General features: G+C 70.7%; 113 protein-coding genes, 1 tRNA gene and 4 pseudogenes (1 of these 118 running past the window's edge). 82 read left to right on the plus strand and 36 right to left on the minus strand.

All coding sequences use genetic code 11. From position 1 onward, the window contains the following. The first annotated feature begins 237 nt into the window (after positions 1–237). The 5 genes from QE401_RS19130 to QE401_RS19150 all read left to right on the plus strand — a co-directional run bounded on the left by QE401_RS19130 (position 238) and on the right by QE401_RS19150 (position 3,897). Positions 238–2,298 carry a glycosyltransferase family 61 protein gene (locus QE401_RS19130; RefSeq protein WP_307139714.1) on the plus strand — a complete coding sequence of 687 codons (2,061 nt, stop codon included), beginning with the start codon at positions 238–240 and terminating at the stop codon, positions 2,296–2,298. 68 nt (positions 2,299–2,366) lie between these two features. After that, positions 2,367–2,443, plus strand: a tRNA-Trp gene (locus tag QE401_RS19135). A 169-nt stretch (positions 2,444–2,612) separates the two neighbouring features. Then, the gene (gene secE, locus QE401_RS19140; RefSeq protein WP_007004386.1) at positions 2,613–2,810 is read left to right on the plus strand and encodes a preprotein translocase subunit SecE; all 198 of its coding nucleotides are present in this window, start codon (positions 2,613–2,615) and stop codon (positions 2,808–2,810) included. A gap of 15 nt (positions 2,811–2,825) precedes the next feature. Further along, positions 2,826–3,362: a transcription termination/antitermination protein NusG gene (gene nusG / locus QE401_RS19145; protein ID WP_307139715.1), complete on the plus strand. Its 537-nt coding sequence runs from the start codon at positions 2,826–2,828 to the stop codon at positions 3,360–3,362. Between the two features lie 7 nt (positions 3,363–3,369). Further along, entirely contained in the window at positions 3,370–3,897 is a 528-nt protein-coding gene (locus tag QE401_RS19150; protein WP_307139716.1) for a DUF2062 domain-containing protein, read from the plus strand. A 61-nt stretch (positions 3,898–3,958) separates the two neighbouring features. Here the strand turns inward: QE401_RS19150 and QE401_RS19155 are convergent, their stop codons facing one another. From QE401_RS19155 to QE401_RS19170, 4 genes are read right to left on the minus strand one after another with little or no spacing between them, the layout of a single operon-like run. Further along, a complete protein-coding gene (locus tag QE401_RS19155) occupies positions 3,959–4,822 on the minus strand; it encodes an efflux RND transporter periplasmic adaptor subunit (protein WP_307139717.1) in 864 nt (287 codons plus the stop codon). Further along, the gene (locus QE401_RS19160) at positions 4,819–5,028 is read right to left on the minus strand and encodes a DUF1656 domain-containing protein (protein ID WP_307139718.1); all 210 of its coding nucleotides are present in this window, start codon (positions 5,026–5,028) and stop codon (positions 4,819–4,821) included. The genes QE401_RS19155 and QE401_RS19160 overlap by 4 nt, the downstream gene beginning before the upstream one ends. Further along, the gene (locus QE401_RS19165) at positions 5,025–7,070 is read right to left on the minus strand and encodes an FUSC family protein (protein ID WP_307139719.1); all 2,046 of its coding nucleotides are present in this window, start codon (positions 7,068–7,070) and stop codon (positions 5,025–5,027) included. The genes QE401_RS19160 and QE401_RS19165 overlap by 4 nt, the downstream gene beginning before the upstream one ends. Continuing rightward, the gene (locus QE401_RS19170; protein ID WP_307139720.1) at positions 7,070–7,534 is read right to left on the minus strand and encodes a MarR family winged helix-turn-helix transcriptional regulator; all 465 of its coding nucleotides are present in this window, start codon (positions 7,532–7,534) and stop codon (positions 7,070–7,072) included. The genes QE401_RS19165 and QE401_RS19170 overlap by 1 nt, the downstream gene beginning before the upstream one ends. A 197-nt stretch (positions 7,535–7,731) precedes the next feature. On the opposite strand from QE401_RS19170, the gene QE401_RS19175 reads away from it, so the two are divergent. The 38 genes and pseudogenes from QE401_RS19175 (at position 7,732) to QE401_RS19360 (ending at position 37,354) form a co-directional block, all read left to right on the plus strand. Beyond that, positions 7,732–8,247, plus strand: coding sequence for a DUF4142 domain-containing protein (locus QE401_RS19175; RefSeq protein ID WP_307139721.1), 516 nt, complete (start codon positions 7,732–7,734; stop codon positions 8,245–8,247). 254 nt (positions 8,248–8,501) lie between these two features. Beyond that, complete coding sequence (gene rplK / locus QE401_RS19180) at positions 8,502–8,936, plus strand: 50S ribosomal protein L11 (RefSeq protein WP_271136369.1); 435 nt, start codon at positions 8,502–8,504, stop codon at positions 8,934–8,936. Between the two features lie 3 nt (positions 8,937–8,939). Further along, a complete protein-coding gene (rplA, locus tag QE401_RS19185; protein WP_307139722.1) occupies positions 8,940–9,635 on the plus strand; it encodes a 50S ribosomal protein L1 in 696 nt (231 codons plus the stop codon). A 309-nt stretch (positions 9,636–9,944) separates the two neighbouring features. After that, positions 9,945–10,463, plus strand: coding sequence for a 50S ribosomal protein L10 (rplJ, locus tag QE401_RS19190; protein ID WP_271136367.1), 519 nt, complete (start codon positions 9,945–9,947; stop codon positions 10,461–10,463). Between the two features lie 96 nt (positions 10,464–10,559). Beyond that, on the plus strand, positions 10,560–10,940 hold the full coding sequence (gene rplL / locus QE401_RS19195; RefSeq protein WP_007004395.1) for a 50S ribosomal protein L7/L12: 381 nt from the start codon (positions 10,560–10,562) through the stop codon (positions 10,938–10,940). Between the two features lie 203 nt (positions 10,941–11,143). After that, positions 11,144–15,329 (plus strand): annotated as a pseudogene (gene rpoB, locus QE401_RS19200) (DNA-directed RNA polymerase subunit beta). Positions 15,330–15,417: 88 nt separating this feature from the next. Continuing rightward, positions 15,418–19,683, plus strand: coding sequence for a DNA-directed RNA polymerase subunit beta' (rpoC, locus tag QE401_RS19205; protein WP_307139723.1), 4,266 nt, complete (start codon positions 15,418–15,420; stop codon positions 19,681–19,683). A gap of 409 nt (positions 19,684–20,092) precedes the next feature. Further along, positions 20,093–20,464: a 30S ribosomal protein S12 gene (gene rpsL, locus QE401_RS19210; RefSeq protein WP_007004399.1), complete on the plus strand. Its 372-nt coding sequence runs from the start codon at positions 20,093–20,095 to the stop codon at positions 20,462–20,464. 13 nt (positions 20,465–20,477) lie between these two features. Continuing rightward, positions 20,478–20,954, plus strand: a complete 477-nt coding sequence (rpsG, locus tag QE401_RS19215; RefSeq protein WP_007004400.1) for a 30S ribosomal protein S7 — start codon at positions 20,478–20,480, stop codon at positions 20,952–20,954. 25 nt (positions 20,955–20,979) lie between these two features. Beyond that, on the plus strand, positions 20,980–22,167 hold the full coding sequence (gene tuf / locus QE401_RS19220) for an elongation factor Tu (RefSeq protein ID WP_307139712.1): 1,188 nt from the start codon (positions 20,980–20,982) through the stop codon (positions 22,165–22,167). A 31-nt stretch (positions 22,168–22,198) separates the two neighbouring features. Then, a complete protein-coding gene (rpsJ, locus tag QE401_RS19225; RefSeq protein ID WP_007004401.1) occupies positions 22,199–22,507 on the plus strand; it encodes a 30S ribosomal protein S10 in 309 nt (102 codons plus the stop codon). A gap of 19 nt (positions 22,508–22,526) precedes the next feature. After that, a complete protein-coding gene (gene rplC, locus QE401_RS19230) occupies positions 22,527–23,216 on the plus strand; it encodes a 50S ribosomal protein L3 (protein ID WP_307139724.1) in 690 nt (229 codons plus the stop codon). 10 nt (positions 23,217–23,226) lie between these two features. Further along, a complete protein-coding gene (gene rplD / locus QE401_RS19235; protein WP_307139725.1) occupies positions 23,227–23,847 on the plus strand; it encodes a 50S ribosomal protein L4 in 621 nt (206 codons plus the stop codon). 32 nt (positions 23,848–23,879) lie between these two features. Next, entirely contained in the window at positions 23,880–24,176 is a 297-nt protein-coding gene (locus QE401_RS19240; protein WP_475638108.1) for a 50S ribosomal protein L23, read from the plus strand. A 4-nt stretch (positions 24,177–24,180) separates the two neighbouring features. Further along, on the plus strand, positions 24,181–25,014 hold the full coding sequence (gene rplB / locus QE401_RS19245) for a 50S ribosomal protein L2 (protein ID WP_307139726.1): 834 nt from the start codon (positions 24,181–24,183) through the stop codon (positions 25,012–25,014). Between the two features lie 5 nt (positions 25,015–25,019). Beyond that, positions 25,020–25,298, plus strand: a complete 279-nt coding sequence (gene rpsS / locus QE401_RS19250; RefSeq protein WP_007004406.1) for a 30S ribosomal protein S19 — start codon at positions 25,020–25,022, stop codon at positions 25,296–25,298. Positions 25,299–25,301: 3 nt separating this feature from the next. Next, positions 25,302–25,706, plus strand: coding sequence for a 50S ribosomal protein L22 (gene rplV, locus QE401_RS19255; protein ID WP_007004407.1), 405 nt, complete (start codon positions 25,302–25,304; stop codon positions 25,704–25,706). Between the two features lies 1 nt (position 25,707). Beyond that, positions 25,708–26,385: a 30S ribosomal protein S3 gene (rpsC, locus tag QE401_RS19260; RefSeq protein WP_256022434.1), complete on the plus strand. Its 678-nt coding sequence runs from the start codon at positions 25,708–25,710 to the stop codon at positions 26,383–26,385. A gap of 12 nt (positions 26,386–26,397) precedes the next feature. After that, positions 26,398–26,820 (plus strand): 50S ribosomal protein L16, encoded by a 423-nt coding sequence (gene rplP, locus QE401_RS19265; RefSeq protein WP_007004409.1) that lies wholly within the window; start codon positions 26,398–26,400, stop codon positions 26,818–26,820. Between the two features lie 4 nt (positions 26,821–26,824). Further along, the gene (rpmC, locus tag QE401_RS19270; protein ID WP_007004410.1) at positions 26,825–27,031 is read left to right on the plus strand and encodes a 50S ribosomal protein L29; all 207 of its coding nucleotides are present in this window, start codon (positions 26,825–26,827) and stop codon (positions 27,029–27,031) included. 17 nt (positions 27,032–27,048) lie between these two features. Beyond that, the gene (gene rpsQ, locus QE401_RS19275; protein WP_307139727.1) at positions 27,049–27,330 is read left to right on the plus strand and encodes a 30S ribosomal protein S17; all 282 of its coding nucleotides are present in this window, start codon (positions 27,049–27,051) and stop codon (positions 27,328–27,330) included. Positions 27,331–27,343: 13 nt separating this feature from the next. Continuing rightward, positions 27,344–27,712: a 50S ribosomal protein L14 gene (gene rplN / locus QE401_RS19280; RefSeq protein ID WP_007004412.1), complete on the plus strand. Its 369-nt coding sequence runs from the start codon at positions 27,344–27,346 to the stop codon at positions 27,710–27,712. A gap of 2 nt (positions 27,713–27,714) precedes the next feature. After that, complete coding sequence (gene rplX, locus QE401_RS19285; RefSeq protein WP_007004413.1) at positions 27,715–28,035, plus strand: 50S ribosomal protein L24; 321 nt, start codon at positions 27,715–27,717, stop codon at positions 28,033–28,035. Further along, positions 28,032–28,592, plus strand: coding sequence for a 50S ribosomal protein L5 (gene rplE / locus QE401_RS19290; protein ID WP_307139728.1), 561 nt, complete (start codon positions 28,032–28,034; stop codon positions 28,590–28,592). The genes rplX and rplE overlap by 4 nt, the downstream gene beginning before the upstream one ends. Positions 28,593–28,644: 52 nt before the next feature. Further along, complete coding sequence (rpsN, locus tag QE401_RS19295) at positions 28,645–28,950, plus strand: 30S ribosomal protein S14 (RefSeq protein WP_007004415.1); 306 nt, start codon at positions 28,645–28,647, stop codon at positions 28,948–28,950. Between the two features lie 9 nt (positions 28,951–28,959). Continuing rightward, positions 28,960–29,358, plus strand: coding sequence for a 30S ribosomal protein S8 (rpsH, locus tag QE401_RS19300; protein WP_271136356.1), 399 nt, complete (start codon positions 28,960–28,962; stop codon positions 29,356–29,358). Positions 29,359–29,371: 13 nt separating this feature from the next. After that, entirely contained in the window at positions 29,372–29,905 is a 534-nt protein-coding gene (gene rplF, locus QE401_RS19305) for a 50S ribosomal protein L6 (protein ID WP_307139729.1), read from the plus strand. 1 nt (position 29,906) lies between these two features. Further along, positions 29,907–30,269, plus strand: coding sequence for a 50S ribosomal protein L18 (rplR, locus tag QE401_RS19310; protein ID WP_307139730.1), 363 nt, complete (start codon positions 29,907–29,909; stop codon positions 30,267–30,269). A 12-nt stretch (positions 30,270–30,281) separates the two neighbouring features. Next, entirely contained in the window at positions 30,282–30,890 is a 609-nt protein-coding gene (gene rpsE / locus QE401_RS19315) for a 30S ribosomal protein S5 (protein WP_307139731.1), read from the plus strand. Then, a complete protein-coding gene (gene rpmD / locus QE401_RS19320; protein ID WP_099096433.1) occupies positions 30,883–31,083 on the plus strand; it encodes a 50S ribosomal protein L30 in 201 nt (66 codons plus the stop codon). Before rpsE ends, rpmD begins: the two co-directional genes overlap by 8 nt. Before the next feature lies 1 nt (position 31,084). Continuing rightward, the gene (rplO, locus tag QE401_RS19325) at positions 31,085–31,579 is read left to right on the plus strand and encodes a 50S ribosomal protein L15 (protein ID WP_307139732.1); all 495 of its coding nucleotides are present in this window, start codon (positions 31,085–31,087) and stop codon (positions 31,577–31,579) included. Positions 31,580–31,686: 107 nt separating this feature from the next. Further along, complete coding sequence (gene secY, locus QE401_RS19330; protein WP_307139733.1) at positions 31,687–33,051, plus strand: preprotein translocase subunit SecY; 1,365 nt, start codon at positions 31,687–31,689, stop codon at positions 33,049–33,051. 42 nt (positions 33,052–33,093) lie between these two features. Further along, complete coding sequence (locus tag QE401_RS19335) at positions 33,094–33,738, plus strand: adenylate kinase (protein ID WP_307139734.1); 645 nt, start codon at positions 33,094–33,096, stop codon at positions 33,736–33,738. A gap of 349 nt (positions 33,739–34,087) precedes the next feature. Next, entirely contained in the window at positions 34,088–34,465 is a 378-nt protein-coding gene (gene rpsM, locus QE401_RS19340; protein ID WP_040613072.1) for a 30S ribosomal protein S13, read from the plus strand. Between the two features lies 1 nt (position 34,466). Next, the gene (gene rpsK / locus QE401_RS19345) at positions 34,467–34,859 is read left to right on the plus strand and encodes a 30S ribosomal protein S11 (RefSeq protein WP_040613074.1); all 393 of its coding nucleotides are present in this window, start codon (positions 34,467–34,469) and stop codon (positions 34,857–34,859) included. A 24-nt stretch (positions 34,860–34,883) separates the two neighbouring features. Then, positions 34,884–35,901 (plus strand): annotated as a pseudogene (locus QE401_RS19350) (DNA-directed RNA polymerase subunit alpha). Positions 35,902–35,928: 27 nt separating this feature from the next. Beyond that, on the plus strand, positions 35,929–36,357 hold the full coding sequence (rplQ, locus tag QE401_RS19355) for a 50S ribosomal protein L17 (protein ID WP_307139735.1): 429 nt from the start codon (positions 35,929–35,931) through the stop codon (positions 36,355–36,357). Between the two features lie 172 nt (positions 36,358–36,529). Then, positions 36,530–37,354, plus strand: a complete 825-nt coding sequence (locus QE401_RS19360) for an NAD kinase (RefSeq protein WP_307139736.1) — start codon at positions 36,530–36,532, stop codon at positions 37,352–37,354. A 78-nt stretch (positions 37,355–37,432) separates the two neighbouring features. On the opposite strand, the gene QE401_RS19365 is transcribed toward QE401_RS19360, so the two are convergent. Then, on the minus strand, positions 37,433–39,019 hold the full coding sequence (locus tag QE401_RS19365; RefSeq protein ID WP_307139737.1) for an ABC transporter substrate-binding protein: 1,587 nt from the start codon (positions 39,017–39,019) through the stop codon (positions 37,433–37,435). 106 nt (positions 39,020–39,125) lie between these two features. Between QE401_RS19365 and QE401_RS19370 the strand changes: the two genes are divergently transcribed. The 7 genes from QE401_RS19370 to QE401_RS19400 all read left to right on the plus strand — a co-directional run bounded on the left by QE401_RS19370 (position 39,126) and on the right by QE401_RS19400 (position 46,043). Next, positions 39,126–40,721, plus strand: coding sequence for an ABC transporter substrate-binding protein (locus QE401_RS19370; RefSeq protein ID WP_307139738.1), 1,596 nt, complete (start codon positions 39,126–39,128; stop codon positions 40,719–40,721). 3 nt (positions 40,722–40,724) lie between these two features. Then, entirely contained in the window at positions 40,725–41,696 is a 972-nt protein-coding gene (locus tag QE401_RS19375) for an ABC transporter permease (protein WP_307139739.1), read from the plus strand. 1 nt (position 41,697) lies between these two features. Then, complete coding sequence (locus QE401_RS19380; RefSeq protein ID WP_307139740.1) at positions 41,698–42,618, plus strand: ABC transporter permease; 921 nt, start codon at positions 41,698–41,700, stop codon at positions 42,616–42,618. An 8-nt stretch (positions 42,619–42,626) separates the two neighbouring features. Continuing rightward, positions 42,627–43,658 carry an ABC transporter ATP-binding protein gene (locus QE401_RS19385; RefSeq protein ID WP_307139741.1) on the plus strand — a complete coding sequence of 344 codons (1,032 nt, stop codon included), beginning with the start codon at positions 42,627–42,629 and terminating at the stop codon, positions 43,656–43,658. Further along, the gene (locus tag QE401_RS19390) at positions 43,655–44,704 is read left to right on the plus strand and encodes an ABC transporter ATP-binding protein (RefSeq protein WP_307139742.1); all 1,050 of its coding nucleotides are present in this window, start codon (positions 43,655–43,657) and stop codon (positions 44,702–44,704) included. The genes QE401_RS19385 and QE401_RS19390 overlap by 4 nt, the downstream gene beginning before the upstream one ends. Positions 44,705–44,832: 128 nt before the next feature. Then, entirely contained in the window at positions 44,833–45,324 is a 492-nt protein-coding gene (locus tag QE401_RS19395) for a hypothetical protein (RefSeq protein WP_307139743.1), read from the plus strand. Between the two features lie 71 nt (positions 45,325–45,395). Then, positions 45,396–46,043, plus strand: coding sequence for an NAD(P)H-dependent oxidoreductase (locus QE401_RS19400; RefSeq protein WP_307139744.1), 648 nt, complete (start codon positions 45,396–45,398; stop codon positions 46,041–46,043). 216 nt (positions 46,044–46,259) lie between these two features. On the opposite strand, the gene QE401_RS19405 is transcribed toward QE401_RS19400, so the two are convergent. Both QE401_RS19405 and QE401_RS19410 read right to left on the minus strand, forming a co-directional pair. Next, positions 46,260–46,724, minus strand: coding sequence for an Lrp/AsnC family transcriptional regulator (locus QE401_RS19405; RefSeq protein ID WP_307139745.1), 465 nt, complete (start codon positions 46,722–46,724; stop codon positions 46,260–46,262). Between the two features lie 110 nt (positions 46,725–46,834). Continuing rightward, positions 46,835–47,965: a type III PLP-dependent enzyme gene (locus QE401_RS19410; RefSeq protein ID WP_271136341.1), complete on the minus strand. Its 1,131-nt coding sequence runs from the start codon at positions 47,963–47,965 to the stop codon at positions 46,835–46,837. 478 nt (positions 47,966–48,443) lie between these two features. Between QE401_RS19410 and QE401_RS19415 the strand changes: the two genes are divergently transcribed. After that, positions 48,444–48,608 (plus strand): hypothetical protein, encoded by a 165-nt coding sequence (locus QE401_RS19415; protein ID WP_307139746.1) that lies wholly within the window; start codon positions 48,444–48,446, stop codon positions 48,606–48,608. A 16-nt stretch (positions 48,609–48,624) separates the two neighbouring features. On the opposite strand, the gene QE401_RS19420 is transcribed toward QE401_RS19415, so the two are convergent. Next, on the minus strand, positions 48,625–49,293 hold the full coding sequence (locus QE401_RS19420) for a TetR/AcrR family transcriptional regulator (protein WP_307139747.1): 669 nt from the start codon (positions 49,291–49,293) through the stop codon (positions 48,625–48,627). A gap of 137 nt (positions 49,294–49,430) precedes the next feature. On the opposite strand from QE401_RS19420, the gene QE401_RS19425 reads away from it, so the two are divergent. Both QE401_RS19425 and QE401_RS19430 read left to right on the plus strand, forming a co-directional pair. Next, entirely contained in the window at positions 49,431–50,609 is a 1,179-nt protein-coding gene (locus QE401_RS19425) for an HlyD family secretion protein (RefSeq protein ID WP_307139748.1), read from the plus strand. Between the two features lie 14 nt (positions 50,610–50,623). Further along, positions 50,624–52,201, plus strand: a complete 1,578-nt coding sequence (locus tag QE401_RS19430; RefSeq protein ID WP_307139749.1) for a DHA2 family efflux MFS transporter permease subunit — start codon at positions 50,624–50,626, stop codon at positions 52,199–52,201. A 97-nt stretch (positions 52,202–52,298) separates the two neighbouring features. Here the strand turns inward: QE401_RS19430 and QE401_RS19435 are convergent, their stop codons facing one another. The 5 genes and pseudogenes from QE401_RS19435 to QE401_RS19455 all read right to left on the minus strand — a co-directional run bounded on the left by QE401_RS19435 (position 52,299) and on the right by QE401_RS19455 (position 54,478). Next, positions 52,299–52,571: a hypothetical protein gene (locus QE401_RS19435; protein ID WP_307140292.1), complete on the minus strand. Its 273-nt coding sequence runs from the start codon at positions 52,569–52,571 to the stop codon at positions 52,299–52,301. Continuing rightward, positions 52,568–53,008, minus strand: coding sequence for a beta/alpha barrel domain-containing protein (locus QE401_RS23100; RefSeq protein ID WP_307139750.1), 441 nt, complete (start codon positions 53,006–53,008; stop codon positions 52,568–52,570). Before QE401_RS23100 ends, QE401_RS19435 begins: the two co-directional genes overlap by 4 nt. Positions 53,009–53,072: 64 nt before the next feature. Beyond that, positions 53,073–53,438, minus strand: a pseudogene (locus QE401_RS23105) (hypothetical protein); the annotation flags it as partial. Further along, a complete protein-coding gene (gene thiS / locus QE401_RS23110) occupies positions 53,374–53,637 on the minus strand; it encodes a sulfur carrier protein ThiS (protein ID WP_307139751.1) in 264 nt (87 codons plus the stop codon). The pseudogene QE401_RS23105 and the gene thiS, both read right to left, overlap by 65 nt. A 40-nt stretch (positions 53,638–53,677) precedes the next feature. Further along, entirely contained in the window at positions 53,678–54,478 is an 801-nt protein-coding gene (locus tag QE401_RS19455) for an outer membrane lipoprotein (RefSeq protein WP_307139752.1), read from the minus strand. A 370-nt stretch (positions 54,479–54,848) separates the two neighbouring features. Between QE401_RS19455 and QE401_RS19460 the strand changes: the two genes are divergently transcribed. The 8 genes from QE401_RS19460 to aat all read left to right on the plus strand — a co-directional run bounded on the left by QE401_RS19460 (position 54,849) and on the right by aat (position 64,276). Continuing rightward, entirely contained in the window at positions 54,849–56,879 is a 2,031-nt protein-coding gene (locus QE401_RS19460) for a BCCT family transporter (protein ID WP_307139753.1), read from the plus strand. Between the two features lie 128 nt (positions 56,880–57,007). Continuing rightward, entirely contained in the window at positions 57,008–57,343 is a 336-nt protein-coding gene (locus QE401_RS19465) for a four-helix bundle copper-binding protein (RefSeq protein WP_307139754.1), read from the plus strand. Between the two features lie 271 nt (positions 57,344–57,614). Next, the gene (gene aroQ, locus QE401_RS19470) at positions 57,615–58,070 is read left to right on the plus strand and encodes a type II 3-dehydroquinate dehydratase (protein ID WP_307139755.1); all 456 of its coding nucleotides are present in this window, start codon (positions 57,615–57,617) and stop codon (positions 58,068–58,070) included. 28 nt (positions 58,071–58,098) lie between these two features. Next, on the plus strand, positions 58,099–58,566 hold the full coding sequence (gene accB / locus QE401_RS19475; RefSeq protein WP_307139756.1) for an acetyl-CoA carboxylase biotin carboxyl carrier protein: 468 nt from the start codon (positions 58,099–58,101) through the stop codon (positions 58,564–58,566). 6 nt (positions 58,567–58,572) lie between these two features. Then, a complete protein-coding gene (accC, locus tag QE401_RS19480) occupies positions 58,573–59,916 on the plus strand; it encodes an acetyl-CoA carboxylase biotin carboxylase subunit (RefSeq protein ID WP_307139757.1) in 1,344 nt (447 codons plus the stop codon). Between the two features lie 244 nt (positions 59,917–60,160). Further along, on the plus strand, positions 60,161–62,809 hold the full coding sequence (gene mprF / locus QE401_RS19485) for a bifunctional lysylphosphatidylglycerol flippase/synthetase MprF (protein ID WP_307139758.1): 2,649 nt from the start codon (positions 60,161–60,163) through the stop codon (positions 62,807–62,809). Positions 62,810–62,891: 82 nt separating this feature from the next. Continuing rightward, positions 62,892–63,602: a virulence factor family protein gene (locus QE401_RS19490; RefSeq protein ID WP_307139759.1), complete on the plus strand. Its 711-nt coding sequence runs from the start codon at positions 62,892–62,894 to the stop codon at positions 63,600–63,602. Positions 63,603–63,610: 8 nt separating this feature from the next. Beyond that, a complete protein-coding gene (aat, locus tag QE401_RS19495; protein WP_307139760.1) occupies positions 63,611–64,276 on the plus strand; it encodes a leucyl/phenylalanyl-tRNA--protein transferase in 666 nt (221 codons plus the stop codon). On the opposite strand, the gene QE401_RS19500 is transcribed toward aat, so the two are convergent. The 9 genes and pseudogenes from QE401_RS19500 to QE401_RS19540 all read right to left on the minus strand — a co-directional run bounded on the left by QE401_RS19500 (position 64,273) and on the right by QE401_RS19540 (position 70,712). After that, positions 64,273–64,743 carry a hypothetical protein gene (locus QE401_RS19500; protein WP_307139761.1) on the minus strand — a complete coding sequence of 157 codons (471 nt, stop codon included), beginning with the start codon at positions 64,741–64,743 and terminating at the stop codon, positions 64,273–64,275. The two genes, aat and QE401_RS19500, sit on opposite strands and share 4 nt — an antisense overlap. A gap of 111 nt (positions 64,744–64,854) precedes the next feature. Next, positions 64,855–66,282, minus strand: coding sequence for an alpha,alpha-trehalose-phosphate synthase (UDP-forming) (locus QE401_RS19505; protein WP_307140278.1), 1,428 nt, complete (start codon positions 66,280–66,282; stop codon positions 64,855–64,857). Further along, a complete protein-coding gene (locus QE401_RS19510; RefSeq protein WP_307139762.1) occupies positions 66,270–68,087 on the minus strand; it encodes a glycoside hydrolase family 15 protein in 1,818 nt (605 codons plus the stop codon). Before QE401_RS19510 ends, QE401_RS19505 begins: the two co-directional genes overlap by 13 nt. After that, complete coding sequence (locus QE401_RS19515) at positions 68,084–68,557, minus strand: trehalose-phosphatase (protein WP_307139763.1); 474 nt, start codon at positions 68,555–68,557, stop codon at positions 68,084–68,086. Before QE401_RS19515 ends, QE401_RS19510 begins: the two co-directional genes overlap by 4 nt. Before the next feature lie 61 nt (positions 68,558–68,618). Next, positions 68,619–68,804: pseudogene (locus QE401_RS19520) on the minus strand (trehalose-phosphatase); the annotation flags it as partial. A 354-nt stretch (positions 68,805–69,158) separates the two neighbouring features. Continuing rightward, on the minus strand, positions 69,159–69,533 hold the full coding sequence (locus QE401_RS19525; protein ID WP_307139764.1) for a DUF2155 domain-containing protein: 375 nt from the start codon (positions 69,531–69,533) through the stop codon (positions 69,159–69,161). Continuing rightward, the gene (locus tag QE401_RS19530; protein WP_307139765.1) at positions 69,533–69,760 is read right to left on the minus strand and encodes a hypothetical protein; all 228 of its coding nucleotides are present in this window, start codon (positions 69,758–69,760) and stop codon (positions 69,533–69,535) included. Before QE401_RS19530 ends, QE401_RS19525 begins: the two co-directional genes overlap by 1 nt. Then, positions 69,757–70,338: an outer membrane lipid asymmetry maintenance protein MlaD gene (mlaD, locus tag QE401_RS19535; RefSeq protein ID WP_307139766.1), complete on the minus strand. Its 582-nt coding sequence runs from the start codon at positions 70,336–70,338 to the stop codon at positions 69,757–69,759. The genes QE401_RS19530 and mlaD overlap by 4 nt, the downstream gene beginning before the upstream one ends. A 20-nt stretch (positions 70,339–70,358) precedes the next feature. After that, positions 70,359–70,712: an NADH-ubiquinone oxidoreductase subunit NDUFA12 family protein gene (locus QE401_RS19540; protein ID WP_307139767.1), complete on the minus strand. Its 354-nt coding sequence runs from the start codon at positions 70,710–70,712 to the stop codon at positions 70,359–70,361. Positions 70,713–71,148: 436 nt separating this feature from the next. Between QE401_RS19540 and QE401_RS19545 the strand changes: the two genes are divergently transcribed. The 6 genes from QE401_RS19545 to QE401_RS19570 all read left to right on the plus strand — a co-directional run bounded on the left by QE401_RS19545 (position 71,149) and on the right by QE401_RS19570 (position 77,350). Beyond that, a complete protein-coding gene (locus QE401_RS19545; protein WP_475638109.1) occupies positions 71,149–72,600 on the plus strand; it encodes a TSCPD domain-containing protein in 1,452 nt (483 codons plus the stop codon). A gap of 36 nt (positions 72,601–72,636) precedes the next feature. Beyond that, on the plus strand, positions 72,637–73,110 hold the full coding sequence (locus QE401_RS19550) for a RidA family protein (protein WP_307139769.1): 474 nt from the start codon (positions 72,637–72,639) through the stop codon (positions 73,108–73,110). Further along, entirely contained in the window at positions 73,107–73,541 is a 435-nt protein-coding gene (locus QE401_RS19555; protein ID WP_307139770.1) for a GNAT family N-acetyltransferase, read from the plus strand. The genes QE401_RS19550 and QE401_RS19555 overlap by 4 nt, the downstream gene beginning before the upstream one ends. A gap of 67 nt (positions 73,542–73,608) precedes the next feature. Next, on the plus strand, positions 73,609–74,982 hold the full coding sequence (locus QE401_RS19560; RefSeq protein WP_307139771.1) for a YcjX family protein: 1,374 nt from the start codon (positions 73,609–73,611) through the stop codon (positions 74,980–74,982). Then, positions 74,979–76,001 (plus strand): DUF697 domain-containing protein, encoded by a 1,023-nt coding sequence (locus QE401_RS19565; protein WP_307139772.1) that lies wholly within the window; start codon positions 74,979–74,981, stop codon positions 75,999–76,001. Before QE401_RS19560 ends, QE401_RS19565 begins: the two co-directional genes overlap by 4 nt. Positions 76,002–76,192: 191 nt before the next feature. Beyond that, a complete protein-coding gene (locus tag QE401_RS19570; protein ID WP_307139773.1) occupies positions 76,193–77,350 on the plus strand; it encodes a GNAT family N-acetyltransferase in 1,158 nt (385 codons plus the stop codon). Positions 77,351–77,445: 95 nt separating this feature from the next. Here QE401_RS19570 and QE401_RS19575 read toward each other — a convergent pair whose 3' ends face one another. Then, positions 77,446–78,054 carry a hypothetical protein gene (locus QE401_RS19575; protein ID WP_307139774.1) on the minus strand — a complete coding sequence of 203 codons (609 nt, stop codon included), beginning with the start codon at positions 78,052–78,054 and terminating at the stop codon, positions 77,446–77,448. A gap of 227 nt (positions 78,055–78,281) precedes the next feature. Between QE401_RS19575 and QE401_RS19580 the strand changes: the two genes are divergently transcribed. The 4 genes from QE401_RS19580 (at position 78,282) to QE401_RS19595 (ending at position 86,075) form a co-directional block, all read left to right on the plus strand. Then, positions 78,282–79,166 (plus strand): DMT family transporter, encoded by an 885-nt coding sequence (locus QE401_RS19580; protein WP_307139775.1) that lies wholly within the window; start codon positions 78,282–78,284, stop codon positions 79,164–79,166. Further along, entirely contained in the window at positions 79,163–81,175 is a 2,013-nt protein-coding gene (locus tag QE401_RS19585) for a DNA/RNA helicase domain-containing protein (protein WP_307139776.1), read from the plus strand. The genes QE401_RS19580 and QE401_RS19585 overlap by 4 nt, the downstream gene beginning before the upstream one ends. A 136-nt stretch (positions 81,176–81,311) precedes the next feature. After that, a complete protein-coding gene (locus tag QE401_RS19590; protein WP_307139777.1) occupies positions 81,312–83,105 on the plus strand; it encodes a thiamine pyrophosphate-requiring protein in 1,794 nt (597 codons plus the stop codon). Positions 83,106–83,378: 273 nt separating this feature from the next. Beyond that, positions 83,379–86,075, plus strand: a complete 2,697-nt coding sequence (locus tag QE401_RS19595; protein ID WP_307139778.1) for an FtsK/SpoIIIE family DNA translocase — start codon at positions 83,379–83,381, stop codon at positions 86,073–86,075. Positions 86,076–86,246: 171 nt separating this feature from the next. Here the strand turns inward: QE401_RS19595 and QE401_RS19600 are convergent, their stop codons facing one another. From QE401_RS19600 to QE401_RS19620, 5 genes are read right to left on the minus strand one after another with little or no spacing between them, the layout of a single operon-like run. After that, positions 86,247–87,173, minus strand: coding sequence for a metal ABC transporter permease (locus QE401_RS19600; protein WP_307139779.1), 927 nt, complete (start codon positions 87,171–87,173; stop codon positions 86,247–86,249). Further along, positions 87,170–88,075, minus strand: a complete 906-nt coding sequence (locus tag QE401_RS19605) for a metal ABC transporter permease (RefSeq protein ID WP_307139780.1) — start codon at positions 88,073–88,075, stop codon at positions 87,170–87,172. Before QE401_RS19605 ends, QE401_RS19600 begins: the two co-directional genes overlap by 4 nt. Further along, entirely contained in the window at positions 88,075–89,016 is a 942-nt protein-coding gene (locus QE401_RS19610) for a metal ABC transporter ATP-binding protein (RefSeq protein ID WP_307139781.1), read from the minus strand. Before QE401_RS19610 ends, QE401_RS19605 begins: the two co-directional genes overlap by 1 nt. Beyond that, on the minus strand, positions 89,013–89,486 hold the full coding sequence (locus tag QE401_RS19615; RefSeq protein WP_307140279.1) for a metal ABC transporter solute-binding protein, Zn/Mn family: 474 nt from the start codon (positions 89,484–89,486) through the stop codon (positions 89,013–89,015). The genes QE401_RS19610 and QE401_RS19615 overlap by 4 nt, the downstream gene beginning before the upstream one ends. 7 nt (positions 89,487–89,493) lie before the next feature. Then, positions 89,494–90,021, minus strand: coding sequence for a metal ABC transporter solute-binding protein, Zn/Mn family (locus QE401_RS19620; protein ID WP_307139782.1), 528 nt, complete (start codon positions 90,019–90,021; stop codon positions 89,494–89,496). 162 nt (positions 90,022–90,183) lie between these two features. Between QE401_RS19620 and mntR the strand changes: the two genes are divergently transcribed. Together mntR and QE401_RS19630 are read left to right on the plus strand one after the other, a co-directional pair. Further along, positions 90,184–90,624 (plus strand): manganese-binding transcriptional regulator MntR, encoded by a 441-nt coding sequence (mntR, locus tag QE401_RS19625; protein WP_373461486.1) that lies wholly within the window; start codon positions 90,184–90,186, stop codon positions 90,622–90,624. Between the two features lie 243 nt (positions 90,625–90,867). After that, on the plus strand, positions 90,868–92,226 hold the full coding sequence (locus QE401_RS19630) for a hypothetical protein (RefSeq protein WP_307139784.1): 1,359 nt from the start codon (positions 90,868–90,870) through the stop codon (positions 92,224–92,226). Positions 92,227–92,358: 132 nt separating this feature from the next. On the opposite strand, the gene QE401_RS19635 is transcribed toward QE401_RS19630, so the two are convergent. Further along, on the minus strand, positions 92,359–93,348 hold the full coding sequence (locus QE401_RS19635; RefSeq protein ID WP_307139785.1) for a threonine ammonia-lyase: 990 nt from the start codon (positions 93,346–93,348) through the stop codon (positions 92,359–92,361). After that, positions 93,345–94,478 carry an NAD(P)/FAD-dependent oxidoreductase gene (locus QE401_RS19640; RefSeq protein WP_307139786.1) on the minus strand — a complete coding sequence of 378 codons (1,134 nt, stop codon included), beginning with the start codon at positions 94,476–94,478 and terminating at the stop codon, positions 93,345–93,347. The genes QE401_RS19635 and QE401_RS19640 overlap by 4 nt, the downstream gene beginning before the upstream one ends. A 159-nt stretch (positions 94,479–94,637) precedes the next feature. Here QE401_RS19640 and QE401_RS19645 point away from each other — a divergent pair, with 159 nt between their 5' ends. From QE401_RS19645 to mdoH, 7 genes are all read left to right on the plus strand, one after another. After that, on the plus strand, positions 94,638–95,993 hold the full coding sequence (locus QE401_RS19645) for an ABC transporter substrate-binding protein (RefSeq protein WP_307139787.1): 1,356 nt from the start codon (positions 94,638–94,640) through the stop codon (positions 95,991–95,993). Positions 95,994–96,083: 90 nt separating this feature from the next. After that, positions 96,084–97,019: a carbohydrate ABC transporter permease gene (locus QE401_RS19650; protein ID WP_307139788.1), complete on the plus strand. Its 936-nt coding sequence runs from the start codon at positions 96,084–96,086 to the stop codon at positions 97,017–97,019. Then, positions 97,019–97,918: a carbohydrate ABC transporter permease gene (locus QE401_RS19655; RefSeq protein WP_307139789.1), complete on the plus strand. Its 900-nt coding sequence runs from the start codon at positions 97,019–97,021 to the stop codon at positions 97,916–97,918. Before QE401_RS19650 ends, QE401_RS19655 begins: the two co-directional genes overlap by 1 nt. Positions 97,919–97,933: 15 nt before the next feature. Then, positions 97,934–99,034 carry an ABC transporter ATP-binding protein gene (locus QE401_RS19660; RefSeq protein ID WP_307139790.1) on the plus strand — a complete coding sequence of 367 codons (1,101 nt, stop codon included), beginning with the start codon at positions 97,934–97,936 and terminating at the stop codon, positions 99,032–99,034. Beyond that, positions 99,031–99,786 (plus strand): SDR family oxidoreductase, encoded by a 756-nt coding sequence (locus QE401_RS19665; RefSeq protein ID WP_307139791.1) that lies wholly within the window; start codon positions 99,031–99,033, stop codon positions 99,784–99,786. The genes QE401_RS19660 and QE401_RS19665 overlap by 4 nt, the downstream gene beginning before the upstream one ends. A gap of 106 nt (positions 99,787–99,892) precedes the next feature. Then, positions 99,893–100,972 carry a malate/lactate/ureidoglycolate dehydrogenase gene (locus QE401_RS19670; protein WP_307139792.1) on the plus strand — a complete coding sequence of 360 codons (1,080 nt, stop codon included), beginning with the start codon at positions 99,893–99,895 and terminating at the stop codon, positions 100,970–100,972. A gap of 120 nt (positions 100,973–101,092) precedes the next feature. Further along, positions 101,093–102,847 carry a glucans biosynthesis glucosyltransferase MdoH gene (gene mdoH, locus QE401_RS19675; RefSeq protein ID WP_307139793.1) on the plus strand — a complete coding sequence of 585 codons (1,755 nt, stop codon included), beginning with the start codon at positions 101,093–101,095 and terminating at the stop codon, positions 102,845–102,847. On the opposite strand, the gene QE401_RS19680 is transcribed toward mdoH, so the two are convergent. The 3 genes from QE401_RS19680 to QE401_RS19690 are packed head-to-tail and all read right to left on the minus strand — an operon-like array spanning position 102,805 to position 104,370. Next, entirely contained in the window at positions 102,805–103,305 is a 501-nt protein-coding gene (locus QE401_RS19680) for a GNAT family N-acetyltransferase (protein WP_307139794.1), read from the minus strand. The two genes, mdoH and QE401_RS19680, sit on opposite strands and share 43 nt — an antisense overlap. Positions 103,306–103,336: 31 nt before the next feature. Further along, the gene (locus QE401_RS19685; RefSeq protein WP_307139795.1) at positions 103,337–103,639 is read right to left on the minus strand and encodes an AzlD family protein; all 303 of its coding nucleotides are present in this window, start codon (positions 103,637–103,639) and stop codon (positions 103,337–103,339) included. Next, positions 103,636–104,370, minus strand: coding sequence for an AzlC family ABC transporter permease (locus tag QE401_RS19690; RefSeq protein WP_307139796.1), 735 nt, complete (start codon positions 104,368–104,370; stop codon positions 103,636–103,638). Before QE401_RS19690 ends, QE401_RS19685 begins: the two co-directional genes overlap by 4 nt. Before the next feature lie 74 nt (positions 104,371–104,444). On the opposite strand from QE401_RS19690, the gene QE401_RS19695 reads away from it, so the two are divergent. Continuing rightward, positions 104,445–105,092, plus strand: a complete 648-nt coding sequence (locus tag QE401_RS19695; protein WP_307139797.1) for a CGNR zinc finger domain-containing protein — start codon at positions 104,445–104,447, stop codon at positions 105,090–105,092. A 192-nt stretch (positions 105,093–105,284) separates the two neighbouring features. Here the strand turns inward: QE401_RS19695 and QE401_RS19700 are convergent, their stop codons facing one another. The 3 genes from QE401_RS19700 to QE401_RS19710 form a co-directional block, all read right to left on the minus strand. Further along, entirely contained in the window at positions 105,285–107,675 is a 2,391-nt protein-coding gene (locus QE401_RS19700) for a helicase-related protein (RefSeq protein WP_307139798.1), read from the minus strand. Positions 107,676–107,921: 246 nt separating this feature from the next. Continuing rightward, positions 107,922–108,659, minus strand: a complete 738-nt coding sequence (locus tag QE401_RS19705) for an SDR family NAD(P)-dependent oxidoreductase (protein ID WP_307139799.1) — start codon at positions 108,657–108,659, stop codon at positions 107,922–107,924. A gap of 71 nt (positions 108,660–108,730) precedes the next feature. Further along, positions 108,731–109,222, minus strand: coding sequence for a MarR family winged helix-turn-helix transcriptional regulator (locus QE401_RS19710; RefSeq protein ID WP_307139800.1), 492 nt, complete (start codon positions 109,220–109,222; stop codon positions 108,731–108,733). A gap of 162 nt (positions 109,223–109,384) precedes the next feature. On the opposite strand from QE401_RS19710, the gene QE401_RS19715 reads away from it, so the two are divergent. Further along, positions 109,385–110,043 carry the 5' portion of a DMT family transporter gene (locus QE401_RS19715; RefSeq protein ID WP_307139801.1) on the plus strand. It continues 220 nt past the right edge of the window, so 659 of the gene's 879 nt are visible here — the first part of the coding sequence; the start codon lies at positions 109,385–109,387; the stop codon falls past the right edge of the window.

Below are 110,043 nucleotides of genomic sequence, written 5' to 3' on the forward strand. Positions count from 1 at the left end.
CCAGCCGGCGGAAGGCGCCGCTGTAATAGGCCTCGGTGAAGGCCGTCAGGCTGGGGAATTCCATCGCCTTCGGATCCTCGATGGGCATGCGCGCTCCCCTCTGCCGCGCCCGGGCGGTCCGGGCCGCGCGATCAAGACGCGCGAGCCGCCGCGGCGCAAGGGGCCGCGGCGGGCGGCGGCGCCTTGCGCGGCGGGGTCGCTTGCGGCTCCATGCGCGCCGAGCAAGATGGGTCCGTCATGGCTGTTCCGACCACCAACCCCGCCGCGGCCGCCGCCGATCGCCCCGCCGCGCCGGCGCCACGGCCCGAAGCGGGGGAGGGGGCGCGCCCGAGGGACCCCGCCGCGGCGCTGCTGAAGCAAGGCGAGGCGCTGGCCGAGGCCGGCGACGCGCCGGGACTGCTGGCCTGGCTGGCCGGCCTCACCGATGCCGAGGTGCCGCCGCGCGCCCTGTCGCTGCTGGTGCGCGCCGGCCGCGCGCTGGGCCAGCCGGCGCTGCTGCGCCGCGCCGTGGCGCTGGGCGGCGATCCCTCCCTGCCGCCCTCGCCGCGCGTGCTGCTGGCCCAGGCGCTGCTGAATGACCGCTCGGCGGAGGCCGCGCTCGCCGCCTGGCGGGTGCTCTCCGCCGCCCCCGGCCTGTTCGCCTCGGCCTCCGCCCCCAATGCGCTGCGCTGCCTGGCGCTGCTCGGCCCGCGCCTGCCGCCCGGCGCCGCCCGCCAGGAGGCCGTGGCGCTGCTGGCCGCGCACCGCGACAGCTTCCCCGACCCGGCGGAGCTGGCGGCGCTGGAGGCGCGGGAGGGGCTGCGCGCCCTGGCGCAGCAGCGCGACTGGGCCGGGCTGTGCCGCCTGGCCGCCACCCTGCCGGATGCGGCGCTGAATGCCGAGGCCACCGGCCAGCTGCTGACCGCCGCGCTGCAGACCCGCGACGCCGAGGCGGCGCGGCGGGCCCTGGCGCTGTCGCCGGCCGAGCTGGAAAAGCCCAAGCGCCGCATCTGGTACGCCAACCGGCTGCGCATGGCGGGCCTCGGCGAGGCGGCGCTGGCGCTGCTCGACGTGCCGGCGCTGACCGAGGCCACGGATCCCGAGACGCGCGACGCGCTGCTCGACATGCTGTCGCAATTCCTCGGCAGCGGGGTGCGCGGCGCGCTGGCGCAGTCGCTGCAGGCGCTGGCGGCGCGGCTCTCCGCCCCGGTCTTCACGGCCGAGGAGATGCCCTTGCCGCCGCCGCTGCTCTCGCCCGCGCCGCCGCGGGACGCCGCGCTGGAGCTGCACGCCGCCCCCGGTGTCTCCGCCGCGCTGCGCGCCGCCTTCGGCCGGCAGCTGGAGCAGAGCCGCCAGCTGATGCGCCGCCCGCGCGACGAGGCGGCCGGCCTGCCGGCGCGGCCGCGCCTGCTGCTCTGCCGCGACGTGGCGGTGGACGAGACCGGCCGGGTCTGGGACGCGCAGGGGCGCGTCGCGCCGATCTACCACCGGCTGCTGCCGCCCGACCTGCCGCCGCTGCCCGAAGGCCCGGCCCTGGCCGAGGCGGTGCTGGCCACCGAGACGCCGCGCAATTTCTACCACTGGTTCGCCGAGGGGCTGCCCGCTTTGGCCTGGCGGCTGCGCCCGGACGCGCCGCGCCTGCCGATCCTCTACACGCCGCGCATCGAGGGCTTCCTGCGCGCCACCCTCGACCTGCTGGGCGACAGCCTGGGCGAGGTGCCGGCGCTGCTGCGGGTCGAGGCGCCGCTGCGGGTGGAGCGCGGCTGGATCAGCCCGCGCGGCATGCAGTTCCTCTATCACGCCGAGTATTTCGCCGATCTCTACGCCCGGCTGGTGGCGCAGGCGATGCGGCAGGCGGCGCCCGGCGTCAGCGGGCCGCGCCTCTATCTCTCGCGCCGCGACGTGCCGCGGCGCGGCATCGAGAACGAGGTGGAGCTGGAGGAGGCGCTGCGGCGCCTGGGCTTCACCGTGATGACCTTCCAGGGCGTGCCCCTGGCGCGGCAGATCCGCGCCTTCCAGGAGGCGGAGGTGGTGGTCTCCCCGCATGGGGCGGGGCTGGCGCATCTGGTGGCGGCGCGGCCGGGGCTGAAGGTGTTCGAGCTGCTGCCCGCCTGGCCGGGCACCGAGAAGCTGCGCAGCTGCTACAGCCGGGTCTCCGCCTTCCGTGGCCACCACCATGCGATATGGCTGGAGCCGGTGGACCCGGTCACCCAGGGCTGGCGGGTGCAGCTGGCGCCGATGCTGGCGGCGCTGCAGCGCTTCCTCGACGCGCCGCGGCCGCAGGGGGCGGGCGGGCCGGCACCGGTGTCTCCCGGCTGATTCCTGCCTCTCGACAGGGCGGCGGCCCTCGCCTATAGACGCCTCCTCGCGCAGCGTTGGCGCCGCGCAGGGGCGTAGCTCAATTGGCTAGAGCGCCGGTCTCCAAAACCGGAGGTTGGGGGTTCGAGACCCTCCGCCCCTGCCAGTGGCGCGGATCCGCATCCCTCGGGGGCGGTGTCCTTGCCCTCGCCGTGCGCGGCCGGGTCTTGCGGGGTGGCTCCGGTCCGGATGCCGCCCGCGAAGCGTTTCCCACGGACCATTCCGGTCGGAACCTCCAGCCTGGACCAGTCCGGCAACCAGTTAGGGTAGCGATTTTGGCGAAGCTCGATCCCGCGCTGTTCATCCGCGATGTGCGGCAGGAGGTGGCCCGTGTCACCTGGCCGACCCGCAAGGAGACGCTGATCACCACCGGCCTGGTGCTGGCCCTGTCCGCCCTGGCCGCCGTGTTCTTCCTGCTGACCGACAAGCTCATCCAGTTCCTGGTGAGCCTGCTGTTCGGCTTCGGCGCGTAAGACGGAGCGAGATCCATGGCCGACATGAAGTGGTACGTCGTTCACGTCTATTCGGGCTTCGAGAAGAAGATCGCGCAGCAGCTCAAGGAGCAGGCGGCGCAGAAGGGGCTGGCCGACCAGATCGGCGACATCCTCGTCCCCTCCGAGGAGGTGACCGAGGTGCGCCGCGGCCAGAAGGTCAATTCGGAGCGCAAATTCTTCCCCGGCTATGTGCTGGTGAAGATGGCGATGACCGATGAGGCCTGGCACCTGGTCAAGGACACGCCCAAGGTCACCGGCTTCCTCGGCGCCCGCAACCGCCCGAGCCCGATCTCGGAAGCCGAGGCGCAGCGCATCGTCCGCCAAGTGCAGGAAGGCGTCGACAAGCCGAAGCGCCCCGCCGTGGTGTTCGAGGTGGGCGAGCAGGTGCGGGTCGCCGATGGCCCCTTCACCAGCTTCAATGGCACGATCGAGGAAGTCGACGAGGAGCGCGGCCGCGTGAAGGTCTCGGTCTCCATCTTCGGCCGCGCCACCCCGGTCGAGCTGGAATACGCCCAGGTCGAGAAGGTCTGAGACCTGCATGCGCGCCCTGCTGCGGCGGGCGCGCGACTCCTGGGAGAGGCTGCTGGCCTCTCCCGGCGGGCCATCCAAGGTGGCCCTCGGCATCGCCGCCGGCGCCGCCGCGGCGATGCTGCCGGCCTTCGGGCTGCACCTGATCTTCGCCGCCGGTTTCGCGTGGGCGCTGCGCGGCAGCCTGCCCGTGGCCGCCGCCACCTGCCTGGCCTTCGGCAACCCGCTCACCCATGCCGTGCTGCTGCCCACCGAATACGCCATCGGCCGGGTGCTGCTGCCGCCCTCCGTCGAATTCCTGCCCGAGCATGGCCCGGCCTGGCTGATGGCCACGCTGCCGGCCGCCGAGGAGACGCTGCTGGGTGGCCTGGTGCTGGCGGTGGTGGTGGGCGGGGTCGCCTATGCCGCTGCGCGGCGCTGGGGAGGCGCTGCCTCCCCAGACAAACCCGATGATATCTGGGGAGGCTCCGCCTCCCCAGACCCCTCCGCCGGGGGGACAGGGTCCCCCCGGACCCCGCCCTCAGCAGGCACCAACTGAAGGCGGGGTCCGGGGTGGCCCTGCCACCCCGGCGGGGTTCCAGGGGCGGAGCCCCTGGCCCTCACTCCTCGACCACGCTGACCGTCGCCGTCCGCCCCGGGATCAGCAGCAGCCCTTCCGGCACCTCCTCCAGCTTCACCCGCACCGGCACGCGCTGCGCCAGCCGCACCCAGGAGAAGGTGGGGTTCACATTGGCCACCAGCCCGGCGCTGCGCTCGCGGTCCGCGATGCCGCCGGCGATGCTCTCGACATGGCCCTGGAGCACGCGCGGATCGCCCATCAGCGTCACCCGCACCCGGTCGCCGGGATGGATGCGGGCCAGCTTCGTCTCCTCGAAATAGCCCTGCACATGCAGGCTGCCGGCATCGACCAGCGCCATCACCGCGCTGCCGGCCGAGACATAGGCGCCGGGCCGCAGCGTCAGGTTGGTGATGATGCCGGCGGCGGGGGCGTGGATCTCGGTGCGCGCCAGGTTCAGCCGCGCCAGCTCGCGCGCCGCTTCCGCCTCCTGCAGCGCCGCGGCGGCGGTGGCCGCGTCGGAATGCGCCTGCTCCTGCCGCTGCTGCGAGACGATGCCGGCATCCAGCCGGTCATAGCGCCGCTCGTCGCGCCGGGCGCGCTCCAGCGAGGCGGCGCGGCTTGCCACCACCGCCTCGGCCTGCTGCAGCGCCAGGGCGAAGCGGGCCTGGTCCAGCCGGAACAGCGGCTGGCCCTTCTCCACCACGGCATTGTCCTGCACCAGCACCTCGGCCACGAAGCCGGAGACGTCGGGCGCCACGCCGATGATGTCGGCGCGCACCCGCCCGTCCCGCGTCCAGGGCGCCTCCATGTAGTAGCGCCAGAGCTCCAGCGCCGCGAGCAGCGCGGCGGCGACCAGCAGCAGGGTGACGACGATCCGGATGAACCGGGCGAAGAGGGGCTTCATCGGGAGAGGCTTTCAGCCAGGGCGGCCACACCGCCCAGCAGCAGGAGGTAGAGGGCGAAGTCGAAGAGCGGCGCGTGCCAGATCCAGCGATAGGCGCCGAGCGCCAGCAGGGCGCGGCGCAGCAGCGCGGTCAGCGGCAGGGCCAGCGCCGCCCAGACCAGCAGGGCGGGCAGGTAGATGCCGTAGAGGTCGATTTCGGCGATCATGCGGGCAGGCTTTCGGTGGCCCCTGGGGCGGGGCCGGCGGTGAAGGGGGAGGTGGCCTCCGGGAACAGCGCCATGCGCAGCCCGCCGAGCGACAGCGCCGCCTGGCGCGCCGCGCGGCCGGGCGCCCCGGCCGCCGCCAGCAGCGCGGCGTCGAGCCGCGCCAGCAGGGTGTCGCGCGGCAGCTGGCCGCGCGCCTCGGCGGCCAGCGCCGCCAGCGCCGCCTCCAGCGCGGCGCGCGGCGCGGCGGGCAGGGCGGGCAGCTGCTCGCGCAGCCGCAGCAGGTTCAGCGCGGCGCGCAGATCGGCCAGCTCGGAGACCGGCACGGCGCGCGCATCCACCGCCTGCAGCCTTGCGGCCAGCGCCTCGAACCGGTCGAGCATGACGCCGAGGATATGGCGCAGCTCGGCCGGCGCGCGGCCCTCGGCCAGCCGGGCCAGGTCCTGGCGGTCGGCCCGTGCCAGGCGGCGGACCCGCCAGGCGACGCCCAGCGAGCGGAGCAGCCGCACCGTCAGCAGGGCGAGCGCCAGCCCGCCCAGCGTGGCCAGGCCGCCATCCGCCCAGGCGGCGAAATCGGCGCTGTAGGTCTCCTGCAGGTTGATCACCGCCGGCACGGTCGCGGCGACGGCGAGCGCGGGCGCCATCAGCGCCGGCTGCGCCATCAGCGCGCCGGCCGGGAGATAGACCACGGCCAGCACCAGCAGCAGCAGCGGGAAGCCGTCGATGCGCGGCAGGACGACGAACTGGTACAGCCCGGCCAGCAGCACGGCGATGCCGGCGCCCAGGATGAACTGGCGCAGCGCCGGCGCCGGGTCGTCCAACTGGGCAAAGATGCAGAGCGCGACGCCCGACATCATGGCGAGGCTGGCGCCATGCGCCCAGCCGGTGCCGATCCACAGCGCGCAGCCGATCAGCAGCGCCAGCGCCGCCGCGCCACCGGACAGCGCCACCAGCAGCGGGTCGACATGCCCGGGCGGGCGGGTGGCGTTGTCGGGGGTGGCGTCGGCCGGGCGCTCGGCCTGCAGCCGGTCGACCAGCACCAGGCATTCGCGCCAATGCGCCAGCAGCTCGCGCAGCCGCTCCAGCAGCCCGTCGCGCAGCAGCGCCGTCCAGGGATCGGGGGAGGCGAGGGGGTGCGAGGCCGCCTCCTCCAGCCGCGCCTCCAGCCGCTGCACCTTCAGCCGCTGCGCCGCATCCGGCGCGGCGCCGGCCGAGCCCGTCATCCAGCCGGCGATGTCGGCCTGCAGCGTGGCCAGCGCCGCGGCGGCCTCCGGGTCCAGCGTGGCCAGGGCGCGGTTGCGTTCGCCGATGGCGGTCAGCAGGGTGGGCAGGGCGCGGGCATGCTCATGCAGCCGCCCGGCCCAGAGCAGGGGGGCGCGGCGGCTGCGCGCCTCGTAGCGCGCCTGCTGGAACAGGGCGGAGAGCGCCGCGCCATCGCGCGCCACGCGGCGGCGCTCGGCGGCGAAGCGGTCCGGATCGTGCGGGCGGGTCAGGCTGTCCTCGGCCAGCCGCGCCAGATCGGCCAGCCAGGCGCGGCTGGCCGCCAGCAGGCGCGGCGCGCCATGCTGCGGAAACAGCACGCCATGCATCAGCCAGGCGCAGAGGATGCCGAGCCCGATCTCGATCATGCGCGAGATGGCGGTGTCGAACACCGTGCCGGGCTGGTCGACGATGGGGAAGCAGATCAGCGCCGCGGTGTAGCCGGACAGCATGAAGGCATAGGCGCGCGGCGTCGGGTCGTAGAAGGAGGCGGCGAGGCAGAGGCCGAGCCACAGCGCCAGGGCGAGGGCGAAGAGCGGCGGCGCCGCGATCAGCAGCGGCAGCGCCAGGATCGAGAAGATGCCGCCGCACAGCGTGCCGGCCAGCCGCCACAGCGCCTTGGCGCGCAGCGCGCCGGAGAAGGGCTGCGCCACGATGTAGACGGTGGCCATCGCCCAGTAGGGGCGCGGCAGGTCGAGCGAGAAGGCGATCCACAGCGCCAGCGCCGCCGCGGCGAAGCTGCGCGCCGAATAGAGCCAGTCGGCCAGGATGGGCAGGCGCGGCATCAGGCGAAGCCCCCCGTCGGGCAGCCGAGCCTGGCCGCCATCGTCTCCAGCACCCGCAGCGCGGCGGCGATGTCGTCCGGGTCGCTCTCGCCCAGCAGCTCGGCGCGCAGCGCGTCCAGCGCGGCGGTGGCCTTCTCGCCGACCTGGCTGCCCAGCTCGGTCAGGTGCAGGGTGCGGGCGCGGCGATCGGCCGGGTCGGCGCGGCGCTCGACCAGGCCGGCCCCGGCCAGATGGTCGACCAGCGGCACCAGCGAGGGCTGCTCGATGCCCAGCGCCGCGGCCAGCCGGCCCTGGCGGCAGCCTTCCCCGGCATGGTCGCGCAGCAGCAGCAGCGCCAGCCCCGTGGCGTGGCTGAGGCCGAGCGGCGCCAGCCGCAGATCGGCCTCGCGCCGCCAGGCCCGGGTGACGGCGATGAAATGCCCGCCGAAGCGGCGATACAGTTCGGGGAGGGCGAGGGGATCCATGGCCAGATACATAGAGCCCTAATGATTAGGGGCCAGTGAATTTGCGCCGCGTCCCCGGCATGGCTGAGCCGCCGCCTTCGCGGTGGGCCGTTTCCGGGAGGCCGCCCGCCGCCGGGCGATGCGCGCGGCCTGGGCAGGGAACCCTGGGTGGCCGGGGCCGGTTGCGGTTGCAGGCAACCTGACCTGGGAGAGAGCTCATGCAACGACGCGTCATCATGACCGGCCTGGCCGGCGCCGCCCTGCTGCCGCTGACGGCGGCCTCCGGCCTGGCCCAGCCGGCGCCGGGCATGGCCGCCCCCGGCGCCGACGGGCTGGCGCCCTGGCGGCTGCGGGTGCTGGCCGGCGGCGTCTTCTCCATGCGGAGCAGCGCCCTGGCGGCCGAGCGCGCCCGCACCCCGGCGGTGCGCGCCTTCGCGCATTTCGAGACCGCCGAGCAGGAAGGCCTGCTGCGCGCCATGCAGCTGGCCGGGCTGCCGGTGCCGGCCCAGGTGCCGCTGCCGGGCGAGGCGCTGCAGGAGCTGCAGGCCCTGCAAACCCTGCAGGGCGGGGAATTCGAGCGCCGCTACCTGGCCGGCCAGACGGCGACGCATGAGGCGCTGCTGCAGGCGCAGCAGGCGCTGCTCACCGGCGGCCTGCCGCCGGAGCGGGTGATCGCCGCCCTGGCGGTGCCCGGCATCGAGCAGCATATCGCCATGCTGCGCGGCATCGGCTAAGGCCGGGCCGGCCGCGTCCCCGCCCGCCGGCCTCCCCGGCGCCGGGCGGGGCGCGGCGGGCCAGCCATGCGCAGGGCGGGGTTCAGAGGCGTCTGGACTCTCGCCGGCGGGACCTGTATAGGCCCGCCTCCGCCGTGACACTCCTGTGGCGCGCGATGTTGCGCGCACGGAAGGTTGCGGCGTTTTTGTCAGGGACGCGGGAGGCCCGGCCAGGGCCGACAGCACCGCGCACCTCTGAACGCAGAGGACGTAACATGGCTAAGAAGATCGTCGGCTACATCAAGCTGCAGATCCCGGCCGGCAAGGCGAACCCGTCGCCGCCGGTCGGCCCCGCGCTGGGTCAGCGCGGCCTGAACATCATGCAGTTCGTGAAGGAATTCAACGCGGCGACGCAGCAGATGGAGCCCGGCACCCCGACGCCGGTCGTCATCACCGCGTATTCGGACCGCACCTTCTCCTTCATCACCAAGACGCCCCCGAACACCTACTTCCTGCTCAAGGCGGCGAAGCTGGAGAAGGGCAGCCAGACCCCCGGCAAGGGCGGTGTGGTCGGCCGTCTGACCAAGTCGCAGCTGCGCGAGATCGCGCAGGTGAAGATGAAGGACATGAACGCCAACGACGTCGAGGCCGCCGTGCGCATGCTGGCCGGTTCCGCCCGCTCGATGGGCATGTCCGTGGTGGAGGGCTGATCCATGGCCAAGCAGGGCAAGCGTCTCAAGGGCCTGTATGCCGGTCTCGACCGTGACCAGCTGCACCCGCTGACCGAGGCGATCGCGACCGCCAAGGCCAATGCCAAGGCGAAGTTCGACGAGACCGTCGAGATCTCGATGAATCTCGGCATCGACCCGCGCCACGCCGACCAGATGGTCCGCGGCCTGGTCGGCCTGCCGCACGGCACCGGCAAGACCGTCCGCGTGGGCGTCTTCGCCCGCGGCCCGAAGGCCGAGGAGGCGAAGGCCGCCGGCGCTGACGTGGTCGGCGCCGACGACCTGGCCGCGCTGGTGCAGGAAGGCAAGATCGAGTTCGACCGCTGCATCGCGACGCCGGACATGATGGGCCTGGTCGGCCGCCTGGGTAAGATCCTGGGCCCGCGCGGCCTGATGCCGAACCCGAAGCTCGGCACCGTCACCATGGACGTCAAGGGCGCCATCGCGGCGGCCAAGGCCGGCCAGGTGGAGTTCCGCGCCGAGAAGGCCGGCATCGTGCATGCCGGCATCGGCAAGGCCTCCTTCTCGGCCGAGCAGCTGGTCGAGAATGCGCGCGCCTTCATCGAGGCGATCCAGCGCGCCAAGCCGACCGGCGCCAAGGGCACCTATGTGAAGAAGGTCGCCGTGTCCTCCTCCATGGGCCCCGGGCTCAAGGTGGATGTGACCACCCTCTCGGCCTGAGCCGAGTGACGAGATACGCGCCGCCCCCTCGGGGGTGAGTGCGGGCAAGGGAAGGGGTCCGCCCCTTCCCTGACACCTGTCCGAGAACGCATGTGGCCCCTTGCCGGGCCTTAAGGGGGCAGCCGCCCCGCAGGCGTGAGATGGGGATGCCGAGAGATGCAGGCCGTCGCCGCCTTGTGCGGTGCGGCGTGATGCTTGGTCTTCCGCAGACTCAGACAGGCGAACCGGGGCGTATCCATCCGGATGCGCCCCCGTGTGAACCGGCCGGAGCCCTTCCACAAGGCGCCGGCCACCGTGTGGAGACGGGAGTTGGATCGTACGGAGAAGCGTGCGTTCGTTGCCTCCCTCGCAACGGTGTTCGCCGAGACGAATTTCGTGCTCGTCGCCCAGAACAAGGGCATGACGGTCGCGGAAGTGTCGAATCTGCGGCGCCAGATGCGGGCGGCGGGCGCGACGTATAAGGTCGCGAAGAACCGGCTGGCCACCCTCGCCCTCGACGGCACCCGCTTCCAGGGCATCTCGCCGCTGCTGAAGGGTCCGACCGCGCTCGCGTGGTCGACGGATCCGGTGGCGGTGGCGAAGACCGCCGTGGAGTTCGCCAAGGGTAACGACAAGTTCGTCATCCTGGGCGGGGCGCTCGGGACCCAGGAGCTGGACGCCGAAGGCGTCAAGGCCCTGGCCGCGCTGCCCTCGCTCGAAATCCTGCGCGCGAAGCTGCTGGGTCTCATCCAGACCCCTGCGACGCGTATCGCTGGTGTGCTTCAGGCGCCCGGTGGTCAGGTGGCGCGCGTGCTGGCGGCTTACGCCAAGAAGGACGAGGCGGCCTAACAGGCGCCTATCGCGGAAGACCCCGGGCTGGCCGCACTTCGCCAACCGGGGATTGCATTCATCACGCCAAGCGATTACATCGAAGGATAGAAAACCATGGCCGATCTCGCGAAGCTGGTTGACGAGCTGTCCAGCCTGACCGTTCTGGAAGCCGCCGAGCTGTCGAAGCTGCTCGAGGAGAAGTGGGGCGTGTCCGCCGCTGCTCCCGTGGCCGTTGCCGCTGCCCCCGCCGCTGGTGGCGCTGCCGCCCCGGCCGCCGAGGAGCAGACCGAGTTCACCGTCATCCTGGCGAACTCCGGCGACAAGAAGATCAACGTGATCAAGGAAATCCGCACCATCACCGGCCTGGGCCTGAAGGAGGCCAAGGATCTGGTCGAAGGTGCGCCGAAGACCGTGAAGGAAGGCGTCTCCAAGGACGAGGCCGAGAAGATCAAGAAGGTCCTCGAGGAGAACGGCGCCAAGGTCGAGGTCAAGTGAGGTCCTTCCGGCAGCCTGGCATCCCGTTCGGGATGCCGGCCGCCGGGCTGGGCTGAGCGCGATACGACGCACAGCGGAAACGGGCGGGGACCCCCTCGGGTCCCTGCCCGCGACTGCGTTGCCGGCGGGCAGACCGCCGCACGCGATAAGAGGTACCCGCCGGCCGGGGCGGTTGGGCCGGAGCGAAGGGAAGCAGGACGGGCATGAACGCAATCACGAAGTCGTTCACCGGGCGGAAGCGCATCCGGAAGTCTTTCGGGCGGCTGCCCGAGGTGGCGCCGATGCCGAACCTCATCGATGTGCAGCGCGCCTCCTACGAGGCCTTCCTGCAGATGGGGGTGGATCCAGACGCTCGCACGAACACCGGGCTTCAGGAGGTGTTCAAGTCGGTCTTCCCGATCGACGATTTCGCCGGCCGCGGCCGCCTGGAGTTCGTCCAGTACGAGCTCGAAGAGCCGAAGTATGACGTGGAAGAGTGCATCCAGCGCGGGCTGACCTTTGCCGCCCCGCTGAAGGTGCGGCTGCGCCTGATCGTCTGGGATGTGGACGAGGACACCGGCTCCCGCTCCGTCCGCGACATCAAGGAGCAGGATGTCTACATGGGCGACATGCCGCTCATGACGGACAACGGCACCTTCATCATCAACGGCACCGAGCGCGTCATCGTCTCCCAGATGCACCGCTCCCCGGGCGTGTTCTTCGACCACGACAAGGGCAAGACGCACAGCAGCGGCAAGTACCTGTTCGCCGCGCGCGTCATCCCCTATCGCGGCTCCTGGCTCGATTTCGAGTTCGATGCCAAGGACATCTGCTACGTTCGTGTTGACCGGAAGCGCAAGCTGCCCGCCACGACGCTGCTCTATGCCCTGGAATCGGCCCGCACCGAGGCGCTGCGCGCCGAGCGCGGCGATGCCGCGCTGGAAGCCGGCGAGATCCGCGGCATGGATGCCGAGGAGATCCTCAACACCTTCTACGGCCAGGTGGTGTTCAGCCGCGGTCCGAAGGGGTGGAGCCGTCCCTTCGAGCCCGACGCCTTCCGCGGCGTGAAGCTGATCGAGAACCTGGTCGACGCCGCGACCGGCGAGGTGGTGGCCGAGAAGGACACCAAGCTGACGCCGCGCCTGGCGCGCAAGATCGCCGAGGCCGGTACCAAGGAGGTGCTGGTCGGCCGCGCCGATCTGCTCGGCCGCTATGTCGCCGAGGATCTGGTCGACCTGACCACCGGCGAGATCTGGGCCGAGGCCGGCGACGAGCTGACCGAGCCCAAGCTCTCCGCCATCGAGCAGGCCGGCATCGACGCCCTGCCGACCCTGGCGATCGACCAGACGGTCGGCCCCTGGCTGCGCAACACCCTGGCCGTCGACAAGAATGGCAGCCGGGACGAGGCGCTGATGGACATCTACCGGGTGATGCGCCCGGGCGAGCCGCCGACGCCGGAGACCGCCGAGGCGCTGTTCCGCGGCCTGTTCTTCGACGCCGAGCGCTACGACCTGTCCACGGTCGGCCGCGTGAAGATGAACATGCGCCTGGGCTTCAGCCTGGAGGATGTGCCGGACCATATCCGCGTGCTGCGCAAGCAGGACATCATCGCGACGGTCCGCACCCTGCTCGAGCTGAAGGACGGCAAGGGCCAGATCGACGACATCGACAATCTCGGCAATCGCCGGGTGCGTTCGGTCGGCGAGCTGATGGAGAACCAGTACCGCGTCGGCCTGCTGCGCATGGAGCGCGCGATCAAGGAGCGCATGGGGTCGGTCGATATCGACACCGTCATGCCGCATGACCTGATCAACGCGAAGCCGGCCGCCGCCGCGGTGCGCGAGTTCTTCGGCTCCTCGCAGCTGTCGCAGTTCATGGACCAGACCAACCCGCTGTCGGAAGTGACGCATAAGCGCCGCCTCTCGGCGCTTGGTCCGGGCGGTCTGACGCGCGAGCGCGCCGGCTTCGAGGTGCGCGACGTGCACCCGACGCATTACGGCCGCATCTGCCCGATCGAGACGCCGGAAGGCCCGAATATCGGCCTGATCAACAGCCTCGCCACCTTCGCCAAGGTGAACAAGTACGGCTTCATCGAGACCGCCGTACCGCCTGGTGAAGGACGGCAAGATCGTGGGCGATCCGCGCTACCTCTCCGCCATGGAGGAGGAGAAGCTGGTCGTCGCCCAGGCCGATGCCGAGGTGAATGCCGAGAGCGGCGAGTTCCTCTCCGACCTCGTCTCCGTCCGCCAGGGCGGCGATTTCCGGCTGGTGAAGCCGGAAGAGGTGACGGCGATCGACGTCTCGCCGAAGCAGCTGGTCTCCGTCGCCGCGGCGCTGATCCCGTTCCTGGAGAACGACGACGCCAACCGCGCGCTGATGGGCTCCAACATGATGCGTCAGGCGGTGCCGCTGGTCCGCTCCGACGCGCCGCTGGTCGGCACCGGCATGGAGGCCGCGGTCGCCCGCGACTCCGGTGCGACCATCGTGGCGCGGCGCGGCGGCGTGGTGGACAGCATCGACGGCGCCCGCATCGTGGTGCGCGCGACGAATGATGAGGACGGCACGACCCGTGGCGTCGACATCTATCGGCTGCGCAAGTTCCAGCGCTCCAACCAGTCGACCTGCATCAACCAGCGCCCGCTGGTGAAGGTGGGCGACCAGGTGGCGGCCGGCGACATCATCGCCGACGGCCCGTCCACCGAGCTGGGCGAGCTGGCGCTGGGCCGCAACGTGCTCGTGGCCTTCATGCCCTGGAATGGCTACAACTTCGAGGACTCCATCCTCATCAGCGAGCGCATCGCGAAGGATGACGTCTTCACCTCGATCCATATCGAGGAGTTCGAGGTGATGGCCCGCGACACCAAGCTGGGCCAGGAAGAAATCACCCGCGACATCCCGAATGTCGGCGAGGAAGCGCTGCGCAACCTCGACGAGGCCGGCATTGTTTACGTTGGCGCCGAGGTTAATCCGGGCGACATCCTTGTGGGTAAGGTCACCCCCAAGGGCGAAAGCCCGATGACACCCGAAGAAAAACTGCTGCGCGCCATCTTCGGCGAGAAGGCCTCCGATGTCCGCGACACCTCGCTGCGCCTGCCGCCTGGCACGACCGGCACGGTGGTCGATGTGCGCGTGTTCAACCGCCGCGGCGTCGACAAGGACGAGCGCGCCATGGCGATCGACCGCGCCGAGATCGAGCGCCTGGCCAAGGACCGCGACGACGAGAAGGCGATCCAGGAGCGCAGCTTCCACTCGCGCCTGCGGGAGAAGCTGCTGAACCAGAAGGCCTCGGGCGGCTTCAAGGGCGTCAAGGCGGGCACCCCCATCACCGACGAGGTGCTGGACCAGTTCGCCCGAGCCACCTGGCGCCAGATCGGCGTGCAGGACGACGCCGTGATGGTCGAGATCGAGGCGCTGAAGCGCGAATTCGACGCCGCGGTCGAGAAGCTGCAGAAGCGCTTCGAGTCCAAGGTGGAGAAGCTGCAGCGCGGCGACGAGCTGCCGCCCGGCGTGATGAAGATGGTCAAGGTCTTCATCGCGGTGAAGCGCAAGCTGCAGCCCGGCGACAAGATGGCCGGCCGCCACGGCAACAAGGGTGTCGTCTCCCGCGTCGTGCCGGTCGAGGACATGCCGTTCCTGGAGGATGGCACCTCGGTCGATCTGGTGCTGAACCCGCTGGGCGTGCCCTCGCGCATGAATGTCGGGCAGATCCTGGAGACGCATCTGGGCTGGGCCTGCGCCAATATCGGCAAGTCCATCGGCGAGCTGGTCGAGGATTACCGCCGCGCCGGCGCGGCGCGCGAGGCGCTGCTCGAGAAGCTCCGCGATGTCTATGGCGATGAGATCTATGGCCGCGACATCGAGGACATGTCCGAGGACCAGCTGATCGAGCTGGGCGAGAATCTGCGCAAGGGCGTGCCGATCGCGACGCCGGTCTTCGACGGTGCCCGCATGTCGGACATCGAGCGGATGCTGGACAAGGCGGGGCTCGACACCTCGGGCCAGAGCCGCCTGGTCGATGGCCGCACGGGCGAGTATTTCGAGCGCAAGGTGACGGTCGGCTACATCTACATGCTGAAGCTGCACCACCTGGTGGACGACAAGATCCACGCCCGCTCCATCGGCCCCTACAGCCTCGTCACCCAGCAGCCGCTGGGCGGCAAGGCGCAGTTCGGCGGCCAGCGCTTCGGCGAGATGGAGGTCTGGGCGCTGGAGGCTTACGGCGCCGCCTACACCCTGCAGGAGATGCTGACGGTGAAGTCGGACGACGTGTCCGGCCGCACCAAGGTGTACGAGGCCATCGTGCGCGACCAGGACAGCTTCGAGGCCGGCATTCCGGAATCCTTCAACGTGCTGGTGAAGGAGCTGAAGTCGCTGGGCCTGAATGTGGACCTGGAGAACCGCGCGGCGTGAACCTCCCGCCTCGCCAGACCCGAGTTTTTTTGCTCAGCCGCGCCGGGGTGACCCCGGCGCGGCGGCCTCACCTTGAGAGGACGGCCGCATGAACGAGCTGATGAAGATCCTGGGCCAGACCGGCCAGGCGATGACGTTCGATCAGATCAAGATCACCATCGCGAGCCCGGAGCAGATCCGCTCCTGGTCCTATGGCGAGATCAAGAAGCCCGAGACGATCAACTACCGCACCTTCAAGCCGGAGCGGGACGGGCTGTTCTGCGCGCGCATCTTCGGTCCGATCAAGGACTATGAGTGCCTGTGCGGCAAGTACAAGCGGATGAAGTTCCGCGGCATCATCTGCGAGAAGTGCGGCGTCGAGGTGACGCTGGCCAAGGTCCGGCGCGAGCGCATGGGCCATATCGAGCTGGCCAGCCCCGTCGCGCATATCTGGTTCATGAAGTCGCTGCCTTCGCGCGTCGGCCTGATGGTCGACATGTCGCTGAAGGAGCTGGAGAAGATCCTGTACTTCGAGTCGTATGTGGTGCTGGAGCCGGGTCTGACCGACCTCAAGCTGCACCAGCTGCTGACCGAGGAGCAGTTCGTCTCCAAGCAGGATGAGTTCGGCGAGGACGCCTTCTCCGTCGGCATCGGCGCCGAGGCGGTGAAGCAGATGCTCGCCGCCATCGACCTGGAGCGCGAGAGCGAGCGGCTGCGCGCCGACCTCAAGGAGACCACCTCCGAGGCCAAGCGCAAGAAGCTCGTCAAGCGGCTGAAGATGATCGAGTCCTTCCGCGAGGGCGGTGCCCGTCCGGAGTGGATGATCCTCGACGTCGTGCCGGTGATTCCGCCCGAGCTGCGCCCGCTGGTGCCGCTGGATGGTGGTCGCTTCGCGACCTCCGACCTGAACGACCTGTATCGCCGCGTCATCAACCGCAACAACCGCCTGAAGCGGCTGATCGAGCTGCGCGCCCCCGACATCATCGTGCGCAACGAGAAGCGCATGCTGCAGGAATCGGTCGACGCGCTGTTCGACAATGGCCGCCGCGGCCGGGCGATCACGGGCGCCAACAAGCGCCCGCTGAAGTCGCTCTCCGACATGCTGAAGGGCAAGCAGGGCCGGTTCCGCCAGAACCTGCTCGGCAAGCGCGTCGACTATTCGGGCCGTTCCGTCATCGTCGTCGGGCCGGAGATGAAGCTGCACCAGTGCGGCCTGCCGAAGAAGATGGCGCTGGAGCTGTTCAAGCCCTTCATCTACTCGAAGCTCGAGAAGTACGGCCACGCCACCACCATCAAGGCCGCCAAGCGGATGGTGGAGAAGGAGCGTCCCGAGGTGTGGGACATCCTCGAGGAGGTGATCCGCGAGCACCCGGTGATGCTGAACCGGGCGCCGACGCTGCACCGCCTGGGCATCCAGGCCTTCGAGCCGGTCCTCGTCGAGGGCAAGGCGATCCAGCTGCACCCGCTGGTCTGCACCGCCTTCAACGCCGACTTCGACGGCGACCAGATGGCCGTGCACGTCCCGCTGAGCCTTGAGGCTCAGCTGGAAGCGCGCGTGCTGATGATGTCGACCAACAACATCCTCAGCCCCGCCAACGGCAAGCCGATCATCGTCCCCAGCCAGGACATCGTGCTCGGCCTCTACTACCTGTCGCTGGAGACGCCGGAATTCCGCGTCGCCGCGAAGGAGCTGGAGGAGAAGCGCGCGCTGATCCGCTCGGCGGAGCAGAAGGGCGGCAAGGATCTCAGCGAGGCCGAGAAGGCCGCGCTGGAGCACCGCCCGCATGTCTTCGGCGATCTCGGCGAGGTGGAGCAGGCGCTGGCCGCCGGCAGCATCACCCTGCACACGGCGGTGATGGCGCGCGTGCCCTCGCCGACGGTGGAGAACGCCAAGCGGCTGGAGACGGTGCTGACCACCGCCGGTCGCATGATGATGGGCGCCCTGCTGCCGCGCGACCCGCGCACGCCCTATGCGCTGGTCAACCGCCAGCTGACCAAGAAGTCCATCTCGGACGTCATGGACGCGGTCTACCGCCATTGCGGCCAGAAGGAATCGGTGATCTTCGCCGACCGCCTGATGGCGCTGGGCTTCCGCCAGGCGGCCAAGGCCGGCATCTCCTTCGGCAAGGATGACATGGTCATCCCGGACGAGAAGGAAGGGCTGATCGCGCGCACCAAGGCCGAGGTGAAGGAGTTCGAGCAGCAATATCTCGACGGCCTGATCACCGCGGGCGAGCGCTACAACAAGGTGGTCGACGCCTGGTCGCGCTGCACCGACGAGGTGGCCGGCGCGATGATGAAGGAGATCTCGCGCCAGGAGGTCGGCAAGCCGATCAACAGCGTGTGGATGATGTCGCATTCCGGTGCGCGTGGCTCGCCGGCGCAGATGCGCCAGCTGGCCGGCATGCGCGGCCTGATGGCCAAGCCCTCGGGCGAGATCATCGAGCAGCCGATCATCGCGAACTTCAAGGAAGGCCTGTCGGTCCTCGAGTACTTCAACTCGACCCACGGCGCCCGCAAGGGCCTGGCCGATACCGCGCTGAAGACCGCGAACTCCGGCTACCTGACCCGCCGCCTGGTCGACGTGGCGCAGGATTGCATCATCGTCGAGGTCGATTGCGGCACCGAGCGCGGCATCACCGTGCGCGCCGTGATGGATGGCGGCGAGGTGGTCTCCTCGCTCTCCGAGCGGATCCTGGGCCGCACCGTGCAGCGCGACATCTTCGACCCGACCTCGGGCGAGCTGCTCTATCCGCGCAACACGCTGATCCAGGAGCCCGAGGCGGAGCGGATCGAGAAGGCCGGCGTCGAGGAGGTCTATATCCGCTCGGTGCTGACCTGCGATGCGCGCTCGGGGGTCTGCGGCCATTGCTATGGCCGTGACCTGGCCCGCGGCACGCCGGTGAATATCGGCGAGGCGGTGGGTGTCATCGCCGCGCAGTCGATCGGCGAGCCGGGCACGCAGCTGACGATGCGCACCTTCCACATCGGTGGTGCCGCGACCCGCGGCGCCGAGCAGTCGGCGGTGGAAGCCACCGGCGACGGCACGGTGGTGGTGCTGAACCGCAACGTCGTGGCGAACAGCCAGGGTGCTGCCATCGTCATGGCGCGCAACTGCGAGATCGTGCTGAACGACGCCAATGGCCGCGAGCGTGCCCGCTACCGCGTGCCCTACGGCGCCAAGCTGCTGGTGCAGGAGGACGGCCTGGCCGTCACCCGCGGCCAGAAGCTGGCGGAGTGGGACCCGTTCACCCTGCCGATCATCACCGAGAAGGGCGGCACCGTCGAATATGCCGACCTGATCGAGGGCGTGACGCTGGTCGAGCGGCAGGACGAGGTGACCGGCCTCTCCTCCAAGGTGGTGGTGGACTACAAGCAGGCCGCCAAGGGCGCCGATCTGCGTCCGCGCATCATCCTGAAGGACGAGAAGGGCAACATCGTCCGCCTGGCGAATGGTGCCGAGGCCCGCTACTTCCTGTCCCCCGACTCGATCCTGTCGGTGGACAATGGCGCCTCGGTCCAGGCCGGTGACGTGGTGGCCCGCCTGCCGCGCGAATCCTCGAAGACCCGCGACATCACCGGCGGTCTGCCGCGTGTGGCCGAGCTGTTCGAGGCGCGCCGTCCGAAGGACCACGCGATCATCTCCGAGATCGACGGGCGCGTGGAGTTCGGCAAGGACTACAAGGCCAAGCGCCGCATCCTGGTGGTGCCGGAGCAGGTCGGCGACGAGCCGCCCGTGCCGCGTGAGTACCTGGTGCCGAAGGGCAAGCACGTCTCGGTGCAGGAAGGCGACTATGTGAAGGCCGGCGACCCGCTCGTCGACGGCCCGCGCGTGCCGCACGACATTCTCCGGGTTCTGGGCGTGGAAGCCCTCGCCAATTACCTGGTGAACGAGATCCAGGACGTCTATCGACTGCAGGGCGTGAAGATCAACGATAAGCATATCGAGGTGATCGTCCGCCAGATGCTGCAGAAGGTGGAGATCCTGGATCCGGGCGACACCACCTTCCTGGTGGGCGAGACGGTCGAGCGCATCGAGTTCGAGATGGAGAACGAGAAGCTGCTCGCCCGCAAGGAGCGCCCGGCGCGCGCCGAGCCGGTGCTGCAGGGCATCACCAAGGCCTCGCTGCAGACCACCAGCTTCATCTCGGCCGCCTCCTTCCAGGAGACCACCCGCGTGCTGACCGAGGCGGCTGTCGCCGGCAAGGTCGACTACCTGGCGGGCCTGAAGGAGAACGTGATCGTGGGTCGCCTGATCCCGGCGGGCACGGGCTCGGTGATGAACCGGCTGCGGGCTCTGGCCGCGCAGCGCGACGGCCAGCGGCTGACCGGCCAGGGCGCGCTGCCCAAGCCGGGCGCCGAAGCCGCGGAGTGATCCGCGGCGGCCGGGGCGGGGAGCGATCCCCGTCCCGGCCGCCGCTACCGTGAAACCGCGTGTTTCACGGCGCCTTCCCCTCTCTGGAAGGCGGGCCGGGCAGCCCCCGGTCTTTTGCATGGGAGACGCCTCCATTGCGGGGGCGGATTCTTTGGTCAGGGGGTGCGGCGTGCTTGACTCATGGGGGGTCGGCGCGTAGTTTCCGCGCCCTCGACGGGGTTGTGCTCGCCATATGGGCATGACCTGCGGAGTTCTGGACGACAGGTTCTGAGCATCCGGCGCCGCACCCAATTCGGGTGCTGAGGCCGGGGCGGGACAAGCCCGATGGGGTGGCATGGAAGTGCCGCTCGGTCGGGCGCTCTTGCTTGCAAGGGGCCTGGGCGTTCGAAGAAGGGCACGAAGGGGCGTCATGCCGACGATCAACCAGCTCATCGCCAACGGGCGTGAGCCCAAGCCGAGCCGTAACAAGGTTCCGGCGCTGCAGGGCTGCCCGCAGAAGCGCGGCGTCTGCACGCGCGTGTACACCACCACTCCGAAGAAGCCGAACTCGGCTCTCCGTAAGGTCGCCAAGGTGCGCCTGGTGAACGGGATGGAAGTGGTGAGCTACATTCCGGGTGAAGGTCACAACCTGCAGGAGCACTCGGTGGTGCTGATCCGCGGCGGGCGCGTGAAGGACCTTCCCGGCGTGCGCTATCACATCCTGCGCGGCGTGCTTGACACGCAGGGCATCGCCAAGCGTCGCAAGCGCCGTTCGCTGTACGGCGCGAAGCGGCCGAAGTAAGGGATAGAGAGCGATGTCGCGTCGCCATAGCGCCGAGAAGCGCGAAGTTCTGCCGGATCCGAAGTTCGGCGATCTCGTCCTCAGCCGTTTCATGAACGTGCTGATGTATGACGGCAAGAAGAGCACGGCCGAGCGTATCGTCTACGCCGCCATGGACACCCTGAAGCGCCGCGGCGGTCCGAACAGCGACCCCCTGCGCCTGTTCCATGAGGCGATGGACAATGTGAAGCCGGCCGTCGAGGTCCGCTCGCGCCGCGTCGGTGGTGCCACCTACCAGGTGCCCGTCGAGGTGCGCCCGGAGCGTCGCCAGGCGCTGGCCATCCGCTGGCTCATCGAGTCCGCCCGCAAGCGTGGCGAGCACACGATGGAAGAGCGCCTCTCCTCCGAGCTGATGGACGCGGCGAACAACCGCGGCTCGGCCGTGAAGAAGCGCGAAGACACGCACCGGATGGCCGAAGCCAACAAGGCCTTCAGCCACTACCGCTGGTAACGACACCCGATCGGGGACGAAGACGATGGCGAAAGCTAAGTTTGAGCGGAACAAGCCGCACTGCAACATTGGTACGATCGGGCATGTCGACCATGGCAAGACGTCGCTGACCGCGGCGATCACCAAGGTCCTGGCGAAGTCGGGCGGTGCGTCCTTCACGGCCTATGACCAGATCGACAAGGCGCCGGAAGAGCGCGCCCGTGGCATCACCATCTCGACCGCTCACGTTGAGTACGAGACGGCGAACCGCCACTACGCCCATGTCGATTGCCCGGGCCACGCCGACTACGTGAAGAACATGATCACGGGTGCCGCCCAGATGGACGGCGCGATCCTGGTCGTGTCCGCCGCCGACGGCCCGATGCCGCAGACCCGCGAGCACATCCTGCTGGCCCGCCAGGTCGGCGTGCCGGCGCTGGTGGTGTTCCTGAACAAGTGCGACATGGCCGACCCCGACCTGCTGGAGCTGGTCGAGATGGAGGTGCGTGAGCTCCTGTCCAGCTACCAGTTCCCGGGCGACGACATCCCCATCGTCAAGGGCTCGGCCCTGATGGCGCTGGAGGACAAGTCCCCCGAGCTGGGCGAGCAGGCGATCCTGAAGCTGATGGAAGCTGTCGACAGCTACATCCCGCAGCCGGAGCGTCCGAAGGACCTGCCCTTCCTGATGCCGATCGAGGACGTGTTCTCGATCTCGGGCCGCGGCACCGTGGTGACCGGCCGCGTCGAGCGCGGCATCGTCAAGGTGGGCGAGGAAGTCGAGATCGTCGGCCTGAAGGACACCGTGAAGACGACGGTGACCGGCGTCGAGATGTTCCGCAAGCTGCTGGACAGCGGTGAGGCCGGCGACAACATCGGCGCCCTGCTGCGCGGTACGAAGCGCGAGGACGTGGAGCGCGGCCAGGTTCTGGCCAAGCCCGGCTCGATCACGCCGCACACCAAGTTCAAGGCCGAGGCGTACATCCTGACGAAGGAAGAGGGCGGCCGCCACACGCCGTTCTTCACCAACTACCGTCCGCAGTTCTACTTCCGCACGACCGACGTGACGGGCGTGGTGCAGCTGCCGGAAGGCGTCGAGATGGTGATGCCGGGCGACAACGTCGCCATGGACGTCGAGCTGATCGCGCCGATCGCCATGGACCAGGGCCTGCGCTTCGCGATCCGCGAAGGTGGCCGCACGGTCGGCGCCGGCGTCGTCGCCTCGATCAGCAAGTAAGCGGCAGCGGGCAGAGAATAGGCGCCAGAACATGGACAGCCAGAACATCCGCATCCGCCTCAAGGCGTTCGATCACCGCGTGCTGGATGGCAGCACGCGGGAGATCGTGAACACCGCGAAGCGGACGGGCGCGCGCGTGCGCGGCCCGATCCCGCTGCCGACGGAAATCGAGCGTTTCACCGTGAACCGCTCGCCGCATGTCGACAAGAAGAGCCGTGAGCAGTTCGAGATCCGGACTCATCGGCGTCTGCTCGATATCGTCGATCCCACCCCGCAGACCGTGGACGCGCTGATGAAGCTCGACCTGGCGGCCGGTGTGGACGTCGAGATCAAGCTCTGAGGCCGGGGAGTAGAACACCATGGCCGCGAAGAATGGTCGCACCGGCCTGATCGCGAAGAAGCTGGGCATGACCCGGCTGTTCAACGACGACGGCTCGACCGTGCCCGTGACCGTGCTGCACCTGGACCAGGTGCGCGTGGTTGCGACCCGCACGGACGAGAAGGACGGTTACAATGCGGTTCAGCTGGGCTTCGGCCTGGCGAAGCCGAAGAACGTCTCGAAGCCCAACAAGGGTCACTTCGCCAAGGCGGGTGTCGAGGCGCCGAAGAAGGTCGTCGAGTTCCGCGTGGCCGCTGACGCCATGCTGGAGCCGGGCGCGAAGCTCTCCGCGAATCACTTCGTGAAGGGCCAGATCGTCGACGTGACGGGCACCTCGAAGGGCAAGGGGTTCGCCGGCGCCATGAAGCGCTGGAACTTCTCGGGCCTTGAGGCGACGCACGGCGTCTCGATCTCGCACCGGTCGCACGGTTCGACGGGCAACCGTCAGGATCCGGGCAAGACCTTCAAGAACCTCAAGAAGATGGCTGGCCATCTGGGCGTTGAGCGCGTGACCACGCAGAACCTGGAGGTCGCCGGTTTCGACCTCGAGAAGGGTCTGCTGCTGGTCAAGGGTGCGGTGCCTGGCGCGAAGGGCGGGTATGTGCTGGTGCGCGACGCGGTGAAGTCCGCGCGCCCGGCCGACGCGCCGTTCCCCGCGGCCGTGGCCTGAGGGTTAGGACATGCAGGTTCCTGTCATCACCCTGGATAACGGCAAGGCCGGCGAGATCGATCTCCCGGACGCGCTGTTCGCCGCCGCCCCGCGCGCCGACATCATGGCCCGCGTCGTCCACTGGCAGCTCGCCAAGCGCCGTGCCGGCACCCACAAGGTGAAGGGCATGGGCGAGGTCTCCGGCACGACGAAGAAGCCGTACCGGCAGAAGGGCACGGGCAATGCCCGCCAGGGCTCGCTGCGCGCGCCGCAGTTCCGCACCGGTGGCGCCGTGCACGGCCCCGTCGTCCGCGACCATGGCTACTCGCTGAACAAGAAGGTCCGCCGCCTGGGCCTGATCAGCGCGCTGAGCCAGAAGGCCGCCGAGGGCAAGCTGGTGGTGCTCGACACCGCCGCGCTGGGCGCCGACGCCAAGACCTCCGCCATGGCCTCCAAGGTCAAGGCGCTGGGCTGGAAGAGCGCGCTGGTCGTCGATGCCTCCGTCGAGGACGGCTTCGGCCGCGCCGTGCGCAACCTGAAGAACGTGAACGTGCTGCCCTCCATGGGCGCCAATGTTTACGACATTCTGAAGCATGACGTGCTGGCGGTGACCCGTCAGGCCGTCGACGCGCTGAAGGAGCGGCTGGCATGAGCGAGACCGCGACCAAGAAGCCCGGCATCGTGATCTCGCGCGAGAAGATGTATCAGACCATCCTCGCGCCGCTCATCACGGAGAAGGCCACCGGCCTCGCCGAGCAGAGCCAGGTCACCTTCAAGGTGCCGCTCTCGGCGACCAAGCCGGAGATCAAGGCCTCGGTCGAGGGGCTGTTCGGGGTGACCGTCGTCGCCGTGAACACCCTCGTCATGAAGGGCAAGACCAAGCGGGTGCGCGGCCGTGAGGGCGTGCGCTCCGACTGGAAGAAGGCGGTCGTCCGCCTGGCCGAGGGCCAGAGCATCGACCTCACCACGGGGCTCGCTTAACGCCATGGCGCTGAAGCACTTTAACCCGGTCACCCCGAGCCTGCGCGGGACGGTCCTCATCGACCGTCGCGAGCTGTACAAGGGCAAGCCGGTCAAGCAGCTGACGGAGGGCAAGAGCCACTCCGGCGGCCGCAACAATCATGGCCGCATCACCGTCCGGTTCCGGGGCGGCGGGCACAAGCAGTCCTACCGCGTGGTGGACTTCAAGCGTCGCAAGTTCGACGTGCCTGCCACCGTGGAGCGGCTGGAATACGACCCGAACCGCACCGCCTTCATCGCGCTGGTGAAGTACGAGGATGGCGAGCTCGCCTATATCCTCGCGCCGCAGCGCCTGAAGGTGGGCGACACGGTGGTGGCGGGTGAGCGCGTCGACATCAAGCCGGGCAACGCGATGCCGCTCGGCTCGATCCCGGTCGGCACGATCATCCACAACATCGAGATGAAGCCCGGCGCCGGCGGCAAGATCGCGCGTTCGGCTGGCACCTTCTGCCAGCTGGTCGGCAAGGATGCCGGCTACGCCCAGGTCAAGCTGCAGTCGGGCGAGCTGCGCCTGCTGCGCGGCGAGTGCATGGCCTCGATCGGTGCGGTGTCCAACCCGGACAACCAGAACCAGCATATCGGCAAGGCCGGTCGCTCCCGCTGGCTGGGCCGCAAGCCGCATCAGCGCGGCGTCGTCATGAACCCGGTCGACCACCCGCATGGTGGTGGTGAAGGCCGCACCTCGGGCGGCCGTCACCCGGTCACGCCGTGGGGCAAGCCGACCAAGGGTTACAAGACCCGCACCAACAAGCGTACGGACAAGCTGATCGTCCGTCGCCGCAACGTGACGAAGGGCTGACCGCGATGTCGCGCAGTGTCTGGAAGGGGCCGTTCGTCGACGGCTACCTGCTGAACAAGGCGGAAGCGGCCCGTGCCTCCACCCGCAACGAGATCATCAAGATCTGGTCGCGCCGGAGCACGATCCTGCCGCAGTTCGTCGGGCTGACCTTCGGTGTCTACAACGGCAAGAAGTTCATTCCCGTCCAGGTGTCCGAGAACATGGTGGGGCACAAGTTCGGCGAGTTCTCGCCGACGCGCACCTTCACCGGGCATTCCTCGGACAAGAAGGCGAAGCGGGGCTAAGCGATGAGCAAGCCGAAGCACGAGCGCACGCTCGCCGAAACCGAGGCGAAGGCCGTCACCCGGAACATCCGGGTGTCGCCCTACAAGCTGAACCTGGCCGCCGGGCTGATCCGCGGGAAGAAGGCGCAGGACGCGATCGCGATCCTGACCTTCTCCAAGCGGCGCATTGCCCAGACCGTGAAGGCGACGCTCGAGAGCGCCATCGCGAATGCGGAGAACAACCACCAGCTCGACGTCGACCGCCTGGTCGTGTCGCGGGTGGAAGTGGGCCGCGCCATCGTGATGAAGCGCTTCCATGCGCGTGGCCGCGGCAAGGCCGCCCGGGTGGAGAAGTGGTTCAGCCACCTGTCCATCGTGGTTGCCGAGAAGCAGGCGGACGCCGAGCCGGCGCAGCAGGAGGCCGCGTAATATGGGCCATAAAGTCAATCCGATCGGGCTCCGGCTCGGCATCAACCGCACCTGGGACAGCCGCTGGTTCGCCGGCGAGGACTATTCCAAGCTGCTGCATGATGACCTGAAGCTGCGCAAGACCCTGAAGGATCGCCTGAAGGGCGCCGGCGTCTCGAAGGTCATCATCGAGCGCCCGGCGAAGAAGCCCCGCGTGACGATCCACGCCGCCCGCCCGGGCGTCGTGATCGGCAAGAAGGGCGCCGATATCGAGGTTCTGCGCAAGGACCTGGCGAAGCTCGCCGGGGCCGAGGTGGCGCTGAACATCGTCGAGATCCGCAAGCCGGAGATCGAGGCGCAGCTGGTGGCCGAGAGCATCGCGCAGCAGCTGGAGCGCCGCGTGGCGTTCCGCCGCGCGATGAAGCGCGCCGTGCAGTCCGCCATGCGCCTCGGCGCCGGCGGCATCCGGATCAATTGCGGCGGCCGCCTGGGCGGCGCCGAGATTGCCCGGATGGAGTGGTATCGCGAGGGCCGCGTGCCCCTGCACACGCTCCGCGCGGACATCGACTACGGCACGGCGACCGCGAAGACCACCTATGGCACCTGCGGTGTGAAGGTCTGGATCTTCAAGGGCGAGATCATGGCGCATGACCCGCTGGCGCAGGACAAGCGCGCCGCGGAGCAGGCGCCGCAGCGCTGAGGATAACAGACCATGCTTTCCCCGAAGCGCACGAAGTTCCGTAAGGCGCACAAGGGCCGCATCAAGGGCGTGGCGAAGGGCGGGTTCACCCTGTCCTTCGGCGGCTTCGGCCTGAAGGCGCTTGAGCCGGAGCGGGTGACCGCCCGCCAGATCGAGGCTGCCCGTCGTGCGATCACCCGCGCGATGAAGCGCCAGGGCCGCGTGTGGATCCGCATCTTCCCGGATCTCCCCGTGTCGACGAAGCCTGCGGAAGTCCGCATGGGTTCGGGCAAGGGCGCGCCTGAATACTGGGTTGCCCGCGTCAAGCCGGGTCGCATCATGTTCGAGATCGACGGTGTCTCGCTCGAGACGGCGCGTGAGGCGCTGACCCTCGGTGCGGCGAAGCTGCCGATCAAGACCAAGCTCGTGACCCGCCTGGGCGCGGCGGAGGCCTGAGCCGATGACCAAGATCGTGGATATCCGCGGCAAGACCGCGGATGAGCTGAAGACGATGCTGCTGGATCTCCGCAAGGAGCAGTTCAACCTGCGGTTCCAGCGCGCGACCGGCCAGCTTGAGGCGGTTTCCCGCATCAAGGTGGTGCGCCGCGACATCGCCCGTGTTAAGACCGTCCTGGCCGAGCAGTCCCGCTCGGCCGCCAAGGCCTGACGAGGAGACCCCGGCCCATGCCGAAGCGCGTCCTCACCGGGCGGGTGGTCAGCGACAAGATGGACAAGACCGTCACGGTTCTTGTCGAGCGTCGCGTGATGCATCCGCTCTATAAGAAGTTCATCCGGCGCTCCAAGAAGTACGCCGCGCATGACGATGCCAACCTGTGCAAGGAAGGCGACGTCGTGGCGATCGAGGAGTGCCGCCCGATCAGCAAGCGGAAGACCTGGCTGGTGATCGAGCGCAATGGCGCCGCGGTCGCGACCCCCGGCTTCACCGCCGAGGCGGCGCAGGCCTGAGGATTGACGACCGATGATTATCGTTGAGTCCAACCTCGAGGTTGCCGACAACTCCGGTGCGCGCCGCGTGCAGTGCATCAAGGTGCTGGGCGGCTCCAAGCGCCGCACCGCCTCGGTCGGTGACATCATCGTGGTGTCCGTGAAGGAAGCGATTCCCCGCGGCAAGGTGAAGAAGGGTGACGTGCAGCGCGCGGTGATCGTGCGCACCGCCTACCCGGTTCGCCGCCAGGACGGCACCGCCATCCGCTTCGACCGCAACGCGGCCGTTCTGATCAACAAGCAGAACGAGCCGATCGGCACGCGTATCTTTGGCCCGGTCGTTCGTGAGCTGCGCGCGCGCAAGTTCATGAAGATCATCTCGCTGGCGCCGGAGGTTCTGTAACCATGGCCGCGAAGATCAAGAAGGGCGACCGCGTCCAGATCCTGACGGGTAAGGACAAGGGCAAGCGCGGCGAAGTGCTGCGCGTGCTGCCTGAGGAAGGCCGTGCCGTCGTGCAGGGCCTGAACATGGTGAAGCGCCATACCAAGCCGAAGGGCATGGGCCAGCAGGGCGGCATCGTGGAGAAGGAGGCTTCGCTGCACCTCTCCAACGTCGCGCTGATCGATCCCAAGTCCGACAAGCCGACCCGCGTCGGCTTCAAGGTGCTTGAGGACGGCAAGAAGGTCCGGGTGGCCAAGGCCTCGGGCGAGGTGATCGACGCATGAGCGAGGCGAAGGAGCTGCCCCGCCTGCAGCAGCACTATGCTGAGGCGGTGCGGAAGAAGCTGGTCGAGGAGTTCGGCTACGGCAACCCGATGGAGGTGCCGAAGCTGTCCAAGATCGTCATCAACATGGGCGTGGGTGAGGCCGCGGGCGACCAGAAGAAGCTGGACGCCGCGCTGGCCGACCTGACCATGATCGCCGGCCAGAAGCCGGTGAAGACCCTGGCGAAGAAGGCCATCGCGGGCTTCAAGATCCGCCAGGGCCAGGCGATCGGCTGCAAGGTCACCCTGCGCCGCGCCCGGATGTACGAGTTCCTGGACCGCCTGGTCACCATCGCGCTGCCGCGCATGCGTGACTTCCGTGGCGTTCCTGGTAATAGGGGCTTCGATGGCCGCGGGAACTACTCGCTCGGCCTGAAGGAGCAGATCGTGTTCCCCGAGATCAGCTACGACAAGGTGGACGCGATCCGTGGCATGGACATCGTCTTCGTCACGACCGCGAAGACGGACAAGGAAGCCAAGGCCCTGCTGAAGGGCTTCGACCTCCCGTTCGTCAACTGAGTTTGGAAAACCGCCCGGATGGTCCGGGCAGGTTCCGGAGGATTTAGACCGCATGGCCAAGACCTCGGCTGTCGAGAAGAATCAGCGCCGCGAGCGCCTCTCGAAGCTGCACAACGCCAAGCGCGCCGCCCTGAAGGAAACGATCATGAATCGTGACCTTCCGGTGGAGGACCGCTTCGAAGCCACGCTGAAGCTGGCGCAGCTGCCGCGCAACGGGTCGCGCGTGCGCGTGCGCCTGCGCTGCGAGCTGACCGGCCGCCCGCGCGGCAACTACCGCAAGTTCAAGCTGAGCCGTAACGCGCTCCGCGACCTGGCCTCGAACGGCCAGATCCCGGGTCTCGTCAAGGCTAGCTGGTAAGGGGGCCGCATGTCGCTGTCCGATCCGCTGGGCGATATGCTGACGCGCATCCGCAACGGGCACCGCGCCCGTCAGGCGCGCGTCTCCTCGCCGGCCAGCCGTCTCCGCGCCGACGTCCTCGATGTGCTGAAGCGCGAGGGCTATATCCGCGCCTATCGCGCCGAGCAGGTGCGTCCGGGCGTGTCCGTGCTGGACATCGAGCTCAAGTATTCCGAGGGTGAGCCCGCCATCAAGGAGATCGAGCGCGTCTCGAAGCCTGGCCGGCGCGTCTACTCGAAGATCAAGGAGCTGCCGAAGTTCTACAACGGGCTCGGCATTTCCATCCTCTCCACGCCGCGTGGCGTGATGAGCGACACTGAGGCCCGCGCTGCCAATGTCGGCGGCGAGGTCCTCTGCCGCGTGTTCTGAGGGAGGGAGAGGCATGTCGCGCGTCGGCAAATACCCCGTTCCCGTCCCCGCGGGCGTCACCGTCAGCCTGCAGGACAACGTCCTGACCGCCAAGGGCAAGCTCGGCGAGCTCTCGCTGCCGCTGACCGACGCGGTCGAGGTCGAGGTCGCCAGCAACCAGGTGGCCGTCAAGCCGCTCGGTTCCGACCGTCGCAGCCGCACGCTGTGGGGCACCACCCGCAGCCTGATCAACGGCATGGTCACCGGTGTCTCCAGCGGCTTCTCGAAGTCGATGGAAATCACCGGCACCGGCTACCGCGCCGCGATGCAGGGCAATGAGCTGGTCCTGAACCTCGGCTACAGCCACGAGATCCGCTACCCGGTCCCCGCCGGCATCAAGATCTCCTGCGAGCGTCCGACCGCCATCAAGGTCGAGGGCGTGGACAAGCAGAAGGTCGGCCAGGTGGCCGCGGAGATCCGGGCCTATCGCGGCCCCGAGCCCTACAAGGGCAAGGGCGTCCGGTACTCGGACGAGGTCATCCTCCGGAAGGAGGGGAAGAAGAAGTAAGATGGCCGACAAGCTCGCTTTGCAGCAGCGCCGTCGCGCGCGCCTGCGCTACCAGCTGCGGATCAAGAGCGGCGGCCGTCCCCGGCTGTCCGTCTTCCGCTCTGGCAAGCACATCTACGCCCAGGTCATCGACGACAAGGCGGGGCGCACCCTCGCCTCGGCCTCCACGCTGGAGAAGACGCAGCGCGACAGCCTGCGCACCGGTGCGGACAAGGATGCGGCCACCGTCATCGGCAAGCTGCTTGCCGAGCGCGCCCTGGCCGCGGGTGTGACCGAGGTCGTGTTCGACCGTGGGCCCTACCTGTATCACGGCCGGGTGAAAGCCCTGGCGGACGGCGCCCGCGAGGGCGGGCTGTCGTTCTAAGGAGCACAGAATATGGCACGTGAACCGAGGAGCGGCGGCGGCGATCGCGGCGAGCGCCGCGGCCGGGGTCCGGAGCGCAACACCGAGCGTGAGCCCGGCGATGAGCTGAAGGACAAGCTGGTCACCATCAACCGCGTCGCCAAGGTGGTGAAGGGTGGCCGTCGCTTCTCCTTCGCCGCGCTGGTGGTCGTGGGCGATGAGAAGGGCCGGGTTGGCTGGGGCGCCGGCAAGGCGCGCGAGGTGCCGGAGGCGATCCGCAAGGCGACCGAGCGCGCCAAGCGGACCATGATCCGGGTCCCGATGCGCGAGGGCCGCACCCTGCATCACGACGTGATCGGCGAGTTCGGCGCCGGCCGCGTGATCCTGCGCGCGGCGCCCGCCGGTACCGGCATCATCGCCGGTGGTCCGATGCGCGCGGTGTTCGAGACGCTGGGCATGGGCGACGTCGTCGCCAAGTGCACCGGCACCACGAACCCGCACAACATGGTCAAGGCGACCTTCGCCGCGCTCACGCGCTGCACCAGCCCCCGCGCTGTTGCCTCGCGCCGTGGCAAGAAGGTCTCTGACCTGCTGGGTCCGCGCAAGGACGCCGAGCCGGCGCAGGAGGCCGCGAATGTCTGAGGCCAAGAAGACCGTTCGGGTGACGCAGGTCGCGTCCCCGATCGGCCGCAAGCCCGGCCAGCGCGAGACGCTGATCGGGCTCGGCCTGAACAAGATCCGCCGTACGCGCGAGCTGGAGGACACTCCGGCCGTGCGCGGCATGATCCGCAAGGTCGCTCACCTGATCCAGGTGGGCGAGACCACGGAGAAGTAAGATGAAGCTCAACGAGCTGCGCGACAACGACGGCGCCCGCCTGAAGTTCAAGCGCGTCGGCCGTGGCATCGGCTCCGGCAAGGGCAAGACCTCGGGCCGCGGCGTCAAGGGCCAGAAGGCGCGCACCGGCGTGTCGCTGAACGGGTTCGAGGGCGGTCAGCTCCCGATCTACCGGCGCCTGCCGAAGCGTGGCTTCGTCAACCCGTTCCGCAAGGAATACGCCCCGCTGAACCTGCGCACCCTGCAGGCGGCGATCGAGGCCGGCAAGATCCAGGCCGGCCAGCCGATCGACGAGGCGGTGCTGGAGGCGGCCGGCCTGGTCCGCACCGGCGCGAAGGTGGCGGGTGTCCGCCTCCTGGCGCAGGGCGAGATCAAGCAGGCGGTGACCATCTCGGTCGCCGGCGCCTCGGCCGCCGCCATCGCGGCGGTGGAAGCGGCGGGCGGCACCGTGACGGTGCTGGCCCCGGCGAAGAAGGACGAGGCGTCCGAGGCGTAAGGCTTGCGCCCCCCCGGTGCGGGGGGCTAGGTCTGCATCTCAGGGCTGGCAGCGGCGCCGCGGGAATAGCCCCCCGGCGCCGCAGTCATGTTGAAGGGGCGAAATTCATGGCGTCCGCCGCCGAACAGCTCGCGGCCAATCTCAATCTCGGTGTGCTCGCCAAGGCGACCGAGCTCAAGAAGCGCATCTGGTTCACGCTGGCCGCGCTGATCGTCTACCGCATCGGCACCTATATCCCGGTCCCCGGGGTGGATGCCTCGGTCATGGCCGAGATCCTGCGCCAGCATGGCGGCGGCATCCTCGGCATGTTCGACATGTTCACCGGCGGTGCGCTGGGGCGCATGACGGTGTTCGCGCTGAACATCATGCCGTACATCTCGGCCAGCATCATCATCCAGCTGATGAGCGCCGCGGTGCCGAGCCTGGAGGCCCTCAAGAAGGAGGGCGAATCCGGCCGCAAGAAGCTCAACCAGTACACTCGCTACCTGACGGTGGTGATCGCCGTCTTCCAGGCCTATGGCATCGCCGTCGGGCTGGAGCAGATGCAGGGCAGCTTCGGCCCCGCGGTGTATGATGCCGGGCTGTTCTTCCGCATCTCCTGCGTCACCACCCTGGTCGGCGGCACGCTGTTCCTGATGTGGATCGGCGAGCAGATCACGGCGCGCGGCATCGGCAACGGCATCAGCCTGATCATCTTCGCGGGCATCGTGGCCAATGTGCCCTCCGCGCTGGTGGCGACGCTGGAACTCGGCCGCACCGGCGCCCTGTCGCCCGTGTTCATCGTGGCCTTCCTGCTGATCGCGCTGGCGGTCATCGCCTTCGTCGTGTTCGTGGAGCGCGCCCAGCGCCGCATCCCGATCCAGTACCCGAAGCGCCAGGTCGGCAACCGCATGTTCGGCGGCGAGAACACGCATCTGCCGCTGAAGCTGAACACCGCCGGCGTCATCCCGCCGATCTTCGCCTCCTCGCTGCTGCTGCTGCCGGCCACCTTCGCGGGCTTCTCCGGCGGCCAGTCCGAGGGCTGGCTGAGCACGGTGACCACGGCGCTGGCGCATGGGCAGCCGCTCTACATGGCGCTCTATGTCGCGCTGATCATCTTCTTCGCCTTCTTCTACACCGCCGTCGTGTTCAACCCGACCGAGACGGCGGACAATCTGAAGAAGCATGGCGGCTTCGTCCCCGGCATCCGCCCGGGCCAGGCGACGGCCGACTATCTGGACCGCGTGCTGACGCGCCTCACCGGCGTCGGCGCCATCTATCTCTGCATCGTCTGCCTGCTGCCCGAGCTGCTGATCAGCCAGTATGGCGTGCCCTTCTATTTCGGCGGCACCTCGCTCCTGATCATCGTCTCGGTCACGATGGACACCGTGGCCCAGGTGCAGTCTCATCTGTTCGCCCATCAGTATGAGGGCCTGATTCGCAAGGCCCGGATGGGTGGCGGCGGCCGTGGCGGCGCGCCGCGGCTGCGCTGAGGGGATGCATATGACGCTAGGTCAGTCGGGGGCCGGTCGCTGATGAACCTGATTCTTCTGGGGCCCCCGGGGGCCGGCAAGGGCACCCAGGCCAAGCGGCTGGAGGAGCGCCACGGCATCGCGCAGATCTCCACCGGGGACATGCTGCGGGCCGAGGTGAAGAGCGGCAGCGAGATCGGCCGCCAGGCCAAGGCGATCATGGAGCAGGGCGGGCTGGTGCCCGACGCCATCATCACCGCGATGCTGGCGAACCGGGTGTCGCAGCCCGACTGCGCCCGCGGCTTCATCCTGGACGGCTTCCCGCGCACCACGCCGCAGGCCGAGGCGCTGGACGTCATGCTGAAGGAGAAGGGCCTGCAGCTCGACCATGTGATCGAGCTGAAGGTGGACGATGCGGCGCTGGTCGAGCGCATCGCCGGCCGCTTCACCTGCGCCCGCTGCGGCGCCGGCTACCATGACAGCTTCAAGCCGACGGCGAAGCCGGGCGTGTGCGATGCCTGCGGCAGCACCGAATTCGTCCGCCGCGCCGATGACAAGGCGGAGACGGTGGCCGCCCGGCTCGAGGCCTATCACCGCCAGACGGCGCCGCTGCTGCCCTACTACCAGGCGCAGGGCAAGCTGAGCCAGGTGGATGGCATGGCCTCGATGGATGAGGTGGCCCGCCAGATCGAGGCGGTGCTGGGCTGATCCGCCCGCCGCGCCGTCCGGATCACGACCCGCCCGCGGCCTTCGGCCGCGGGCTTTTTTCATGCCCCCCGCCGCCCCGGGCCGCGGCGCCGGCCACGCCTTCGCGGCCCCGGGCCGGCGGTTCTTCCAGCCCCGGATCTTTTTTCCGTGGGAGCGGCAACCCGGGGCAGGGCGCCCTTGACTCGCAGGGGGCTGGCTCGTTAAACCCGCGCCTCTCGCGGGCGGGGTCTTCCTCGGCCGCGCGGACGGTTGCACCCGATTCACTACGAGCCGGGGCGCGACGATCACCTCGCCGGTCACATTCGCCGGTACGAACGGGGGCCCACAGGGGCCTCAGGAGCAGGAACCAATGGCACGCATTGCAGGCGTGAACATTCCCACCAACAAGCGCGTTCTCATTTCCCTTCGCTACATCTACGGCATCGGTCCGGCGAATGCGAAGGTGATCTGCGAGCAGCTCGGCATCCCCGAGGATCGCCGCGTCAACCAGCTGACGGATGAGGAAATCCTCAAGATCCGCGAGCTGATCGATCGCGAGTACCGGGTCGAGGGCGATCTGCGTCGCGAGAACGCGATGAACATCAAGCGCCTGATGGACATGGCCTGCTATCGCGGCCTGCGTCACCGCAAGGGTCTGCCCGTTCGCGGCCAGCGCACCCATACCAATGCCCGCACGCGCAAGGGCAAGGCCGTGGCGATTGCCGGCAAGAAGAAGGTGACGAAGTAAGATGGCCCGTCAGCCCAGCGGTCGTCCCCGCAAGAAGGAGCGCAAGAATATTGCGTCCGGCGTGGCCCACGTCCTCGCCTCCTTCAACAACACCATCGTCACCATCACCGACAGCCAGGGCAACGCCATCGCGTGGTCCTCGGCCGGCAGCCAGGGCTTCAAGGGCAGCCGCAAGTCGACCCCGTACGCCGCCCAGGTGGCCGCGGAAGACGCCGGCCGCAAGGCCCGCGAGCACGGCATGGAGACGCTGGAGATCATGGTCTCCGGTCCCGGCTCGGGCCGCGAGTCCGCGCTGCGCGCCCTGCAGGCCGTCGGCTTCTACGTGACGGCCATCAAGGACGTGACCCCGATCCCGCACAATGGCTGCCGTCCGCGCAAGCGGCGTCGGGTCTGAGGCGAGGCTGCAGGAGAAACCGAAGTGCTCGAGCGCAACTGGCGTTCCCTGATCCGTCCCGAAAAGCTCGATGTCGAGCCCGGGGCCGACCCCTCGCGTATCGCGGTGGTGGTGGCGGAGCCGCTCGAGCGCGGCTTCGGTATGACCCTGGGCAATGCGCTGCGGCGCGTGCTGCTCTCCTCGCTGCAGGGGGCGGCTGTGACCGCCATCCGCATCGATGGGGCGCTGCATGAGTTCTCCAGCCTGCAGGGTGTGCGGGAGGATGTCACCGACATCGTCCTGAACATCAAGCGCCTGGCCATCCGGATGCAGAGCGAGGGGCCGAAGCGCCTGCAGCTCACCGCGACCGGCCCTGGCGAGGTGACGGCGGGGCAGATCCAGACCACCGGCGATATCGAGATCGCCAATCCGGAGCTGGTCATCTGCACGCTCGACGACGGCGCCAAGCTGTCGATGGAGCTGACCGTCGATGTGGGCAAGGGCTATGTCCCGGCCTCCGAGAACCGTCCGGAAGACGCCCCGATCGGGCTGATCCCGGTGGATGCCATCTACTCCCCGGTCCGCCGCGTGGCGTATCAGGTGCAGCCGACCCGCGTCGGCCAGCGCACCGACTACGACAAGCTGGTGCTGACGGTGGAGACGGATGGCACGGTGGCGCCAGGAGGATGCGGTGGCGCTGGCCGCCCGCATCCTGCAGGACCAGCTCCAGCTCTTCATCAACTTCGATGAGCCGCGCGAGCGCAAGGTGGAAGAGGTGCAGGACGACCTGCCCTTCAACCGCAACCTGCTGCGCAAGGTGGATGAGCTGGAACTGTCGGTCCGCAGCGCGAACTGCCTGAAGAACGACAACATCGTCTATATCGGCGACCTGGTGCAGAAGACGGAGCAGGAGATGCTCCGCACTCCGAACTTCGGCCGCAAGTCGCTGAACGAGATCAAGGAAGTCCTCGCTTCCATGGGTCTGTCGCTGGGCATGACCGTGCCCGGTTGGCCGCCCGAGAATATCGAGGACCTCGCCAAGAAGATCGAAGAGCCGTTCTGATTTTCGGCCACCTGAAGGAATAGACCAATGCGTCACGGTGTTGCCGGCCGGAAGCTCGGCGTCACGTCGTCCCACCGCCTCGCCATGCTCCGCAACATGGCGACCAGCCTGCTGAAGCACGAGCAGATCACCACCACCCTGCCCAAGGCCAAGGAGCTGCGCCCCTATGTGGAGCGCATCATCACCCTGGGCAAGCGCGGTGACCTGCATGCGCGCCGCCAGGCCTATGCGCAGATCCGCGATCCGAAGATCGTGGAGAAGCTCTTCAGCACCATCGCGGAGCGCTACAAGGCGCGCCAGGGTGGCTACACCCGCGTGCTGAAGGCGGGCGTCCGCTATGGCGACGCCGCCGATATGGCGGTGATCGAGCTGGTGGAGCGCGATGTGGCGGCCAAGGGCCAGGACAGCGGTCCGAAGCCCGTCGTGGAGACCGAGGGCCAGCAGGACGCGGCGTAAGCCGCTCCCTGCCACGGCAGAGTTTGGGAACGGGGCGGATGGGCAACCATCCGCCCCGTTTCCGTATCGGGGTCGCCCTCTTGCCCTGGGCCGCCGGGGCGGGCTTGATGCCGCGATCCGCGCACAGGGAGTCCCGCATGCGCCGCACCGCCGCTTCCGGCCCCGACCGCCCATGACCGCCGCGCTGCTCGGCCCCGGCGGGCTGGGGGAGGGGCCCGACCTGCCCGACGACCTGCAGGGCCGCATCGCCTTCCTGGCGGCGCCGACCGAGGTGGCGGAGCTGGCGCGCGACCGCTTCGTCGCCCTCTACGGCCAGGCCGCGCCGGATGCGGCGGCGGTGATCGTGGCGCTGGGCGGCGACGGCTTCATGCTGGAGACGCAGCACCGCTTCCTCGGCCGCAACCTGCCGATCTACGGCATGAATTGCGGCAGCGTCGGCTTCCTGATGAACGCCTTCCATGAGGACGATCTGCTGGGCCGGCTGGCCGCCGCCCAGGCGGCGACGCTGCACCCCTTGCGCATGCGCGCCCTCGATTCCACCGGCGAGCTGCGCGAGGCGCTGGCGATCAACGAGGTCTCGCTGCTGCGCGAGACGCGCCAGGCCGCCAAGATCCGCATCCTGGTCGATGGCAAGGTGCGGCTGGAGGAGCTGATCTGCGACGGCATCCTGGTGGCGACGCCCGCCGGCAGCACCGCCTACAACCTCTCCGCCTATGGCCCGATCGTGCCGCTGGGGGCCAATCTGCTGCCGCTGACGCCGATCTCCGCCTTCCGGCCGCGGCGCTGGCGCGGCGCGCTGCTGCCCTCCGACGCCGTGGTGATGTTCCAGATCCTGGAGCCGCAGAAGCGCCCCGTGGCGGCGGTGGCCGACAATGTCGAGGTGCGCGACATCCGCTCGGTGGAGGTGCGCGAGGACCGCTCCTTGCGCATGACCATGATGTTCGACCCCGATCACGGCCTGTCCGAGCGCATCATCGCCGAGCAGTTCACCGTCTGAGGCGGGCCCTGCGGGGCGGCATGAAAAAGGCCGGGGGCGGCGACGCCACCCCCGGCCCGTGCGGTCCGGCCGCGGCCCTTAGCGGGCGGCGCGGATGCCGCTGGCCACCGTGCGCTCATCCATGCGCGGGGTCAGGTTCAGCCCGCGGCGCATCGCCCAGGTGTTGACCAGCTGGTAGACCGGGATGATGGCGACATCGTCCATCGCCATCTTCACCCCCTCACGCAGCAGCGCCGCGCGCTCGGCATCGTCGATGGTGCCGGTGGCGCGCTCGGTCAGCGCGTCCAGCGCCGGGTTGCTGTAATGCCCGTTGTTGTTGGCGCCCATCCGCCGCTCGCGGTTCACGGTGGAGAGCACATTGACCAGGGTGTAGGAGGCCTCGCCCGTCACGCTGCCCCAGCCGAGCAGGCGGATGGCGAATTCCTGCCGGGCGTTGCGCGCCGAGAAGCTGGTCCAGGGCAGCGCCTCGACCTGGGTCTGCACGCCGATGCGGGTCCACATCTGCGCGATGGCCTGGGCGGTCTTGGCGTCGTTCGGGTAGCGGTCATTCGGGCTGTGCAGGGTGACGCGGAAGCCCTGCGGATAGCCCGCCTCGGCCAGCAGCGCGCGGGCGCGGTTGGCGTCGAAGGCCGGCGGGCGCACATCCGGATTGTAGCCGAAGGTGCCTTCCGGCAGCCACTGGCCGGTCGGCTGCGCCGTGCCTTCCATCACCCGCTCGGACAGCGCGTCGCGCTGGATCGCCATCGACAGCGCCTGGCGCACCCGCAGGTCGCGGAACGGGTTCTGCGGCAGCGGCTTGCCGGCATTGTCGGTGACGAAGGGCACCTCGCCCTCGCGCGAATAATCGGGGAACAGGTAGATCAGCCGCACGCCCGGGATCTCGGCCAGCGTCACCCGGCTCTCGCGGCGCAGCCGCGGCAGGTCGGTGGAGGGCACCTGGTCGATCACGTCCACATCGCCCGCCAGCAGCGCCGCGGTGCGGCCGCCATCATTCGGGATCATGCGGTAATTGACCTGGGCCCAGGGCTCGACCCCGCCCCAATAGGTCTCGTTGCGGGCCAGCTCGGCGCGGTCGCCGGGGCGGAAGGCGCGCAGCCGATAGGGACCGGTGCCGATGGCGGCGCGGCCGCTGTTGAAATCCTCGGTGCCCGCATTCTCGGTGCTGTGCTTGGCGACGATGGCGATCGAGCTGAGCTCGATCGGCAGCACGGGGTGCGGGCGGGCGGTGTGAAGGCGGATGGTCAGCGGGTCCACCACCTCGACCTTGGTGATGGCGCGCACGAAGCCGCCGAAGCCGCCCGGGCTGTTCGGCACATTGGGGGCGCGGGCGATGGAGAAGGCGACATCCTCGGCGGTGAAGTCGCGGCCGTCATGCCACTTCACGCCGGCGCGCAGCTTGAACTCCCACACCGTGGGCTCGACCGCGCGCCAGCTCTCGGCCAGCTGCGGGTAGGGCTGGGCCTTGTCGTCGCGGCCGATCAGATACTCGAAGACATGCATCGCCAGGGCGTTGTTCGGCCCCGCATTGTAGAAGAGCGGGTCGGCCGAAGTGATGGCGCCGCCAATGCCGATATTCAGCACTTGTGCGGAAGCCGGTCCATGCAGCGCGCCAAAGGCCAGCGGCGCCAGCGCCAGGGTGGCGCAGAGCGATAGTTTTCGGCTCATTCTCGGTTTCTCTTTCCCGGTGACTGGGATGCGCAACCTAGCGATACCAGACCGGTCCTGCTACACTCCGCCGTGAAGAGGTAAGAGCCTCCCGGGGGACGGTATCATGATCAAAAGCTTGCGGGCGGCCGCAATGGCCGCCGTTTCGGCGTTGGCGCTGTTCAGCGCCTCGCATGCCCGGGCGCAAAGCCTGACCATGGCGGTGGGGGCGCAGGTCACCTCGCTCGACCCCCACTATCACGCGCTGTCGCCGAACCTGGCGGTGGCCACCATGATCTTCGACACGCTGACGCAGTTCGATTCCGAATCCCGCCTCGAGCCGGGGCTGGCGGAAAGCTGGACGCCGGTCGGCGAGACGGTCTGGGAGTTCAAGCTGCGGCCGAATGTGCGCTTCCACAACGGGAACGCCTTCACCGCCGAGGACGTTGCCTTCACCATCGCCCGCGTGCCGCAGGTGGTGAACAGCCCCTCCTCCTACGCCATCTACACCCGCGCCATCGAGCGGGTGGAGATCGTCGACCCGCTGACGGTGCGTTTCCACACCCGTTCCCCCTATCCGCTGCTGCCGAATGATCTGGGCCAGGTCGCCATCCTCGACAAGGAGACGCATGACGGCGCCTCCACCGAGGATTTCAACAGCGGCAAGGTCGCCATCGGCACCGGCCCGTTCCGCCATGTGAGCTTCCGCTCCGGCGACCGGCTCGAGCTCGAGCGCAATGATTCCTACTGGGGCGACAAGCCGCATTGGCGCCAGGTGCATTACCGCATTCTGCCCAATGACGCCTCGCGCACCGCGGCGCTGCTCGCCGGCGATGTCGACTTCATCGACCAGGTGCCGACCTCCGACCTCGCCAGCCTGCGCCGCAACGAGCGGGTGCGGGTGGCCGAGAAGGACGGGCTGCGCATCATCTTCCTGGCGCTCGACCATCTCCACCCGGAAGGCTCGCCGCAGATCCAGGATGCCGATGGCAAGCCGCTGCCGCGCAACCCGCTGCATGATGTGCGGGTCCGCCGCGCCCTCTCGATCGCCATCGACCGCCCGGCCATCGCCCAGCGGGTGATGGAGGGCACCTCGATGCCCTCCGGCCAGTTCCTGCCGCCCACCGCCTTCGGCGCCATCCCCGACCTCGCCGCGCCGCGCACCGACGCCGATGCGGCGAAGCGGCTGCTGGCCGAGGCCGGCTACCCGAACGGCTTCCGCATCACGCTCTCCGGCCCGAATGACCGCTACATGAACGATGCCCGCATCGTGCAGGCGATCGGCCAGATGTGGACCCGCATCGGCGTGCGCACGGCGGTCGATGCCCAGCCCTGGACCACCTTCATCAGCCGCGCCGGCCGGCAGGAGCTCTCGGCCTTCCTGGTCGGCTGGGGCAGCTCCTCGGGCGAGGCGTCGAACCCGCTGCGCTCGCTGGTGGCCAGCTATGACCGCGACAAGGGCTTCGGTACGTCCAATCGCGGCCGCTATTCCAACCCCGAGGTGGACGCCAAGCTCGAAGCCGCTCTGCGCGAGCTGGACGACACCCGGCGCGAGGCGCTGCTGCGCGACGCCACGCGGATTGCCATGGAGGATGTCGGTATCATCCCGATCCATATCCAGAAGAACCTGTGGGCGATGCGGCCGACGCTGGTGCATGATTCCCGCGCCGACGAGCTGACCCGCGCGCAGGATGTCCGCCCCGCGAGCAACCAGGCGCGCTGACCCATGGGTGTTTATCTTCTCCGCCGGCTGCTGCAGTCGGTCCTCGTCATGCTGGCGATGTCGGTCATCGTCTTCGTGGGCGTCTATGCGATCGGCGACCCGGTCGAGATCCTGATCTCGCCGGATGCCGACCAGATGGAGCGCGAGCGCGCGATCAAGGCGCTCGGCCTCGATCTGCCGCTGTGGATGCAATACGTCTCCTTCCTCGGCAACGCGCTGCGCGGCGATCTCGGCCGCAGCTTCGTGTTCAACGAGCCCGCCCTGCAGCTGATCCTGCAGCGCATGCCGGCGACGCTGGAACTGGCCTTCGGCGCCATGTTCATCGCGCTGCTGATCGGCCTGCCGCTCGGCCTCTATGCCGGGCTGAAGCCGAACTCCGCCGGCGCCAAGACCATCATGGCCGGCTCCATCCTCGGCTTCTCGCTGCCCACCTTCTGGGTCGGCCTGATGCTGATCATGGTCTTCGCCGTGCAGCTGGGCTGGCTGCCCTCGACGGGCCGCGGCCCGACGGTCGAGGTGCTGGGCCTGCGCTGGTCCTTCCTGACCTGGGATGGGCTGCGCCACCTGGCCATGCCGGCGCTGAACCTGGCGCTGTTCAAGATCAGCCTGGTGATCCGCCTGACCCGCGCCGGCGTGCGCGAGACGATGCTGATGGACTACGTGAAGTTCGCCCGCGCCAAGGGGCTGAGCCCGGCGCGCGTGACCTATGTGCACGTGTTCAAGAACATCCTGATCCCGGTCGTCACCGTGGTGGGCCTCGAGCTCGGCTCCACCATCGCCTTCTCGGTGGTGACCGAGAGCGTCTTCGCCTGGCCGGGCATGGGCAAGCTGATCATCGACAGCATCAACGTGCTCGACCGCCCGGTGATCGTCGCCTACCTGATGATCATCGTGCTGATGTTCATCACCATCAACCTGCTCGTCGACCTTGCCTATTCGGCGCTCGACCCGCGGGTGCGGCTGGAGAACAAGTGAGATGAGCACGACCACCGCAACCCCGGCGGCGCCCGCCAAGGCGCCCAAGGTCGAGACGCCCTTCCGCCGCTTCGTCTCCGAATTCTGCGAGAGCAAGCTGGCGCTGGGCGGGCTGATCGTCTTCGCGATCATCGCCCTGATCGCCATCTTCGCGCCGCTGCTGGCGCCGCAGAACCCCTATGACCTGGCGCAGCTCGACATCATGGACGGGCGGCTCGAGCCCGGCACGGTGGGCGGCGCCGGCTTCACCTATTGGCTCGGCACCGATGACCAGGGGCGCGACATGCTCTCCGGCATCATGTACGGGCTGCGCATCTCGCTGATGGTGGGCGTGGGCTCGGCCATCATCGCCTGCGCCGTCGGCGCCTCGCTCGGCCTACTCGCCGCCTATGCCGGCGGGCGGACCGACACGGTCATCATGCGGCTCGTCGACCTGCAGCTCTCCTTCCCCTCGATCCTGGCCGCGCTGATGATCCTGGCCTTCCTGGGCAAGGGCATCTTCAACGTCGTGCTCGCCCTGGTGATCGTCGAGTGGGCCTATTACGCCCGCACCGTGCGCGGCACCGCGCTGGTCGAGCGGCGGCGCGAATATATCGAGGCGGCGCAGTGCCTGGCGCTGCCGACCCGGCGCGTCATCTTCCGCCACCTGCTGCCGAACTGCCTGCCGCCGCTGATCGTCGTCGGCACCATGCAGATCGCCCGCGCCATCGCGCTGGAGGCGACCCTGTCCTTCCTCGGCCTCGGCGTGCCGATCACCGAGCCCTCGCTCGGCCTGCTGATCTCGAACGGCTACGAATACATGCTGTCCGGCAAGTACTGGATCAGCTTCTACCCGGGCATCGCCCTGCTGGTGACCATCGTCTCCATCAACCTGGTGGGCGACCAGCTGCGCGACGTGCTCAATCCGCGACTGAAGAAGTGAGGGACGGCATGGCTGAGACCAACACTGTCGCTGCCAGCGCCGCCGCGCCGACGCTGGAGGTGCGCAACCTGCAGACGCACTTCTTCACCCGCGCCGGCGTGGTGAAGGCGGTCGACGGCGTGTCCTTCACCGTCGGCCGCGGCAAGGTGCTCGGCCTGGTGGGCGAGTCCGGCTCCGGCAAGACGGTGACGGGCTTCTCCATCCTGGGCCTGGTCGACGCGCCGGGCCGCATCGTCGGCGGCGAGATCCTGTTCCACGGGCAGAACCTGGCCCGGCTGTCGGAGGAGGAGATGCGGCGCCTGCGCGGCAACCGCATCGCCATGATCTTCCAGGACCCGATGATGACGCTGAACCCGGTGCTCCGGGTCGACACGCAGATGATCGAGACCGTGCTGGCCCATTCCAAGGTCAGCAAGGAGGAGGCCCGCCAGCGCGCCCGCGACACGCTCGGCATGGTGGGCATCCCCTCCCCGGATGAGCGGCTGAAGAGCTATCCGCACCAGTTCTCCGGCGGCATGCGCCAGCGCGTGGCCATCGCCATCGCGCTGCTGCACCGCCCGGAGCTGATCGTCGCGGACGAGCCGACGACGGCGCTCGACGTCACCATCCAGGCGCAGATCCTGGCCGAGGTGCAGAAGCTGTGCGAGCAGACCGGCACCGCCATGATCTGGGTCACGCATGACCTCTCGGTCGTCGCCGGCCTCGCCGACGACATCGCGGTGATGTATGCCGGCCGCGTGGTCGAGCGCGGCCCGGTCAGCGAGGTGCTGGACCAGCCGCTGCACCCCTACACCAACGGCCTGATCGGCTCCGTGCCCAGCCGCAACAAGCGTGGCGAGAAGCTGCGGCAGATCCCGGGCATGACGCCCTCGCTGCTCAGCCTGCCGCCGGGCTGCGCCTTCCGCACCCGCTGCCCGCGGGCCGAGGCGGATTGCGCGCGTGACCCCGCGCTGTCCGAGCTGCTGCCGGGCCGCCTGGCACGCTGCTTCCATCCGCATGTGGTGGCCCAGGGCGCGGCCGCCGAGGGAGCCCACGCATGAGCGCGACCAGCACCGTCCGTTCCGCCGCCTCCGTGGCGGCGGGTGAGGCCGCCGCGCCGATCATCGAGCTGAAGGGCGTCTCCAAGCGCTTCTCCAAGCAGCTCGATTTCGCCGGCAAGATCGCCAAGAAGCTGGGCGCCCCCGTCAAGGACGAGACCGTCCATGCGGTGGACGGCGTCGACCTGGTCGTCCGCAAGGGCGAGGTGGTCGGGCTGGTGGGCGAATCCGGCTGCGGCAAGTCGACCCTCGGCCGCATGGTGGCCGGCATCATGCCGGCCTCGGGCGGCGAGATCTTCTGGCACGGCAAGCGCCTCGACACCCTGCAGGGGGCCGAGGCGCGCCGCGCCAAGCTGCAGACGCAGATGATCTTCCAGGACCCCTATGCCAGCCTGAACCCGCGCATGCGGGTGGCCGACATCGTGGGCGAGGCGCCGCTGGTGCATGGCCTGACCCGCCGTGCCGAGTGGGATGCCTATGTCGACAACCAGATGCGCCGGGCCGGCCTCGACCCGGCCTTCAAGCGCCGCTACCCGCACCAGTTCTCGGGCGGCCAGCGGCAGCGCATCGGCATCGCCCGCGCGCTGGCCGTGCAGCCGGAATTCATCGTCTGCGACGAGGCGGTGGCCGCGCTCGACGTGTCGATCCAGGCGCAGATCCTGAACCTGTTCATGGAGCTGCGGCAGGAGCTGAACCTCACCTACCTGTTCATCAGCCATGATCTCGGCGTGGTGGAGCATCTCTCCGACCGCGTGGTGATCATGTATCTGGGCCGGGTGGTCGAGGAGGCGGCGGCCGAGGAGATCTTCGCCCGCGCCAACCATCCCTACACCCAGGCCCTGCTGGCCGAGGTGCCGCGGATCGAGGCGCGCAAGAAGAGCTTCGCCGGCATCAAGGGCGAGATCCCCTCGCCGCTGAACCCGCCGCCGGGCTGCCATTTCCACCCGCGCTGCCCGCACGCCATGGAGCGCTGCCGGGTGGAGCGGCCGGCGCTGAAGGAAATCGCGCCGGGCCACAAGAGCGCCTGCCACCTGAACGACGCGGCCTGAGGCGGCGCCGCGGCGGCGGCGCCCCTTCCGGGGGCGCAACTGCTCCGGGGCTGTTGCATTGACCGAAGCAAACAGCCGGGGGAGGGAACTCCCCCGGCTTTTCGCGTTCAGGCACCGAAAGGAGGCGCATGCGCCGCATCCCCAGCCCCACCCTCCTCGCCCTCTCCCTGCTGCTCCTCTCCGGCTGCGCCATGGAGGATTCCGAACGGGTGCAGCAATCGCGCAGCACGCTGGTGGGGCTCAGCCGCGCTGATCTGTTCCTCTGCGCCGGCTTCCCCAGCAAGCGGGAGCGCATCGACGTGGTGCGGGAGATGATGACCTATGAGCTGGGCGGCGGCTCGGGCAGCGGGCTGAACCTGAACCTGCCGGTGGTGGGGGCGCTGAACCTGACCGGCGCGGCCGGCTATTGCCGCGCCACCTTCGAGCTGATCGACGCGCATGTGACGCGGGTCGGCTTCAGCGGCGACAAGAACCTGCCCGCCGCGCCGGACGCGCTCTGCGCGCCGCTGATCCGCGCCTGCCTGGACTGGCCGCGCGAGGCGCCGCAGCCCGCCATGACGCCCCTGCCGCCGGCCGCGCCACCGGCCGTCGCGGCGCCGGAAGCGGAAGCCTGGCGCTGAAGCCTTGCGGCTTTGCTGCGCCGCACCCATTGTCTGAACCGATCCGTTCAGGAGACTGAGCGGTAATTCACATGATGGATGACGCAGCCATGCTGCTCGACAAGCTCACCTGGCGCTACGCCACCAAGAAGATGGATCCGGGCAAGGCCGTGCCGGCGGACAAGCTGGAGCGGATCCTGCAGGCCATCACCCTGGCGCCGACCTCCAGCGGGCTGCAGCCCTTCGAGGTGCTGGTGGTGACCAATCCCGAGATCCGCCAGCGCATCCAGGCCATCGCCTGGAACCAGAGCCAGGTGACCGAGGGCTCGCACCTGCTGGTCTTCGCCGCCTGGGACAATTACACGGCCGAGCGGATCAACACCGTCTACGACCAGGTCATGGCCGAGCGCGGCTTCAACGAGGGGCTGGAGAATTACCGCCAGCGCCTGCTGTCGATCTATCCGGCCCGCGACCCGCAGCAGAATTTCGAGCACGCGGCGCGCCAGGCCTATATCGCGCTGGGCTTCGCCCTGGCCGCGGCGGCCGAGGAGGAGGTCGACTCGACGCCCATGGAGGGGTTCGAGCCGGAGAAGCTGGACGAGATCCTGGGCCTGCGCGCGCGCGGCCTGCGCTCGGTGGTGATCCTGCCGCTGGGCTATCGCGAGGCCGACAAGGACTGGCTGGTGAGCATGAAGAAGGTGCGCCGGCCGCGGGCGCAATTCATCACCGAGGTGAAGTGAAGCCTGGGGGAGGCTCCGCCTCCCCCAGACCGAGCCTTTCACCTGGGGGAGGCTCCGCCTCCCCCAGACCGAGTCTTTCAGCTGGGGGAGGCTCCGCCTCCCCCAGACCCCCGCCGCCGGGGGGGGACAGGGTCCCCCCGGACCCCGCCAACGGATCGCGGGGTCCGGGGTGGCCGTGCCACCCCGGCGGGGTCCAGGGGCAGCGCCCCTGGCCTTTTACTCTTCCGTGGCCTCCGCCACGGGAAGGATCGAGGTCTCCTTGGCCGAGGTGATGGCCAGGATGGTCTCCGTCCGCTCCACGCCTTCCTGCCCGCGGATCTCGTCGGCCACGAAGCGCTCCAGCGCTGCCAGGTCGGGCAGGCGCAGCTTCACCAGGAAGGTCCAGGCGCCGGTGACGTGGTGGCACTCCATCACCGGCTCGGCCGCGCGCATGGCCAGGCGGAAGGCGTGTTCCTCCCGCCCCGGGCGCATCGAGACGAAGACATAGGCCAGCAGGGGGCAGCCGATGGCGGCGGGGTCGAGATCGGCGCGCCAGCCGCGGATGGTGCCGCGCTCCTCCAGCCGCTTCACCCGCTCCGCCGTGGCGGAGACGGAGAGGCCCGCGACCTTGGCGAGCTCGGCGAGGCCCGCCGCCCCATTATCCTGCAGGGCGACGAGAATGTTCCGGTCGATGGCGTCCATGGCGCGAGTTTATCCGGCGCCACCGGTTTGCAAAACGAGAAATCGCGCAAAAGAAAAGGCGGGAGGGTTGCCCCTCCCGCCTTCACCCGCCCCGGAGCCCGGGGGAGGGGTCAGATATAGTGCTCGGCCAGCGGCGCGAAGCCGTTGAAGCCCTGGCTGGCATAGGTCGTCACATAGGCGCCGGTGGAGAGCAGCTCCACCCGGTCGCCGCTCTGCAGCGCCAGCGGCAGGCGGTAGTTGGACTTCTCATACAGCGTGTCGGTGCTGTCGCAGGTCGGGCCCGCGATCGTCACCGGGCCTTCCGCCAGCCCGTCATGCGGCGTGCGGAAGCGGTACTTGATGGCCTCGCCCTCGGTCTCGGCCAGGCCGCCGAAGCGGCCGATGTCCAGATAGACCCAGCGGACGGGGTCGTCCTTGCCCTTGCTGGAGACCAGCACGACCTCGGAGGACAGCACGCCGGCATCGCCCACCATGAAGCGGCCCGGCTCGATCAGGATCTCGGGCAGGGCATTGCCGAAATGCTCGACCATGGCGCCCATGATGGCGGCGCCGAAATCGTCGATCTCCGGCACCTCGGAGCGGTAGCGCACCGGGTAGCCGCCGCCGAGATTGGCCATGCGCAGGTTGATCCCCGCCTCCTTGAGGTCGGTGAAGATCATCGCGACCTTGGCGATGGCGGCCTCATAGGCGGCGGTGCGGGTCTGCTGGCTGCCGACATGGAAGGAGATGCCATAGGGGTCGAGGCCCAGATCGCGGGCCAGGACCATCAGCTCCTTCGCCATCTCGGCCTCGCAGCCGAACTTGCGCGACAGCGGCCATTCGGCGCCGACATTCTCGACCAGGATGCGGCAATACACCTTCGCGCCGGGGGCGGAGCGGGCGAGCTTGCGCAGCTCCGGCTCGGAGTCGAAGGCGAACATGCGCACGCCGGCCTCATAGGCGGCCTGGATGGCGCTTTCCTTCTTCACCGTGTTGCCGAAGGAGATCGCCTCAGGCTGCGCGCCGGCGGCCAGGCACATCCGCACCTCCTCCAGCGAGGCGGCGTCGAACTGCGACTGCAGATCCACCAGGCGCGACAGGATCGGCGCGGCCGGGTTGGCCTTCACGGCGTAGTAGATGCGGGCCAGCGGCATCGCGGCCTTCAGCCGGCCGTAATTCTCGGCGACGCGATCGACGTCGACCACCAGGCACGGGGTCGCCGGGGCGGCGTCGCGCAGGAAGCGGGAGACCTTGGGGGTCATCGCACACCCTCCATCTCAATATAGGAGGTCGGCCCCCAGCGGAGGCGCGGCCCCAAGTTGACGAAACGGTCGAACGAACCAGCGACCAAAGAGGGCCGGCTTGGGGCTTTCGCCTTTCGCCGGGGTTGCCAGAACGCTTGACGTCGTTGCGTAAACCTTTGGCCGATCAAGGTCGGCCTGGGGCCAGAGGCACGTGCGTACTGCGTCTGCGGCGGCATATAGAGACCTCCGCCCGCGTCGCAAAGGGTTTTCTGGGGCGCGACCCGGTTTTTTTCCGCATGCCTCCCCTGCGAGGCCGGAAAACTCCCGAAGACCGGCGCGACTGGCTGGAAGCCTCACGCGCCGAAGCGCGGCCACGGGCGAATCCCTCCTGTCACGATTCGCCCGGCGGGCCGAGGGCAGGGCGAGGGCGGGGCGATGGCGGCGGCGCCCCGAGCCCGCTAGGAAACAGGAACGAACGCCGCGCCGGACCGCACCGATGAACGGGACCCTCATCCTCGTCCACATCCTGGCCCTGGTCGTCCTGTTCCCGGTCGGCTGGCTGATCTCCCGCAAGCTCTACCTAACGCTGGTCGCGGGAACGGTGGCCCTGTCCTGGCTTGGCGTGATGGGGCTGGCCCTGTGGCGCTGGCTGGCGCGCTAGGGGGTGGAGCGGCCGTTCAGGCGGTGGCGTCGGCGCCATAGAGGCGGATGATGGCCCGGGCCGCCGCGGCGGCCTGTCCGGCGACGGCCTCATGGCCGATATCGGGCGCCAGGTTGAGCGTGGCGCGCATGAACAGGTCGCCGCGCAGCAGGGCGAAGAACTGCTCGGCCACCAGCGGCGCCGGCACCTCCGGCCGCAGCCTGCCGCGCGCCTTCTCGCCCTCCAGCCACTGCTCCAGCCAGCGCCGCAGCGTCACCGGCCCGGCCTGATAGAAGGCGGCGGCCAGCTCCGGGCTGCGGCCGCTCTCGGCCAGCACCACGCGGTGCAGGGCGCGCACCTTGGGCTGCAGCAGGAAGCCCAGCCAATGCGTGCCGAGCTGGGTCAGCGCCGGCTCCAGCGGCAAGGCGTGGTCGACCAGCGCGGCATCGGCGCTGCCCTGCAGCCGGCGGCAATTGTTCTGCACGATCTCGGTGAACAGTGCGTCCTTGCCGCTGAAATGCGCGTAGAGCGTCGCCTTGGAGACGCCGGCGGCGCGCGCCACTGCATCCATCGAGACGGCGGCCAGCCCCTCGGCCATGAACAGCCCGGCCGCCGCCTCCAGGATGGCGCGGCGCTTGGGCGAGGCCTCGGCCTCCGCGCCGGCGGCGAAGGTCTCGGGGGCGGGATCGGTCGCGGCGAGGGACATGGACGGGAAGTAAGCCAGCGCCGGCGCTTTCTCAAGAGTGTACTGAACGGTTCAGTTCAGTTTGGTCTTGACGCCGGGCGGGGGCGGGGGCATCTGCAACCGTAGGTGAACTGAACCGTTCAGTTCGAAGGTTTCCCATGAACGCTCCCGTGGCCCCCGCCGCGGCCGCCGAGGCCGCGCGCAACGCATCCCCCGCCCCGCCGCCGCGCCGGCCGCGCCGCCCCTGGCGCCGGCTGATCCTGCTGCGCGTGCTGCCGCTGCTGCTGCTGGCCGGGGCGGCGCTGGGCGGCGCCTGGTACTGGCAGGTCGGCCGCTTCCTGGCGGAGACCGACGATGCCTATGTGCAGGGCGACATCGCCGTGCTCAGCCCGCGCATCGAGGCCGATATCGCCGCCATCCTGGTGGCCGACAACCAGCCGGTGACCGCCGGCCAGGTGCTGCTGCGCCTCGACGATCGCGACGCCCGCGCCCAGCTGGCCCAGGCCGAGGCCTCGCTGGCCGAGGCGGAGGGGGCGATCGTCACCGCCCGCGAAAGCCTGACCCAGACCGAGGAGCAGGTGGCCTCGGCCAGTGCGCAGATCGAGCAGGCCCGCGCCGAGCAGGTACGCGCGGCCGCCGATGCCCGCCGGGCCGAGGCGCTGGTGGGCGGCGGCTGGTCCTCGCGCCAGAATGCCGACCAGGCGGTGGCGGCGCAGCGCAAGGCCGATGCCGCGCTGCGCGCCGCCGAGGCCGAGCTGGTGGTGCGCCGCCAGGCCATCGCCGTGCAGCGGGCGCAGCTGACCCAGGCCGAGGCGCGGCGCGACCAGGCCCGCGCGGCGCTGCAGCTGGCGCGGAACACCCTGTCCTATACCGAGATCCGCGCCCCCTTCGACGGCATCGCCGGCAATCGCGCGGCGCAGCTCGGCCAGCATGTGCGGCCGGGGCAGCAGCTGATCGCCGTGGCGCCGCCGGCGGGCGCGCTCTACGTCACCGCCAATTTCAAGGAGACGCAGCTGCCCGGCATGCGCCCCGGCCAGCCGGCGGAGATCCGCGTCGACGCCATCCCCGGCCATGCCCTGCACGCCCGGGTGGACAGTTTCGCGCCCGCCACCGGCAGCCAGTTCAGCCTGCTGCCGCCGGAGAACGCCACCGGCAATTTCACCAAGATCGTGCAGCGCGTCCCGGTGAAGCTGGTGCTGGAGCCGGGGCAGAATGCCGAGGCCATCGCCCGGCTGCGCCCCGGCCTGTCGGTGGTGGCCGAGATCGACATGCGCGCCGACCCGCACGCCCCGCGCGGCCTGTTCTCCGCCGCCGCTGCGACGCTCGGCCTGCGCTGAAGGGAGGGCGCGCGATGAGCGCCACCACAGCCGGGCCTTCGGCCGCGCCGGTCGGCCGCATCCAGCCGCGCGCCATGGTCGGCTTCATGGCCATGGTGTTCGGCATGTTCATGGCGATCCTGGACATCCAGATCGTCTCCGCCTCGATCTCCGAGATCCAGGCCGGCCTCGCCGCCAGCCCGGACGAGGCCAGCTGGGTGCAGACCAGCTACCTGATCGCCGAGATCGTCATGATCCCGCTTTCGGGTTTTCTTTCGAGACTGCTGTCGACGCGGGTGCTGTTCACCGTCTCGGCGCTGGGCTTCACCGTCTTCTCGCTGGCCTGCGCCATGGCCAGCAGCCTCGGGCTGATGGTGGTGTTCCGCGCGGCGCAGGGCTTCATCGGCGGCGCCATGATCCCGACCGTCTTCGCCGCCAGCTTCCTGCTGTTTCCGGGTGCGAAGCGCGCCAATGCGATGGTGCTGATCGGGCTGACCGCGACGCTGGCGCCGACCATCGGTCCGACGCTGGGCGGCTGGCTGACGCAGAGCTTCTCCTGGCACTGGCTGTTCCTGATCAACGTCCCGATCGGCGCGCTGATCGCGCTGGTGGTGTGGAACACCGTCGATATCGACCGCCCCGACCCGAAGCTGCTGGCGCGCTTCGACTGGTGGGGGCTGCTGTTCATGGCGCTGTTCCTGGGCAGCCTGGAATACGTCATGGAGGAAGGCCCGCGCTGGGACTGGCTGCAGGATGAGACGGTGGCGCTCTTCGCCGCGGTCTGCGCCATCGCCGGCGTGCTGTTCTTCTGGCGGGCGCTGTCGCGGGAGGAGCCGATCGTCGATCTGCGCGCCTTCCTCGACCGCAACTTCGCCATTGGCTGCGTGCTCAGCTTCACCATGGGTGTGGGCCTCTATGGCTCGGTCTATCTGATCCCGCTCTTCCTCGGCCGGGTGCGCGGCTACAATTCGATGCAGATCGGCGAGGTGATGTTCATCACCGGCGCCTGCATGTTCGTCGCCGCCCCCTTTGTCGGCCGCATGCTGGCCAGGGTGGATCCGCGCGTGCCGCTGACCATCGGGCTGCTGCTGTTCTTCCTGGCGCTGTACCTGACCGCCGGGCTGACCAGCCAGCACGGCTTCGCCGAGATGGCCTTCCCGCTCGGGCTGCGCGGTGTCGCCATGATGATGTGCATGGCGCCGATCAACCAGATGGCGCTCGGCACCATCCCGCCCGCCGGGCTGAAGGGCGCCTCGGGCCTGTACAACCTGATGCGCAATCTGGGTGGCGCGGTCGGGCTCGCCATCATCAACACGCTGGTGACCGACCGTTCCTACCTGCACCGTCTGCATCTGGCGGAGGCGGTGAACTGGGCGCGGCCGGCGGTCGAGGCCTATCGCGACACGCTGAGCGGCGCGCTGGCCGGAAGGCTGGGCGGGGCGGCGGATGTGGCGGCGCTGGGCAAGATCCAGGCGCTGGTGAACCAGCAGGCGCTGGTGCTGGCCTATAACGACACGCTGCTGGTGATGGCGGGGGCCTTCCTGGCCTCGCTGCCGCTGGTGCTGCTGCTGCGCCGGCCACGTTCGGGTGGCGGTGGCGGCGAGGCGCATTGAGAGGGGCTTTGCCCCTCTCAATTCTAACTGAAGGCGGGTGCAGGGGACCCTGTCCCCTGCTGGGGGAGCTCGAGGGGGCAAAGCCCCCTCGATGCCTTCAGTTCAGCGCCATGCAGCGGCTGCGCGTATCCTCGCGGCGGGAGATCAGCTGGCAGGTCACCCAGCGCCCCTCCTTGTGCAGCACATAGCCGATGCCGCCGAGATTGCCGGCCATGCCGGTGATCTGCCAGCCATCGTTCAGCAGCGCCTGCAGCGGCTGGTCCAGCTCGCGGAACATGGTCTCGTGCCCCGGCTGCGGCGTCGAGCCCTGGGCCAGCGCCGGGCCCGCCGCGAGGGCGAGGCCGGCGGCCAGCAGCAGGGCGGCCCTCACCGGATCAGCCCGGAGGAGAGCGGGCTGGACGGGTCGGCCACGTAGTTGCGCGGCATGCGGCCGGCCAGATGCGCGTGCCGCCCGGCCTCCACCGCCGCCTTCATGGCGCGGGCCATGCGCACCGGGTCGCGCGCATGGGCGATGGCGGAGTTCAGCAGCACCGCGTCGCAGCCCAGCTCCATGGCATGCGCCGCCTCGCTGGCCGTGCCGATGCCGGCATCGACCAGCACCGGCACCTTCGCATTCTCGATGATCGAGCGCAGCATGAAGGGGTTGGTGAGCCCGAGGCCCGAGCCGATCGGCGCGCCGAGCGGCATCACCGCCACGCAGCCCATCTCCTCCAGCCGCCTGGCGGCCAGCGGGTCGTCGGCGCAGTAGACCATGACCTGGAAGCCGTCCTTGATCAGGGCCTCGGCCGCCTCGAAGGTCGCCGGCATGTCGGGGTAGAGGGAAGGGCGGCGGGCCCAGCACCTCGAGCTTCACCAGGTTCCAGCCGCCGGCCTCGCGCGCCAGGCGCAGGGTGCGCACCGCATCCTGCGCGGTGTGGCAGCCGGCGGTGTTGGGCAGGTAGGTGTATTTCTTCGGGTCGACGAAATCCTGCAGCATCGGCGCGTTGGGGTCGGACAGGTTCACCCGCCGCACCGCGACGGTGACCATCTCCGCGCCGCTCGCCTCGATCGCCGCGGCGGTCTCCTCGAGCGATTTGTAGCGGCCGGTGCCGACGACCAGGCGCGAGCGGAAGCGCTGGCCCGCCACCTCCCAGCTATCGTCCGCCGCGGTCATGATGTCGCCGTCCATGGGCTCAGCCCCCGCCAATGAAGTGTACGATTTCGAGCGTGTCGCCCTGCGCCAGCGCGGTGGCGGCATAGGCCGAACGCGGCACGATCTCGAGATTGCGCTCGACCGCCACCTTGCGGGTGTCGAGGCTCAGCACGGCCAGCAGGTCGGACACCGTCGCCTGGCCCTGGATGAGACGGGTTTCCCCGTTGATCGTGATCTGGATGCTCTCCGCCATGCGGCGGAATGTGGCGCGCGCGGCGCGATTGGGGAAGGGGTGGGGCGGCATGGCCGCCCCGCTTCCCGGATCGCCGCGCGCGGCGCGCGGCTCAGATGGCGGTCTGGCCGAGCGGCAGGGTCAGGCCCGGCAGCGTCGCCGGATTGGCCGGGGCGGGGGTGGCGGGCGCCCCGGCGGGCGGCGCCGCCTCGGGCGTGGCGCCGGCGGGGGGCGGCAGCGCTTCCTCGGCCGGTGCCGGCGGGGTGGGGGCGGTGCCGCCGCCCGGGGGCGTTCCGGTGGCCGCGCCCGGCGTGGCGCCCAGCGTGGCGCCCAGCGTGGCGCCTGGTGTCGCGCCCGGTGTCGCGCCCGGGGCCGGCGCGGCGCCGGGCTGCGCCGCCGTGTCGCCCACCGTGTAGTCCGGCACGATGCGCGCCTGGGCGCCGGCGATCACCAGCACCTTCTGGCCGATGTTCAGCGGCGTCTCGTCGCGCTGGGTGACCGAGATCATCTCGCCATTCGGCTTGCGCACGATGTATTCGAAGCCGTCGGTCGAGCCGACGCCCTTTTCCGAGGCCGCGCCGAGCAGCCCGCCGATCAGCCCGCCGCCGATGCCGGCGAAGGCCGAGGTGATGTCACCCCCGCCCACCCGCGTGCCGGCGACGCCGCCCGCCGCGGCGCCCGCCGCCGCGCCGGTCGAGCCATCGGCCGAGATCTGCACGGCGCGCCGCCCGACCACCACCCCGGCCTCCACCTTGTTGGCCTGCTGCACGGCGCGGCTGGCATAGGTGTCCGGCGAGTAGCTGGGGCTGCAGCCGGCGGCCAGCAGGGCCAGGCCGGCCAGCGCCAGCAGCGCCGGCCCGGGGCGGCGGGACGAGCGAGGCGCCGGCCCTGGGCAAGGGGCGAGACACGGCATCGGTGAGGGACTCCTGCAACACGCTGCGCCGCAAACTAGGAAGCCGGCCGGCGCCTGTCATCCCGCCGCGTGGCGGGGCACCCATGAGGCAGCGCCGCGCCGGCCCCCGCCAAAGCCCTTGTGATGCCGCGCGACGCCACGGCGCAGCACGAGCTCAACCTTTCCCGCCGGGCGGCGTTGCAACGCCACCGGGCCGCGCATCCGCCCGGCTGATTGCCGGGGCGCGGTCGGCATCCCCCTCGCCGCCCGCGCCCCGCGCGCTTCTGCCCGCGCGCCGCACTCTCCGCGCCGTCCCGCCGCGTCCCCTCCGGCCGCCGCCCCGGGGTCCCGCCGCCCCGAGGCCCGGCCCACCAGCCCAGGAAGCGCCGCCATGCCCGCCGCCCCGCCCGAACCGCCCCCGGCCCCGCCCGCCGCCGCGACACCCGCCGCGCCGCCGCCCGGCCCGGGCGCCGCGCCGGTCAACCGGCGGGTCTTCACCGCCTCGGCGCTGCTGACCCTGGCCTTCGTCGCCTTCGGCGCGCTGGCGCCGGATCTGGCGGGCCGCGCCTTCGGCGCCGCCCAGGCCTGGATCACCGCGGAGCTGGGCTGGTTCTACCTGCTGGCGGTCGCCGTCTTCCTGCTGTTCTCGGCGCTGCTGGCCTTCGGCGACAGCGGCCGCATCCGCCTTGGCCCCAACCATTCCGAGCCGGAATTCAGCTATCTCGCCTGGTTCGCCATGCTGTTCAGCGCCGGCATGGGCATCGGCCTGGTGTTCTTCGGCGTGGCCGAGCCGGTGACGCATTTCATGCTGCCGCCGGAGGGCGACCCGGCCAGCCTGGCCGCCGCCCGCGCCGCGCTGCAGCTGAGCTATTTCCACTGGGGCCTGCATGCCTGGGCGATCTATGCGGTGGTCGGCCTCAGCCTCGCCTATTTCAGCTTCCGCCACGGCCTGCCGCTGACCGTGCGCTCCGCCCTCTATCCGCTGATCGGCGAGCGCATCCGCGGCCCGATCGGCGATGCGGTGGATGTCTTCGCGGTGCTGGGCACGCTGTTCGGGGTGGCGACCTCGCTCGGCCTCGGCGCGCTGCAGGTCAATGCCGGCCTGTCGCATGTGATGGGTCTGCCGGTGGGCTTCACCGTGCAGGCGCTGCTGATCGCCGGCATCACCCTGCTGGCCACCCTCTCGGTCGCCTCGGGGCTGGAGCGCGGCATCAAGCTGCTGAGCAACCTCAACATCCTGATGGCGACGGCGCTGATGCTGTTCGTCTTCGTGGTCGGGCCCACCACCTTCCTGCTGCGCGGCTTCGTGCAGAATCTCGGCGGCTATATCGACCAGTTCGCGCTGCGCACCTTCAACATGTACGCCTATGACCCGAAGGAATGGCTGGGCGAGTGGACGCTGTTCTACTGGGGCTGGTGGATCGCCTGGTCGCCCTTCGTCGGCATGTTCATCGCCCGCATCTCGCGCGGGCGGACGATCCGCGAATTCGTCCTCGGCGTGCTGCTGGTGCCGGCCGGCTTCACCTTCGCCTGGATGACGGTGTTCGGCGACAGCGCGCTGTGGCTGCACCTCTCCGGCACCACCACCGCCGTGTCCGAGGTGGTCGGCCGCGACGTCACCCTGGCGCTCTTCGTCTTCCTGGAGCAGTTCCCGCTCTCGGCCATCTCCTCCTGGCTGGCCATGCTGCTGGTGGTGGTGTTCTTCGTCACCTCGGCCGACAGCGCGGCGCTGGTGGTCAGCACCATCACCGCCGGCGGCCGCGACGACGTGCCGCTCTGGCTCCGGGTGTTCTGGGCGGTGGGCTCGGGGCTGATCGCCATCGTGCTGCTGGCCTCGGGCGAGGGGCTGAAGGCGCTGCAGACGGCGGCCATCGCCAGCGCGCTGCCCTTCGCCGTGGTGATGCTGCTGATGGCCTATGGGCTGTGGCGCGCCCTGCAGCGGGAGGGGCTGCGCCAGGACGCGCTGGCGCAGAACCTGCCGCCGCGCCAGGGCCGCTCCTGGCAGCGCCAGCTGCAGGGCATCCTGGCGCATCCGAGCCGCGAGGCCGGGCTCGGCTTCATCGCCCACACCGCCACCCCGGCGCTGGAGGCGGTGGCGGAGGCGCTGCGCGGCCGTGGCCTGACCGCGGCGGTCGAGACGCGGGAGGACCGGCTGCGGCTGATCGCCATGCCCGGCGCGCCGGAGGAGTTCCGCTACGGCATCCGCCTGCGCCGCTACGCCATGCCGAGCTTCGCCTATTTCGAGAGCCGGCCCGAGCAGGAGCAGCGCGAGCATTACTGGCGCGCCGAGGTGTTCCTGGAGGATGGCAGCCAGGATTACGACGTGATGGATCTGACGCGGGAGGAGCTGATCCAGGACGTGCTCTCCCAGTATGAGCGGCACTTCCAGTACCTGCATGCCAGCCGGGCGCTGAAGCGCTGAAGCGCCGAAGCGCCGAAGCGCCGACTGGGCGGGCCGGGCCGGGGGCCGGGCCGAGGGAGCGGCGAGGGCGGGGTGCAACTGCCCCCCGCCGCCCCCTGTTCTGTGGGCACACGCCAAGGAGCCCCGCCATGTCCCATCTCTCCGCCGAGATGCGCGCCTGCATCGACAACTGCCTGGCCTGCTACGCCACCTGCCTCTCCAGCCTGTCCGGCCATTGCCTGGAGATGGGCGGGCGGCACACCGCCCCCGAGCATGTCCGGCTGATGCTGGCCTGCGCCGAGATCTGCCGTACCTCGGCGCATTTCATGCTGCTCGGCACCTCCCACCACCGGCACACCTGCGCCGAATGCGCCGAGATCTGCACCGAATGCGCCGCCGAATGCGAGGCCCTGGGCGGCATGGAGGAATGCGTCACCGCCTGCCGCCGCTGCGCCGAGAGCTGCACCGCCATGGCCAAGGCCTGAGGGCCGGGGCCCCGGGCCGGCCCCTCCGCCGGCCGGAAACGGCCAGGGGAGGCGCCCCCAGGGGCGGATCCCGGGGGTGGCCCCGGGACCAGGGCCGGCAGCGGGCCCGGCGGGCGGGCCAGGGCAGGGCGATCGCCGCCGGGCCGCCCCGCCCGCCAGCCCGGGAAACAAGGGGTTGCATCCTTCCCGCAAAAGCGCGAGAGGCCGATGCTTGCGGCGCGGAAACACCCCGTGCTAGGCGCCGCCGCACCGGACCGGACGGAAACCCCACGTGAACCCGCCGCTGATCTTCGTTTTGAACGGCCCCAACCTGAATCTGCTCGGCACCCGCCAGCCCGAGATCTACGGATCCGAGACGCTGGACGATATCGAGGCGCTCTGCGCCGAGACCGCCGATGCGCTCGACCTGGCGATCGATTTCCGCCAGACCAATGTCGAGGGCGAGCTGATCTCCTGGGTGCAGGAAGCGCGGAACATGGCGGCGGGCATCATCATCAACCCGGCCGGCTACAGCCACACCTCGATCGCGCTGATGGATGCCCTGCTGGCCTCCGACCTGCCGGTCGTCGAGGTGCATCTCAGCAACATCCATCGCCGGGAGTCCTTCCGGCACCTGTCCTATGTGTCGCGCGCGGCGCAGGGCGTCATCTGCGGCCTGGGGCCGCATGGCTATGCGCTGGCGCTGCGCGGCATCGCCGGCATCCTGGCCCAGGCGGACCAGGACTGAGCGGCGGGCAGGGTATCAGAGAGGTTCCATGAGCGGCATTTCCTTCACCCCGGATTCGATCCGGGCGCTGGCCCAGATCCTGCGCGAGACCGACCTGACGGAGATCGAGCTGGCCGATGGCGAGGCCCGGCTGCGCGTCACCCGCAGCGTGACCGTGGCGCCGACCGTGGTCGCCGCCGCCCCCGTGGCCGCGGCGCCCGCCGCCGCCCCGGTGGCGGCCGCCGCCCCGGCCCCCGCGGCGGCCGAGATCTCGGCCAGCACGCCGGGCGCCATCACCTCGCCGATGGTGGGCGTCGCCTACCTGGCCCCCGAGCCGGGTGCGGCCCCCTTCGTCACGCTGGGTGCCAAGGTGGCGGCCGGGCAGACCCTGCTGCTGATCGAGGCGATGAAGACCTTCAACCAGATCAAGGCGCCCAAGGCCGGCACCGTGACGCGGATCCTGGTCGAGAGCGGCTCGCCGGTCGAGTATGGCGAGCCCCTGCTGGTGGTCGAGTAAGACCCCATGTTCAGGAAGGTGCTGATCGCCAATCGCGGCGAGATCGCGCTGCGCGTCCACCGCGCCTGCCAGGAGATGGGCATCAGGACGGTGGCCGTGCACTCCACGGCGGACGCCACCGCCATGCATGTGCGCCTGGCGGATGAGAGCGTCTGCATCGGCCCGCCCGCCGCGCGCGACAGCTACCTGAACGTCGCCGCCATCCTCTCCGCCGCCAGCATCACCGGCGCCGAGGCGATCCATCCCGGCTATGGCTTCCTCTCGGAGAATGCCAATTTCGCCGAGATGGTGGAGGCGCATGGCTTCACCTTCATCGGCCCGACCGCCGAGCATATCCGCATGATGGGCGACAAGATCGCCGCCAAGCAGGCGATGATGTCGCTCGGCGTGCCGCTGGTCCCCGGCTCGGATGGCGAGCTGTCGAGCCTGGAGGAGGCGCGCGAGGTCGCCGACCGGATCAGGTATCCGGTGCTGATCAAGGCCGCCGCCGGCGGTGGCGGGCGCGGCATGAAGGTCGCCCATTCGGCGGAGGAGCTGGAGGAGGCCTGGCGCGTCGCCCGCACCGAGGCCAAGGCCGCCTTCGGCAATGACGCGGTCTATATGGAGAAATACCTGGACCGGCCGCGGCATATCGAGCTGCAGGTGATGGCCGACATGCATGGCAATGTCGTGCATTTCGGCGAGCGCGACTGCTCGCTGCAGCGCCGCCACCAGAAGCTGGTCGAGGAGGCGGGCTCCCCGGCCCTGACGCCGGCCGAGCGCGAGGCGATCGGCGCCCAGGTGACCCAGGGCCTGTCCAAGCTCGGCTACCGCAATGCCGGCACGCTGGAATTCCTATGGCAGGACGGCCAGTTCAGCTTCATCGAGATGAACACCCGCCTGCAGGTCGAGCATCCGGTGACCGAGATGGTCTGCGGCATCGACCTGGTGAAGGAGCAGCTGCGCGTCGCCGCCGGCGAGAAGCTCGGCTACACCCAGGCCGATGTGTCTTTCAGTGGCCATGCGATCGAGTGCCGGATCACCGCCGAGGACCCGGAGACCTTCGCCCCCTCGCCGGGGCGGGTGAACACCTTCCACGCCCCGGGCGGGCTGGGCGTGCGGGTCGATAGCGCGCTCTACTCCGGCTATTCGGTGCCGCCGCACTATGACAGCCTGGTGGCCAAGCTGGTGGTGCATGGCAAGACGCGGGCCGAGGCGATCGGCCGCATGCGCCGGGCGCTGTCGGAGATGGTGGTGGACGGCATCCGCACCACCCTGCCGCTGCACCAGCGCATCATGGACGACGCCCAGTTCCAGTCGGGCGACTACACCATCCACTGGCTCGAGCGCTTCGTCGGCCTGAAGGATTGAGACCGGGCGGGCGGCGCGGGGTGTTGCTCCGGGCCGCCCGCCGCTTCCGGCGCGCTCGCCCCCTTGGCCATCCGGCATGGCCTGGCCCGCGCCCCGTCGCGCCGGCCCGCCGCGCCGCTCGCCGGATCGTGGCAGGGCTGCCAACTTCTTTTCATCTTTTCGCTATCCAACCCAGGCAGCCTGACGGCGATCCCTGCCGTTTGTCATGACAGGACCGCCGGATTTTCGAGCTTCGGGAAGAGTGATGAACGGCCTCACCTCCGTGCCGCCCCCCTCCGCCGAAACGCTGCAGAGCCTGGCGCCGCCGGCCGATGCCGCCCGCCGCGCCCGTCGCTGGGCGATGCTGCGGCCCTGGCTGCTGCTGGGCGGCGGCGGCGTCATGGCCGCGCTGGCGCTGCTGGCGCTGCATGGCCTGTCGCATGAGCTCGACTACGCCACCGTCATGGCCGGGCTGTCGCAGCAGAGCCCCTGGACCATCCTGGCCGCGCTCGGCGCCACGGCGCTGAGCTTCCTGGCGATGACCGGCTACGACCTCTCGGCGCTGCGGCATGTGGCGCCGGGGGCGGTGCCGCGGCGCATCGCCATGCTGGCGGCCTTCTGCGGCTTCGCGCTCAGCAACACGGTGGGGGTGGGCGCCTTCACGGGGGCGGCGGTGCGCTGGCGCATCTATGCCGCGGCCGGGCTGAAGCCGGAGCGCATCACCCGGCTGCTGGTCTTCGTCACCGCCAGCTTCGTGCTGGGGCTGTTCGCGGTCGGCGCGCTCGGGCTGCTGGCCACCGCCGAATCGGTCGATGACTGGTCCGGCCTGCCGCCCGATTTGCTGCGCGGCATCGCCCTGGCCATCCTGGCCGGCATGGCCGCGCTGGCGGTGTGGGGAAGGCTGCGGCCGGGGCGGCTGCGGGTCCGTGGCATCGGCTTCCGGGTGCCACCGCTGAAGCTGGTGGCCTTCCAGGGGCTGGTCTCGCTGGTCGATATCGGCGCCGCCGCCACCGTGCTCTGGCTGCTGCTGCCGGATGGCGTGGTCGATCTGCCCTTCTTCATGGCGCTCTATGCGGTGGCGATCGCCATCGGCGCCGCCAGCCATCTGCCCGGCGGCATCGGCGTGTTCGAGGCGGTGGTGCTGCTGGCCTTCCAGAACACCGGTGTCAGCCTGGACCAGGTGGCCACCGCCCTGGTGCTGTACCGGCTGATCTATTTCGCCCTGCCGCTCTGCCTGGCGCTGCTGCTGCTGGCGGGGTTCGAGGCCAGCCGCCGCGCGCATCTGCTGCAGGGCGGCACCCGCGCGGTGCGGGCGGCGACGCGGCTGATGCCGCGCTTCCTCGGCGCCATGGCCTTCGCCGCCGGCGCCGCGCTGCTGCTGGGCGGCGTCACGCCCCCCTCGGGCGAGGTGCCGGGGCTGCTCGCCCCCGCCTTGCCGCTGCCGCTCTTCGAGGCCAGCCATCTGATCGCCAGCGTCGGCGGGCTGCTGCTGCTCTTCGTGGCGCATGGGCTGGTGCACCGGCTGGACGGCGCCTGGTGGCTGGCGCTCGCGCTCGCGCTGGGCGGCCTCGTGCTCAGCGTGGCGCGCGGCGGCGGCGAGCTGGAGCTCGGCCTGCTGGCGCTGCTGGCGGTCGCCCTGCTGGCCTCGCATGAGCGCTTCGACCGCCGCGCCCAGATGCTGGCGCCGAGCTTCACCCCCGGCTGGTGGCTGGCGGTGATCGGCGTGGTCGGGGCGGCCACCTGGCTGCTGTTCTTCGCGCATCGCGATGTCGAATATTCCCGCCAGCTCTGGTGGCAGTTCGAGCTGGACGCCTCCGCCCCGCGCGGCATGCGCACCACGCTCGGCATCGTGCTGGCGCTGTTCGCCGCCGGGCTCTGGGCGCTGCTGCGCCCGGCCCGCAGCACCGTCCACCCGCCGACGCCGGAGGAGCTGGCCCGCGCCACCGCCATCCTGGCCAGCCAGGACCGGGCGGATGCCAATCTCGTCCGCATGGGCGACAAGGCGCTGCTCTTCGCGCCCGAGGGCGATGCCTTCATCATGTATGGCCGGCGCGGCCGCTCCTGGATCGCGCTCTCCGACCCGGTGGGGCCGAAGGCGCGGCGGGTGGAGCTGGTCTGGCGCTTCGTCGAGATGGCGGACGCCCAGGGCGGGCGCGCCGCCTTCTACCAGGCGCGGCCGGAGAATCTGCCGCTCTACATCGATGCCGGGCTGCAGCCGCTGAAGCTGGGCGAGGCGGCGCGGGTGCCGCTGGCCGGCTTCAGCCTGACCGGCAAGTCGCGCCAGCCGCTGCGCAGCGCGCTGAACCGCGCCGAGCGCGAGGGGCTGCGCTTCGAGCTGGTCCCCCCTGACCAGGTGGCGCCCCTGCTCCCCGAACTGAAAAAAATCTCAGACGAATGGCTGGCGCAGCACCGGGCGCGGGAGAAGGCTTTTTCTCTCGGCTCCTTCGAGCCTGCCTATGTCGCCTCCCAGCCGGTGGCGGTGGTGCGCGGGCCAGAGGATGCGATCATCGCCTTCGCCACCGTCATGGACACGCCGGGCGCGCGCACCGACATGTCGATCGACCTGATGCGCCACCGCCCGGTCATGCCGCCCGGCACCATGGATTTCCTGTTCCTGAAGCTGATCCTGATGGCCAAGGAGCAGGGCTATGGCCATTTCGACCTGGGCATGGCGCCGCTTTCGGGCCTGGCCGCGCACCGGCTGGCGCCGGTCTGGTACCGCCTGGGCGGGCTGGTCTTCCGCCGCGGCGAGCGCTTCTACAATTTCCGCGGGCTGCGCGCCTTCAAGGAGAAGTTCGAGCCGGTCTGGGAGCCCCGCTATCTCTGCACCCCCGGCGGGCTGGACCCCTGGGTGGTGCTGGCCGATGTGGCGGCGCTGCAATCGGGCGGGCTGCGCGGGGTGATCGGCAAGTGAGCCGCCCCGCATCCGGCGGCGGGCTGCGCCGTTCCTGTCACCGCCGGCCCGGGGCGGGCGGCAGCGCTGAGAGAGGGTGTCCATGAAACGACGCGGTCTGCTGGCGGCCGGGGCCGCCCTTGGCGGCGGGCTGGTGCTGGCCCGCCCGGCGCTGGCGCAGCGCGACACCTCCACCTGGCTGGTCGAGATGGCGCCGCGCCAGAAGCGGGGCGATGTCTTCGCCATCATCCTCTCCGGCGATGGCGGCTGGCGCGACCTGGACCGGCAGATCGGCCGCCACATGCGCGACCGCGGCGTGCCGGTGCTGGGCTTCGACTGCCTGAACTGGTTCTGGCGCCGCCGCACGCCGGAGGAGGTGGCGGCCGAGCTGGACCGCGTCATCGCCCTCTATGCCAGCAAGTGGCAGGTCTCGCAGGTGGCGCTGATCGGCTATTCCTTCGGCGCCGATGTCATGCCCTTCGCCTGGAACCGCATGAAGCCGGAGAGCAAGGCCCGGGTGGTGCTGATCTCGCTGCTGGCCTTCGCCCGGGACGCGGCCTTCGAGATCAAGATCGGCGATTTCATCGGCCTGTCGCGGCCGAGCGCCCTGCCCACCGCGCCCGAGATCCCCGGCCTGCCGGCCGACAAGGTGCAATGCGTCTATGGGTCGGAGGAGGAGGCGGAGACCGCCTGCCTCGCCTTCCAGAACACGCCGGCGCAGATCATCCGCCTGCCGGGCGGCCACCATTTCGACGAGAACTACCCGGCCCTGGCCGAGCGCATCCTGGCGCGGATGCCCCGCCCGGCCCCATGATGGGCGGCATGTCGCGCCGCCCGCTGGAGATCACGCCCGAGCTGCTGTTGCGCGCCTATCGCGCCGGCCTGTTCCCGATGGCCGAATCGCGCGAGGGGCGCCGGCTCTACTGGCTGGACCCGGAGCTGCGCGGCATCCTGCCGCTGGAGGGCTTCCACCTGCCGCGCCGGCTGCTGCGCACCGTGCTCTCCGGCCCCTACCGGGTGACGGTCAACCAGGCCTTCGCCGCCACCATCGCCGGCTGCGCCGCCCCCGCCCCGGGACGCGAGGATTCCTGGATCAACCCGGAGATCGAGACGCTGTTCACCACGCTGCACCGCATGGGCCATGGCCATTCGGTGGAGAGCTGGGCGGGGGAGGAGCTGGTGGGCGGGCTGTATGGCGTGGCCCTCGGCGGCGCCTTCTTCGGCGAGAGCATGTTCAGCCGCGCCCGCGACGCCTCCAAGGTGGCGCTGGTGCATCTGGTGGCGCGGCTGCGGCTGGGCGGCTTCACCCTGCTCGACACCCAGTTCATCACCGGCCATCTGGAGCAGTTCGGCGCCTGCGAGATCCCGCGCGCCGCCTACAAGCAGCGCCTGGCCGAGGCGATGGCGATCGAGGCGGCCTTTCCGGCCGAGCCGGAGGGGCTGGAAGCGGCGATCCGCGCGCTGCGGCCGCCGGGCGGCGAGGGCTAGGCCCCGGCCGGGTTCCAGGGCTTCAGCACCGCGACCGGCGCTTCCGGCGCCGGCCAGAGCTGGATGAGGTAGTGGTCCTCCCCCTCCAGCCCGTCCTCGCTCAGCCGGTCCAGGCCGGAGGCCAGCAGGCGCAGCCGCAGCGGGCCGGGCGGCACGGCGAGCCTTGTGGCGTCGGGCCAGGAATCGGTGCAGCCGGCCAGCACCAGCATGCCGGCGGTGACCAGCGAGGCCTCGGCCGCCTGGTCGACCCCCGCCAGCGCCAGCGGCGGCGGCGTGTCATGCAGCTCGACGCGCACCGGGACATGGGTGTTGCGGGCAGTGGCGATGCCGATCTCGCCGGGCTGGGCGATCAGCCCGGCGGCCAGATCCGCATCGGTCCAGTGCCGCGCCTCGGTCTTCGCCGCTGCGTCGGCCAGGTAGAATTGGTGGTAATCGGCGAAAACCGGGCCGGCATGGAGCAGCTGCATGGCGGGGCTTTCCGGTCGCGGCCTGTGGGCGCCAGGGAACGGGCTCGGGGATCGGGGCCAGGGGAGGGCGAGGGGGGCCGGCCCCCGCCCTTTCCCTGGTCCCGCCCCGGCTCAGTTCCGGGTGGGCGCGGCCCAGAGCAGATCCTGCTCGGGCAGCGGCAGTTCCTCCAGCTCGGCCAGGAAGCTCTCGGCCCAGCGCGTCGCGGTCTGCTCCTCCAGCCCGCGCATCATGCTCTCCCAGCGCTCGCGGCGCTCGCCCAGCGGCATCTTCAGCGCCTGGTCCAGGCGCTCGGCGATGGCCTCGGCGTCCAGCGGGTTGACCAGCAGGGCGCCATCCATGTTCTCCGCCGCGCCGGCGAAGGAGGAGAGCACCAGCACGCCCGGATCCTCGGGGTCCTGCGCCGCCACATATTCCTTGGCGACCAGGTTCATGCCGTCGCGCAGCGGGGTGACCAGGCCGACCCGCGCGGCGCGGTAGAAGCCGGCCAGGGTGTCGCGCGCCACGGCGCGGGCCACATAGCGCACCGGCGTCCAGTCGAACTCGGCATAGTCGCCATTGATGCGGCCGGCCAGCGTGTCCAGCTCGCGGCGGAGGTTGCGGTAGCTGGCCACCTCGTTGCGGCTGCGGGCGGCGACCTGCAGATAGGTCACCTTGTTCAGATGCTCGGGGAATTTGGCCAGCAGGGCGGCGAAGCCGCGCATGCGGTGCGGCAGGCCCTTGGTGTAGTCCAGCCGCTCGGCGCCGACGATCAGCGAGCGGTCGCCCATGCTGGCGGCCAGGCGCTGGGTCTCCGGGCCATAGGCGGCCTTGCGGGCAAGCGTCGCGAAGCCGCGCGTGTCGATGCCGATCGGATGGGCGGAAAGCTGCGTGCGGCGCATCTGGCCAGCCACCTCGCCGCGGACGCCGCCGGTGGCGTCCGGGGTCAGGCCCAGCCCGTCCTGGAAGCAGTTGATCATGCCGCTGAGGTCGCGCTTGGTCTGCACGCCGACCAGGTCATAGGCCAGCAGGTCCCGCAGCAGCCGCTCGGCGTCGGGAAGCGCCGAGAGCACCGCCCAGGGCGGGAAGGGGATGTGCAGGAAGAAGCCGATGCGCTGCCTGGCGCCCAGCGCGCGCAGCTCGGCGGCCATCGGGATCAGCTGGTAGTCATGGATCCAGATGGTGTCCTCGGGGCCCAGCAGCGGCAGCAGCGCCTGGGCGAAATCCCGGTTCACCTTGCGGTAGGAGGCGGCCTCCTGCCGGTCATACTCCATCAGGCCGAGGCGGAAATGGAAGAGCGGCCAGAGGGTGTTGTTCGAGTAGCCGGCGTAGAAGCCCTTATGGTCTTCCTCGGTCAGGTCGATGGTGGCGTAGTCGATGCCGGCGGAGCGCACCCGGCGGGGTTCCAGCGAGGCATCCTTGCGGGTCTCGCCGCTCCAGCCGAACCACAGCCCGCCGCTGGCCTTCAGCGAATCCTTCAGCCCTACGGCCAGGCCGCCGGCCGAGGGTTCGCCGCGCCGCGGCACGGCGACGCGGTTGGAGACGACGACTACCCGCCCCACAGACCGTGCTCCCACGAACGGCTCAAACGCATCGCCGACAGAATCAGACCAACATGGGAGTAGGTCTGAGGAAAATTCCCCCAGAGCCGGTTCCGTGTCGGGTCCAAGTCCTCCGCCAACAAGCCCAGGTGATTCCGGCACGACAGGATGCTCCCGAACATGGCGCGCGCCTCCTCCGTCCGGCCGGCGGCCGCAAGCGCGTCCACATACCAGAACGAACAGACCAGGAAGGCGGTTTCAGGTTTCCCGAAATCGTCAGCCATGTCGTAGCGGTAGAGAAAGCCATTGTGCATCAGGCGCCGCCCGATCATGTCGAGCGTGCCGCGGAAGCGGGGGTCGGTGGCCGGCAGGAAGCCGATCTCGGGCAGCAGCAGCAGGGCGGCGTCCATGCCGTCGCTCTCGAAACTCTCGACGAAGCTGCCGAGATGCGGGCGGAAGGCCTTCTCGCAGATCACCGCATGCAGCTCGCGCGCCGCGCGGGCCCAGCGCTCGGCGCGGTCGGGCAGGCCGAGATGCCGGGCGATGCCGGCCAGACGCGCCATGCCGGCCCAGCACATGGCGGCCGAGAAGGTGTGGATGCGGGCCCGGCCGCGATATTCCCAGATGCCGGCATCGGGGGTGAGCGCGCGGGCCTCGGCCTGCTCGCCCAGCGTCTCCAGCAGGCGGAACAGCGGCTCGCCGGCCGGGCGCGGCAGGCGCTGGTCGAAGAACATCTGGGCGGCGGCCATGATGACCGAGCCATAGACGTCGTTCTGCACCTGGTCGGCCGCCTGGTTGCCGACGCGCACCGGCCCCATGCCGAGGAAGCCGGGCAGCGCCTCCTCGATCCGCTCCGGCATGGGCAGCGAGGGCACCAGCGGGTAGCAGGGCTTCAGCACCCCGCCCGGGGAGATCGCCACCACATTGGTCACGTAGCGGATGTATTCTTCCATGGTGCGGGTGGCGCCGAGGCGGTTCAGCGCCTGCACGGTGAACAGCGCGTCGCGCAGCCAGCAATAGCGGTAGTCCCAGTTGCGCTCGGTGTCCGGCGCCTCGGGGATCGAGGTGGTCAGCGCGGCCACCACCGCCCCCGTCTCCTCGAAGGTGCAGAGCTTGAGGGTGATGGCGGCGCGGATCACCGCATCCTGCCATTCGAAGGGCAGGTGCAGGCCGCGCGTCCAGTCCAGCCAATAGGCCTCGGTCTCGCGGATGAATTCCTGGCCGATGGCGTCCGCGCCCTCCGGCACCGTCTCGTCGGGGCCCAGGATGAGCGTCACCGGCTGGTCGAGCAGGAAGGGCGCCTCCTCGGCCAGGCAGGCCAGCGGCGCGTCGGTCGTCACCCGCAGCGCCGCATCCTCGGTGAAGTAGCGCAGATGGTTGGAGCCGGAGCGGCGCACCGGCCGGTCCTGCCCCCAATGGGCGCGCGGGCGGATGCGCAGGCGGATCAGCGGCTGGCCGGAGAGCGGCTCGATGCGGCGGACCAGCATGGGCGGGCGGAAGGGGCGGCCGAAGCGGCGGAAGCGCGGCGCCGCATCGGTGATGCGGATGCGGTTGCCCTTCTCGTCGATCAGCTCGGTCTCGAGGATGGCGGTGTTGCGGCGGTAGCTCTGGCGGGTCTCCACCATGCCCACCAGCTCGCATTCCATGAAGCCGTCCTGCGGCGCCTCGCCGCCGAGGAGCGCGGAGAAGACCGGGTCGCCATCGAAGCGCGGCCAGCAGAGCCAGGAGCAGCGGCCGGCGCGGTCGAACAGCCCGGCGATGATGCCATTGCCGACCGGGGCGAGGTCGAGCGGCTGGGGCCCGGCGGGCGGAAGCGGCGGCGTCATGCCGCCATCCGCCCGGCGATGCGCTCCAGCCAGTCATGCACCGCCGAGGGGCCGGGGAAATCCATCGGGATGCGGTAGCCGGTGCCGCCGAGCTCGGCGCAGGCATCGATGCCGAACTGGTCGGTGACGTCGTCGCCGATGAAGACCGGCTGGCGGCCGGCGAAGGGGGCGTGGCGCATCAGCCAGCGCACGGCGCTGCCCTTGTCGAGGCCCTTGGGCCGCAGCTCGGCCGCGGCATGGGCGGGCATCACCTGGAAGTCGCTGCCCTCGACCATGGCCTGCAGGAAGCCGGTGGCGGCCGGGCCCTTCTCCGGGTTGGCGCGGAAATGCAGCACGAAGCCGTATTGCTTGGGCTCGAAGAGCAGGCCCTCGGCCGCGGCGAAGGTCTGGGCGCGGTCGCGCCAGGCCTCGGGCGGGGTGGGCGGCGGCGGCCATGGGCGGGATCGCAGCGCCCGGCAGGCCAGAGGCATCGATGATGGTGCCATGCTCGGCGGCATAGGCGATGGGCGGGGTGCTGGTCAGCGCGCGCGCCACCTCCAGCCCGCGGCCGGTGACGATGGCGACCGCCCCGCCCAGCCGGTCCGACAGCCGGGCCAGCAGGCCGGGCAGATGCGGCGGCACCACCACGGCGTCCGGGCGCGGGGCGATCTCGATCAGCGTCCCGTCGAGGTCGAGGAACAGGGCGGCGTGCGGCGAGGGAAGCGGCGGCATGGACATGGTAACAGGATAGGGGCGCGCCGGATGCGCTGTAGACCCCCTTTCTTGCACAGCTCCCGCCACGCCCCGCTGCGTCTTTTTGTCAGTTTATTGAAAACAAAGGGAATGTGGCGGCCGGTCACGGTGGTGTTTACCGGCGCTGGCGGGGCCGCCGGATGGCGGCGGCCGGGCGGAGGCTTGGCCGCGGGAGGGCAGCAGCCCCGCCACAGGCTCCATCACAAGATGGCGGCATCCGGAATGGAGCCCCGCTTTCCCGCCAGGGGGCGGCAGCCCGGAAGCGAGCCGCCCCACCGGACGGCGGCGCCCCGTCCAGAATCCCGCCTTACCACCCGAGGGCGGCAGCCCGGAAAAACATCAACGGCATTCCAGGATGCGGAGGTCGTAGACCGGGTGTTCCAGCATCGACACGCCGGGGGCATTGGCGAACATCCAGCCGCGGAAGGCCGGGGTGCCGTTGGGGTCGTTGCGGGTGTCCAGCACCTCCAGCCAGGCGGCGGCGTCGGGCACCTCCTCCGGCGGGCGGGCATTGCAGGCGCGCACGGTGATGCGCAGCGTGCCGAAATTGATCGGCTGGTTGACCGGGGTCTCCAGCAGGGTGATGCGCGCCGTCACCTTGTCCAGCGCCTGCAGCTTGGCGGTGCGGCCGGGCACCCAGCCCGGATCCTGCTGCGCGGCGGCCGGCAGGGCCAAGGTAAGGGTCAGCAGCGGGGCGAGGAGGGCCGCGCGCATCAGGCGCCACCCCCGGCGCGGCGGGGGCTGGGCAGCTCGGCCACCAGCTCGGCCAGGATGCGGCGCATGGCGCCCTCGTCCACGCCCATCAGCACGGCGTCCTCCAGCAGGTCCTGCAGCATGGTGGCGGCCTCGCGGTGGTTCTCGGCCAGCACCTTCAGCTTCTCCCGGCAGGAGACGGGCTGGCCATCGGCGCCCGGCCACTGGGCGGGCGGGGCCAGGCTCACGGCCGCGGCGCCGCCGGAGCGGCGCCCCCGCTCGGCGCGGCCGGGGGCGCGGCGCCGGTCTGGCCGGATTCGCCATGGCCGCCGCCATTGCCGCCCTGCTCGCGCGCATTGGCCGAGGTCAGCTCGGTGACCGAGAAGATGAAGCGGCCGAGCAGCGATTCCAGGCTGACGGCGGACTGGGTGATGGTGATCTCCTGCCCGTCGCGCAGCATGGTCTCGGAGCCGCCCGGCACCAGGGCGACATATTTGCCGCCGAGCAGGCTCTCCGAGGTGATCTCGGCCGAGCTGTCATTGGGGATGCCGATGCCCGGATCCACCCGCAGCCGCAGGATGGCCAGATAGGTCTGCGGGTCGATGCGCTGGTCCACCACGCTGCCGACCTTGACGCCGCCGATCCGCACATCGGCCCCGGGGGAGAGGCCGTCGATGCGGTCGAACTTGGCGGTCAGCGTGACGCTGCCGGCGGCGCCGGTGCCGAAGCTGCGCCCCGACTGCCCGACGGCGAAGACCAGGAAGGCGGCGGCCACCAGCAGCACGACGGCGCCGGTGATGATCTCCGCCAGATTGCGACCCTGCATGAAGATATCCTGTCTGAGCCTCAGCTGCCCGGCGTCCAGGCCTCGTACTCGCCGGCGGCGCTGGGGCGGGGGGCATTGGCCGGACGCTGGTCCGGGCGATAGGCGAGGGGGGTGCCGGTGCGGTTCGGCTGGTGCTCCTGCTGCCAGGCGTAGCGCTTCTGCTCCGGCAGCGGCGCGTCGGTGACATGGTGCAGCCAGCAATGCCATTCGGGCGGCACGGTGGTCGGGTCCGCCTCCTTGGCGTAGATCACGAAGCGGCGCTTCCGGCCATAGCCGAGCCAGGTCTTCCGGCTCTCGAAATAGGTGTTGCCGAAACGGTCGGTGCCGATCTTGCTGGCGGAGAAGCCAGTGGTCAGCCGCTGCAGGAAGGACATGGCTCGGTCAGTTCCATAGGCTGCGCGGAGACGGGGGGACCCGCCCCCGCAGGGGGAGCGCGCTCGGGGCTTCCTTCGCACATGCGGCGGCATGGGGGAAGGTGCACCCCGCATCCCTGACCCTATAGTTAGGCTTGGCTTTCCGCTTTGCCAGCGCGTGCCTCCGGCTGTTACGCGGCCGTTGCATGGCGGGAGGCGGGCCATGCCGCCGGCGGCGGGCTGGCCGGAGCCACCGCTCCGGGGCGGGCGGCGGGGCGCCCGCCGCCGCCGCGCCCTGTCCGGCGGCCGGGCGCCGGATTCGGGCCGCAGGGCGCTTCCGCGCGGGCGCGGAGGGCGCTAGCCTGCGGGGATGGCTCGGATCGCTGGCACTCCCTGGGAAGGCATCGCGCTGCGGCGCATACGCGCGGCGGCGGATCCGGATTCACCCTTGCGTGCCGTGGCCATCCCCGCCGCCTGGGATGATGGCGCGGCCGAGGCGCTGGCGGTGCTCGCCCCCGGCCAGGGGCCGGTGACGCTGCCCGGCCTGGCCGAGGCCTGGATCCGCCGCCTGACCGCCCGCGCCGGCGAGACGGGTGTGCTGGAGCCGCTCGACGCCCTGGCCCTGGCCGAGTCGCTGCGCGACCTGCTGCTGCGCCGCCGCGGCGCGCCGGGTGCCGCCACCTGGCGCGGCGATGCCAAGGCCGAGCCGCGCTTCGTGCTGAACCTGCCCGCCTTCCTTGACGATGCCGGCGGCTTCGACGCCAGCGGCTATGCGGCCGCCGTGCGCAGCGGCGTGCTGGCGCTGGAGGTGCTGACCGGCGGCCGCGCCCTGCGCCTGCGCCTGGGCTTCGCCGACCTGGCCGGGCTGCTGGCCGCCTGCGGCCTGCCCTACGACTCGGCCGCGGCGCGCGACGTCGCCACCTGCCTCTCCGCGCTGACCCGCGGCGCCGCCGAGCAGGCCAGCGCCGAGCTGGCCGAGCGGCATGGCGCGCGCGAGCCCGCCGCGCTGCTCTGGCCCGCGCCCCCCGCCCGTTGCGCCGTGCCGGGCCTGGCCGCCGCCGCCCGCCGCGCGCTGGATGCCGCCGGCGCCACAAGCGGGCTGCGCCATGTCGGCTGCTACGCGCTGAGCGCGCCCGACGCGGCCGAGGCGCTGCTGGGCGCCGAGACCGGCGGCCTGGCCCCCGCCCAGGGCGCCACCCGCCTGGTGCAGGACGAGACCGGCGCGGTGGTCGAGCAGCCGACCCAGGCCGCCCGCCGCGCCGCCGAGCTGCATGGCGCCAGGGCCGCCGCCGCCCTGCTGGCCCCGGTGGCCGAGACGGCGCGGGAGGCGATGGACGCCGCCATCCGCCCCTATCTGCACGCGCCGAGCCCCCAGCCGCTCGCCCGGCCGCAGCCGGCCCGGCCGCTGCCGCCGCCGCGCCCGCTTCTGTCGGCCCGCGGCGCCGTCTGGCGCGTGGTGGTGGGCGGCCAGCGCGTGACTTTGCGCACCACCGAGACCCCGCAGGGCGCCCTGGCCGAGATCGCCCTCTCGCTGGGCAAGGAGGGCAGCACGCTGCGCGGGCTGCTCGATGGCTTCCTGCAATCGGTCAATATCGGCCTCGCACGCGGCCTGCCGCTGTCCGACTACATCACCGCCTTCGCCTATACCCGCTTCGGCCCCTCCGGCCCGGTCGAGGGCGATGGCGAGATCCTCTGCGCCACCTCGGTGCTGGACTGGGCCTTCCGCCGCCTGGCCATCGCCTATGATGGCGGGCAGGAGGCGCGCCGCCTCTGGCCCGACCCGACCATCGAGGAATGCGCCATCGAGGAGATCGGCACGCCGGGCGACCGTGGCCCGCTGCTGCCGCTCGACCTGCCGGTGCAGCCCTCCCCCGCCGCCCGCCGCCGCATCTTCCGCCTGGTCGGCTGAACCTCTCTCCCCGTTTCCGCTGAAGGAGCCTGCCTGATGGCCGGACGCATCGCCGCTCGCCTCGCCGAGCTCGGCATCACCCTGCCCACCCCGGCCGCGCCGGTCGCCAATTACGTGCCCTTCACACTGGTGTCGGACGGGCGGCTGGTCGTCATCTCCGGCCAGGTGCCGGTGCGCGACGGGGCCGTCGTCTACAAGGGCAAGGTCGGCGCCGATCTCGACATCGACACGGCCAAGGACGCGGCGCGGCTCTGCCTGATCAACGTGCTGGCGCAGCTGCAGGCGGCGGTGGGCGATCTCGACCGCGTCACCCGCGTGGCGCGCCTCGGCGGCTTCATCGCCGCGGGGCCGGACTTCACCCAGCACGCGCTGGTGATGAACGGCGCCTCCGACCTCGCGGTCGAGGTGTTCGGTGATGTGGGCCGCCACGCCCGCAGCACCATCGGCGTGCCCTCCCTGCCGATGGACGCCGCCGTCGAGGTCGAGGGGATGTTCGAGATCGGGGCGTGAGCGACGCCAGCGCGCCGCGCATCGAGATCTGCGGCCCGGATGATGCCGAGGCCCGCAAGGTGATCCTCGACGGCATCATGGACTACAACGCCTCGCAGGTGGGCGATCCGGGGATGTCCCCGCTGACCGTCGTGCTGCGCGATCCGGAGAGCGGCGCGCCGCTCGGCGGGCTGACCGGCAAGACCAACAAGGCCTGGCTGTTCATCGAGCTGTTCCACATCCCCGAAGGGCTGCGGCGGCACCGGCTGGGGGCACAGCTCCTGGCCATGGCCGAGGACGAGGCAAAAAAACGCGGCTGCATCGGCGCCTGGCTCGACAGCTACAGCTTCCAGGCGCCGGGCTTCTACCTGAAGCAGGGCTACCAGGAATTCGGCGTGATCCCGGATCATCCGCCGGGGCACCGCCGCCATTTCTTCCTGAAGCGCTTCTAGGACAAGGGCAGGGGGGAATGAATTCCCCCCTGCACCCCCCATCTTCCTTCTGTCAGTTGGGGAACGCATGGACCGGCTCGCGCACGGGATCAGCCGCATCACGGCGGAAGCCGAACGCCGGCTCAACGAGAACACCATCCGCCTCGCCATCACCGGACTCAGCCGGTCGGGCAAGACGGTGTTCATCACCTCCCTCATCAGCAATCTCCTCGCCCTCGGGCGCGGGCGCGACACCCTGCCGGCGCTGACCCGGCAGCTCGCCATGCAGGGGCGGCGGATCGAGGCGGTGTGGCTGGAGCCCGCCGGCGCCCAGGCGCTGGACTGGTTCGACGCCGCCGAGAAGCTGCGCGACCTGGCCGGCGCCACGCCGCACTGGCCGCCCCGCACCAGCGACCTCGCCAGCGCCAGCCTGGTGCTGCGGGTCACCCGGGGTGGGCGGCTGGGGGCGCATCTGCCATCCCGCCGGCTGCGGCTGGAACTGCTGGACTATCCCGGCGAATGGGTGCTCGACCTGCCGCTGCTCGACCAGGGCTTCGCCGAATGGTCGAAGGCGACGCTGGACCTGCTGCGCCAGCCGCCGCGCGCCGCGCTCGCCACCGATTTCATGGCCTTCCTGGCCAGCCTGCCGCCCGACGCCCCGGCCGAGGACCATGTCGCCCGCCGCGGCTTCCAGCTCTACCGCGCTGTGCTGGAGGCGGGGCGCGACCGGCTGGGGCTGCGCTGGCTGCAGCCCGGCCGCTTCCTGGTGCCCGGCCCCAAGGGCGAGAGCCCGATGATGTGGTTCTTCCCCCTGCCCGGCGCCGGCGCCGCCGCGCCCGGCAGCCTGCGCGAGGCGCTCGCCCGCCGCTTCGACGCCTATCGGGAGGATATGCGGCGCAGCTATTTCGACCCCTGGTTCGCCCGCTTCGACCGGCAGGTGGTGCTGGTGGATGCGCTGGGCGCGCTCTGCGCCGGGGAGGGGGCGTTTGCCGATGCCCGCCGCGCCGCCCGCCAGCTGGCCGCCGCCTATGATGGGCGCAGCCGCAGCCGCTGGCTGCGCCGGCCGCTGCTGCAGCGCGTGGCCTTCGCCGCCAGCAAGCTGGACCATGTGCCCGAGGCCCAGCGCCCCGCCTTCCGCGCCCTGTTCCGCGACATGGTGGGGGAGGGCGGGCCGCGCCTGAAGCATTTCGCCCTGGCCGCCTTGCGCAGCACCGAGGATGCGCCGGCCACCGAGGGCGGCCCCGTGGTGCTGGGCGTGCCGCTCGGCGAGCAGCGGCGCCGCCCCTTCCGCCCCGGCCCGATCCCCGACCATGTGCCGCCGCCGGGCGATGCCTTCTGGCGCCGCCCCTATTTTCCGCTGCCCGAATTCCGCCCGCCGCTGCTCGACCCCGAGGGGCGGGAGGGCCTGCCGCAGCTCGGCCTGGACGTGCTGCTCTCCTGGCTGCTGGAGGATGCGCTGTGAGCGACCGCCCGAACGGCCGGAAACCCGCCCCGCCGCCCGTCACGCCCCCGGGCGCCACCCCCGGCTGGGCCGATGCGCCCCCCGCCTGGGACGGCCCCGCCCCCGCCTGGCTCGACCCGGTGGAGGGCGGCGCCATCCGCCCGGACACCCCGCTCGCCCTGCGGCCGGAGGCGGAGCAGGAACCCTCCGCCGGCTGGCTGCGCTCCCTCGAGCTGCTGGGCGGCGCCGGCGCGCTGCTGCTGCTGGGCGGTGGCGCGCTGTGGCTCGGGCTGATGCTCGATGATCTCTTCGCCGTCTCCCCCGGCTTCGGCTGGGCCGGCGTGGCGCTGGGGGGCATGGTGGCGGCGCTGCTCTCGGCCGCCGCCTGGCGCGAATGGCGGGCGCTGCGCCGCCTCTCCGCCCTCGACCGGCTGGCCGAGGCGCTGCAGGACGCGCCCGACAACGCCCCGCCGCCGGCCGCGCTGCTGCGCTGGGTGGACGGCATCGGCCGCCGCCTGCCCGAGGCCGCCGGTGCCGCCGCGCAGATCCGCGCCGCCGCCACGCTGGGCGAGGCGCGCGGGCTGGTCGCCGGGCTGCTGATGCCGGTGCTGCAGGCGCGGGTGAAGGCGCTGGGCGGCCAGGCGGCGCGGCGCGTCTTCCTGGCCACCGCCATCCTGCCCAGCCCGGCGCTGGACGCCGCCGCCATGGCGCTGATCGGCCTGCGGCTGATGCGCCAGGTGGCCGAGCTGAACGGGCTGCGTCCCGGCACGCTGGTGCTGGGCCGGCTGGTGCGGCGCCTGGCCTTCTCCACCGGCCTGAGCATCGGCACCGACATGGCGGTGGAGGCCGGGCTGGAACAGGTGATCGAGGGCCATGCCGCGAAGCTGGCCGGTGGCGCCGCCGGTGCCGCCGTCGCCGCCCGCCGCATGGCCCGCCTCGCCCAGGCCACCTTTCTGTCCGTTACCCCTTTTTCTGCCGGGCTGCCGCCGTCGGGTGGCCAGGTGGGACGCGGCACGGCGCCCGGGCGCAGCCTGCGCTGACGCACTTTTTTCGGGCTGCCGCTGTCGGGTGGCGAGGTGGGACGCGGCACGGCGTCCGGGCGCAGCCTGCGATGATGCAAAGCCCCCCTGGGCCGGTGCGCTCCGTCCCAGTGCAGCCCCTCCCGCCCCGGCCCTGACCGGCAGCCGAAAGAAGGGTTGTGGGGGAAGGGAGGGAGCACACATGCTGGGGCATGAGCCCGCCCGAACTGACCCTGCAGCTGCATCGCGCCATCGCCGAGATTCCGGCGGCGGAGTGGGATGCCTGCGCGGGGCCGGACAATCCCTTTGTCAGCCACGCCTTTCTGTCCGTGGTGGAGGAGAGCGGCTCGGCCAGCCCGCGCACCGGCTGGCTGCCGCAGCATCTGGCGCTGCGCGACGGGGCGGGGCGGCTGCTGGGCGTGGCCCCGGCCTATGCCAAGAGCCATTCCTATGGCGAATACGTCTTCGACCATGGCTGGGCCGATGCCTTCGAGCGCGCCGGCGGCCAGTACTACCCGAAGCTGCAGGTGGCGGTGCCGTTCAGCCCGGTGCCGGGCCCGCGGCTGCTGCTGCATCCCGAGCGTGGCCTGCCGCCGGCGGCGCTTGCCCAGGCCATGGCGCAGGTGACGCAGCAGCTGGGTTTTTCCTCCGCCCATGTCACCTTCTGCAGCGAGGCGGAGTGGCAGGCGCTGGGCGAGGCCGGCTGGCTGCAGCGCATCGGCATGCAGTTCCACTGGCACAATGACGGCTATGCCAGTTTCGAGGATTTCCTGGCCGCGCTCTCCAGCCGCAAGCGCAAGCAGCTGCGGCGCGAGCGGCGTGACGCGCAATCGGCCGGGCTGACCTTCCGCACCCTGCGCGGCGCCGAGATCACGCCGCGCCACTGGGCGGCCTTCCACCGCTTCTACCTGGACACGGTGGACCGCAAATGGGGCAGCGCCTACCTGACCGAGGGCTTCTGGCCGCTGCTGGCCGAGCGCCTGGGCGAGCGCGTGGTGCTGATGGTGGCCGAGCAGGCGGGCGAACCCGTGGCCGGCGCGCTGAACCTGATGGGGCGGGACACGCTCTATGGCCGCAATTGGGGCGCCACGGTGGAGGCGCCCTTCCTGCATTTCGAGCTCTGCTACTACCAGGCCATCGACTTCGCCATCGCCCACGGGCTGCAGCGGGTGGAGGCGGGGGCGCAGGGGCAGCACAAGATCCAGCGCGGCTACCTGCCCGTCGCCACCTATTCGGCGCATTGGATCGAGCATCGCGGGCTGCGCCGGGCGGTGGCGAATTTCCTGGCCGAGGAACGCCCCGCGATCCTGGCGGGCATGGAGGAGCTGGCCGCCGCCTCCCCCTTCCGCGGGGAAGTGCCGGAAGGCTAGCGGCGCTTCCGCCGGCGCGGTCTTGCCCCCATGCGCGCCGGGCTTCGGCGTGGCGGGGGCCGCGATCGGTCCCGGCGCTGTGTGCCGCCGCGCTCCTAGCGGCTCTGCAGCCGGTTGAAGTCGAAGGCCTTCATCAGCTCGACCAGCGTCTCGGCCTTGTCGACGCCCTCGCTGGTCAGCTGCACCATGGTGTTGCCGCGCACCAGGGTCAGCTCCATCGTGTTGTCGCCGGGTTCCTGCCGCAGCATGGCGTTGTCGGCGCCGATGCGCACGCGGCGGGTGTGCGGCGGCATGATGGTCGGGTTGCTGACGATGCTCGCCATGCCCTGCGCCACCGGTGAATCGATCATCATCCGGGCGGTGATGCGCTTCTCGCCATCCGCCTGGGTGTATTCACGGGTGATGCCGATGCCGCCACCCATCAGCTGGGCCGCGACATTGCCGCCGGCATCGTCCTGCGAATCCTCCAGCGTCCAGCCCTGGGGGGCGGCGGGGAAGAGGCGGGCATAATGCTCCTGCCGCTGCCGGGCGATGGCGGCCAGCGCGAAGCCCAGCTCCTCGGCCGAGCGGCGCAGATCGCCCTGGCGGTACAGCTCCCGCGCGCGGTCGATCATCTCGGGCACCTCCTCGGCCCGCAGCGGCGTGGCGAGCGCCAGCCCGGCCAGCAGCAGGGTCAGGAAGCGGGTGGGGCGCGGCAGGGTCACGATGCTCGGTCTCTCAGGCTGCGTCGGTGGCGCATTGAGAGCGCGAGCCGGGCGATGCGGCAAGGCGGGCACGGTCAAGATCGCGGCACCGCTCGGCACCGTGTGCGGGGCCCTGGGACGGCCCCGGAAAGGCGCCCGGCCAGGCCGCCGGAAGGCCCCTGGGAAGGCCGGCGCTTTCCTGCCAGTCTCCGCCGCCCTTTGCCGCCCGATCAGGATCCGCGCCCGCCATGCTCACCGCCTATGCCCAGCTCGCTTCCTCCATGGTGCTGGTGGGCGCCAATGTCGGGGTGGCCAAGCTGCTGGCGGGGGTGCTGCCGATCGCGCTGATCGCCGGGCTGCGCTGCCTGCTGGCCTGCCTGGTGCTGTGGCCGCTGGCCCGCGCGTTGGAGGGGCGGGCGCGCCCCTCCGCCGCCGCCCTGCGCAACCTGGCGGCGCAGGCGGCGCTGGGCACGCTGCTCTACAATGCCGCGCTGCTGACCGGGCTGCGCCACACCACGGCGCTGGAGGCCGGGCTGGTGCTGGCCACCCTGCCGGCGGTGATCGCGCTGGGCAGCGCGCTGTGGCTGCGCGAGCGGCTGGCGCCGCGGCAATGGGCCGCCGCCGCGCTGGCCGGCTTCGGCATGGCGGCGCTGACCCTGGCGCAGCTGGGCCAGGGCGGCGAGGGCGGCAGCCTGCTGGGCAATGCGCTGGTCTTCGTCGCCGTCTGCGGCGAGGCCGCCTATGTGCTGCTGGCCAAGCGCCTGGCCGGGCGGGTGCCGGTGGTGACCGCCAGCTTCTGGATGCAGGCCTTCAGCACGCTGATGCTGCTGCCCTTCTGCCTGCCGGTGCTCGGCGCCGCCGCGGCGCTGGCCGAGCCCGCCACGGCCGGGCTGCTGGTGTTCCACAGCCTGACCGCCTCCGTGCTGTGCCTGCTGCTCTGGTATGCCGGCATGAAGCGGGCGCCGGCGGGGGTGGCCGGCATCTTCACCGCGCTGCTGCCGGCCAGCGCCGCGCTGGTGGCGGTGGCGCTTCTCGGGGAATCCTTTTCAGGGCTGCACGGGCTTGGATTGGGGCTGATGCTGGGGAGCATCGGGTTGGCGACCTGGCCGCGGCGGCGGGGAGGGGTGGCGTGAGCGGGTGGGTCAACACCGATGGCGCGACGCTGCTGCGCGACAGCGCCGCGGATTGGGCAGCGCGGCTGGCCGCCAAACAGGCGCGGCAATTGCGTGAGGTAACGCCGGAGCAGATCGCCTCCTGGGAAGTCTTTGTCAGCCTGTTGCAGGACGCGCTGCGGCGCATCCCCGGTGCGGAGCACTGGACCGTCTCGCTGGAATACGACCTGCTGCGGCTGGAGGCGCGCATCGACGCCGTGCTGCTCACCGGGCGCGGCATTCTGGTGGTGGAGTTCAAGCACCGCGCCACCAGCTATGAACGCCCTGATCGAAACCAGGTCGAGGATTACGCCCTCGACTTGCTCAATTTCCACGCGCTGAGCCACCGCCATCCCCTGGTGCCGATTCTGTTGGCTGAGTGCGCGCCAACAGCACAGAACCAAATGCCTCTGCTTTGGGATGGCGTGGCACCGAGTGTGCTGCAGACCAATGCCGCGAGCTTCGCTGCCTTGCTGGCGGAGGCCTCGGCGACTTTGCCAATGCCTGCCACGCCGCTGGATGGCGCGGCCTGGCTGCGCGGCGCCTACCGCCCCGTGCCCACGGTGATCGAGGCGGCGCAACGCCTCTTCGCGCGGCATGGGGTGGAGGAGATCGCTGCGGCCCGCGCCGATGTCGCCAATTTGCGCGCCACCACCGCGGCCATCCGCCGCGCCATTGCCGAGGCGCGGCGCCTGGGCGAGCGGCGCGTGGTGTTTGTCACGGGGGTTCCGGGCGCCGGCAAAACGCTGTGCGGGCTCAATCTGGTGTTTGGCCAGCAGGCGGAGGAGAGCGCCGCCTTTCTCACCGGCAACACGCCGCTGGTCGCTGTGCTGCGCGGCGCGCTGGAGCGAGATGCCGTGGCCCGCCAGGGGCGCGCCCGCCGCCAGCCACGGCGGGAAGCGCGAACGCTGCTGCAGAACATGCATCGTTTCCTGGAACACCATGTTCGCCATCCTGAGGAAGCGCCGGCCGAAGCCGTGGTGGTGTTCGATGAGGCGCAGCGCGCCTGGGATGCCTCGCAGGCGCAGCGCGACACGCAGCGCCGCCGCTCCATCCTTTCCGATTCCGAGCCCGCCCATATTTTGGAGATCATGGCGAGGCGTCCCGGCTGGTCCGTGATCGTCGCGCTGATCGGCCAGGGGCAGGAGATCAACACCGGCGAGGCGGGGCTGGCCGAATGGGGCCGTGTGGTCGCGGCCAGCGAAGGTGTCTGGCAGGCGGTGGCGGCCCCCGCCGTGCTGGACACCACGGCCGAACCGGCGCAGCGGCTATGGCCCGAGCACCCCGCCTGGCTGCGCCTCGACCCCGATCTGGCGCTGACCGTGCCGGTGCGCTCGGTGCGGCATGACCGGGGCGCGCTGTGGGTGGATGCGGTGCTGAATGACCGTCCGCAAGCGGCTGCAGCGATCGCCGCTGAAGGCGGCTTGCCCTTCGCTTTGGTGCGTGACCTTCCCAGTTTGCGGGCTGCGCTGCGCCGCCGTGCCCGCGGGCTGCGCCGGGCTGGGCTGGTCTGCTCGGCCAAGGCGAAGCGGCTGCGCGCCGAAGGGCTCGGCGCCCAGTTGCAAGGCGCCGATGAGGAGGTGGTGAATTGGTTTCTGTGTCGCTGGCCGGATGTCCGTGCCTCCGACGCGCTGGAGGTCTGCGCCACGGAATATTCCTGCCAGGGGTTGGAGCTGGATCTGGTCGGCCTGGCCTGGGGCGGTGACTTTATTCGTGTTGGCGATCGCTGGCAGGCGCGGCGCTTTTCCGGCCGGCGCTGGAATGTCGTGGGGCAGGCGGAGACACGCCGGCATATTCGCAACACCTATCGTGTGCTGCTGACCCGCGCCCGCTATGAGACGCTGATCTTTGTGCCGCGCGGCGATGCGCAGGATGAAACCCGCCCCCCCGCCGAGGCCGAAGCGATCGCGGATTATCTGCTCGCCTGCGGTGTGCCGATGCTTGGAGATGAGGAAGAGGCCGGTCCCGACGAAGAAGCCCGTCTGCTCTAGATCCCTCTCCACCAAAGCCACGCCCCAGTTCTGCGCCCCGCCTCCCCACAGGACCGCGGCAGCCCGATAGAAAAAAAGAACCTGCTTCCTTCTCTTGCGTTCCTCCTCCAACGCACACAGCGAAGGAGCGCGCAGCATGGCCAAGACGGTCGCCGATTTCGTCTGGGAGCGCCTCGGGCAATGGGGGGTGAAGCGGGTCTATGGTTATCCCGGCGATGGCATCAACGGGCTGATCGGCGCGCTCGACCGGGCGAAGGACCGCATACATTTCGTCCAGGCGCGGCATGAGGAGATGGCCGCCTTCATGGCGGTCGGCCATGCCAAATTCACCGGCGAGGTCGGGGTCTGTCTGGCCACCTCCGGCCCCGGCGCCATCCATCTGCTGAACGGGCTCTACGACGCCAAGGCCGACCACATGCCGGTGCTGGCGCTGGTCGGGCAGCAGGCGCGCGCGGCGCTCGGCGGGCATTACCAGCAGGAGGTCGACCTGGCCGCCCTGTTCCGCGATGTCTGCGGCTTCGTGCAGCAGGCCAGCGTGCCGGAGCAGATCCGCCACCTGGTCGACCGCGCCATGCGCATCGCCATCGGCCAGCGCCAGGTCACCTGCATCATCCTGCCGAACGACATCCAGGAACTGCCGGCGGTCGAGACCCCGCCGCACGCGCATGGCACCATCCACAGCGGCATCGGCTGGGAAGCGCCCAGGGTGGTGCCGGAGGCCGACACGCTGGCGCGCGCCGCCGCGGTGCTGAACGAGGGCAAGAAGGTCGCCCTGCTGGTCGGCGCCGGCGCGCTGCAGGCGACCGACGAGGTGCTGGCGGTGGCGGATGTGCTGGGCGCCGGCATCGCCAAGGCGCTGCTCGGCAAGGCGGCGGTGCCGGATGAGCTGCCCTTCGTTACCGGCTCGATCGGGCTGCTCGGCACCGAGCCTTCCTGGAAGATGATGCAGGGCTGCGACACGCTCTTCGTCATCGGCAGCGGCTTTCCCTATTCCGAATTCCTGCCGCCGGAAGGTGCGGCGCGCGGCGTGCAGATCGACCGCGACCCCTCCATGCTCAGCCTGCGCTACCCGATGGAGGTGAACCTCACCGGCGATTCGGCGGCGACGCTGCGCGCCTTGCTGCCGCTGCTGCGGCGCAAACCCGACACCGCCTGGCGCGACCGCATCGAGGGCTGGACCGCCGATTGGTGGACGCTGCTCGACAAGCGCGCGGCGCAGAAGGCGGAGCCCATCAACCCGCAGCTGGTGTTCCGCGAACTGTCGCGCCGCCTGCCGGAGCGCGCCATCATCGCCGGCGATTCCGGCTCCTCCACCAATTGGTATGCGCGCGACGTGAAGCTGCGGCGGGGCATGATGGCCTCGCTCTCCGGCGGGCTGGCCAGCATGGGGGCGGGCATGCCCTATGCCATCGCCGCCAAATTCGCCCATCCCGACCGGCCGGTGGTGGCCATCGTCGGCGATGGCGCCATGCAGATGAACGGCATGGCGGAGCTGCTGACCGTCGCCCGCTACTGGCAGGAATGGTCGAACCCGCAGCTGGTGGTGCTGGTGCTGAACAATCGCGACCTGAACCAGGTGACCTGGGAGCAGCGGGTGATGGGCGGCGACCCGAAATTCGAGGGCAGCCAGAGCCTGCCCGATTTCTCCTACGCCGCCTTCGCCGAGCTCGCCGGGCTGCGCGGCCTGGCGGTGGACGACCCGGACAAGGTGGGCGAGGCCTGGGACGCCGCCCTGGCGATGGACCGCCCCGTGGTGCTCGACATCCGCACCGACCCCAACGTGCCGCCGCTGCCGCCGCATGTGACCCTGCAGCAGGCCCGCGCCTTCATGGCCAGCCTGTGGGGCGAGCCGGAGCGCGGCTCCGTCCTGGCCAACACCGCCCGCCAGCTCGCCAGCCGTCTTCCTTTCGGGCTGCCGCCGTCAGGTTGAGACGCGGGACACTTTTCTTTCGGGCTGCCGCCATCCGGTTGAGAGGCGGGACGCTGCACTCGACGGCAGCTGCAGCTTGGGGGTGTGGCAGGGGCGATTCGGCCCGCGCCCTCCGCCCCCGCCAGCGCAGCGAGGCGTCGCACTGTCACATCGCGGCCACGGCGCGGGGCGGAGAGGGGGCTGGGCCGGTGTTTCTCCAGCCCTTTCCTTTCATTCCAATTATTTGCCGTGCTAGCCTCAGCCACCCGCTCAGCAACAGAGTGACCGAGGCCGATGCCGCGCGCTTATGCCGACCGAAATTCCAGCCCCGCCCCCAATTCCGGCGGGCGTCTTGCCGAGGGCGCGCGCCGCTTCGCCTCCCCGGCGATGAAGGCCGCCCTGGCCCGCCGCGGCGCCGAGCTGGCGGGGCTGGTGCTGGGGCTGGTCGGGCTGGCGCTGCTGGTCGCGCTGGTCAGCTACAATCCGGACGATCCCTCCTTCTCCAAGGCGACCAACGCCCTGCCCACCAACCTGGCCGGGCCGGTCGGCGCCGTGGTGGCCGATCTGCTGCTGCAGGGCTTCGGCTGGGCGGCGCTGCTGCCGGTCGGAGTCGCGCTGGGCTGGGCCTGGCGGCTGGCGACGCAGAAGGGGCTGGCCCCCTTCCCCTGGCGGCTGGCCGCCGTGGTGGTGGCGCTGCCCATGCTCGCCGCCGCCCTCGACTTGGCGCCGCTGCCCGCGGCCTCGGACAATCTGGCCGGGGCGGGCGGTGCCGCCGGCGGCATGCTGGCCGGCTGGATTACCGGCGGCGTCGCCGGGCTGCTCGGCCCGCTGGGCGGGCTCGGCGCCCAGGTCGGCATCGTGGCGCTGGCCGGCTCGCTCTCCTTCGCCGCCCTCGGCGTGCCGCTGCTGGCCTGGCGCCAGGCGGGCCGCGCCGCCGGCCATGCCGCGCGCGGCAGCGTCGGGCTGACCGCCAGGCTGGTCCGCCGCAGCGTCGCCGAGCCCGAGCCGCCCGCCCACTACGCCGCCGCCTGGCGCGAGCAGGAGCGGGACGCGGCGCAGGAGGATGGCCCCAGCATCGGCACCCGCCTGGCCGCGCCCTTCCGCGCCGTGGGGGGTGCGGTGGGCGGGCTGTTCGCGCGCCGGGCCGAGGCGCCCTCGCCGCAGCTGGCCGCCATGCTGCGCGCCGCCGATGTCGCCGCCGCCGAGGCCGACCACATGCCGCCGCGCCCCGCCGGCGCGCCCCGCATCCGCCAGGCGCCGCAACTGCCGCCCCCCGGTGCCCGCCGGGCGCCGAGCTTCAGCGGCCGCCCCGGCCCCGCCGCCGCGCCCGCCCCTTCCCCCGCGCCCTGGGATGAGCCCGAGGAGCAGGAGGAGGAGCTGGAGGAGATGGCCGCGCCGCGCCGGGCCGAGCCCGAGCCGCCGCGCCGCGCCGAGCGCGCCGCGCCCCCCCCGCGCCGCGCCGCGCCGCCGCCGCCCGAGCCCAGCCAGTTCGAGCTGCCGCCGCTGGAACTGCTGACCCCGCCGCCGGCCCGCCGCGCCACCGGCCCGACCGAGGAGGCGCTGCAGAACAATGCCCGCCTGCTGGAATCGGTGCTGGAGGATTACGGCGTGCGCGGCCGCATCGTCGAGATCCGCCCCGGCCCGGTGGTCACGCTCTATGAGCTGGAACCTGCGCCCGGCACCAAATCCGCCCGCGTCATCGGGCTTGCCGACGACATCGCCCGCAGCATGTCGGTCATGGCGGTGCGCATCGCGACGGTGCCGGGCCGCAACGTCATCGGCATCGAGCTGCCCAACGCCAAGCGCGAGACGGTCTATTTCAGCGAGCTGCTGATCACCGACGATTGGAGCCGCCAGAGCGGCAAGCTGCCGCTGGTGCTGGGCAAAGATATCGGCGGCGCGCCGGTCATCGCCGACCTCGCCCGCATGCCGCATCTGCTGATCGCCGGCACCACCGGCTCGGGCAAGTCGGTCGGCATCAACACCATGATCCTGTCGCTGCTCTACCGCTTCACGCCGGATGAGTGCCGCTTCATCATGATCGACCCGAAGATGCTGGAGCTGTCGGTCTATGACCGCATCCCGCATCTGCTGGCCCCCGTCGTCACCGAGCCGCCCAAGGCGATCGGCGCGCTGAAATGGACGGTGCGCGAGATGGAGCGCCGCTACCGCGCCATGTCGCAGCTCGGCGTCCGCAACATCGGCGGCTACAACGAGAAGGTGCAGGCGGCCCTCGCCCGCGGCGAGGTGCTGACGCGCCGCGTGCAGACCGGCTTCGACCCCGACACCGGCAAGCCGGTCTTCGAGGACCAGCCCCTGGCCCTCGCCCCCCTGCCGATGATCGTCGTGGTCATCGACGAGATGGCCGACCTGATGCTGGTCGCCGGCAAGGAGATCGAGGCCGCGGTGCAGCGCCTGGCGCAGATGGCGCGCGCCGCCGGCATCCACGTCATCATGGCGACGCAGCGCCCCTCGGTCGACGTCATCACCGGCACCATCAAGGCGAACTTCCCGACGCGCATCTCCTTCCAGGTGACGTCGAAGATCGACAGCCGCACCATCCTGGGCGAAATGGGCGCCGAGCAGCTGCTGGGCCAGGGCGACATGCTGCACATGGCCGGCGGCGGCCGCGTCAGCCGCGTGCACGGCCCCTTCGTCTCCGACCAGGAGGTGGAGCGCGTCGTCGAATGGCTGCGCGAGCAGGGCGAGCCCGCCTATATCGAGGAAGTCACCGAGAGCGACGAGGAAGGCGGCGACAACGGCATGTCCGGCATCGCCGGCGCCTCGGATGGCGAGAAGGGCCTGTTCGACCAGGCCGTCGCCCTGGTGACGCGCGAGGGCAAGGCCTCGACCTCCTTCATCCAGCGCCACCTCTCGATCGGCTACAACCGCGCCGCCAAGCTGATCGAGCAGATGGAGAAGGAAGGCGTGGTCGGCCCCGCCAACCATGTCGGCAAGCGCGAAGTTTTGGCCCGCCGCACCGACGATTAGTTTGTCGGGCTGCCGCGGCCTTCTGGCGAAGCGGGACGCGACACTGGGTCGAAGCGCAGGCTTCCCGGTGTCGCGATCCCGTCTCGGCCCTGACCGGCAGCTGACAAAAAAATCTCAGGCTGCGGCCGGCCCGTTGAAAGGCGAGGTGCAGCCCTGGGCCGGAGCCCCGGGCTACAGTGCAGCGACCCCGTTTCGGCCCTGACCGGCAGCGGACCGAAAAGACCAGGCGGCGGCGAGCATCAGCGCCGCGATCACCGCCATCATGCCGGCGGCGTTCAGCCCATGGTCCAGCCCCAGCAGATGCGGCACCAGGATGGCGGCGCCATAGCCGCCGCCGCCCATGGCGATCGCCGCCGCGCCGGAGATCAAGAACTGGTGGCGGTAATTGTCGGTCAGCAGCCGGGCGATGGCGGCGGGCGCGATCAGCGCCGCGATCACCAGGATCGAGCCCACCGCCCAGAAGGCGGCGACGCAGGCGACCGAGACCAGCACCAGCACCACCAGCGACAGCCCGCGCGGGGCGAAGCCGATGCTGGCGGCGAAATCCGGGTCGAAGGCGGCCAGCCGCAGCTCCTTCCACAGCAGCGCCAGCCCGGCCAGGGTCAACGCCAGCACGCCGGCCAGGGTGCGCGTCTCCTGCGGCAGCTCGGCCAGGGCCGCCGGGTCCCAGAGCGAGGACAGGCCGGTGGCGGAGGGCCAGATCAGCGCCTCGAGCTGGCCATAGAGCACGCAATCGACGTCGAGATCGACGGCGCGCGCGCCGCTCAGCTCGATCATGACGAGGCCAAGGGCGAACAGGCCGGAGAACACCACGCCCATCACCGCGCCCGGCTCCAGCCGCGTCAGCCGGCGGATCAGGGCGATCAGCAGCGCCGCCAGCACCGCGGCGCCCATGGCGCCCACCACCATGGGCAGGGTGGCGCGGCTGCCGGAGACGATGAAGCCCATCACCAGCCCGGGCAGCACCGAATGGCTGATGGCGTCGCCCAGCAGGCTCTGCCGCGTCAGCAGCAGCAGATTGCCGAGCAGGCCGCAGGCCAGGCAGGCCATGATGGCGGCCAGCAGCGGCGCGAGGTCGAGCTGCAGGAAGGTGGTCATGCGCGGGCCTCCCGCCGCAGGCGGCGCTGGCGCAGCGCGAAGGCGACAACGCCGCGCGCCGGGGCGAACAGCAGCGCCAGCAGGAACAGGGCGCAGGCGGTCAGCGCGATGGTGGCGCCGGTGGGCAGGCCGGGCAGGGTGGCCGAGAGCCCGGCGCCGAACCAGGCCGCGACGGCGCCGAGGGCGCCCGCCAGCGGCACCATCACCGCCAGCCGCTCGGTGGCCAGCCGCGCGGTCGCCGCCGGCACCACCATCAGCGACACCACCAGGATCAGCCCGACGGCGCGCAGCCCGGCGACCGTCACCGCCAGCATCAGCCCGAGCAGCGCGAGGTCCAGCAGCCGCACCGGCAGGCCGACGCTGGCGGCGTATTCGGCGTCGAAGCACAGCACCGCCAGCGGGCGGAACAGCAGCGCCAGCAGGGCCAGCGCCACCAGCGCCAGCACGGCGATCAGCGTGGCATCCGCCGCGCTCATCCCCGCCGCCTGGCCCAGGATGAAGCTGTTCAGCCCCGCCTGGCCGCCCACCGGCAGCGACTGCACCACCGAGACCAGCACGACGCCGATGCCGAAGCTGAGCGAGATGACCAGCGCCATCGCCGCATCGTCCCGCAGCCTGCCGCCGCGCGCGAGGGCGCCCGCCACCAGCACGCCGAGCGCCGCGGTCAGCGCGCCGCCGCCCAGCAGCAGCGGCAGGGAGCGCGGATTCCACCCCAGCCCAGCGGCCAGGATGAAGGCCAGGCAGATGCCCGGCAGGGTGGCGTGCGCCGCCGCATCGGCGATCAGCGCGCGGCCGCGCAGCAGCACGAAGCAGCCCAGCGCGCCGGCCGCCAGCCCGAAGGCGGCGACGCCCAGCGCCACCACCCGCGCATTGTAGCCCCCGCCGAGGGCCAGCACATTCATCAACCCTTCCATTTTTTTGCCAGGCTGCCGCTGTCGGGTTGGAAGGCGGGACGCGGCACGGGGGCGTGCTGCGCGTGGGGCTGGAGCAGGGTCGCGCCGCCGGGCGAAGACGCCCCGTCCATGGCGGGCTCCTCCCGTCCCGGCCCCGACCGGCAGCTGACAGAAAGAGCCGCGTCGGTGGCGAAGGCCAGCTCGCCGGGGGCGGAGACGGTGATGCGCCCGCCATAGGCCAGGGCCAGATTCTCCGGCGTGAAGGTGGTCCGCATCGGCCCGGCGGCGATGACGCCGCCATTCAGCAGGCAGACCTCGGAGAAGTAGTGCGGCGCCGTGGCCAGGTCGTGATGCACGGCGATGACCGTGCGGCCCTCCCGCCCCAGGCGCTGCAGCACGGCGATGATGGCGCGCTCGGTGGCGGCGTCGACGCCGGCGAAGGGCTCATCCATCAGGTAGAGATCGGCCTCCAGCGCCAAAGCGCGGGCGAGGAAGACGCGCTGCTGCTGGCCGCCGGAGAGCTGGCCGATCTGGCGTTCGGCGAAATCGGCCATGCCGACCTCGGCCAGGGCCGCGCGGGCGCGCTCCCGCTCGCTGCGCGGCAGCGGGCGGAACCAGCCGATCCGCGGGTAGCGGCCCTGGCTGGCGATCTGCAGCACGGTCGCGGGGAAGTCCCAGTCGACGCTGGCGCGCTGCGGCAGGTAGCCCACCCGGCGGCGCGCGGCGGAGAGCGGCTGGCCGAAGAAGCGCACCTCGCCCGAGAGGCGCGGCACCAGGCCGAGCGCCGCCTTCAGCAGGGTGGATTTGCCGGCGCCATTGGGGCCGACAATGGCGGTCAGCCGCCCGGCGCCGGCCTGCCAGCGCACATCGCGCAGCACCGGCGCCTCGCGATAGGCGACCGAGAGGCCCTCGACCGCCAGGGCGGGGGTGGAGGCAGGGGCGGCGCTCATCGGATGCCCGCCAGCCGGCCGGAGAAGCCGCGCGACGGCGCCTGGCCGCCCAGCGCCCGGGTGATGACCGTCACATTGTGGTCGATCATGCCGGGATAGGTCCCCTCATAGCTGCCCGGCGCGCCCATGGCGTCGGAGAACAGCTCGCCGCCGATGACAACACGGTGGCCGCGCGCCGCCGCGCCCTCGACCAGCGCCCGCACATTGCGGTCGGAGACCGAGCTCTCGACGAAGACCGCCGGGATGCGGCGCTCGACCAGGATGCCGACCAGCTCCTCGATGCGGCGCAGCCCGGCCTCCGACTCGGTGGACAGGCCCTGGATGCCCATCACCTCGATGCCGTAGCGGCGGGAGAAGTAGTTGAAGGCGTCATGCGCCGTGACCAGCACGCGCTGCGGCGCCGGGATCGAGGCGATGGCCTGCCGCGCCCAGCCATCCAGCGCCTCCAGCTCCTGCCGCAGCGCGGCCAGGTTGGCGTCATAGGTGGCGGCGCCGGCCGGGTCGGGTCTCCTTCAGCTGCTGCGCGATGCGGGTGGCGACCTGCGACCAGAGCGAGACATCCATCCAGACATGCGGGTCGGGATGGCCCTCCGCCCCCTCGGCGGCCAGCAGCGCCTCGCGCGGCAGCGACTCGGCCACCGCGACCACGGGCCGGCCGGTGCGGGCGATGCGGGTGAAGGCATCGGTCATTTTCCCCTCCAGCAGCAGGCCGCTGTAGAGGACCAGCCCGGCGCGCAGCAGCTTCGCCACATCCTCGCGCGTTGGCTTGTAGAGATGCGGGTCGACGCCCTCGCCCATCAGCACCTCGAGGGCGATGCGGTCGCCGCCGATGCGGCGGGCCAGGTCGCCCACCATGGCGGTGGTGGCCAGCACGGACAGCCTGCCGGCGCCCGCGGCCGCGCCGCCGCCGCGGGCGGGCTGGGCGGCCAGGCCCCAGGGGAGCAGGGCGGCGGCCGCGGCACCGAGCAGCAGGGGCCGGCGCGACAGGAGGCGGGGGAGGGGCATCTCCGGCATTCTCCGATGTGGCGTGGTCGTCATCTGGTGCCAGGAGCGGCACCTTCAAGCGTGGGCAGCAGAATGAAGCCAAGGCTACATTTTGCGCAAGGGGGGCGTGGCTGCTAGAGCGCGCCGAGGGTCAGGGGCACCGGCATGGAGCAGGACAAGGACATGGCGGCCGCCGAGGGCGCCGATGAGGAGGCGCAGGCGCAGGCGCAGGAAGCCGCGCGCCATGCCTCGGCGCGCTCGGCCCGCGCCAGCGCCCTGCTGCATGACTATGTGGAGCTGATCGACGATCTGCTGACCACGGGCGGCGAGGCGCGGCCGACCGACATCGCCCGCCGGCTCGGCGTCTCCCACGCCACGGCGATCAAGGCGGTGGCGCGGCTGAAGCGCGAGGGGCTGGCCCATTCCAAGCCCTATCGCGGCGTCTTCCTGACCGAGGCCGGGCGGGCACTGGCGGCCGAGGTGCGGGCGCGCCACCGGGTGGTGGTGGATGTGCTGCTGGCGCTCGGCGTGCCGCCCGAGATCGCCGAGATCGATGCCGAGGGCATCGAGCACCATGTCAGCGACGCGACGCTGGCGGCCTTCGAGAGATTCCTGGGGCGCTAGGAAGGGTGAGAGCCAACCCATCTATCCCCAAGATGGCTTGACCATTTGCTATTTCGGTATCAGCATTGGAACGCTCCTGAAAAGGAGCTGCGAAGAACCCTGAGAAGCGGTTCTGGTGCTGGTTGCCGCCGGATGGTGGTGAGCTCGATTAAGGTGGCGCAAGCCACCGTGTCGCGTGCCACCCACATTTAATTGGGTGAGTCCTGCGCTGGAGTCGGTTCTCCTTTTGAGGAGCAACCGCCTATGAAGCCCGCCAAAATTATTTTGAAATTCGAAGTCCTCGCTGACCAAGTCCATGGTCCGGTGAAGCGCTTGATCGGATTCGTCTCGGCCAGAAGTATGCTTGGACTATTTGACGCTGCCGATTTGGATGCAAATCCGCGTTCCGCCAAAGCCGGCTCAGTCACCCAGGCAATCATGCAGAGCATTCAGGCCGATGCGGATGTCTTTCCGTTCAAAACGAAGGGTATCCTTATCGGATGTGCCAAGCACGAGATCCTGCAGCGGCACCGTGTTGAACTACGTTTTGGTGAGCCTCATCTCGAGGGCGTCCTCGATGGTGGGCATAACATGCTGGCCATTGGAACCTACATCCTTCAAACAGCACTCGGAGACGAGAAGGTCGTCAAGCGTATAAAGCTCTGGGATGATTTCAAGAAAATTTGGGCCGAGAACCGCGCTGCGATCGAGGAAATCCGTAATGATTTGGCCTTTCTGGTCCCCGTCGAAGTGCTTGTTCCGGCGGGAGATAGTGAGGACATTCTGATAGATTTCCGATCTCATCTCTTTGATATTTGCTCGGCCCGCAATAATAATGCCGAGCTTTCTTTGGAAACGAAGGCTAATCAGAAAGGATTTTACGAAGAGATCAAGAAAGCCTTGCCCAAGGCCATAGCTGATCGCATCGAGTGGAAGTCCAATGAGGCCGGTGGTGACGTAAAGGTTCGCGATATCATCGCGCTTAGCTGGATTCCGCTGCGTCTGGTCCAACTCCCAAAGCATGTGCGCGTGCCGGTTCCGCAGAACATCTATCGGAACAAGGGCGAATGCGCGAAGCTCTTCGACGATCTGATGAGCGATGCGGGAGTGTCTAAGGCGGTTAACGGCGCCATGCATGAGTTGATCGATCCGGCGATCAAAAGCGCGATCGCCATTCTCGGCGACCTGCCGGGCCTCTACGACAAGATTTATGCCGAATTCCCAGCTGCCTACAATAAAGTCGGAGACTTCGGCCGAATGAGTGTTGTCCGAATCTACGACGTAAATCGCAAGACTGACGGGAACCGGAAGTATCTCCGCTCCCAGCCCGAGACACATTTTACCGAGAAGCCGGTTAAGTACAGTTACCCTGACGGGTTCATCATCCCGCTCGTCTACGGATTGAGTGCTTTGATGGATGTCAGGGAAGGTAAGGTGGTGTGGAAAACGGATCCGAAGGCCTTTCTCGACAAAAATTTTGCCGACATTGCCCGAGCTTATCGCATTGTCCTGGAGATGGCGAAGTTCGATCCACAGAAGATTGGTAAGGGGGAGTCCTCTTACGACTTTGCATTCGGTGAATTCGAGAAGGCTTTGCTGAAACAGCAGGCGGCTGCGGCCTGACATTGTCAGAGGGGCGGCGCCTAGAACGGGTGCCGCCCTCATCGCTGTCTGAATGTGTATTTAATCAGGAAGGCGCTTATAATTCCCAGACACGCTGCGCCAGCGGATCGTCTAGGGGGCGCCCCGCCGGATTCAGGCGGAGAGCGCCCGGGCGAACACCGCCGGGTCGACATTGCCGCCGCTCAGCACGATGCCGGTGGTCTTCCCCTGCGCGGGCAGCTTGCCGGCCAGCAGCGCCGCCAGCGCCACCGCGCCGCCCGGCTCCACCACCAGCTTCAGCGCCTCGAAGGCGAAGCGCATGGCGCGGAACACCTCCTCCGGCGTCACCACGGCGGCGCCCTTCAGCCGGGGCTGGTTGACGGCGAAGGTCAGCGCGCCGGGGCGCATCGACAGCAGCGCGTCGCACAGCCCCGCCCCCTTGCCGTCATTGGCCAGCCGCTCCCCGGCGGCGAGCGAGCGGGCGGTGTCGTCCCAGCCCTCCGGCTCCACCGCCCAGACCGCGGTGGCGGGGGAGGCGCCCTCGACCGCGAGGGCGCAGCCGGCGATCAGCCCGCCGCCGCCGGTGCAGACCGCCAGCGTGTCGAGGGCGAGGCCGGCCTCGGCCGCATCCTCGATCAGCTCCAGCGCCAGCGTGCCCTGGCCGGCCACCACATCGGGGTGGTCGAAGGGCGGGATGATGCTGGCGCCGCGCTCGGCGGCCAGCCTGTCCGCCAGCACTTCCCGGTCGGTGGTGGCGCGGTCGAAGAAGGTGATCTCGGGGCCCCAGCGGCGGGTGCTCTCGACCTTGATGGAGGGCGCGTCCTGCGGCATGGCGATCAGCGCCCGCACCCCCTCGGCCGCGGCGGCGCAGGCCACCGCCTGGCCGTGATTGCCCGAGGAATGGGTGACGACGCCGGCCGCGCGCTGCGCCGCATCCAGCTTCAGCACCGCGTTGGTGGCGCCGCGGAACTTGAAGCTGCCGGTGCGCTGCAGCGGCTCGGGCTTCACCAGCACGGTGCCGCCGGCCAGCTCGTCCAGCAGCGGATGGCGCAGCATCGGCGTGCGGACGACACGGCCGCGCAGCCGCTCCGCCGCCTCGCGGACATCCTGGTGGCTGGGCAGGCGGGGCGGGATGGCGTTCATGCGGGCACCTCTGAAGGCTGGGCGGGCTGGAAGCGGAGCGGGTCGAGCAGCGGCAGGATGGCGGCCAGCGCGCCCGGATCCTCGCCATTGACCAGGGCGGCCAGCAGCCGCCCCTGCGCCGGCGCGGTCTGGATGCCGTAGCCACCCTGCCCGATCATGTGGAAGAAGCCGGCCTCCTCGGCCGCGCCGATCGCCATGGAGCGGTCCGGCAGGAAGCTGCGCAGCCCGGCCCAGCTATGCTCGACCCGGCGCACCTGGATGTCGAGCGCGGTCGTCAGCCGGTCCACCGCGATGGCGATGTCGAGCTCGTCCGGCTGCGCGTCGCCGGGCGGATCCGGCGTCTCGTCGGCGGGGGAGAGCATCAGCCTGCCGCGCGCCTCGGGCCTGGCGTACCAGAGGGCGCCGACATCGCCGGTGAGCGGCCAGGCGGCCACATCCCAGGGCGCCGGGTCGATGATCAGCGCGGTGCGCCGCATCGGCTGCAGGCCGAGCGGGCGCAGCCCGGCGGCGCGCGCCACCTCGTCGCCCCAGGCGCCGGCGGCATTCACCAGGATGGGCGCCACATGCACGGCGCCGCCCATGGTCTCGGCATGCCACAGCCCGTTCTGCTTCCAGATGCGTCCCGCCCGGTGGCGCAGCGCCAGCGCGCCGCCCTGCCGCCGCAGCACCCGCAAAAAACCCTGGTGCAGCGCGGCGACATCGATCTCCATCACCCCCGGCTCATGCGCCGCCGCCACGGCATAGCCGGGGCGCAGCGCCGGGACCATCGCCTGCGCCTCGGCGAGGGTGAGCGGGCGGAACTCGTCGCCCTGCTCCAGCAGATCCTGCAGCGCCGGCAGCTGGTCCTCCGGCGCCAGATGCAGCGCGCCGCGCGGCTGCAGCAGCGGCACCTCGGTGAAGCCCTCGGGCGGCGCGGCCAGGAAGCCGCGCGCCGCGCGGGTCAGCGCCCGGATGTCGGGATTGCCCCAGTTCGGCTCCCACAGCGCGGCGGAGCGGCCGGTGCTGTGGTAGCCGGCGCTGTCCTCCGCCTCCAGCAGCGCGACGCGGCGCGTCGCGGACAGATGCGCGGCGGCGGTGGCGCCCGCCATGCCGGCGCCGATCACCAGCGCCTCGAAGCTCTCGGTCTGCATGGGGGCGCATCCTGGGCGCGCGATGAAATCGCGGCAAGAGCGCCAGGCGATACGATGAATGATTGCGCTGCCCGCGCGCCAGTGCCTAACCTCACCAGCGCAACGAGTGGCCGCAAAGGCCCGGCGGCATCAAGCCGTCCGTGCGGAGGAGGTTACGGAATGGAAGGCAACGGGTTCTCCCGGCGCACGCTGCTGCGCGCCAGCGCGGTGGGCGCTGCCGCCAGCGCGCTCCCCCTGGTGAATGTGCATGGCCAGACATCCGGCGGCAGGCTGGCGCTCGGCCTGTGGGATCACTGGGTTCCCGCCGGCAATGACGCGATGCGCAAGATCGTCACCGAATGGGGGCAGCGCAACCGCGTCGAGATCCAGCTCGACTTCATCACCTCGGTCGGCAACAAGAACCTGCTGACCATCGCCGCCGAATCCCAGGCCAAGCAGGGCCATGACATGCTCTCCTTCCCGACCTGGGAGGTGCATGCGCAATCGGCCCTGCTGGAGCCGATGGACGATGTGATGGGGCGGCTGTCCGAGAAATACGGCGCGCTGAACCCGATCACCGAATACCTCGCCAAGATCGAGGGCCGGTGGCGCGCCGTGCCGGCCATCTCCGGCAGCCAGAACAAGCCGGCGCTCGGCCGCATCGACCTGCTGAAGCAGCATGCCGGGATCGACATCCAGGAGATGTTCCCGGCCAATGCCAATCCCGGCAGCCGCGCCGCGGACTGGAACTGGGACACCTTCCTGCGCGCCGCCGAGGCCTGCCACAAGGCGGGCGTGCCCTTCGGCCTGCCGGCCGGCCAGTTCACCGACGCCACCGACTGGATCGGCAGCCTGTTCCGCTCCTTCGGCGCCGAGCTGGTGAACAGCAAGGGCGACATCACCGCGAAGAGCGACGGCGTGCGGCGGGTGCTGGAATACAGCCAGAAGCTGTTCGCCTTCCTGCCGAACGACGTCTTCTCCTGGGACGACGCCTCGAACAACCGCGCGCTGATCTCCGGCCGCTCGGCGCTGATCTTCAACCCGCCCTCCGCCTGGGCGGTGGCCAAGCGCGACGCGCCGCAGGTGGCCGAGCATTGCTGGTCCTTCCCGGCGCCGGCCGGCGCGCAGGGGCGCTTCACCCCCTATCTGCCGTATTTCTGGGGCGTCTGGAGCTTCAGCCGCAACAAGGGCGCGGCCAAGGCGCTGGTCGAGTTCCTGAGCGAGCGCGACCAGGCCGCGGCGATGGTCGCCGCCAGCAATGGCTACGACATCCCGCCCTTCACCAGCATGACCAATTTCGACACCTGGGAGAAGGAAGGCCCGCCCACCGGCGTGGTGTTCAACTACCCGGTCAAGCCGCACCACAATGCGCAGCAATTCATCGCCTGCTACCCGGCGCCGCCGGAGATCGCGGTGCAGATGTACAACCAGGGCATCCAGGCCAAGATGATCGCCCGCGTGGTGCAGAACAAGGAATCGATCGACCGCACCATCGCCTGGGCCGAGCGCGAGCTGGAAGGCTTCAAGCGCGGCTGAGCCGCCGCCGCCCGAGAGGCGCCGCATCCGGGGCGCGCCGGGGGAGACCCCGGCGCGCCCCGCCCGCCACCGCCGAACCAGGAGAATGGCATGGCCGAAGCCACGCTCTCCGCAGCCCCCGCCGCGCATCCTGCCGCGCCGCGCAGCGCGCTGCAGAAACTCGCCCGGCGCAACTCCACCATCGCCTTCCTGCTGACGCTGCCGCTGCTGCTGCTGATCCTGGGGCTGGTGGTCTATCCCTTCCTCTACGCCATCTACCTCTCGACGCTGAACCGGCGCATGACGCGCTTCATCGGCTGGGAGAACTTCACCTTCCTGCTGTCGCGCGAGACCTTCTGGAACGTGGTGTTCCAGTCGGTGCTGTTCGCCGTCTCGGCGGTGCTGCTGAAGGCGCTGATCGGCTTCATCCTGGCGCATGTGCTGCACGCGCTGCCGGCCAAGGGCCAGCGCAAATGGCGCGGCATGCTGCTGGTGCCCTGGGTGATCCCGCCGGCGATCTCGACGCTCGCCTGGTGGTGGCTGTTCGACCCCTCCTACTCCGCCTTCAACTGGGCGCTGGCGGGGATCGGCGTGGACCCGGTGCCCTGGCTCGGCGCCACCGGCTGGGCGCGCTTCTCGGTCATCCTGGTCAATGTCTGGTACGGCTCGCCCTTCTTCATGATCATGTACCTGGCGGCGCTGAAATCGGTGCCCGACCAGCTCTATGAGGCGGCGGCGATCGATGGCGCCACGGGCTGGCAGAAGCTGCGCTACGTCACCTTCCCGATGATGCGCAACATCATCTCCATCACCGTGCTGTTCAGCCTGATCGTCACCTTCGCGAATTTCGACATCGTCCGCATCCTGACCAATGGCGGGCCGCAGGACACCACGCATGTCTTCGCGACCTATGCCTTCCAGGTCGGCATCCAGTCGGGCGACATCCCGCTCGGCGCCTCGGTCAGCCTGTTCATGTTCCCGCTGCTGGCGATCTTCGCGATCTTCACGCTGCGCGGTGTCAACAAGCGCTCGAAGGAGATGGCGTGATGAGCAGCAGCACCGCCGCCCCCACCGGCTTCGCGCCGGAGAACAGCCGCCATGGCAGCCTGAAGCGCGAGCGGCGCTGGGCGATGATCGGCGCCTATGTGGCGCTGGCCGTCTTTGTCGTCTTCTTCATGACGCCGCCCTTCCACATGCTGGTGACCAGCCTGAAGAGCTCGGCCGAGATCGCCGACCTGTCCGGCAATCCCTGGTTCGTCGTGGCGCCCACGCTGCAGAACTACTGGGAGCTGCTGACCCAGGGCAACTACCTGATCCATTTCCGCAACTCGGTGATCGTCACCACCTGCACCGTGCTGATCAGCATGGTGATCTCGACGCTGGCCGCCTTCGCGCTGGCGCGCATGAAGTTCTGGGGCAGCGGCACGCTGGCGACCGGTGTCTTCCTCACCTATCTGGTGCCGGAGACCCTCCTGTTCATCCCGATGTTCCAGATCATCGGCAGCCTCGGCCTGTACAACAATCTCTGGGCCATGGTGCTGATCTTCCCGACGCTGACCGTGCCCTTCTGCACCTGGATCATGATCGGCTACTTCGCCTCGATCCCGAAGGAGCTGGACGAGGCCGCGCTGATCGACGGCGCGGGCCATCTGCAGATGCTGTGGAAGATCTTCATCCCCGTGGCGCTGCCGGGCATCCTGGCGGCGATGATCTTCGCCTTCACCGTGTCCTGGGCGGCCTTCATCTATCCGATCGCCTTCCTCGTCAGCTCGGACCAGATGGTGCTGACCGTCGGCATCGTCTCCGACCTGATCCGGGCGGACACCTTCCAGTGGGGCAAGATCATGGCCGGCGCGCTGATGGCCGCCTTGCCGCCGCTGCTCGTCTATGCGTTCCTCATGGATTACTACATCGCGGGCCTGACGGCCGGCGCGACCAAGGGCTGAGGGAGAAACACGAGAATGGCGCAGGTAACACTCCGCAAGGTCGTGAAAGCCTATGAAGGCGGCGTGCAGGCGGTGAAGGGCATCGATCTCGACATCGCCGACCATGAATTCGTCGTCCTGGTCGGCCCCTCGGGCTGCGGCAAGTCGACCACGCTGCGCATGATCGCGGGGCTGGAGGAGATCTCGGATGGCGAGATCGCCATCGGCGGCCGCGTCGTCAATGACGTGCCGCCGCGCGACCGCGACATCGCCATGGTGTTCCAGAACTACGCGCTCTATCCGCATATGACGGTGTTCGACAACATGGCCTTCGGGCTGATGCTACGGAAATTCCCGAAGGAGGAGATCAAGCGCCGCGTCGACAACGCCGCCCGCATCCTCGACATCACGCCGCTGCTGGCGCGCAAGCCCAAGGCGCTGTCGGGCGGCCAGCGGCAGCGCGTCGCCATGGGCCGCGCCATCGTGCGCGACCCCAAGGTTTTTCTCTTCGATGAGCCGCTGTCCAACCTCGACGCGAAACTCCGCGTGCAGATGCGCACCGAGATCAAGAAGGTGCACCAGACGGTCAAGACCACCACCATCTACGTCACCCATGACCAGGTGGAGGCGATGACGCTGGCCGACCGCGTGGTGGTGATGAATGGCGGCATCATCGAGCAGGTCGGCCCGCCGCAGGAGCTCTACCACAACCCGAAGACGCGCTTCGTCGCCGGCTTCATCGGCAGCCCGGCGATGAACTTCATCCCCGGGCGCCTGGAGAATGGCGCCGGCGCGCTGCGCGTGCATCTGCCGGGCGACATCGTGCTGCCGGTGCCGGCCGAGCGCACCGCGCGCTACACGCCGCTGGCCGGGCGCGAGATCCTGTTCGGCATCCGGCCCGAGCATCTGACGGAGGCCAAGAATCTCGACCGCCCGCATTTCGCCCCGATGACCGCGACACCCGAGGTCACCGAGCCCATGGGCATGGAGACGCTGGTGCATTTCAAGATGGCGGGGGCCGAGATCTGCGGCCGCGTCGACCCGCTGGCGCCGGCGCAGCCCGGCCAGCCTTTGCCCATGGCGGTGGATATGAGCAACATGCACATCCTCGACCCGCAATCCGGGCGCGTCCTGTGAGCGGCGGCATCGCCTGGGTCACCGGGGCCGGCTCCGGCATCGGGCGGGCCTGCGCGGTGGCGCTGGCCAAGGCCGGCTGGCGCGTCGCGCTGACCGGCCGCCGCGCCGCGCCGCTGGAGGAGACGGCGTCGCTGCTGCCCAAGGGCGCCGCGCTGGCGGTGCCCGCCGACCTCACCGACGAGGCGGCGGTCAGGCAAGCGCTGGCGCGGGTGGAGGCGGAGCTCGGCCCGGTCGGGCTGCTGGTGAACAATGCCGGCAGCAATGTGCCGCGGCGCCATTGGCACCAGCTCTCGGGCGGCGATGCCCGGGCGCTGGTCGATGTCAACCTGACCGCGCCCTTCCTGACCAGCCTGGCCGTGCTGCCGGGCATGAAGGGGCGCGGCGGCGGGCTGATCGTGCAGATCGCCTCGGTGGCGGGCAAGGGCAGCTCCGCCGTCTCCGGCCCTGGCTACATCGCGGCGAAGAGCGGCTATGTGGCGCTCTCCGCCTCGCTGAACGCCGAGAACGGCATCCACAACATCCGCTCCACCTGCATCTGCCCGGGCGAGGTGGCGACGCCCATCCTCGACCTCCGCCCCGAGCCGCCGCCGCCCGAAGAGCGGGCGCGCATGCTGCAACCGGAGGATATCGCCCAGGCGGTGCTGTTCGTGGCCAATCTGCCGGACCGCGTCTGCATCAACGAGATCGTCGTCTCGCCAACCTGGAACCGCTTCCAGGCGCCGGCCGCCCAGGCCGTCGCGGCGATGGCCTGAGCCGCAATCCCGTGATCCCGGCGCCGCAAAAATCGCGGCGCCGCGCCCTTTTGGCCCCGGCCGCTCTGGTCCATGCTGTCCGGACAAGGACAACAGGAAACGAACCATGACGCCCGTGCTGATTCCCGCCGCGAAACTGGAAACCCTGGTGCGCGACATCTTCGTCGCCTCGGGCGGCTCGGCGGAGGAATCGGCGCTGATCGCGCATCACCTGCTCGGCGCCAACCTCGCCGGGCATGACAGCCATGGCGTGGTGCGCGTGCCGCGCTATGTCGAATGGCTGCAGGCCGGCTTCGTCTTCCTCGGCCGGCAGCCGCGCATCGTCATGGATGGCGGCGCCTTCGCCCTGATGGATGCCGATTTCGGCTTCGGCCACAGCGTGGCGGCCGAGGCGGTGCGACTCGGCATCACCCGCGCGCAGCAGCATGGCGCGGCGGTGGTGGCGCTGCGCAATGCCGGCCATATCGGCCGCATCGGCCATTATGCCGAGATGGCGCTGGCCGAGGGGCTGATCTCCATCCACCTGGTCAATGTCGCGGGCTCCACCCTGGTGGCGCCCTTCGGCGGGGTGGAGCGGCGCTTCTCCACCGCCCCCATCGCCATTGGCGCGCCGCTGGAAGGCCGGCCGGTGGTGCTGGATTTCGCCACCTCCCTGGTGGCGGAGGGCAAGGTGCTGGTCGCCTCCAATGGCGGCAAGAAGCTGCCGGCGGATGCGCTGATCGGCCCCGATGGCCAGCTCTCCGGCGACCCGCACATGCTCTATGGCGACTACCCGCAGATCGGCCCGCGCAACCCGGCGGGCGGGCCGGGCGCCATCCGCGCCTTTGGCGAGCACAAGGGCTCGGGCCTGGCCCTGATGTGCGAGCTGCTGGCCGGCGCCTTCACCGGCGGCGGCTGCTCCGGCCCGGTCGAGGGGCGCGGGCGCATCGCCAATGGCATGCTCTCGATCTATCTCTCGCCGGCGCATTTCGGCACCAATGCCGAGTTCCAGGCGATGGGCCGCGAATATGTCGACTGGGTGGCCAGCAGCCGCCCGGCCGACCCGGCCCAGCCCGTGCTGCTGCCGGGCGAGCCGGAGGCGCGCACCCGCGCCGAGCGCCTGGCCCAGGGCGTGCCGCTGCAGCCCGACACCTGGACCGGCATCTGCCGCACCGCCGAATCGCTCGGCCTCGCCATCCCGGCCTGAGGCGCTTGGCCTGAGGCACCCGCAGCGTGGTGCGGCGCCTTGCGCAAGCCGGGCGCCGCCTCATCTGAGCGCGGCGGGATTGCCCGCAATCCCGCCATCTTCCTCGGGTTCCCTGTCCTGGTGAGCGACCCTCTCCCGACCCAGCCCCGCCCCCAGCGCGCCGGACGCCCAGGCCTCCGCCGCGCGGCCTTCCTCCTTCTCTGCCTGGGCCTGGCGCTGGGCCTCGCGGCACTCGCCCTGCCGGTGCTGGCGCCGGGCGGCTGGACCCTCTGGGAAGCGGTGATCCTGGCCGCCTGGATCGGGCTGCTGCCCTGGGTCGCGCTCTGCGCCGGCAATGCGCTGCTGGGGCTGGGGCTGCGGCTGTTCTCGCGCGATCCGGTGGCGGCGGTGGTGCCGGGCTGGCAACCCGCCCCGTCCGCGCCGCCCGCATCCCGCACCGCCCTCGCCCTCTGCCTGCGCAACGAGGCGATGGAGGCGGTGCTGCCGCCGCTCGCCCGCCTGCTGGACGGGCTGGAACAGGCCGGCGCCGGGGCGCGCTTCACCCTCTGGCTGCTCTCCGACACCCAGGATCCGGATTCCGTGGCGCGGGAGGAGGCGGCGATCGAGGCCTTCGCCGCCGCCCGCGCCGGCCGGCCCATCGCGCTGCGCTATCGCCGCCGCGCGCAGAACACCGGCTTCAAGGCCGGCAATGTCATGGAATTCCTCGACGGCGCCGGGCGGGACTATGATTTCTTCCTGTGCCTCGACGCCGATTCGGAGATGTCGGCGCGGGCCGTGCTGCGCCTCGTCGCCACCATGGAGGCGGAGCCGCGGCTGGCCATCCTGCAGCAGCTGATCGCCGGCCGCCCGGCGGAGAGCGGCTTCACCCGGCTGTTCCAGTTCGGCATGCGCGCCGGCATGCGCATCTGGGCCACCGGCCAGGCCTGGTGGCAGGGCGATGAGGGACCGTACTGGGGCCATAACGCGCTGATCCGCGTCGCCGCCTTCCGCGACCATGCGCGGCTGGAGGCGCTGCCGGATGGCCGCGCCATCCTCAGCCATGACCAGATCGAGGCGGTGCGGCTGCACGCCGCCGGCTGGGCGGTGCGCTGCGTGCCGGAGGAGGAGGGCAGCGCCGAGGGCAACCCGCCCACCTTGCCGGATTTCCTGCTGCGCGACCGCCGCTGGGGCGCCGGCAACATGCAGTACTTCTCCCTGTTGCGCCTGAAGGGGCTGACGCGGCTGGGGCGCTGGCAGCTGATCCAGGCGATCCTGCTGTTTCTTTCAGCCCCGCTCTGGCTGCTGCTGCTGGCCGCCGCCGTGATGAATGCCGCAACGGGTGGCGGGGCGGTGACGCCCCATGCCGCGCTGGCGGCGCTGCTGCTGACCGGCTGGGCGGCGCTGCATGCGCCGAAGCTGCTGGGCTATGCCGAGCTGCTGCTGCGCGGCAGCCTTGCCGCGCCCTATGGCGGGCGGCTCGCCGTGCTGCGCGGCGCGGCGGCGGAGCTGGCCTTCACCACCCTGCTCGACCCCATCAGCCTGGTCAGCAAGAGCCTGTTCCTGGGCGGGCTGGCGCTTGGCCGCCGCATCGGCTGGGCGCCGCAGCGGCGGGAGGCGCATGGCGTCGCCTGGCGCGATGCCGCGCGGCTGCTCTGGCCGCAGACCCTGCTGGGGGCGGCGGGGATGGCGGCTCTGCTCTCGGCCGGCGGCACGGCCTGGGTCTGGGGGCTGCCGGTGCTGGCGCCGCTGCTGCTGGCGGTGCCCTTCTGCGTCGTCACCGCCCATCCCGGCTTCGGTGCCGGGCTGCGCGAGGCGGGGCTGGCCCGCGTGCCGGAGGAGGCGCCGCCGCCGCCTCAGCCGCCGGTCAGCGGCAGGCGCATCAGCGTCTCGTCGTAATAGCGCTCGCCGATCTTCAGCGCCCGTGGCTCGGTGGCCCAGGCGCGGAAGCCGTGCGATTCGTAGAGCCGCCGCGCCCGGTCATTGCCGGCGACGACGGAGAGGCGGATCTCCTCCACCCTGCCTTCGGCATGGTCGATCACCGCCCGCAGCAGCGCCCTGGCCAGGCCGGTGCCGCGCGAATCGGGGCGCAGATAGACACTCCAGAGCAGCGCCTTGTGCCGGGTCTTGGCGGCACTCGGCAGCGCCAGCGCCATCAGCCCGGCGGGCTCGGCGCCCTCGGCCAGCCAGCCGGCGAAGACGGCGCTGCCGCGCAGCCGTTCCGCCCACCAGCTCTCGGGCTGCGCCGCCTCATCCTCATGGCTGGCGCCGAAGGCCTCCGGATGGGCCCGCAGCGCCTCCAGCCGCAGGCGGCGGAACAGGGCGGCATCCTCAGGGGTCAGCAGGCGGATGATCATGCCGCCTGCTTAGCCCGGCGGCGCCGCGCCGTCACATCAGCGGGCGCAGCAGGGCCACGGCGGCGACGCCGGTGAGGGCCGCCAGCAGATCATTGCCGCGCCAGGCCATCACCAGCACCACCAGCGCCAGGCCGACGCTTTCCGGCACCCGCCCCTGCAGCACCACCGGGGCGGCGATGCCCAGCATGACACCGAAGGGCAAGGCGCGCAGCGCCGCCTCCAGCCGCGGCGTCACCGGGACATAGCGCATCAGGAAGAAGCCGCCGGCGCGGCAGAGGAAGGAGGCCGCGCCCATCAGCAGCAGCGCCTGCAGGAAGCCGGGGGCCAGGCTCATGGCACGGCCGGGGGCGTGGCCGGGGCCGGGCTCGGCCGGTGCAGCGCGGCGCCGGCTATGCAGGCGGCGAGCGCGGTCGCGACGATCAGCCAGCCGCCAGGCAGCAGCCCGTGCAGCAGGGCGGCGGCCAGCGCCGCGGCGGCGATCGGCGCCAGATCGGCGCGCGAACGCCACAGCCCGACCAGCAGCGCGGCGGAGAAGGCCACCAGCATGAAATCCATGCCGAAGCGCGCCGGGTCGCCCAGCAGCCCGCCGGCCAGCCGCCCGGCCAGGGTGCCGCCCACCCAGGGCAGGAACATCGCCACGCCCGAGCCGAACAGGAAGCCGGCATCCTCCCGCCCCTCGGCGCGCTCGGCCATGGCCAGCGCCCAATTGCCGTCGCCCAGGAAGAACAGCGTGCCATAGGCGGTGCCGGGCGGCAGCCCCTCCAGCCAGGGCCGCAGCGAGGCGCCATAGAGCAGGTAGCGGGCGTTCATCAGCAGGATGGCGGCAAACAGCGGCAGCAGCCCGGCATTGTCGCGCCAGACCTGCAGCGCCGCCATCTGCGCCGAGCCGGAATAGACCAGCGCGCTGGTCAGGGTGGCGGCCAGGGCGGAAAGCTGCGCCTCGCTGGCCAGGATGCCGAACACCACGCCGTAGAGCAGCACCCCGGGCGCCAGCGCCTGGGCCCGGACGAAGCCGTGCCGGACGCCGGCGAGGGTGAAGGGAGGGCCAGGCCGGCGGGGCCGCATGCTTTGCCTCTTTCTAACCGTCTCTGCGGTTATTATGATCGGCAGCGAAACGCTTCTGTCAACCGGAGATCCGCATGGCGCGCCTGCCCACCGACCCGCCGGCCGATCCGCGTTCCTTCGCCACCCATCCGCCCAAGCCGCTGGGCGGGGCGCTGTGCCTGGATTTCGTCAACACCCTGGCCTGGCGCGGCGATGCGGCGCGCAGCAGCGAAAGGCTGCACGCTTATGCCGAGCTGGTGCATTGGGCGGCCGCCTTGCGGCTGCTGGAGCCGGTGGATGCGGCGGCGCTGCTGGATGCGGCGGCGTCGCGCCCGGCCCAGGCCGAGGCGGCGCGGCTGCTGGCGCTGCGGCTGCGCGCCGAGCTGAGCGGCGCCTTCGACTCGGCGCGGCCGGAAGGCGCGCTGCCGGAGGCCGAGGCGCTGCTGCGGCAGATGGCGCGGATCGGGCGCCTGGTGCGGCCGGGGGCGGGGCTGGAGGCGGTGTGGCGCCCGGTGGGCGCGCCGCCCGATCTGCGGCTGCCGCTGCTGCCGGTGGCGGTCTCGGCGCTGGCGCTGGTGGTGTCGGAGCGGCAGGTGCAGATCCGGCGCTGCGCCGATGCGCAATGCGGCTGGGTGTTCCTGGATGAATCGCGCAACCGGACGCGGCTGTGGTGCTCGATGGAGGATTGCGGCAACCGCGCCAAGGCGCGGGCGCATTACGCGCGGCGCCGCGCGGCGGGGTGAGGCGGCGGCGCGCGCCACCCCGCCCCACGATCCGGCTGTTGCCCCGCAGCGTCCCGCTCCTCCACCGGACGGCGGCAGCCCGAAAAAATCAAGCGGCGGGGTGAGGCGGCGGCGCGCGCCACCCCTCCCCACGATCCGGCTGTTGCCCCGCAGCGTCCCGCTTCCCCACCGGACGGCGGCAGCCCGAAAGAATCAAGCGGCGCGGCGGGCGCGGCGCTGCTGGCGGAGGACGTCCTCGATCCAGCTGTCGAGGCGTTCGGTCTCGGCCTCGGCCTCGTCGCGGTCGAGATAGGCGGCGGGGAAGCGCAGGGCCAGCCAGCGCCAGGCGACCAGGCGCTTGTGCACCTTCTCGGCGCGCTGCAGCTCCTCGCCGGTGGCGCGCTCGGGGGCGGGCAGGCGGCCGGCCAGCGGCGGGGCGACGGGGCGGCCGCCGCCATGGTCCACCGCCCAGCGCGCCAGGCGGGTGATGCCGTTGTCGCGCTCATCCACCGGGCACATGGCGTAGGTCCAGCGATCGGCCAGCGACAGGCCGGCCACACCGTCGATGGCCGAGGCGATGGCCAGCTGCTGCGTCAGATCGGCCAGGCGGTAGTTCGGGTCATCCTTGCGCAGCACGGCGCGCTTGATGCGGGCCAGCACGCCGAACAGGCTGTCGGTGCCGATCTCGGCGGCGACGGCGGCGATGATGTCGGCATCCGGCTGCACCTGCGGGCGCAGCTCCTCCGGCGGGGCGGGCGGCGCCTCCAGCATGGCCTGGACGAAGGACGGGTCGCCGCCGCCGGCCAGCACGGAAACGACGCCGCCCTCGTGATGGCCATAGCGGCCGGCGCGGCCGCCGATCTGCTTGACCTCCTGGCTGGTCAGCTCGCGCCGTTCCTCGCCATCGAATTTCCGCAGGGTGGAGAAGACGACACGGCGGATCGGCAGGTTCAGCCCCATGCCGATGGCGTCGGTGGCGACGATGATGTCGGCCTCGCCATTGCGGAAGCGCGCGGCCTCGGCGCGGCGCACCTCGGGGGAGAGGGCGCCATAGACGACGGCGACCTTGCGGCCGCGTGCCACCAGCGCCTCGCGCAGATCCATCACGTCGCGGCGGGAGAAGGCGACGAGCGCGTCGCCCTGCTTCAGCTCGCCCATCGGCACCGGCTTGGTGGAGGCGTGCAGCGGACCCTTGCGCTGCAGCGTGATCTCCTCGACCTCATCGCCGCAGAGCTGGGCGATGCGCTTGACCATGGGCACGCATTCCGGCGCGCCCAGCACGAAGACCTCGCGCGCCGGCACGCCCATCAGCGCGGCGGTCCAGGCGGCGCCGCGGTCGCGGTCATGCAGCAGCTGCGCCTCGTCGATGATGGCGACATCGACGGGGCTGTGGAACGGGCACATCTCCACGGTCGCGGCCAGATGCTTGCTGCCGGGGGCGAGGATGCGCTCCTCGCCGGTCGACAGCGCGGCCTCGACGCCGCGGCTGGCCAGCGCCTCGCGGAATTCATGCGCCAGCAGGCGCAGGGGCGCGAGGGCCAGGCCGCTCTCGGCCTGCGCCAGGCGGTCCAGCGCGGTGTGGCTCTTGCCGCTGTTGGTCGGGCCGGTGACGATGATGAAGCGCCGCACCAGGGCGCGGGCGGTGGCGAAATGCGCGGCGTAGCGGTCCAGCGCCGCGGCGCGCGCCACGGCGGCGTTGGCGGCCTTGCCGCCGCGCCCGGCCAGGGCCTCGGCGCGGTCCAGGCGCTGCGGGCGCTCGGGGCGGTGGGCGGGCGCATGGCCATCCCGCTCGCGCTCGGCGCGGGGGGAGGGGCTGCGCTCTGCGGCGCGCCATTCGGGCAGGAAGCGGCGAAGGGCGGTGATCTCGGCCGGGTCGAACTGCCAGATCTCGCGCCCGCCGCGGCCGGGGATGCGGCGCGCCACGGGCAGCAGCCCGGCGCCGGCCCAGCGCAGCGCCTCGCGCTCCGAGCAGCGCAGCAGGCCGGGCACGCCCTCGAGCCCGACCAGGCTCTTCTCCCAGGCGCGCAGCCGGGTGACTTCCTCGCGCCGCTTTTCGCGCGCGGCCTTCTCGGCGGCGCGCAGATCCTGGCGGCGGCGCTCCTCGACATGGGCGGCGGCGCGGGCGAAGCGGGCGGTCTCGGCCTCGTCCATGCCATGGGCGCGGGCGACGGCCAGCGCCAGGGCGGCGTGGCGCTCGGCGGAGAGCGGGGTGCCGGAGACGTCGATGATCTCCGCCTCGATCGCTTCCAGCGCGGCGCCGGGGCGCGGCGCGGCGTGGCGCAGGCGGGCGGTGATGGCGGCGTCCAGGGCGCGGCGCAGCGCGGCCTCGCCGGCCTCGGGGTCGGTCAGGCTGGCGGCGGCGGCCTCGGCCTCGGCGCGGCGGACCCAGAGCTCGCCGGCGCGGCTGGCCATGGCCATGGCGGCGGAGGCCCAGGCCTTGCGGCGGACCTGGCAGAGGGCGTCGGCCACGGCGTCGCGGTCGGCGGGCAGGCGGCGGGCGACCAGGCGGGTCAGCTGCGGCATCTCGCGCGGTTCGACCCGCAGGCCCGAGGCCAGGATGGCCGCTTCCGCCGGATGGGCGGGGGGCAGGGAGTCGTCACGCATTCGTCCGCGTCTTCCTTCCAGGACAGGCTTGGGAGAGGCTGCCCATAGCGGAAAACGCCCCCCCGGCGCCAATGTTGCGGTGCCGGGGCAGGCATGTGCCGTGCCAGAGAGAGGCTTAAGGGTTCTTTTTTGAAAAAAAGAACCAAAAAACTTCTGTCAGCTGGCGTCCCGCCTATGGCCCGAGGCGGGACGCCAACTGACAAAGTCTTTTTGCTTCTTTTTCTTCAGAAAAAGAAGGCTTTCTTCCTACACATGCTGCCCGCCATTGATGTGCACCTCGGCGCCATTGATGTAGGAGCTGGCCTCGGTGCACAGATAGAAGATCGTCTCGGCCACCTCACGCGGCTCGCCCAGGCGGCCGAGCGGCACATTGGCTTCCACCAGCTCGTCGGTGCCGGGGGAGAGGATGGCGGTGCGGATCTCGCCCGGGGCGATGGCGTTGGCGCGGATGCCGAGCGGGCCGAATTCATGGGCGAATTCCCGCGTCAGCGCCGCCAGCCCGGCCTTGGACGCCGCATAGGCCACGCCGGCGAAGGGATGCACGCGCGAACCGGCGATCGAGGTGACATTGACGATGGCGCCCTTCGCCGCCTCCAGCTCCGGCAGCAGGGCGCGGGCCAGCAGGGCGGTGGAGACCAGGTTGACGTTCAGCACCCGCGTCCAGGTCTCGGCATCGCTGACCCGGATGCCGAGGCGCGAGCCCTTCGGCCCCTTCGGCGAGATGCCGGCATTGTTGACCAGCGCATGCAGCTTGGCGCCGGGCAGGCGGCGGCGCACCTCGGCGGCGAGCGGCTCGATGCCGTCCAGCTCGGCCAGGTCGGCCTGGATGTGGTCCTCCTTGCCGCCGGGCCAGGGGCAGGCATCCGAGAAAGGCTGGCGGGAGACGGTGAGGATACGCCAGCCCCGCTCGCCGAACAGCTTCACCGTGGCGTGGCCGATGCCGCGGCTGGCGCCGGTCAGCAGGAGGACGCGGGTCTCGGGCATCGGGGGGTGATCCATCTCGGCAGCGGGGCGGGGATGATGGGCGTGGCCCCGCAGCGCCGCAAGGGGCGGGGTCAGGGCTGGAACAGCCGCTCCAGCAGGGCGCGCAGCTGCGCCTGCTCGGGCTCGGAGAGGGGGGCGAGCAGCCGCGCCTCGGTCGCCACATGCGAGGCGACGACGCGGTCGGCCAGCGCCAGCCCCTCCTGCGTCAGGGCGATGCGGAAGGAGCGGCGATCCTCCGGGTCGGAGTGGCGGCGGATCAGCCCGCGCTGCTCCAGCCGGTCCAGCCGGTTGGTCATGGCGGAGGTGGAGAGCAGCATCTCCCGCGCCAGCTCGGTGGGGGAGAGGGAGCGGCCGGCGCCCTGGCGGCGCAGCGTCATCAGCACGTCGAAGGCGGGGGAATCCAGGCCATAAGGGGCGAGGTTGGCGGCTACGCCGCGGCGCAGCTGCTCGGCCGCGCGCCAGATCGCCCCGCACACCGCCATGGGGGCGGGGTCGAGATCCGGGCGCTCCCGCCGCCATTGCGCCAGCAGCGTGTCGAGCGGCAGGGGCGGGGGCTCAGCCATGGCCATACCACCCCTCGGCGAAGGTCAGGTATTCCCATGCAGGATAATTCGACGTAGGACTATGCCGCATGGAACCATCCTAGGCGACGCCCCGGCGGCGGCGCCAGGGTGAACCGCTTCAGACCAGAGCCCGCGCCTGGCGCCGGCACGGAAGGAACAACCATGTCCCGGCCCGGGAACCCCGCGCCCGCCCGCCCCGGCGCGCGCGCCGCCATCCTGCTGGCGCTGCTGGCGCCCTGCTTCTGGGGCTCGACCTATATCGTCTTCACCCAGACCCTGCCGGTGGAGCACCCGCTGCTGGTGGCGGCGCTGCGCGCCCTGCCGGCCGGCCTGCTGCTGATGCTGCTGGGCGCCGGCCTGCCGCCGCGCGAGAAGCTGGGCCGGCTGCTGCTGCTGGGGCTGGCCAATATCGGCCTGTTCTTCGCGCTGCTGTTCTTCAGCGCGGCGCGGCTGCCGGGGGGCGTGGCGGCGACGCTCAGCTCCAGCCAGCCGCTGGTGGTGGCCTTCCTGGCCTGGCCGCTGCTGGGCCGGGCGCCGCGCGCGGGCCAGGTGCTGGCGGCGCTGGCCGGGCTGAGCGGTGTTGCCATGCTGGTGCTGGATTCGCGGGCGCAGCTGGACCTGGCCGGGGCGGTGGCGGCGCTGCTGGCGACCTGCTGCATGGCCATGGGCACGGTGCTGATCGAGCGCTGGGGCAGGCTCGGCACGCCGCTGCAGCTGGCCGCCTGGCAGCTGGCGCTGGGTGGCGCGGTGCTGCTGCCCTTCGCCCTGCTGGTGGAGGGCGTGCCGCCCGCGCCCGATGCGCGCAACCTGTTGGGCTTCGC

The sequence above is a fragment of the Pseudoroseomonas cervicalis genome (assembly GCF_030818485.1).
In the GTDB taxonomy this organism is placed as follows: domain Bacteria; phylum Pseudomonadota; class Alphaproteobacteria; order Acetobacterales; family Acetobacteraceae; genus Pseudoroseomonas; species Pseudoroseomonas cervicalis_A.

Coding starts and splice junctions, on each gene's coding strand:
- rpsG (WP_007004400.1), top strand. CDS start 20,478: ATGTCGCGTCGCCATAGCGCCGAGAAGCGCGAAGTTCTGCCGGATCCG.
- QE401_RS19620 (WP_307139782.1), bottom strand. CDS start 90,021: ATGCCCCTCCCCCGCCTCCTGTCGCGCCGGCCCCTGCTGCTCGGTGCC.
- QE401_RS19630 (WP_307139784.1), top strand. CDS start 90,868: ATGAAGCCCGCCAAAATTATTTTGAAATTCGAAGTCCTCGCTGACCAA.
- QE401_RS19150 (WP_307139716.1), top strand. CDS start 3,370: ATGCGCGCCCTGCTGCGGCGGGCGCGCGACTCCTGGGAGAGGCTGCTG.
- QE401_RS19610 (WP_307139781.1), bottom strand. CDS start 89,016: ATGAGCGCCGCCCCTGCCTCCACCCCCGCCCTGGCGGTCGAGGGCCTC.
- QE401_RS19600 (WP_307139779.1), bottom strand. CDS start 87,173: ATGACCACCTTCCTGCAGCTCGACCTCGCGCCGCTGCTGGCCGCCATC.
- rplN (WP_007004412.1), top strand. CDS start 27,344: ATGATTATCGTTGAGTCCAACCTCGAGGTTGCCGACAACTCCGGTGCG.
- QE401_RS19660 (WP_307139790.1), top strand. CDS start 97,934: ATGGCGCAGGTAACACTCCGCAAGGTCGTGAAAGCCTATGAAGGCGGC.
- QE401_RS19525 (WP_307139764.1), bottom strand. CDS start 69,533: ATGCGCGCGGCCCTCCTCGCCCCGCTGCTGACCCTTACCTTGGCCCTG.
- accC (WP_307139757.1), top strand. CDS start 58,573: ATGTTCAGGAAGGTGCTGATCGCCAATCGCGGCGAGATCGCGCTGCGC.
- QE401_RS19560 (WP_307139771.1), top strand. CDS start 73,609: ATGGACCGGCTCGCGCACGGGATCAGCCGCATCACGGCGGAAGCCGAA.
- QE401_RS19360 (WP_307139736.1), top strand. CDS start 36,530: ATGACCGCCGCGCTGCTCGGCCCCGGCGGGCTGGGGGAGGGGCCCGAC.
- rplK (WP_271136369.1), top strand. CDS start 8,502: ATGGCTAAGAAGATCGTCGGCTACATCAAGCTGCAGATCCCGGCCGGC.
- rplV (WP_007004407.1), top strand. CDS start 25,302: ATGAGCAAGCCGAAGCACGAGCGCACGCTCGCCGAAACCGAGGCGAAG.
- QE401_RS19710 (WP_307139800.1), bottom strand. CDS start 109,222: ATGGCTGAGCCCCCGCCCCTGCCGCTCGACACGCTGCTGGCGCAATGG.
- rpsE (WP_307139731.1), top strand. CDS start 30,282: ATGGCACGTGAACCGAGGAGCGGCGGCGGCGATCGCGGCGAGCGCCGC.
- QE401_RS19390 (WP_307139742.1), top strand. CDS start 43,655: ATGAGCGCGACCAGCACCGTCCGTTCCGCCGCCTCCGTGGCGGCGGGT.
- QE401_RS19415 (WP_307139746.1), top strand. CDS start 48,444: ATGAACGGGACCCTCATCCTCGTCCACATCCTGGCCCTGGTCGTCCTG.
- mprF (WP_307139758.1), top strand. CDS start 60,161: ATGAACGGCCTCACCTCCGTGCCGCCCCCCTCCGCCGAAACGCTGCAG.
- rpsM (WP_040613072.1), top strand. CDS start 34,088: ATGGCACGCATTGCAGGCGTGAACATTCCCACCAACAAGCGCGTTCTC.
- QE401_RS19130 (WP_307139714.1), top strand. CDS start 238: ATGGCTGTTCCGACCACCAACCCCGCCGCGGCCGCCGCCGATCGCCCC.
- QE401_RS19365 (WP_307139737.1), bottom strand. CDS start 39,019: ATGAGCCGAAAACTATCGCTCTGCGCCACCCTGGCGCTGGCGCCGCTG.
- QE401_RS19385 (WP_307139741.1), top strand. CDS start 42,627: ATGGCTGAGACCAACACTGTCGCTGCCAGCGCCGCCGCGCCGACGCTG.
- rplD (WP_307139725.1), top strand. CDS start 23,227: ATGCAGGTTCCTGTCATCACCCTGGATAACGGCAAGGCCGGCGAGATC.
- QE401_RS19540 (WP_307139767.1), bottom strand. CDS start 70,712: ATGTCCTTCCTGCAGCGGCTGACCACTGGCTTCTCCGCCAGCAAGATC.
- QE401_RS19700 (WP_307139798.1), bottom strand. CDS start 107,675: ATGCGTGACGACTCCCTGCCCCCCGCCCATCCGGCGGAAGCGGCCATC.
- rpsK (WP_040613074.1), top strand. CDS start 34,467: ATGGCCCGTCAGCCCAGCGGTCGTCCCCGCAAGAAGGAGCGCAAGAAT.
- mntR (WP_373461486.1), top strand. CDS start 90,184: ATGGCGGCCGCCGAGGGCGCCGATGAGGAGGCGCAGGCGCAGGCGCAG.
- QE401_RS19695 (WP_307139797.1), top strand. CDS start 104,445: ATGGCGCGCCTGCCCACCGACCCGCCGGCCGATCCGCGTTCCTTCGCC.
- QE401_RS19685 (WP_307139795.1), bottom strand. CDS start 103,639: ATGAGCCTGGCCCCCGGCTTCCTGCAGGCGCTGCTGCTGATGGGCGCG.
- nusG (WP_307139715.1), top strand. CDS start 2,826: ATGGCCGACATGAAGTGGTACGTCGTTCACGTCTATTCGGGCTTCGAG.
- rplX (WP_007004413.1), top strand. CDS start 27,715: ATGGCCGCGAAGATCAAGAAGGGCGACCGCGTCCAGATCCTGACGGGT.
- QE401_RS19335 (WP_307139734.1), top strand. CDS start 33,094: ATGAACCTGATTCTTCTGGGGCCCCCGGGGGCCGGCAAGGGCACCCAG.
- rpsL (WP_007004399.1), top strand. CDS start 20,093: ATGCCGACGATCAACCAGCTCATCGCCAACGGGCGTGAGCCCAAGCCG.
- QE401_RS19595 (WP_307139778.1), top strand. CDS start 83,379: ATGCCGCGCGCTTATGCCGACCGAAATTCCAGCCCCGCCCCCAATTCC.
- rplA (WP_307139722.1), top strand. CDS start 8,940: ATGGCCAAGCAGGGCAAGCGTCTCAAGGGCCTGTATGCCGGTCTCGAC.
- QE401_RS19370 (WP_307139738.1), top strand. CDS start 39,126: ATGATCAAAAGCTTGCGGGCGGCCGCAATGGCCGCCGTTTCGGCGTTG.
- rpsS (WP_007004406.1), top strand. CDS start 25,020: ATGTCGCGCAGTGTCTGGAAGGGGCCGTTCGTCGACGGCTACCTGCTG.
- QE401_RS19580 (WP_307139775.1), top strand. CDS start 78,282: ATGCTCACCGCCTATGCCCAGCTCGCTTCCTCCATGGTGCTGGTGGGC.
- rplC (WP_307139724.1), top strand. CDS start 22,527: ATGGCCGCGAAGAATGGTCGCACCGGCCTGATCGCGAAGAAGCTGGGC.
- QE401_RS19455 (WP_307139752.1), bottom strand. CDS start 54,478: ATGCCGTGTCTCGCCCCTTGCCCAGGGCCGGCGCCTCGCTCGTCCCGC.
- QE401_RS19500 (WP_307139761.1), bottom strand. CDS start 64,743: ATGCAGCTGCTCCATGCCGGCCCGGTTTTCGCCGATTACCACCAATTC.
- QE401_RS19165 (WP_307139719.1), bottom strand. CDS start 7,070: ATGCCGCGCCTGCCCATCCTGGCCGACTGGCTCTATTCGGCGCGCAGC.
- thiS (WP_307139751.1), bottom strand. CDS start 53,637: ATGCCGCCCCACCCCTTCCCCAATCGCGCCGCGCGCGCCACATTCCGC.
- QE401_RS19670 (WP_307139792.1), top strand. CDS start 99,893: ATGACGCCCGTGCTGATTCCCGCCGCGAAACTGGAAACCCTGGTGCGC.
- rplQ (WP_307139735.1), top strand. CDS start 35,929: ATGCGTCACGGTGTTGCCGGCCGGAAGCTCGGCGTCACGTCGTCCCAC.
- rplL (WP_007004395.1), top strand. CDS start 10,560: ATGGCCGATCTCGCGAAGCTGGTTGACGAGCTGTCCAGCCTGACCGTT.
- QE401_RS19590 (WP_307139777.1), top strand. CDS start 81,312: ATGGCCAAGACGGTCGCCGATTTCGTCTGGGAGCGCCTCGGGCAATGG.
- mlaD (WP_307139766.1), bottom strand. CDS start 70,338: ATGCAGGGTCGCAATCTGGCGGAGATCATCACCGGCGCCGTCGTGCTG.
- QE401_RS19170 (WP_307139720.1), bottom strand. CDS start 7,534: ATGGATCCCCTCGCCCTCCCCGAACTGTATCGCCGCTTCGGCGGGCAT.
- QE401_RS19465 (WP_307139754.1), top strand. CDS start 57,008: ATGTCCCATCTCTCCGCCGAGATGCGCGCCTGCATCGACAACTGCCTG.
- QE401_RS19655 (WP_307139789.1), top strand. CDS start 97,019: ATGAGCAGCAGCACCGCCGCCCCCACCGGCTTCGCGCCGGAGAACAGC.
- QE401_RS19510 (WP_307139762.1), bottom strand. CDS start 68,087: ATGACGCCGCCGCTTCCGCCCGCCGGGCCCCAGCCGCTCGACCTCGCC.
- QE401_RS19690 (WP_307139796.1), bottom strand. CDS start 104,370: ATGCGGCCCCGCCGGCCTGGCCCTCCCTTCACCCTCGCCGGCGTCCGG.
- rplF (WP_307139729.1), top strand. CDS start 29,372: ATGTCGCGCGTCGGCAAATACCCCGTTCCCGTCCCCGCGGGCGTCACC.
- rpsJ (WP_007004401.1), top strand. CDS start 22,199: ATGGACAGCCAGAACATCCGCATCCGCCTCAAGGCGTTCGATCACCGC.
- QE401_RS19405 (WP_307139745.1), bottom strand. CDS start 46,724: ATGGACGCCATCGACCGGAACATTCTCGTCGCCCTGCAGGATAATGGG.
- QE401_RS19410 (WP_271136341.1), bottom strand. CDS start 47,965: ATGACCCCCAAGGTCTCCCGCTTCCTGCGCGACGCCGCCCCGGCGACC.
- rplP (WP_007004409.1), top strand. CDS start 26,398: ATGCTTTCCCCGAAGCGCACGAAGTTCCGTAAGGCGCACAAGGGCCGC.
- secY (WP_307139733.1), top strand. CDS start 31,687: ATGGCGTCCGCCGCCGAACAGCTCGCGGCCAATCTCAATCTCGGTGTG.
- QE401_RS19155 (WP_307139717.1), bottom strand. CDS start 4,822: ATGAAGCCCCTCTTCGCCCGGTTCATCCGGATCGTCGTCACCCTGCTG.
- QE401_RS19420 (WP_307139747.1), bottom strand. CDS start 49,293: ATGTCCCTCGCCGCGACCGATCCCGCCCCCGAGACCTTCGCCGCCGGC.
- QE401_RS23100 (WP_307139750.1), bottom strand. CDS start 53,008: ATGCCGGCGACCTTCGAGGCGGCCGAGGCCCTGATCAAGGACGGCTTC.
- QE401_RS19550 (WP_307139769.1), top strand. CDS start 72,637: ATGGCCGGACGCATCGCCGCTCGCCTCGCCGAGCTCGGCATCACCCTG.
- rpmC (WP_007004410.1), top strand. CDS start 26,825: ATGACCAAGATCGTGGATATCCGCGGCAAGACCGCGGATGAGCTGAAG.
- rplB (WP_307139726.1), top strand. CDS start 24,181: ATGGCGCTGAAGCACTTTAACCCGGTCACCCCGAGCCTGCGCGGGACG.
- rpsN (WP_007004415.1), top strand. CDS start 28,645: ATGGCCAAGACCTCGGCTGTCGAGAAGAATCAGCGCCGCGAGCGCCTC.
- QE401_RS19635 (WP_307139785.1), bottom strand. CDS start 93,348: ATGAACGCCATCCCGCCCCGCCTGCCCAGCCACCAGGATGTCCGCGAG.
- QE401_RS19380 (WP_307139740.1), top strand. CDS start 41,698: ATGAGCACGACCACCGCAACCCCGGCGGCGCCCGCCAAGGCGCCCAAG.
- rplO (WP_307139732.1), top strand. CDS start 31,085: ATGAAGCTCAACGAGCTGCGCGACAACGACGGCGCCCGCCTGAAGTTC.
- QE401_RS19650 (WP_307139788.1), top strand. CDS start 96,084: ATGGCCGAAGCCACGCTCTCCGCAGCCCCCGCCGCGCATCCTGCCGCG.
- QE401_RS19460 (WP_307139753.1), top strand. CDS start 54,849: ATGCCCGCCGCCCCGCCCGAACCGCCCCCGGCCCCGCCCGCCGCCGCG.
- QE401_RS19160 (WP_307139718.1), bottom strand. CDS start 5,028: ATGATCGCCGAAATCGACCTCTACGGCATCTACCTGCCCGCCCTGCTG.
- QE401_RS19705 (WP_307139799.1), bottom strand. CDS start 108,659: ATGCCCGAGACCCGCGTCCTCCTGCTGACCGGCGCCAGCCGCGGCATC.
- QE401_RS19400 (WP_307139744.1), top strand. CDS start 45,396: ATGATGGATGACGCAGCCATGCTGCTCGACAAGCTCACCTGGCGCTAC.
- aat (WP_307139760.1), top strand. CDS start 63,611: ATGTCGCGCCGCCCGCTGGAGATCACGCCCGAGCTGCTGTTGCGCGCC.
- rplE (WP_307139728.1), top strand. CDS start 28,032: ATGAGCGAGGCGAAGGAGCTGCCCCGCCTGCAGCAGCACTATGCTGAG.
- rpsH (WP_271136356.1), top strand. CDS start 28,960: ATGTCGCTGTCCGATCCGCTGGGCGATATGCTGACGCGCATCCGCAAC.
- QE401_RS19640 (WP_307139786.1), bottom strand. CDS start 94,478: ATGCAGACCGAGAGCTTCGAGGCGCTGGTGATCGGCGCCGGCATGGCG.
- QE401_RS19490 (WP_307139759.1), top strand. CDS start 62,892: ATGAAACGACGCGGTCTGCTGGCGGCCGGGGCCGCCCTTGGCGGCGGG.
- QE401_RS19570 (WP_307139773.1), top strand. CDS start 76,193: ATGAGCCCGCCCGAACTGACCCTGCAGCTGCATCGCGCCATCGCCGAG.
- rpoC (WP_307139723.1), top strand. CDS start 15,418: ATGAACGAGCTGATGAAGATCCTGGGCCAGACCGGCCAGGCGATGACG.
- QE401_RS19430 (WP_307139749.1), top strand. CDS start 50,624: ATGAGCGCCACCACAGCCGGGCCTTCGGCCGCGCCGGTCGGCCGCATC.
- QE401_RS19175 (WP_307139721.1), top strand. CDS start 7,732: ATGCAACGACGCGTCATCATGACCGGCCTGGCCGGCGCCGCCCTGCTG.
- QE401_RS19375 (WP_307139739.1), top strand. CDS start 40,725: ATGGGTGTTTATCTTCTCCGCCGGCTGCTGCAGTCGGTCCTCGTCATG.
- QE401_RS19645 (WP_307139787.1), top strand. CDS start 94,638: ATGGAAGGCAACGGGTTCTCCCGGCGCACGCTGCTGCGCGCCAGCGCG.
- tuf (WP_307139712.1), top strand. CDS start 20,980: ATGGCGAAAGCTAAGTTTGAGCGGAACAAGCCGCACTGCAACATTGGT.
- accB (WP_307139756.1), top strand. CDS start 58,099: ATGAGCGGCATTTCCTTCACCCCGGATTCGATCCGGGCGCTGGCCCAG.
- rpmD (WP_099096433.1), top strand. CDS start 30,883: ATGTCTGAGGCCAAGAAGACCGTTCGGGTGACGCAGGTCGCGTCCCCG.
- rpsC (WP_256022434.1), top strand. CDS start 25,708: ATGGGCCATAAAGTCAATCCGATCGGGCTCCGGCTCGGCATCAACCGC.
- rpsQ (WP_307139727.1), top strand. CDS start 27,049: ATGCCGAAGCGCGTCCTCACCGGGCGGGTGGTCAGCGACAAGATGGAC.
- QE401_RS19515 (WP_307139763.1), bottom strand. CDS start 68,557: ATGCCTCTGGCCTGCCGGGCGCTGCGATCCCGCCCATGGCCGCCGCCG.
- rplR (WP_307139730.1), top strand. CDS start 29,907: ATGGCCGACAAGCTCGCTTTGCAGCAGCGCCGTCGCGCGCGCCTGCGC.
- QE401_RS19425 (WP_307139748.1), top strand. CDS start 49,431: ATGAACGCTCCCGTGGCCCCCGCCGCGGCCGCCGAGGCCGCGCGCAAC.
- QE401_RS19680 (WP_307139794.1), bottom strand. CDS start 103,305: ATGATCATCCGCCTGCTGACCCCTGAGGATGCCGCCCTGTTCCGCCGC.
- QE401_RS19395 (WP_307139743.1), top strand. CDS start 44,833: ATGCGCCGCATCCCCAGCCCCACCCTCCTCGCCCTCTCCCTGCTGCTC.
- QE401_RS19605 (WP_307139780.1), bottom strand. CDS start 88,075: ATGAATGTGCTGGCCCTCGGCGGGGGCTACAATGCGCGGGTGGTGGCG.